Genomic DNA, 95,361 nt, shown 5'->3' on the forward strand with positions numbered 1-95,361 from the left:
GCGCAGATCACGGGTGAGGTGCGCATCGGCGTCATCGAAACCATCGTGCATACCTGGCTGATTCCCTTCCTGCAGCGGGTGCAGGAACGCTATCCGGGCATCGAGATTCAATTGACCTCCGAATCGACGCGTCGCCTGCACGAACAGCTGCAGCAGGGCGAGCTCGATATCGCGCTGCAGACGGACATGCTGACGGGCGACCATATCCGCAGCACGGGCAGCGGCGCCATCGCCATGGGCTGGGCGGGCAGAAAGGCCGACTGGCCCGATACGGGCACGCCGTTCACGGTGGCGCAACTGGCGCAGCACCCGATCATCACCATGAACCGTGGCTCGCAGCCGCATTCCGCATTGAAGGCGCTGTGCCAGGATGAGGGCGTGCAGCTGGGGCGCGTGCATTGCGTCAGCTCGATTTCCGCCATCGTGCGCCTGGTAAAGGCCGGCTTCGGCATCGCCGTGCTGCCGCTGGCGCCCCTGCGTGAGGAAATCGAGCAGGGCAACATCGCCCTGATTCCCTGCGCCAGCGCCCTGGCGCCGCAGCGCATCGTCATCAGCTACAGCGAAGACATCACCACGGAAGCGATCCAGCTGGTGGCGATGCTGGCGTGCGAAGAGGCGGCCAGGTTTACCCTGAGTTTGGGCGAGGAATATGGCGCCGGTGCGCGAGCGTGACAATTAAGTTGCTGTTATAAGTTGCTGCCACCGCGGCGACCCACAAGAAAAACTTATCAGTCGCGTTCAGAATAACCCGTTTGCCAAGTGATGGCGTGCCACCTATTCTGGGTTGGCACACCACCCATAACGCAGAACGGAACCATCATGACGACGTCCCCCACCTTGCCAGGCATCCTGTTTGTCTGGACCAGCGCCGACCCGGAACACGAACGCGATTTCAACCGCTGGTATGACCGCGAACATGTGGAAGAGCGCGTGCGCATTCCCGGCTTTGTCAGCGGCACGCGCTACCAGAGCGTGCGCGGTTCCCGCAAATACCTGGGCCTGTACCGCACCGTGTCGCTCGCCGCCTTCCAGACTCCCGACTACTTCAAGGCCTTCGGCCAGCAGACCCCATGGTCGGTGACGAATTTGCAGCGCATGGTGGACCCGATGCGCCGCGTTTGCGCCATCGAGGCGGAAACGGGCATGGGCACGGGCGCCTGGCTGGCCGTGCTGCGCCTGGGCGCGCCAGCCATCGGCCAGGACGCGCAAGCCGTGGCCGCCATGGCCACGCTGGGGGCGACATTGCTGCAGATCGACGGCGTCATTGCCACACGCTTGCTCACGCCAGACGCCAATCTGTCCGGCCCCCTGCCGGCGGAGCAGAAGGAGGGCCGCGTGCTCGATCCGATTTTCCTGATCGACGCGTCGTCGGAAAGCGCCGCCATGGCGGCCGCCGATGCGGCCAGCGCGGCGCTGGGCCTCGACGGTGAACAGGCGGCCATCCTGCAGCTGTCCTGGCAACTGCGCGAGGCTGACTTGCACGCCGCCTGACGCGTCCGCGCGCATCTTGCCGGCACTGATAACACGAGACACGGGCCACGGCGCAGGGCAAAGCATCCTGCGGCGGACCTGCAATAAAACTGACGAGAGAGGTAGGCAATGAGCACATATACAACGGCAAACGCTGCGCATCCGGCGGCCCAAGCTCCGGGCGAGAAGGCCACGACGGCCAAGACGGGCCGCCTGGCCACGGCCAGCATGGTCGGCACGACCCTGGAATGGTATGACTTCACCGTCTACAACACCATGGCCGCGCTGATCTTCAATCATCTGTTCTTTCCCTCATTCGACCCGCTGACGGGCACCATCCTGGCCTTTTCCACGTATGCCGTAGGCTATATCTCGCGCCCCATCGGCGGGGTGATCTTCGGTCACCTGGGCGACAAGCTGGGACGCCGCTGGGTACTCGTCGTGACCCTGATGCTGATGGGGGTGACGACGGGCCTGATGGGCCTCTTGCCCACCTACGCGACGGCCGGCATCTGGAGTCCCATCCTGCTGGTGGCGCTGCGCTTCGTGCAGGGCATCGCGCTCGGTGGCGAATGGGCGGGCGCCGTGCTGATCTCCGTCGAACACGGCGCGCCGGACAAGCGGGGACGCAACGCTTCGTGGACGCAGGTGGGACCGTCGTTCGGCACCTTGCTGGCGACGGGCTGCATCGGCCTGATCACCTATCTGCTGCCGCATGAAGCCTTCATGGACTGGGGCTGGCGCATGCCATTCATCGCCAGCCTGCTGCTGGTGGCCTTCGGCATGTGGATACGCAGCGGCATCGAGGAAACCCCGCTGTTCAAGGAACTTGACCAGCAGGATGCGAAGGCGGAAGCGCCGATCGGCGACGTGCTGCGCATCTACTGGCGCCGCCTGCTGATCGCCGGCGGCGTGCGCATCGGCTCGGACGTGCTGTATGCGCTGGTGGTGGTATTCACCCTGACGTATGTGACGACGGTGCTGCACCTGTCGTCGACCCTGGCGCTAACCGCTATCATGATCGGCACGGCCTGCAATGCGCTGTCGGTGCCCGTGTTTGGCGCCCTGTCGGACAAGATCGGCCGCCGTCCCGTGTATGCGCTGGGCGCCATCCTCGGCCTGGTGTGGGCGTTTGCCTTCTTCACCTTGTTGGATACGGCCAGCCCCGCCGCCATCGTCACGGCGGTTGTCGTGGGCCTGCTCATCCACGCCATCATGTATGGCCCGCAAGCGGCCTTCGTCATCGAGCAATTCCCTACCAAGGTGCGCTATGCGGGGTCTTCGCTGGCCTACACCCTGGCTGGTGTCATCGGCGGCGGCTTCGCGCCCCTCGTCATCGCCAGCCTGTATCGCTCATACAACAGCACCATGGCCGTCTCGCTGTATGTGGCGGCGGCCTTGCTGATCACCGGCGCCGCCGTCTTCGCGGCCAGAGAAACGGGCCGCGGCCCTCTTGAGGAATAACATCATGACGACATTAAGTTTTCAACTGGCAGGCCACGGCCCCGTCACCTTCGACATCGAGCACCTGATCATCGCCGGCTGGACGGGCCGCGACATGGCCATGGTCGAGCACCATATCGCCGAACTGGAAGCCATCGGCGTGGCGCGCCCCCAAAATGTGCCGACGTTCTACCGCGTGGCGGCAGCGCTGCTGTCGAGCGATGCCGCCATCGAAGTACCGGGCCGCGATTCCTCGGGCGAAGCGGAATTTGTGCTGTTTTCCACGCAATATGGCCTGCTGGTGGGGATCGGTTCCGACCATACGGACCGCAAGGTGGAAAGCTATGGCGTGACAGTGTCCAAGCAGATGTGCGGCAAGCCCGTGGGCGATACCTTGTGGCGCTATGCTGACGTGGCCGGCCACTGGGACCAGTTGCAGATGCGCTCGTGGCGCGAACGGGCCGGCGTGCCCGCCCTGTACCAGGACGGCCCCGTGACGCGCATGCTGTCGCCGGAAGACCTGATTCAGCGCTACACGGGGCAGGCGACCCTGCCCGTGGGCAGCGCCATGTTCTGCGGCACGCAGCCGATCATCGGCGAGATGGGCCATGGCGACGCCTTTGAGCTGGAGCTGTATGATCCTGCCTTGCAGCGCCGCCTGCAGCACCGCTATGCCGTGCAAACCCTGCCCGTGGAAGGATAAGAGAATGACCGAGTTGACCAAGACCATTCGCGAACTGGCGGCCGACCTGGCTGCTGGCCGCATCACCAGCGTGCAGCTGACAGAGCAGATGCTGGCGCGCGCCGAGGCGCACCGGGCGCAGGGCGGCCATGCTTATGTCAGCCTCGACGGTGAACAGGCGCTGGCCGAGGCACGCGCCAGCGATGCGGCGCGCGCGGCCGGTATCGTTGCCTCGCCCCTGGCCGGCGTGCCCATCTCGATCAAGGACCTGTTCGACGTCAGGGGGCAGGTCAGCAGCGGCGCCTCGCTGGCGCTGGCCGACGCGCCGCCCGCCGTGGCCGATGCGGGCGCCGTGGCGCGCCTGCGCGCGGCCGGCGCCATCCTGCTGGGACGCACCAACATGAGCGAGTTCGCATTTTCCGGCCTGGGCTTGAATCCTCATTACGGCACGCCGCGCAATCCGCACGACCGCGCGCGCGTGGCTGGCGGTTCCACCTCGGGCGGTGCCGTGACGGTGGCGTTGACGATGGCGGCCGGCGCGCTGGGCACGGACACGGGCGGCTCGATCCGCATCCCGTCCGCCTTTTGCGGCCTGACGGGCTTCAAGCCGACGGCGGCTTCCGTGTCGCTGGCCGGCACGGTGCCCCTGTCGCGCTCCCTCGACTCGGCCGGGCCCATCGCGCACAGCGTCGATTGCTGCGCCATTTTGTACGCAGCGCTGTCGGGCCATGACATCGGCGCGCAGGCGCCAGCACTGAAAGGTTTGCGCTTCGGATTTACCCTTGACTACGTCGGTACGCACGTGGCGCCGCAGGTGCAGCAGGCTTTTGACGCCGCACTGGACAAGCTGCGGCAAGCCGGCGCGCAGGTGGAACAGTTTGATTTCCCCGAATTGCTGGAACTGCCGACGATTAATGGTGGCGGCGGCCTGGTGGCGGCGGAAGCCTGGCACTGGCACAGGGTGCTGCTTGAAGAAAAGGGCGCGCAGTACGACCAGCGCGTGGCGGCGCGCATTCGCCGCGGCCAGCAGCAAGGCGCGGCCGACTACATCGACTTGCTCGATGCGCGTGCGCGCCTGATCGCCATCGCCCGGCGGCGCCTGGCGCCATTCGATGCCTGGCTGATGCCCAGCGTGGCTATTCTGGCGCCGGAAGTCGCGCCCCTGGATGCGGACGACGCCACTTTTTTTGCCACGAATGGCCTGGTGTTGCGTAACGCCAGCGTGATCAACTTCCTCGACGGCTGCGCGCTGTCGCTGCCTTGCCATGCCGAGGGCGAACTGCCGGTGGGGTTGGGCATTTGCGGTCTGGCTGGCGCGGATGAAAGAGTGCTGCAAATTGGCCGGGCGGTCGAGACATTGTTAGGCGCACAACAATAAATAGTGCTGAGGTGCAGGAAAATGCCAACTCTGTAATATGATGGCTGGCATTGACATGGGATAGTCGCGCTTCGGGCGCTGGCAAACTTCACACTGTGCACCGATACAACCTGATTAGCTGTCATGACTGCGGCGTGCTGTACCGCAAACGTCCGCTGCGTCCACGCGAAAAGGCGCGCTGCATCCGTTGCCGCTCGGTGCTGTACCGGGGCGCCCACGCGCGTGGCGCATCGGCGGAATTGACCAAGGTGGTGGCGCTGACCCTGGGCGCCGCCTTGGTCTTCCTGATCGCCCAGTTTTTCCCCATCGTCGAACTCGACGTCAATGGCCTCACTTCCAGCGCCACCTTGCTTGGTTCCATCCGCGTGCTGTGGTCCGAGCAGATGCACATCGTGGCGACGATGGTCTTCCTGTTTACCATTCTCTTTCCCGCCATCGAACTCGGTTCGCTGCTGTATGTGGCGCTGGGTTTGCGCGGCGGCGTCAAGGTGCCGGGTTTCAACCGCGTGCTGCGCGCCGTGCAGACGGCGCGCGAATGGGGCATGACGGAGGTGCTGATGATCGGCATCCTGATCACCGTCGTCAAGATGACCAGCCTGGCCACGGTGTTGCCGCAACCGGGGCTGTTCGCGTTTGGCGCGCTGACCCTGATGCTGGCCATCGTCGTTTCGTTCGACCCGAAGGCCCTGTGGAACCTGGGTGACGACCTGACCCGGCAAGCGCTGCCCGGCATCCGCTACAAGGCCTTCGCACCGGGCGAGAAGGTGTTACCCTGCCATGCCTGCGGCCTGGTGGCGCCGCCCCTGGGCAAGGGCAGGCACCTGGCTTGCGTGCGCTGCGGCACGGCCCTGCACGTGCGCAAGCCGGACAGCATCAACCGCACCTGGGCCTTGCTGATCGCCGCCATGATCCTCTACATTCCCGCCAACCTGCTGCCCGTGATGGTGACGTATTCCTTGTTTGGCGCACAAAACGACACCATCATGAGCGGCGTCGTGCTGTTCTGGACCAGCGGCTCGAAGGGCCTGGCCATCATCATTTTCATCGCCAGCGTGGTCGTGCCCATGCTCAAGCTGGGCGTGCTGGCGCTGCTGGCCTTCACCGCGCAGCGGCGTTCGCGCTGGCGGCCGCGCCAGCGCACCATTTTGTACCGCATGGTCGAATTCATCGGCCGCTGGTCCATGCTCGACATCTTCGTCGTCACCCTGACGGTGGCGCTGGTGCGCTTCAAGTCGCTGGCCGTGATCACGGCCGGTCCCGGCGCGCTGGCCTTTGGCGCCGTGGTGGTGCTGACCATGCTGGCGGCGATGCAGTTCGACCCGCGCCTGATCTGGGACCCCGTCGACGGGCAGGTGCCTGGCGAGGAAGAACCCGTGGTGGTGACAAATACCGGAAACAATACAGTGATTGGAGAACAGCATGTCTGACAAAGAAGCAGGCGACCTTGCCGAAACGGTTGGCCGTCCATTGCCGGAACCCGATGTGGAACAGGGCAGCCGCTGGCTGCCATCGCTGGTATGGCTTATTCCGCTGCTGGCCGCGCTGATCGGCGCCGGCCTGGCCGCCAAGTCCATCCTCGACCAGGGCCCCACGGTGACGGTCAGCTTCAAGAGCGCCGAAGGCCTGGAGCCGGGCAAGACCAAGGTCAAGTACAAGGATGTCGACATCGGCCAGGTGCGCGCCATCACCCTGGGCGACGACTTGACCAAGGTGCTGGTGACGATCGACATGAGTAAGGAAGCGCGGCGCTTCGCCACCGCCGATTCGCGCTTCTGGGTAGTGCGCCCGCAAATCGGCGCTAGCGGCGTGACGGGCCTGGGCACCTTGCTGTCGGGCGCCTACATCGGCGTCGATACGGGCAAGTCGGAGCAGAAGAAGGACAACTTCGTCGGCATGGAAAATCCGCCCGCTGTGGCGGGCGACCAGAAGGGCAAGCTGTACACCCTGCATGCGGACAGCCTCGGCTCCGTAGATGTGGGTTCGCCCCTGTTCTTCCACCGCCTGCGGGTGGGCAAGGTGGTCAGTTTCGCGCTGGACAAGGATGGCAACGGCATCACCATGTCGGTGTTCGTGAACGCGCCGTATGACCAGTTTGTCGGCAAGAATGCGCGCTGGTGGCATGCCAGCGGCGTCGATGTGCGCCTCGATTCCAACGGCTTCAAACTGAACACGCAGTCGCTGGCCGCCATGCTGGTGGGCGGTATCGCCTTCGAGGCGGAAAATGGCCGCAAGCCGGAAGACCCGGCGCCGGCTGGCACCACTTACCGGCTGGCGGCCGACGAGGCCAGCGCCATGCGCGAGCCCGATGGTGAGGCCATTACCACCGTATTCTATTTCGACCAGTCCCTGCGTGGCTTGCAGCCCGGCGCCACGGTGGACTTCCGCGGCATCGTGCTGGGCGAAGTGCGCTCGGTGGGTATCGAATTCGACCCCGTGAAGAAGAACTTCCGCATGCCGGTCACCGTCAATCTGTATCCGGCCCGCCTGGGCATGCGCTTCAAGGCGGCCGTCGACGATGCGGAAGGCTCGGCCGGCCACCAGGTGCTCGAACGCATGGTCAGCCGCGGTTTGCGCGCCCAGCTGCGCACTGGCAACCTGCTCACCAGCCAGCTGTACATCGCGCTGGACTTCTTCCCGAAAGCACCGAAGGTGGCGCTGGACTTGAACAGGTATCCGCTGGAAGTGCCGACCGTGCCCAATACCCTCGATGAATTGCAGACGCAGATCGCCAGCATTGCCCGCAAGCTCGATCAGGTGCCATACGCGGAGATCGGCAACAACCTGAACGCCACCATCAAGCAGGCCAATACCCTGTTCAAGCAGCTCGATGGCCAGGTGGTGCCGGAAATGCGCGATACCCTGACGGCGGCGAAACAGACCTTCGGCACGGCCGAACAGGTGCTGCAAAAGGATTCGCCGCTGCAGTCGGACGTGCGCCAGGCCTTGCAGCAACTGACGCAAACCCTGCAATCGCTGAACGCGCTGTCGGATTACCTGGAGCGTCACCCAGAGTCCCTGATCCGCGGTAAAAAAGGAGATGAAAAAAAATGAGGAAGCCAATTTTTGCGCTATTGATGGCAGCCAGCCTGCTGTGCGCCTGCTCCACGCCCCAGCCCGAGCATTTTTATACGCTCAGCGGCGGCGCCGACGCGCAGCCGGCCAAACCCGTGAAATACTATGTCGAGGTGCTGGCCGTCAGCGTGCCGCAGCAGGTGAGCCGCAACCAGTTTGTCGTGACGGCGCCATCGGGCCGCATCGAATTGCTGGAGCAGCAGCGCTGGGCGGGGCCGCTGGCCGGCGAGATCGGACAGGCCCTGTCGACGGCCGTGACGAACGACCTGGGCGCAATCGATGTGTTCCGCACGCCGCACCCGGACAACCTGCCCGTGTACCGCATCAGCACCAATGTGCAGCGCTTTGAATCGGTGATGGGCCAGTATGCGCTGATCGATGCCGTGTGGAGCGTGCGCCAGCTGGCCAGCAGCAAGGTAGTCACTTGCCGTACGATAGCCAATGAAAAGGTGGGCGCGGGCTATGATGAACTGGTGCTCGGTCATCGCCGCGCCGTGAACCGCATCGCCGCTGATGCGGCGAGCGTGGTGCGCGCTTTTGACAACGGCAACGCCGCCTGCCCGGCCGCCTGAGCCGCTTTCCGCTACCCAGTCCCGTCGGCCGCTGGTAAAATGCGGCCATGGGAATGACCTTGTTCACGCGCCGCTTTGCCGCCTGGATCGCCTGTTTTGCGATCCTGCTGGCGGCGCTCGCGCCGTCGATTTCCCAGGCCGTCGCCAACGCCAAGCAGGAGTCTGGCTCCGGCTGGGCTGAAATCTGCTCGGTGGCCGGCATCCGATTCGTCCAGGTCGATGACGGCGCCGCCGACGGCAAGTCCGGCGGCAAGGCCATGCAGATGGAGCATTGCGCCTTCTGTTCCACGCATGCGGGTTCCGTCGGCTTGCCGCCGACCAGTCCCGTGCTGCCGCTGCCCGTCGCCAGCGGCACGGCCATTTTTCCGGCCCTGTACTACCAGTCCCCGTCACCTCTGTTCATCTGGTCCACCGCGCAATCGCGCGCGCCGCCCGCCCTCGTCTAAGTTTTTGCATTTTCAATGTTGGCGCTGTCCACCTTGCGGTGTGACGTGCCGCATCCGCACACTTATACGAGAATCACATGAACAAGAAATTATTGGTGCTGGCCGTCGCCATCACCCTGGCTTACCCTTGCGCGCAGGCGCAGCAACTTGACCAAACTGATCACGCCATCGACACCGTCGTCGTTTCCGGCTCACGCGCGCAATCGTGGCTGTCCGAGACGCCGCAGGCCATCGGCGTCGTCAATGCCAAAACCCTGGAACGCGACAAGCCCAAGACCATGGGCGATATCCTCAACCGCATCGCCGGCGTGTACTGGAATGACCTGGGCAACGAGCAGCACAGCATGAGCATACGCCAGCCCATCGGCACGAATGCCGTCTACCAGTACCTGGAAGACGGCATTCCCATCCGCCCGCTGGGTGTCTTCAACCATAACTCGCTTAACGAGATGAACATGGCGGGGGCCAGCGGCGTGGAAGTGGTGAAGGGCGCGGCGTCCTCGCTGTACGGCAGCAATGCCGTGGGCGGCGCCGTCAATTTCCTCACTGCCGGCGCCAGTGCGACGCCGACTGCCAAGGTCGGCGTGCGGCGCGATAACGTGGGCGGCTACACCCGCTATGACACCTCCGCCAGCGATACCTGGGGGCCGCTGGGACTGCGCTTTTCCCATTACAGTTCGCGCCGCTCGCGCGACAACTGGCAAGAATACAGCTACGGCGACAAGGATTCGTTTTCGCTGCGCGCCGACTATGCGCTCAGCCCCACCTCGCAGCTGCGTGCCACCCTCGTGCACACGGATCTCGATGCGGCCATGACGGGCAGCCTGTTTGAAGACGATTACCGCAATGCCCCGGGCAAGAGCCTGAATACTTTCACATACCGCAAGGACAAGACCACGCGCATGAACCTGGCGTGGGAGGGCGCGACGACGGCCAATGGCACGAGCACCATCACCGTGTTTACGCGCAAGAACGACCATGGGCAGATTCCCGCGTATTCCATAGGCAGTTGCGCGGGTCTGCTGTGCAAGGGCGTCATCAATAACAACCACGTCGATTCGCTGGGCCTGGACGTGAAGCACCAGCAGGAATTCGCCTGGCTGCGTTCGCGCTTGATCGCCGGTGTCTACGTGGACAAGAGCGACAATCCCTTTGTCAGCGGCAACCTGTCCATCGTGCGCGATGCCGCCACGGGCCGCTACCTGCGCTATACCCTGGCCAATGCGAGCAATCCGCAGGGCGTGCGCGACTACCAGACGGACATTCTGAACACGGCCGTTTTCGCGCAATGGGAATTCTCTCCGTTGGCGGGCACGCGCGTGGTGCTGGGCGGCCGTTCGGACGCCATCCGCTACGATTACCATAACAAGCTGGCGCCCGGCGGCAGTGTCAATTATGGCGCGCCCGACGAGTCGCGCAGTTTTTCGCACGTGAGCCCGAAGCTGGGCGCCACCTACGCCCTCGGTCATGCTGGCAGCGTGTATGCAAACGTCAGCCAGGGCTTCACACCGCCGGAAGTGAGCCAGCTATATGGCAAGACGGGCATCGCCGACCTGCAGCCGTCCGTCTACAACAACTATGAACTGGGCTTGCGCTGGGCCTTTTTGCAGGGCCGCTTGAAACTCGACACGGCCCTGTACCGGCTCGATGGACGCGACACCATCGTCAGCTACACGCTCTCGCCGGGCAACAGCGAAAACCGCAATGCGGGACGCACGCGCAGCGAAGGTTTGGAGCTGGGCCTGAACTACGACAGTGGCCCGTTCGACGCGCGCTTCGCCACGGCCATCGCGCGCCACCGCTACCTGCGCTACCAGCTTTCCAGTACCCTCGATTACAGCGGCCGCGCCATGCCGCAGGCGCCGCGCGACATCACCTCGATCGAGATCGGCTACAAGCCCGTGGCCGGCGCGCGTATCGCGCTCGAAGCCGTGCACCAGGGGCGCTACTGGATGAACAATGCCAACACGGTGGAGTACAAGGGCCACGCCTTGCTGAACCTGCGCGCTAGCTACCAAATCGCGCGCGGGCTGGAAGCGTGGGCGCAGGTGCGCAACCTGGCCGATAAACGCTATGCCGATTCGGCCAGCAGCAGTTATGCGGGCGTGGGCAGCTACGCGCCGAACAGCCAGAACCAGTACACGCCCGGTGCGCCGCGCAGCGTGATGCTGGGCCTGGGCTACACCTTCAACGCACTGTGAGGATGGCCATGGACGATTTCACCTTTCTTGTCGCACGGCGCAAAAGCCTGTACTGGCGCATCCATTTCTGGGCTGCGCTGATCGCCTCGCCGTTTGCCCTGGTGGCCACCCTGACGGGCATTTTGTATGTATTCACGCCGCAGATCGAGGCAAGGCTGTACCAGCATCTCGATCATGTGGCGCCGCAGGCGTCCATGCTGCCGCTGGACGCCGCCGTGGCGGCAGCGGAACGGGCGGCGCCGCGCGGCTGGGCAGTGCAGCACGTGGTGCCGCCGTTTCAACAGGACGACGCGGTGCAGGTGGCGTTCGCGCCGCCCGGCGGTGCACAGGATGAACATGCGGGCCATGGCGGGCATGCCGCGCCGGTCACGCCAGCCAGGCCGAAGTTCGGCCTGCCCGCGCAGGCCATCATCGTGTATGTGAATCCCTATGACGCGCGCGTGCTGGGCAGCCTTGCCAGCAGTGAACGCTTCGGCAACTGGGCGAAAAAGCTGCATTCGCGCCTGCTGCAAAACGATGGCTGGCGCTGGATGATCGAGCTGGCCGCCAGCTGGCTGATGGTGATGCTGGTGACGGGCGTGATCCTGTGGTGGCCGCGCGGTGCGCAATCGGGCTTGCCGAAGCGGGGTGCGCGGGGCCGCAATGGCTGGCGCCAGTGGCATGCTTTTCTCGGCGTGGCGCTGGGCATCGTCAGCATCGTCATCCTGACGACGGGGCTGACGTGGAGCCAGCAGGCGGGCGGGCGCATACGCACGCTGCGCGACGTCAGCGGGCAGGCGCCGCCGCCCGTGCCGCGCGGCCTGCACTCAAGCGAGGAGGGCGCGCCGCTCGACTGGCAGGATGCCTGGCGGGTGGCGCGCAGCCACGCGCCCGCCATCGCCTTGCAGCTGACGGCGCCGGCCAGCCAGGACGATGTGTGGCGCGCCACCATGGCCGACCGCAGCCAGCCCACCTTGCGCTTCGACCTGCAATTCGATGCCTATAGCGGCAAGCCCCTGTATTACGCGGGCTGGGAGGCGCAGACAGCGTTCGGCAAAGCTACCGCCATCGGCATTCCATTTCATCGCGGTGAATTCGGCTGGTGGAACCAGGCCTTGCTGCTGCTGTTTGGTGCCAGCGTGCTGTTCTCGCTGGTGTCGGGCTGGGTGATGTTTTTCAAGCGGCGCTTGCCTGGCTCGCTGGGTTTGCCCAAGCTGCTGCCGGGCGCCTGGACCTCGCCTTCCGCGCTGGCCTGGCTGGTGGCGGCCGGCATGTGCGCGCTGATGCCGCTGCTGCTCGTTTCTGGCTGTATGCTGATGCTGCTCGAGCTGCTCCTGGCGCGCTATGGCCGTCGGCGCTGGGTTGGGTGATGACGTGGCGCATGGCTAGTCGCTTGCTGGGCTAGAATGAAAGGGCGCGGCCAGGCTCGTTGCCATGGGCCGCCCCTTTGCATAGGCTGAACCATGTTATTCATCGACTTTCCCGCCTTGTCCGCACTGGCCGCCGCGTCGGCGCTGGTGACAAAAAAATGCAGCTGCTGCGCCGTCCCGCTGGACGCCTGGCAACGACTGCCCACTTCGCTGGAGCTGGACCGCTTTGAGGAAATCGGTACCCTGCGCGAAGATCCGTACGAGGAACCGACGTTTGCCGAGTACCACCCGCACGGCACGCGTTACGACAGCGCGGAGGCGCCCATCGCGCCGCGCTACTATCCCGCCAACCTGAGCCAGGTGGCCCGCTGCCTGAACTGCGGCCGCCACTATCTGCGCTACAACGAGGCGGGCGGTTATTTCACGGAACTGCGCATCCGCGCGCTGCGCCCGGCATTGCTGGCCGACGCGCCGCTATAGGCGGTGAGCGCTATAGGCTTTCCTTGACGTGCGCGATGCCGTGTTCATCGTAGATCGAGTACACGGCAGCGAGGAGGTTGTCCAGTTCCGGCGAGCGGTCCATATGCCGCATGCTGAATAAAATGGGCGAGAACGCATGCTTGTCGTCCAGCTTGCGGTACACGACGTTCCGGTGATGCATGGCTTGCACGCTTTCCGGCACGATGGAAATACCCTGGCCGGCCGCCACCAGTCCCATGGAAATCTGCAGTTCGCGCACTTCCGTGACGGGGCCGGGCGTGACATTGCCTTCGCTGAACATGCTCAGCACCTGGTCGGCAAAGCTGGGGCGGGGCGCTTTCGGATACACGAGCAGGGTTTCGTGCACCAGGTCGGTCAGGCGCAATCCGCCTTCCCCCTTGGCCAGCCGGTGGCCGGGCGGCAGGGCGACCACCAGCCGCTCCTCGCGCAGCAGGATGCGGCGGATGCTGGGGTCTTCGCTTTTCAGGCGCCCGAAACCTACGTCGATGCGGCCTTCCTTCAGGGCCTTGAGCTGCTGCACCGTCGTCATTTCATGCAAGGTCACGTCGACTTCGGGATGGCGTTCGCAATAGCGGTGCACGATGTCGGGCAATTCCCCATACAGGGTCGAGGCGACGAAGCCGATCGACAGGGTGCGTTCCAGTTTCCCCACGCGCTGCGTCATCGCCTGCAGGTCGCGCACCTGGTCGAGCAGAGGCCGCGCATGGGCGAGGAAAAACTCGCCCGCTTCCGTCAGCCGCAGGGGCCGCGACCCCTTTTCGATCAGCGCGACGCCCAGGGTTTCTTCCAGTTGCTGCATCTGCCGGCTGAGCGGCGGCTGCGCGATGTGCAAGCGCGCGGCGGCCCGCGTGAAGTTCCTTTCCTCTGCGACCGCGATGAAGTAGCGCAAGTGCCGTAATTCCATCTTCATACCTTTCAGGTATAGGTTTGATACCAACTCGGTGTTGGACTTGGGGACATTCGGGGAATATGGTGTCATCACTCCACAGAATTATACGGAATAAATATGATTCAAAATATCGAGACCTACCTGGTCGATGTGCCAACCATCCGTCCCCACAGGTTGTCCGTCGCCACCATGAATACGCAGACCCTGGTGCTGGTGCGGCTGCGCTGCGCCGATGGCATCACCGGCTGGGGCGAAGCGACCACCATCGGCGGCTTGAGCTATGGCGGCGAAAGCCCGGAAAGCATCAAGACGAATATCGATACCTATATCGCACCGCTGCTGGTCGGCATGGAAGCGAGCGAGGTCGCCAAGGCGATGGCCAAGGTACGCAAGGTCATCCAGGGTAACCGTTTCGCCAAATGTGCGATCGAAACGGCGCTGCTGGACGCCCAGGCGCGCCGCCTGAACGTGCCGCTGTCGGAATTGCTGGGCGGCCGCGTGCGCGATGCGCTGCCTGTGGCCTGGGTGCTGGCCAGCGGCGACACCGCGCGCGATATCGCCGAAGGGGAAAAAATGCTGGACTTGCGCCGCCACCGCATCTTCAAGCTGAAGATCGGCCTGCGTGACGTGATGGACGACGTGGCCCACGTGCTGGAGATCAAGCGGGCGCTGGGCGAACGTGCCAGCGTGCGCGTCGATGTCAACCAGGCCTGGAGTGAGACGGACGCCGTGCGCGGCATCGCCGCGCTGGAAGCGGGCGGCATCGACCTGATCGAGCAGCCGGTCAAGGCGGGCAACCGCGCCGCGCTGGCGCGCCTGAAGCAGCGCTTCGACGTGGCCATCATGGCCGACGAAGCCTTGCACGGCCCCGCCGACGCGCTGGCGCTGGCGCAGGCCGACGCGGCCGACGTGTATGCGGTGAAAATCACCCAGTCGGGCGGCTTGCTGCCCGCGCTGGAAGTGGCCACCGTGGCGCGCCTGGCCGGCGTGGGCCTGTACGGCGGCACCATGCTTGAAGGCGGCGTCGGCACGGCCGCCACGGCCCACGTGTGCTCCACGTTTGCCGAACTGGCCTGGGGCACGGAGCTGTTCGGGCCCTTGCTGCTGACGCAGGAAGTCTTGCGCGAGCCGCTCGTGTACCGCGACTTCATGCTGCAAGTGCCGACTGGCCCGGGCCTGGGCGTCGAGATCGATATGGACAAGCTGCGTGCCATGCAGCGTCAATAAGGGAGAAACCATGTTATTCCATGTACGCATGAACGTGAACCTGCCTTTGAGCATGCCCGCAGAACAGGCGGCACAGCTGAAGCAGACGGAAAAGGAATTAGCCCAGCGCCTGCAGCACGAGGGCAAATGGCGCCACCTGTGGCGCATCGCCGGCCAGTACGCCAACATCAGCGTCTTCGACGTGGACAGCGTGGACGAGCTGCATAATTTGCTGACCTCGCTCCCGCTATTTCCCTACATGCAGATCGACGTGATGCCGCTCTGCCGCCATCCTTCGTCGGTGCGCGACGACGATTCCTGAGGAGACATGCGATGACGCATACAGGCAACGACACTGCCGGGAAAATGTGCGAGGTGGACGGTATCGGCCTGCATTACCGCACGGATGGCGAGCGCAGCAAGCCCTGCCTGGTCCTGTCGAATTCCCTCGGCACGGACCTGTCCATGTGGGATGCGCAAGCGGCCGCGCTGGCCGGTGATTTTTTTGTCGTGCGCTACGACACGCGCGGCCATGGCCAGTCGGCCAGCGGCAGCGCGCCGTTCGGCATCGAGCGACTGGGTCTGGACGTGGTGGCGCTGCTCGACCACCTCGATATCGCCCGTGCCGCCTTCTGCGGCATTTCCATGGGCGGCTTGACGGGCCAGTGGCTGGGCATACACCAGCCGCAGCGCTTGACGAAGCTCGTGCTGGCGAATACGGCGGCGCGCATCGGTGGCGCCGCGCCGTGGCAACTGCGGGCGGAGCAAGTGCGCCGCGACGGCATGGCTGCGGTGGCCGAGAGCGCCGCAGTGCGCTGGTTCACGCCGCAGTTTATCGCGCGCGAGGCGGACACCGTGGCGCGCCTGACAAGCACCTTGCGCGGGCAGGATGCCGGCGGCTACGCGGCCTGCTGCGACGTGCTGGCCCAGGCGGACTTGCATGCCTGCGTCGGCACGATAGCCGTGCCCACCCTGATCATCGTGGGCGAGCACGATCCCGTGACGACCATCGACGACGGGCGCTGGCTGCAGCAGCAGATTGCTGGCGCCCGCCTGGCAAGCCTGCCCGCTTCGCATATCTCGAATATCGAAGCGGCGGACTTGTTTACGGCGCAGTTGCGGACCTTTTTATTGTGAGGCTTGCTGTACCGTATCGGTATGGCGGGAATTTGACTTTCCCCTGAGCACCGCCACTGGCTGGTCCGGCACGCGGCAGGGGAAGCTTTCTTGAAAAATAATAATAAGAAAAGCAGACTTGGAGTAGACGGATGGAAAACAGATTGATCATTATCGCCGCGGTCACGGTGGGCTATTTCGCCCTCATGTCCTACATTACCTATAGCGTGCGCAAGCATGCCAACAGCGCCGAGGGCATGACGGCGGGCGGGCGCAACTATCCCGCCTATCTGATCGGCGCGCTGCTGCTGTCGGAATTTATCGGCAGTTCCGTCAGCATCGGCACGGCCCAGAAGGGCTATGAACTGGGCATTTCCGCTGCATGGAATCTGGTGGCGCTGTCGCTGGGCTTCTTGCTGCTGGCCATCGTGCTGGTGAAAAAATACAAGGAAAGCGGGCAGTCGACGATTTCCGGCATCCTGGCGCAAACCTACGGCGAACCCGTGCGCTATGCCGCATCGATACTCACCATCGTCGCGCTGAGCATCGTTGCCGTGGCCCTGTACGCGAGCGGCGGTGCCGTGCTGGCGGCCGTGCTGCACATCAATAAAACCGTGGCGATTTTGCTGGTGGGCGCCATCACCGTGATCTATGTCAGCCTGGGCGGCATGCGCTCGGTCGTGTACACCAATTTCGCCCACTCCATCGTCAAGTACCTGGGCGTGATCCTGGCGCTGGCGTATGCGCTGGAAGCAACGGGCGGCATCGGTGCGCTGCAGGCGCAATTACCGGCCAAGATGTTCAACTGGGTCGAGATCGGCTGGGGCCAGATCATCGCCTGGATGATCGGCGGCATCGGTTCCATCTTTGCCACGCAATACGTGATCCAGGCCCTGGTCAGCACGGACAACCCGGCCGTGGCCAAGCGCGCCTGCTATTACGTATCGTCGCTGATGATTCCGTTCGGCCTGATGGCGGCCCTGATCGGCATGTGCAGCGCCGTGCTGTATCCGGGCATGAAGTCGATCGACGCCTTTCCTACCCTGATCGCCCACATGCCGGCGTTTTCCGCCAGCATCATGATCGTGGGCCTGGCCGGCGCCCTGTTCGGCGGCATTTCCGCAACCACCCTGGCATCGGCCACTCTGGCCATGAAGGATTTTTATGATCCCTGGTACAACAAGGCGAAAAACGACGCGAAATCGCTGATGTTCCTGCGCATCGCCATCGTCGTGGCAGGCTTGCTGCCGCTGGTGCTGGCGCTGTATGCGGAAAAACTGCTGATGATCGCCTTCCTGGGCAAGGCCCTGCGCGCCACCCTGGCCGTGCTGGTGCTGATGGCCTTTTATGCGCCGAAATTCGGCACGCCGCGTGGCGCCTTCGTTGGTGTGATCGTGTCGGTGATCGCCACCATCGGCTGGTTCCTGGCGGGCAATCCGTACGGCGTGGACAGTTCCTACCTGGCGCTGGCCGGTCCGCTGCTGACGATGGGCATCAGCCACCTGTTCAAGCCGGCGCAAGCGCTGGCGAAGCCGGCATCGTCGTCGCGGCTTTAGCTTGCAGCAACCCTCAGACCAGCCCCGTCAGGTAATAGATGGCAATGACGAGGAACACGGCCACCGTCTTGATGACGGTGATGCCGAAAATGTCGCGGTAGGACTGGCGGTGCGTGAGGCCCGTGACGGCCAGCAGGGTGATCACGGCGCCATTGTGCGGCAGGGTGTCCATGCCGCCGCTGGCCATGGCCACCACACGGTGCATGACTTCGAGCGGAATGTGCGCCTGCTGCGCGGCCTGGATAAAACTGTCCGACATGGCGGCCAGCGCGATGCTCATGCCGCCCGAGGCCGAGCCGGTAATGCCGGCCAGGGTCGTCACGGACACGGCCGCATTGACGAGGGGATCGGGCACGCTGCGCAAGGTGTTGCTGACGGCAAGAAAACCGGGCAGAGCCGCGATGACGCCGCCGAAGCCATACTCGGACGCCGTATTCATGGCTGCCAGCAAGGCGCCGCCCACGGCCGCCTTGGTGCCATCGGCAAAGGCGGCGCGGATGCGCCCGAAGGCCGTCACGCACACGAGCAAGATGCCCAGCAACAAGGCGCCTTCCACGGCCCAGATGCCGGTCACGGAGGCTATCGATGTCGACACGGGCGCATGCAAGCCCGGCAGGGCCTCGGCGGTGAGCACGTAACTGTCGCCATACCAGTGGGGAATCAGTTTGGTCAGCGCAAAGTTGGCCACGCCCACCAGCACCAACGGCGCCACCGATAGCAGCGGATGGGGAAGGTCGCCACCGCCGGTCTTGGCCTGTTCCGCTTCCACTCCATAGCCTTCGCCCGTCGCCATGACGGAGCGCCGGCGCCATTCCAGAAAAGCCAGTCCCATGATCACCGTCAGCACGGCGCCGATGGTGCCCAGCCACGGCGCGGCCCAGCCGGTCGTGTTGAAAAAGGTGGTAGGGATGATATTCTGGATTTGCGGCGTGCCGGGCAAGGTATCCATGGTGAAGGAAAACGCGCCCAGGGCGATGGCGCCCGGCATCAGCCGCTTGGGGATATTGCTCTGGCGGTACAGCTCAGCCGCGAACGGATACACGGCAAACACCACCACGAACAGCGATACGCCGCCATAGGTCAGCGCCGCGCAGACTGCAACGATCACGGCATTCGCGCGCGAGCTGCCGATATAACGAATGGCCGCCACGACGATGGACTGGGAAAAGCCGGACAGCTCGATCAGCTTGCCAAACACGGCCCCGAGCAAGAAGACGGGGAAATACAGCTTGATAAAGCCCACCATCTTTTCCATGAAGATACCGCTGAAGACGGCCGGTACGGCGGACGGATCGGTAAGCAGCACGGCGCCCAGCGCAGCGACGGGCGCAAACAGGATCACGCTGTAGCCGCGGTAGGCGGCCAGCATCAGAAAGGCCAGTGCGGCCAGAACTATCAGGAAAGACATCGGTCAGGCCCTTGCGCGAGAAGTGATCAGGATATTAATAATGTAATTAATATCATACTTCTCGGCAACATGCCAACGCGCAGGTCAAGGTGCAAGCAGTTGATGCAGGCACAGGAAGGAAGGGCAAGTCGGGGTGAGAGGATTCGAACCTCCGGCCTCTGCGTCCCGAACGCAGCGCTCTACCGGGCTGAGCCACACCCCGCTTTCCTTCATTACAGCAGATGGCGGAACGGCTTTCAAGCGGCTGCATCAAGGTCTATTTCTTTTCCTGCTGCGCCTTCCTGATCTCCGCTTCGCTGACTTTTTTTGCTGGCGCATGCGTCGCCGGTGAAGTGGGGTTTTTCCGTGTGGCATTGGCTTGGGCCATGACGGCGGCGCAGTCCGTGTCGGGGGCTTTGTCGACGTTGACCAGCGGCAGCAGGGCGGCAAGCGGCGTGACGATGGTCGCCAGCGCCACGGCGGCGCCGGCTTTCAGGGCCAGCGGACCTTTTTGCGGGCCCACGTCCGGGTTTTTGAACGTGCCTTTCGCGTACAGCGGCGTGCGCAGGGTGATGATGCGGGCACCCTTGGTACGGGGGCGCACGTCGAGGTCCAGGGTTTCGGTTGCCAGGTTGACGTTGCCCGTGACATTCACCACGGCCGTGTCCGTGTCGAGCACGAAGCGGCGCACGTTGGCCTGGCCATTCGTCACGGCGAAATCGCTGGCCAGGCAGTTCAGGTGGACTTGCTTGTCGCCAAAGACTTTTACGAAGACGGCATTGGCCAGGTTCAGCCCGGCCAGTTCCAGCATGAACTGGCTGACGGAGCCTTCGCTGACGGTGGCCGCCAGTTCGCCATTTGCGCTGGCCAGCATGGCCGAGACGGAGTTGCCGTGGCCTGTCAGCGCCGCGTCACCATACACTTCGCCGAAGCTGGCTTGCATCGATTGCAGCTTGGGAAACAGTTCGCGAATTTTGAGGTGGCGCGCCGCCACCTTGGCTTGCGCGGCGATGGTCTTTTGGCGGCCATCGAGCGTGATGTTCGAGGTGATGTCGCCGCCAGCCATGCCGAAATTGAGCGGTGTCAGACTCAGCACCTTGTCTTTCATGTGGATGTTGGCGACGATGTCCTTGAGCGGGATATCGTGTGTGCGCATCAGTTTTTTTCCCGTGAATTTCACGTCGGCATCGAGCGCATTCCATTTGGCCGTATTGAACTGTTCCACGGGCAAGGCTTTGTTATCGGGCTGCACGGGCGCCTTGCCGCGCGCCCGTTTCTGCGCATTGCTGTCGGCGCCGATGGTGGGGCCCAGGTCTTCCAGGCGCAATTGCTGCGACGTCACTTCGCCGCGCAGCAAGGGACGGGGTTGGCGCGGCAAGTATTGCAGGGTGCCGGCCAGGTCGCTCTTGCCCACCGTGCCCTTGAAGTTCTGGTAAGTCCAGTTCCAGGTGGCGCTGTCTTTCTTGCCCAGCAAACGGCCCCTGGTGGCGTAGTCCGGCGTTTCCGGCAGGAGCACGCCCGTCAGTGGATACAGGTCGGCCATGCTGGCGCCGGACAGGCTCAGCTGCAAATCGATGCCCGACAATGCGCGCGGGTCTGTCAGCGTGCCATCGATGCTGGCCTTGTTCTTGCCCAACACGGCATGTGCCTGCACGGGATAGACGGTGTTGTTGTCGGTCAAGGACAGCACGGCGCCTGCCTTGCCGCCGCCCGTCACGGGCGCCTTGCGGTAGCTGCCGCCCAGGGTAAATTCAATGCCATATTTTTGCACGGGGGCGCTGCCTTGCGCGTCACCCGGCGTCGCATCGGACGCCGTCGAGCTGACCTTGGCGTGCACGTCCAGCGCGATCCCTTCATCGAGGTAGCGGATGGCGCCGTCGCCGAAGGCCAGGCGCTGGATTTCCACGTCCAATGTCGATGGGCCATTGTCTTTCAGGGTCCAGCTGTTGCTGCCGTCGGCGCGCCGCTGCAGGGCGATGTTGGGCGCATCGAGCGCCAGGTCCGTCAGCACCAGTTTATGCTGCAACAGGGGCAGCGGATGGATGGTCAAGTCGATGCGTTTCGCGCTGGCCAGTTGCGGCCCGGTCGTCGCCCAGTCCGGGTTGCTCATGCGCACGTCCTGCGCGCTGATGACAGGGCGCGGCACATAGCGGCGCCAGCCCGGTTCTGTCTGCAGCCCTCGCTTCCATTTGACTTGCAGGTCGCCACCGATGACAAAGGTGCGGCCCGTGCTTTCCGATACCTTCTCGTTGATGTAGGGGCGGGCGCGGTTCCAGTCGAAGGTCAGCACAAGGATGACGAGGAGGGCGACGAGGGCCAGCAGGGCGGCCAGGCTCCAGCCAAGGATACTGAGCGGGGTTGAGCGTGTCATGGTAAGCCAATCGCAATGATTTTTTCATCAAGGTAGACCAATAGGCCATGACAGTCGGTGCGCTAGGTTACGTAAGATAGGTAGCTAAGGCATGTCGCTTGAAATAGTTCAATAATTCGACTATTATTGAAATATGGAAAATTCAGAGACAATAGCAAGCGGTGCGACACCGCTGACGAATGCTTCCGCCATCGTGGCCCTGGCTGCGCTGGCACAGGAATCGCGGCTGGCCGTGTTCCGCCTGCTGGTGCAAGCGGGGCCGCAAGGCATGGCGGCCACGAAAATCGCCGAAGCGCTGGCGATTGCGCCCTCGTCGCTGTCGTTTCACCTGAAAGAACTGGCGCATGCCAATCTGGTGACGGCGAGCAAGACAGGGCGCTCCATCATCTACGCCGCCAACTATGCGGGGATGAACGGCTTGCTGGCCTTTTTGACCGAGAACTGCTGCGCTGGCGCGCCTTGCTGCGTCAGCGATTCACATTTATTGAAGGAAACGACGACATGACGATTACGATCTATCACAACACGGCGTGCGGCACCTCGCGCAATACCCTGGCCCTGATCCGCAACACGGGCGTCGAGCCCGTCATCATCGATTACGTCAAGCACCCCCCATCGCGCGAGGAACTGGTCCACCTGATCAAGCGTGCGGGTCTGTCCGTGCGCGCCGTCATGCGCGACAAGGGCGCCCTGTATGACGAACTGGGCCTCGCCAATCCTGACCTGGGCGATGCGGCCCTGCTCGATGCCATGCAAGCTCATCCAATTTTGATCAACCGTCCCATCGTCGTCACGGAACTGGGCGTGTGCCTGTGTCGGCCGTCGGAAAAAGTGCTGGACATCCTGCCGCTGCCGCAGCAAGGCGCCTTTGCCAAGGAAGACGGCCAGGCCGTGGTTGGCACCGACGGCAAACCGGTGGCCTGAGATGCACGATTTGCCCAATCAGCTGGCCAATGAGTTACCGAATATCAGCGCCGCGCACCTGGATCTGCCCAGCCTGGATAAGTTGGCGCCGGTCAACGTTTCCACGCATGCGCCGCGCATTTTGCTGCTGTACGGTTCCTTGCGCGAGCGCTCGTACAGCAAGCTGCTGACCCTGGAAGCGGAGCGCATCCTGCGCCACTTCGGCGCCGACACGCGCGTGTTCGATCCGCACGGCTTGCCCATGGTCGACAGCGTGTCGCCCGAGCATCCGAAAGTACAGGAATTGCGCGCGCTGTCGCTATGGTCGGAAGGGCAAGTGTGGTGCAGCCCAGAACGCCATGGCGCCGTCACGGGCGTCTTTAAATCGCAGATCGACTGGCTGCCGTTGGAAACGGGCAGCGTGCGGCCTACACAGGGCCGTACCCTGGCCGTGATGCAAGTGTCGGGTGGTTCGCAATCGTTCAATGCCGTCAACGGCTTGCGCGTGCTGGGACGCTGGATGCGCATGGTGACTATCCCGAACCAGTCTTCGGTCGCCAAGGCGTATCAGGAATTCGACGATGACGGCCGCATGAAGCCGTCGCCGTATTACGAGCGCCTGGTCGACGTGATGGAGGAACTCTATAAATTCACCTTGCTGGTGCGCGACCGCCGCGATTACCTGGGCAGCCGCTACAGCGAGCGGCTGGAAGCGGAGCCGGCCATCGTACAGGCATTGGCGGGCGCGGCGATGGAGCATGAGCGCAGCAAATAAGCGGATCATGAAAAACGGCGCCAGTGGCGCCGTTTCTTATTGCTTATATTGAAACGCGATCAGTGATTGCGCGCGACGGCAAATGAGCACAGTTGCAGCATGGATTGCTTGTAGACGCTGTCAGGCCAGCCGGCGATGGCATCGGCGGCGCGCTGGCCGGCAATTTCCGCCTGCTTGCGCGTGTAGTCGAGGGCGCCGCTGCTGGTGATGGCCGTCAGGACGGCATCGAAATGCTGTTCGTCGCCTTGCTCGATGCAGCTGCGCACCAGTTCGCGTTGCTCTGGCGTACCGTTCTCCATCAGCCAGATCAGCGGCATGGTCGGTTTGCCTTCGCGCAAGTCGTCGCCCACGTTCTTGCCGATTTCGGCGGCGTCGCCTGCATAGTCGAGCACGTCGTCGATCAGCTGGAAAGCCGTGCCCAGCGAGCGGCCGTATTCGGCAGCCGCTTCGATATCGTCTTCGCTGGCGCCGGCGATCAGGGCGCCCAGTTGCGCCGACGCTTCGAACAGCTTGGCCGTCTTCGAGCGGATGACGTTCAGGTAGCTGTCTTGCGTCACGTCCGGATCGTGCATGTTCAGCAACTGCAGCACTTCGCCTTCGGCGATCACGTTGGTGGCGTCGGACAGGATTTGCATGACGCGCATATTATTGAGCGACACCATCAGCTGGAACGAGCGCGAGTGCAGGAAGTCGCCCACCAGCACCGAAGCGGCATTGCCGAACAGGGCATTGGCCGTCTGGCGTCCGCGGCGCATCGACGATTCATCGACAACGTCATCGTGCAGCAGGGTGGCGGTGTGGATGAATTCGACCACGGCGGCCAGTTCATGGTGCGCCGTGCCGCGATAGGCGTGGGCATTGGCCACCAGCAAGATCAGCACGGGGCGGATGCGTTTGCCGCCTGCGCTGATGATGTATTCAGCGATCTGGTTGATCAGAATCACATCAGAGTGTAACTTTTGGCGGATCACCGTATTGACTGCGTCCATATCGGCGGCAATCGTTTGCACGATGGTGTTTTGGTTAACGTGTTTGTTAGCGTCAGACAAGGCGAACCTGCATTAGATTGTGGGTGCCGCGATTATACGACAAGGCTTGCGCGTGCGTGACGATTGCCTATGACTGTAGAGCAATTGATTGATCTTGTTGGCACTGGCGCGCGTTTCCCTGTCCGCCTGGCGCAAGCCTGACATGATGGTCAGGTTGTCGACATACCACGATCGTCAAGCTTTGTGAATAGTTTTTGACGCAATTTCTCAGTCCGTGTATAATCGCTGGTTCCCCCTGTTGTGCACGGCTTGCTTTTCATGGCAGTGGGACAAATTCTTTCAACATTTGATGAGGTTTCAAATCATGTACGCGGTCATAAAAACCGGTGGCAAACAATACAAAGTTGTCGCTGGCGAAAAACTTAAAGTAGAACAGATACCGGCAGACATTGGTTCCGAAATCACCATCGATCAAGTGCTCGCAGTAGGCGCGGGCGACAGCATCAAGTTTGGTGCTCCATTGGTCGAAGGTGCAACGGTACTGGTTACGGTTGTGGCGCATGGTCGCCATGATAAGGTCAAAATTTTCAAGATGCGTCGTCGTAAGCATTACCAAAAGCATCAAGGCCATCGCCAGAATTTTACCGAAATCCAAATCGTTTCGATCAACGGCTAATCGCCGCTGTTTGAATTAATCAGCTATCAAGGAGTCTTAAATGGCACATAAAAAAGGCGGCGGCACAACGCGAAACGGCCGTGATTCAGAATCAAAACGTCTGGGCGTTAAAGTCTACGGCGGCCAAGCTATCAATGCTGGCGGCATCATCATTCGTCAACGCGGCACCCCAGTGCGCGCCGGCGAAGGCGTAGGCATGGGCAAGGACCACACTCTGTTCGCGTTGATCGCAGGCAAAGTGAAGTTCGTTGTCAAAGGTGCTGGTTCGAAGCAATTCGTGACCGTTGTACCTAACGCAGCAGTACCAGCGTAATTCATCGCGGAGCGCCAGTTCGCTCCGCAATGATCGCATGATGTAAGGCGCAAGCCTTCAATCGAAAGGCTCTGCCCAAGGTAGAGCCTTTTTAGTTTTATGGCGGCAAAATTATGAAGTTTATCGACGAAGCAAAAATCGAAGTCATCGCGGGCGATGGCGGCAACGGCTGCGCCTCTTTCTGCCGTGAAAAATTCCGGCCTTTCGGCGGTCCCGATGGCGGCGATGGCGGCAAGGGCGGCACCATTTGGGCTGTCGCTGACCGCAACATCAACACGCTCGTCGATTTCCGTTTCTCCAAAATGCACAAGGCTCGCAATGGCGAGCCTGGCCGTGGCGCAGATTGCTATGGCAAGGGCGCGGATGACATCCACCTGCGCATGCCGGTCGGCACCTTGATCATCGACAACGCGAGCGGCGAAATCCTGGCCGATTTGACCGAACACGGCCAGATCGAAATGCTGGCCAAGGGCGGCGAGGGCGGCTGGGGCAATATCCACTTCAAGTCCTCGACCAACCGCGCGCCACGCCAAAAAGGCGAGGGCAAGGAAGGCGAACGCCGCGAACTGCGTCTGGAATTGAAAGTGCTGGCTGACGTGGGCCTGCTGGGCATGCCGAACGCCGGCAAGTCGACCTTCATTTCGGCCGTCTCGAATGCGCGTCCGAAAATCGCCGATTACCCATTTACCACCCTGCACCCGAACCTGGGCGTAGTGCGCGTGTCGCACGAGAAGAGCTTTGTGATCGCCGATATTCCCGGCTTGATCGAAGGCGCTTCCGAAGGCGCGGGCCTGGGCCATCAATTCCTGCGTCACTTGCAGCGTACGGGTCTGCTGTTGCACATCGTCGACCTGGCGCCGTTTGAAACCAACGTCGATCCTGTCAAGGAAGCCAAGGCGCTGGTCAAGGAATTGAAAAAGTACGACGAGTCGCTGGTCGACAAGCCGCGCTGGCTGGTGTTGAACAAGCTCGACATGGTGCCGGAAGAAGAGCGCAAGAAGCTGGTGAAGGACTTCCTCAAGCGTTTCGCCTGGAAAGGTCCCGTCTTCGAGATTTCCGCGCTGAACCATCAGGGTTGCCCGGAACTGGTGAATGCGATTTATCAGCATCTGGAAGCGAAGAAACACAGCGAAAGCCGTGCCGAAGAAACGCAGATGACCGAAGAAGCACGCGGTATCTCGTCGATCGACCCGGATGATCCGCGTTTCAAGATTATCGACTAAGGCTGTATCCTGATGTCAGTACAGGCGGTCGCTGCCGCACCAGCGCGCAAGCAAGCGTGGCAGCGCCGTGTATTGCATCTGATCGCGTATGCTTACGGGCTGAGCGCGGTCGCCTGCCTGCTGTTTGCCGATGAAATGGCGGCCGGCATGGGCATCTTCCTCAATGGCGTCAATGGCTACAGCCAGTTCTACGCTTCCCATGTCGGTGTCTGGGGCGCTACCGCGCTCCTGGCGCTGTTCGCAGCACGGCAGGGCGAACCGCCCATCCTCGGCGATATCACTGCAATGTTGGTCCTGGCGCAGCCCGCCGGCCGTTTTTTCGCGGCCATCAGCTTCGGCTTGCCCCAGGGTTTTGTGTTGTTCATGTGCGCAATGGAGTTGATGGCGGGGCTGGCCTTGCTGTTGCTGCGTCCTGCGCGCTGACGTCTATTAAGTGAAGAGCGCCGCCCCATGGATTCCGTGATTCAAAAAGCTACCCGTATCATCATCAAAGTCGGCTCTTCGCTGGTCACCAACGATGGCCGCGGACTCGACCATGCCGCCATCGCGCGCTGGGCTGCGCAGATTTCCGGCTTGCGTGCTCTCGGCAAGGAAGTGGTGTTAGTGAGTTCCGGCGCCATCGCCGAAGGCATGCTGCGCCTCGGTTTCGAGCAGCGCCCCACCGATATCCACGAATTGCAGGCGTGCGCCGCCGTCGGCCAGATGGGCCTGGCGCAAATCTATGAAAGCAGCTTCCGCGCCCACAGCCTCGGCACGGCGCAAGTGCTGCTCACGCACGCCGACCTGGCCGACCGCGAACGCTACCTGAATGCCCGCTCCACCCTGACGACTCTGCTGCGCCTGGGCGTGGTGCCGATCATCAATGAAAACGACACGGTCGTCACCGATGAAATCAAGTTCGGCGACAACGACACCTTGGGCGCACTGGTCGCCAACCTGATCGAGGCCGATGCGCTGGTCATCCTGACCGATCAGCACGGCCTGTTCTCGGCCGACCCGCGCAAGGACCCGAACGCTTACCTGATCACGCAAGGCATCGCCGGCGATCCGGCCCTGGAAGCGATGGCGGGCGGCGCCGGCAGCAGCCTGGGACGTGGTGGGATGCTGACGAAAATCCTCGCCGCCAAGCGCGCCGCCAAGTCTGGCGCCCACACGATCATCGCCTGGGGCCGCGACAGCGATGTGCTCAGCCGCCTGGCCCAGGGCGAAGCGATCGGTACGCAGTTGCTGGCACAAACGGGGCAGTTGACGGCGCGTAAGCAGTGGATGGCCGATCATCTGCATACGGCTGGCGCCGTGGTGCTGGATGCGGGCGCCGTGCAAAAGCTGCGCCAGGAAGGCAAGTCCTTGCTGCCGATCGGCGTGACAGGCGTGAATGGCGAATTCGGCCGTGGCGCCGTCATCACCTGCGTCGATGCCGACGGTGTGCCCGTGGCGCGCGGCCTGTCGAACTACACGAGCGGCGAAGCGCGCCGCATCATGCGCAAGCCGTCCACCGAGATCGAGTCCATCCTCGGCTACATGGAAGGCCACGAACTGATTCATCGCGATAATATGGTACTGCTGTAAATCACGATGGTCCGTTGGCAACAGCGGGCCATTATTACATCTGGCCGTAACGAAAGCCCATGCCCACGCTCAAGGGCAGCTTCAGCCAGATCAGCAGCAGCAGACCGCTATACCACAGCGTGTACAGCAGGTGCACCAGCGGTGCAGGCAGATGGCGCAACAGAAATCGGTACATTATTAACTCCCGGGTAACAGTGGTGCAAACAGCACGGTCAGGCACGACCAGGCGGCAGGCAGATCTGGTGTCGAGGTAAAGACAAAGCTCAGTGTGACAAATTGCAAGGTCACGAACCAGCACGTCACACGCCACAGCCGGTAGCGCCGCAACGCCTCGGTCCAAGGCAGGTACTTGGTCCACAGGTGGACAAAGGCCAGTCCGGCGCCATGGAACAGGCCCCAGGCCAGATAGCGTGGCGACAATTCGTGCCACAGGCCCAGCACCATCATGCTGGCCAGGCTGGCAAACAGGTATTGCCGGGTGTGCGTGAGTATCGGGCGAAACACAAAGTCGCGGCACCATTCCGAGACTGTGATATGCCAGCGGCGCCAGAAGTCGGGCAGGCTGCGGGCAGCGAATGGAAAATGAAAGTTTTCCGGTACGCGGATGCCCAGCAGGGCGGCGAAGCCAATGGCAATATCGCAGTAACCCGAGAACTGCCAGTACAGATTCAGACCGTAGCCGACCAGGCCCAGGTAGGCGTCGAGTGGCGCGCTGCCGGTGGACAGGTTCAGGCCGTTAAGTCTGCTGGTGAGCAGATAGCCTGCCAGCAAGACTATCTTGCAATAGCCGTACAGCATGCGCTGCAATGCCTGCGCAGCGATATCGTTGTCCCAGCGCGCGCGCAGCAATTCAAGCCGGAAAGTGTCATAGCGCTGGATCGGACCTACTGTCACCGTGGGTGGAAATAGCAGATAGCCTGCAGTCAGGCTGGCGCGCCCTTCGCGTACGATGCCGCTGCCATGTTCGGCGATCAGATGCCAGACTTTCAATGAAACAAAAGCGTAGCCAAGATAGGCAAGCAGGCCGTGGCTGGCTTTGGCATATTGATAGGCGATAAAAGCCAGCAGCACGCCGGCCAGGCCGACGGTTTGCATCAGCGCCGGGCGTTTCCACTGTGGTCCGGAGATCAGCGCCAGCCAGGCCAGCAGCGCACCCCAGGCGGCTACGCTGGCCCAGCCATCATGGCATAACAGCACGCCGCCGCAACTGGCCAGCAGATACGGTCGCCATGCAGATGGCAAACGCCAGTAAAGCGCAATCAGGATAGGCATGCACAGCATGCCGAAGGTGCTCAGCCACACCATCTCAGCGCTCCTTCCGCAATCGTTGCAACTGCGCGTGCAGCCATGGCCCGAACAGACGGGCGCCCGCCGCGTTCAGATGACTGCCATCGCAATACAGGCTTTGCTGCGGGTAGCCCGGGGAAATGAGGTAGACAATATTGTCACCGGCAAGGATGGTTTGCAGATGCGTGCGCCACTGCTGTTTCTGCTGCGCCGTCTCCTGCTCCATCGCTGCCGAGCGCCGTATGTCGAGCAGCACAATGCGTACGCCGCTGCGGGCCAGGCTGGACAGCCTGGCAATCAGTCCGGTGTCGAAAGCGGCACGGCGGTACATGTCTTGTAGCTCCACTGCATGTTTGTGCTTTTGTGCTTCGGTCAGCCGGACCAGATTCGAGGCGCAGGAAAAATGGCGCTCCTGATCGTTGCGTTCCCAGTCGCTGGCGATGGGCGAGGTGAGCTTGCCCGCACTCAGGAATGCGACGGTTTTCTTGGCAAAGTGCCAGGTCTCTTCACGCAGCGGATCCATCAGCACGTTGCCGGTGTCAGGCAGCAGCATGTTTTCGTCAAGCAGCAGCACGTCTGGCCGATGGCGTTCAATCACCTCCAGGCTTTCCTGCAAAGGCCCCAGCCCCGCGCCGCCCTTGGTCATGCGCAACCAGTCGATATCCTGCATCGACGCGCGCTGCAGATTTGCCGGTTGCGGCGTGGCGGCCCACAGCAATGATGAACCGAGCGCGATCACGCGCAGCTTGCCTACGTCGGCAGGGGCGGCGAGAAAGCGTAGCGCCTGGCCAGCCACGGTGTTGTCGCGCCTGTCGCCGGGAAGATGACGGTACAAGGCCAGCAGCGCAATGAAACCTGCGGCCAGGGCCACGCCAGACAGGATGACGCGCAAGGGAGGTGCAGCGGTCATCGTCAGCGCGTCATTCGTTTGATCAGTTGCACGGTCGCGCTCATGCTGTCCATATGCACCACATCGGACGGGTTAAGGCGTATCTTGAACAAGGTTTCCAGGCCGATCACGAAATTGATATGCGCCAGCGAATCCCAGCCTGGCGTATTCGCGGGACCTGAATCACCCTTCAGTACCCCTGCCGGCAAGTTGAACAAGTCTGCGGCCAGGGCAAAAATGTCTTCCTGCTGATTGCCGTGTGTGCTGGCCTCCATCGGATTTTGCGATAGTGCGTGCTGTAACTGTGCCGTAATAACCTTGCCGGATGGCGTGCGCGGCAATTGTCCCGTAAAGCTAATGCGTTTCGGCAATTCGTGTGCCCCCAGATGCTGGGCACAATGCTGGAGCAGTTGTTGATGATCCGCCTCCATGCCCGGGCGCAATACGACGCAGGCAACTGGGATTTCTCCCCAGGTCGGGTCTGGCAAGGCGACGGTGGCTGCTTCCAGCACGGCTGGGTGCAGCAGCAGTACGCCATTGATTGCTTCCGGCGACAGGTTGTAGCCGCCACAAATAATCACGTCCTTGATGCGCCCCTTGATCCAGTACACGCCATCGCTGTCGCGTCGCGCCAGGTCGCCCGTATGCAGCCAGCCCTTGCGCAGTACGGCAGCGGTTGCTTGTGGATTATCAAGATAGCCATGCATCAGGTTGGCGCCTTGCAGGCACAGTTCGCCTGATTCGTCGCCTTGTGCTTCGCTGCCGTCCTCGAGCACGATTTTTGCCAGCATGTCGCGCGGCACGCCGACGCTGCCGACCTTGTGGCTGGCGGCATCCGGTCCCGCATACAGGCCGCAGGTGCCCGTTTCGCTCAAGCCATAGGTATTGATGAGTTTTACCTTGAAACACTGGCTGAAGCTGGTCCAGGTGGCTGGACTCAGGGGAGCACTGCAAGAAATGGCGAAGCGGAAATGACCATTGTCGAAGTTTTCCGCCAGGTGGGCGCCATATTGCTGCAACAGGGCCAGCGCTGTCGGCGCGGCGATCAGATGGGTCACCTGTTCGCGGTAGATGGCAATCAAAATAGCCTCGATGGCGACGATGCTGAAGGGCGCGGGACGCACCAGGGCGCAGCCCCGCTGGTAAGCCAGCAGCACGCCTTGCACCAGGCCATCGGCGTGCGACAGCGGCATCAGGTTCAGCAGGCGGGAAGCGGGTGTCAGTGCGTAGTGTTCGCCTATGGTCTGCAAGTGGGAGAGCAGGGCGGGCCAGTGCATTTCCACGCCTTTCGGCCGAGCCGTGCTACCGGACGTAAACACGACGTAGGCTGGCCCTTCCAGCCACGCGGGCGGCAAGGCGGGCGGTGCTGGAGCTGCCAGCAGGCCGGGCCAGTTGTCCAGGTCGGCCGGTGCCCGTCGTCCGAGCAATTTGCTCAACAGCGCCCCCTTGACCTGGGCCGCGCCGACGCGGATCTGTTGCGTTGGCAAAGGTACATCCTGGGTGCGCCATAGCTCGATCGCGTCGGCATCGGCAATGACTGCATCGATGGACGTATGTTCCAACAGATCCTTGACTTGCCGCACGGCGGTGCCCGGGTCGAGCAACAGGGGGATCGCGCCGGCCCGCATGCAGCCGAGCAGCAAAGGGGCAAATGCCAGATCGTCGCGCACCATCAGCAGTACGCGCTTATGTTGCAGTTCGCTTGCGATCAGCCTGGCCGCCACTTGCTGCAGCTGTTCTTCCAGGTCGGCAAAGGACAACGATTTGGGGCCGATCAGGAATGGTGTATTCGTAGGCGTGGAACGAGTCTGAAACATGGTGTGCATGCCTGTTACGGTGAGATTGAATGAGCCAGTGCACGACGGTCGAGCTTTCCTGCCGCGGTGTAAGGTAAGGTGGCCTGTACGCGCAGTTCGCGCGGAAAGGCGTCGATGTTGGTGTGTTGACGGCAAAAGGCGACAAAAGCGGGCAAGTCAAAGCCGTTGTCAACCACCAGCAGGCCAATCAAGCCTTGTGGCCCGGCGGTCACGGCCGCTTGGCGTACCAGCGGATAGCTGCACATGGCGTGTTCGAGCGGGGCGGGATGGACGATGTCGCCATATTCGTTTTTGAGCTGGTCGTCGTGCCGGCCCAGCAGGGTGATGTTGCCCAGGCCATCGTGGCTGGCGATATCGCCCGTGTAGATCCAGCCGTCGCGGGCGATGGCGGCGGTTTGCGCCGGATCGCCCCAGTATGCGCTCATCAGCTGGTTGCTGTGCACGCGCAGCTCCCCTGCCTGCCCCGATCCGAGCGGCCGGCCCTTGCCATCGCAGATTTGCACCACGGCACCTACGGGACGGCCGCAAGCTTGCGTGGCGCCGGCCGCGTGCTGGAACAGCATGCACAGGCCGCCCGTCTCCGTCAGTCCGTAATAATCGATGATGGCGAGCCGCATGCGCTCACTCAAGGCCGTGTGCAGCGACGTTTGCAGGGCAGCGCCCGTGCAAATGATTTGCCGCAAGCTGGCTGGGTGCAGGGTCAGGTGGGCCGGCAGCCGCTGCAGCATGGCCAGCCAGGCGGGGCCTGTCGCCAGTACGGTAACGCCATGGCGTTGGGCTGCCTGCAAGGTCTTGCCGACATTGCCCCGTTCGTTTTCATCGGCCAGATACACGCTGGCGCCGGCAAACAGGGCGGCGACCATGGGGTTGCGCAAGCCGCTCATGGTGTGGCAGTCGCCCAGCGACAGCAGGATGTCGCCGTCGTGCCAGCCAAATTCCGTGGCCGCCAGCTGGCCGCTCTGCATGAGGGCACGTTGGCTGTGGACGACGCCCTTGGGGGCGCCGGTACTGCCAGAGGTAAACAGGATCACGGCTGGATCGTCGGGGTGGACGGCATGTTCGGACAGGGCCGGCGTTGATGGCAGTTCCATCCAGTCTTCCAGCAAGGCCGACAATTCAGGCAATGCGCAGTCTGGTGGCAAGATCGCGGTGGCTTCTGGCCGGATATCGTCGAGCAGCAGCGCCGGGCATGTTGCCAAAGCGGCGGCGCTGTAGCGGGAATGATCCAGCACCAGCAAGGCGGGAGCAATGCGTTCCAACAAGGGGGGCAGCAAGGCGGGCGTATCCGTCAATTCCTTGCGCAAGGGAACCACTACAGCGCCGATGCGCCAGCAGGCCCAGCTGAGCAATACTGCTTCCGGGTGTTGCGCGCACAGCATGGCGACGCGGTCGCCTGCGCGGACGCCCATCGCCAGCAAGCCCCGTTGCAACGCCGGCACGAGTAGTTCAACATCCGCCCAGCCAAAGGCGCTGTCGTCCATGCCATTCAGCAATAGCGGGCATTGCTGGTACAGCGTGGGCAGTAATTGCCACAGATATTCGAAGGTTTCTTCCGATGGCAGCGGACGCACGATCTGGCTGGCATAGTAGGATTGCAAGCGGGCCATGGCGCCGCTGATGGGGGCCATCTGCAGCAGTTCCATATCGACCATGTTTCTGGCTTGCTGGCAAACGTATTCCACTGGCAGGTGCAGGCGCTGCGCCACTTGTTCCAGGGTACGCAACTGGCCTAGCTGGAACAGGATCTGCAATTGCTCGGCGCTCAGTTGTTGTTGCCCCAGGCGCACCAGGCGTTCCGCATAACACGGATGACGCAGCAGCAAATCTTGCATCAGGCCGCCCAGAGCATCGGTATCGGGCACGGCCCAGCCGTTCAAGCTGTCGAGTTGCAGCAGGGCATTGACGATGGCGTGCGATGCGGGCAAGGCCAGGTCGAGATCGGCCTGGCGCAGTGGCGCCCCTACCCATGCGGGTGGCACCAGCGCCACCACGCCGTTGTAGTGTGTCGTGTCCGGTTCGCCATGCAGCTGTCCCCTGGCGTCGAACAGGGTTACTTCCGACATCACCAGCGTCTTGCGTGCGCCGCGTGCTTGCGCAGCATCAAAGCGCTGCTGATAGCAACAGCCGTGAAGGATGTTGCCGCCGCGCTCGAAGTACGGCGCGGGCTGGCTGTTGGCCATGTGTACGTGTGGGAAAATGATAGGCGCATCGCTGCGGGCGATGCGCAGCATGTCGCCGGCAAAGGTCAATGGTGCATAGCGATGCAGTGAATCGAGGCCATGAATCAGCGCGAACGTGCTGTCGCGAAAAGGCATGGGACTGCCCGGTGGCAAGAAAATAATGTCATGGTTGGGCGCGCGCTGTCCTGCAGGCAGCCAGTGCGCGTATCCCATGTAACCGAGCACATCGAAATTGCCTTCCCATACAGAAATGACACGCTGCTGGGGAAACGCCGCCGCCAGCATCTCGCCACTCCAGCCTGTGCGGCCCCAGGTATCGAGGATGAGGTCGCCTGGTTGCAATTGCTCCCTGGCCAGGTCCAGCAAGGCATAAAAGGCGCGGGTGGATTCATTGAACGGTTGAAAGGCGGCGTAGCGGTCGGGAATGCGGCGCACATGGCGGCGATGCATGAAGGACAGATACTCGGTGCTGGGCGCCAGCTGGGCACGCAGCGCCGACAGCATGCGGGCATCGCAGCCTTGCCGCGCTTCCGTAAAGAGCACAAAGCCTTGCACGACGGGAATGTTGATCGCGCAAGCCGGACAGCGCAATATTGTTTCCAGCAACGGTGCCGACGCCCCGGCTGGCATGTCGCTGAGCAGGGGCTGTCGGCAGGTGGGGCAAGCCAGGATATCTAGCGTCGTTTGCAACATGGGGTCGCCGTTCGTCAAGGTGTGTTGTCAGACCACGGCCGGCATCGGCGACTTGTCCTTGTAATCGCACAGGTCGGCAATCATGCAGTTCCAGCATTGCGGCTTGCGCGCTGTGCACGTGTAGCGGCCGTGCAAGATGAGCCAGTGGTGGGCGTCGTGCAGGAATTCCTTGGGCACGAATTTCAGTAGTTTTTGCTCGACGATATCGACATTCTTGCCCGGTGCGATGCCGGTGCGGTTCGAGACGCGGAAGATATGCGTGTCGACAGCCATGGTCGGTTCGCCAAACGCCGTATTCATGACCACATTCGCCGTCTTGCGGCCCACGCCGGGCAAGGCTTCCAGCGAAGCGCGGTCGCGCGGCACTTCGCCGCCGTGCTGCTCCAGCAGGATCTGGCAGGTGGCGATGACGTTCTTGGCCTTGGTGCGGAACAGGCCGATGGTGCGGATGTAGCTGGCCAGCTCATCGACGCCCAGCGCCAGTATCTTGGCCGGCGTATTGGCGACCGGATACAGCACACGCGTGGCCTTGTTGACGGACACGTCCGTCGCCTGCGCCGATAGCAGCACGGCGATCAGCAGCTCGAACGGCGTCGTGTAGTCGAGTTCCGTTTTCGGGGAAGGGTTGGCGGCGCGAAAGCGCGTAAAGATTTCCAGGCGTTTGGCGGCGTTCATGCGTCTTTTTTCGGGGTGGTGGGGGCTGGCTGGGCGGTGTCGGTGCTGGCGGCAGCGGCCTTGGCGCGCGCGCGCTCCATGGCGGCGGCGATGATGGCGCGCTTGCGTTCCTTTTCCGCCTGTTCATCGGGCGTGACGGGCACTTCCTGCGTCACTTCGCGCATTTTGGCGACGGCCTTGGCGGCCAGGCGCGCGTCGTTGGCCTCGCTTTCGCGGCGCAGGCGCTGCGTGCGGAAATCGTGGCGCGCGCGTGCGTCGTCCGCTTCTGCCTGGCTCCAGGCATCCCAGCCAGTGGCGTCACCGCTGACGGGATACATGACAATGCAGTCGACGGGGCAAGGCGCCACGCACAAGTCGCAGCCCGTGCACAGATCGGTGACCACCGTATGCATCTGTTTGGCGGCGCCGACGATGGCGTCCACCGGGCAAGCCTGGATGCACAGGGTACAGCCGATACACAGCGATTCGTCGATGTAAGCGATTGATCGCGGACGTTCGAGGCCGTTGACGGGATTGAGCGGGATGACTTTTTTGCCCATCAAGCCGGCCAGATGCACGATGCCCTGCGCGCCGCCCGGTGGGCACTGGTTAATGTCGGCATTGCCTGCGGCTATCGCTTCCGCATACGGGCGGCAGCCGTTATAGCCGCATTTGGTGCATTGCGTTTGCGGCAGCAAGTCTTCGATCTGGTCGGCAAGTGAGGGAGGGGCAGGGTGCGGCACGGTCATCTTCCACGGTAAAACGCCATTATCGGCCATCCGGCGCGCGCACAAGTAAAAACCTGCCGCGCGAGAGGGGATAGCACGCGCTGCGGCCGGCCTGTTGCAGGCGCGCCGCAATCGTATTTTATTTCCCGCAGGAATGTCAAAGTGTAAACAAACAACTTTGCAATTCCTTTTTTTTGTGGGAGCATGATTTTTATCAAGCCTATTATTAAAAAAGCCGACCGCCAGTCCTGTTGCCGCGCCTGCACTGCAAGGTGCGCCAGGCCATAGGAGCAAAACATGCGTTTCCTCCGGACAGTTGGTTTGCCCTTCTGTTTGTTCATGCACTCTACACTTGCCCTTGCACACGGGCAGGCTAGCTCCCCCATGGCGGCGCCGGGCGCTGCGAGTTCGCGCATCGTCCGCTTCGCCGCGGAAGACTGGCCGCCCTTCATTTCCCGCAGCCTGCCTGCCGATGGCATGTCCGGGGCGATGGTCAGCGCCATCTTCGAACGCATGGGCTATGTCGTCAAATATGAGTATTTTCCGTGGAAGCGCGCCATGCAGTTTGGCCTGGCCAGTCCCCGCTACGCGGGTTTTCTGGCCGTCTGGCGCACGCCCGAGCGGGAAAAACTCTGCCATTTTTCTGTTCCGGTTGGCAATACGCAAGGCGTGCTGGCCTACCTGAAGGAAGATGGCGTACCCGGCGCCAGCCTGGCCGATCTGGGCAAGCTGCGGATCGGCACCGTGGCTGGCTACTCGAATGGGGAGCAATTCGATGGCATGGTGGCGCGTGGCGAGCTGAAGACGGAAGAGGGCTTGAACGACGCCACGAATCTGAAGAAACTCTTGATCAAGCGATATCGCGTGATCGTCATCGAGCGCCATGTCTTGCAGCATTTGCTGATGGGACACAACTTCAGCAAGGCCGAGCGGGAACGCATCGCCATCATCGATACCGTCTTCAAGGAGCGCCCCGTGCACGTGTGCTTCCAGCGCGATGCCGAGGGTGCGGCGCGGCAAAAGCACTTCAACGAAGCCGCGCGCGACATCGACATGGCCCGGCTCGAGCGCGATTACTGGAAACGCCTTGACCAGAGCCTGGCCACGGCCCCATCCTCCCCCTGACGTGCCGCGCCGCTGTTGCACGTTGCCAAAACGAAATATCTAAATACGAAACCATTCGTTCTTGTTTGTTTGTCCATCCTTTAGTCTGCAGCCACTGTGTTGACGACTTTGAAAGGATGTTTTCGTATGCTGGAACTGATAGCCAAGCAAGACCCCGCCCCGCGTTTGCGGCAACTGGCGCACGCCGTCGCGGTGGCCGTACTCGTGCTGGCGGCGCCCGGCGTGGCGTATGCGCAGGCCGCACCGGATGGCGCTGGCGCGCTGGCTGGCGCGCCGTTTGACACCGTCATCGTCACGGGCGCGCGCGGCACGGGCCGCACGGTGGCCAACAGCGCTGCGCCGATCGACGTGATCAGCGCGCAGCAATTGCAGGCCACCGGCAAACTGAACCTGCTCGATGCGCTGGACACGGCCTTGCCATCGTTTAACTTGCCGGCCCGCGTGCAGCCCGACCTGGGCAGCATCGTGCGCGCCGGGCAGCTGCGCAATCTTGATCCCTCGCATACGCTGGTGCTGGTCAACGGCAAGCGCCGCCATACGACGGCCATCGTCAATGAAGATGGCTTTCCAGGTTCCGTCGCCACCGACCTGGCCCTGATCCCCACGGGCGCCATTGCTCGCGTGGAAGTCCTGCGCGATGGCGCCTCGGCCATCTACGGCTCCGACGCCATCGCCGGCGTCATCAACATCATCCTGAAAGCCGATGACAAGGGCAGCTTCAGCACGCAGCTCGGTTCCACCTACGACGGCGATGGCACGAACGGTTCCGTGCGCATCGATGGCGGCACGCGCCTGGGCGAGCACGGCTTTGCCCACTTCGGCGCGGAAGTCCAGCGCCAGGGCATCGCCGTGCGCAATTTCGGACTGAATCCCGGCTATCTGTCGTATCCTGCCGTGCGCAACAGCGATGGCCAGCTGGTGAAATTGGGACCGAACAACAGCTTGCCGGCCGGTGCTTCGCCGAACCCGGCTGAAGCGAAGCGCAACAGCAATCCGTGGCGCAATACGGGCGTGCCGCAAAGCACGACCGCCTCGCTCAGCGCCAACCTCGGCTATGACGTGTCGAACGAGGTGCAACTGTACGGCTTTGGCACGTACGCGCACCGCGATGCCCGCTCGGCGCAGAATTTCCGCCTGCCCAATACCATTTTCAATAACAACAAAGGCTTGCTGTCCGTGTATCCCGACGGATTCACGCCGTATGAAACGACGAGCGAAAACGATTTCGCGCTGACGGGTGGTATCAAGGGCGAGACGGCCGGCTGGTCCTGGGACCTGAGCACGACGTATGGCCGCGACGATATCGACGTGGGCGTGGAGCACTCGGCGAATTACTCGCTCAATTATCCGGGTGGCAAGACCGATTTTGACATCGGCAATCAGCGCTACAGCCGCTCGACCACCAACGCCGACGTGCGCCGTCCCGTACAGCTGGGGCTGAGCGAGCCGGCGGACCTCAGCCTCGGCCTCGAGTATTCGCATGAAACGCAGCAGCGCAGCCCGGGCGAGCCCGCTTCCTGGCAGGGCAGCGGCTCGTCGGCGCTGGCCGGCTACCTGCCTGTCGATGCGTCCGACACGGCGCGCCACAGCTATGCGGCATATATCGGCCTGGGTGCCAAATTGACGCCGCAATTGTTGCTCGACACGGCCTTGCGCGCCGAGAAATATTCCGACTTCGGCAGCAAGACGACGGGCCGTTTGTCTGCCCGTTATGACGTCACGCCTGCGGTGGCCGTGCGTGGTACCGTCAGCAACGGTTTCCATGCCCCGAGCCTGGTGACGCAATCGTATTCGAATACATCCGACCATGCGGGCGTGCCGTACACCCTGGCGCAGCCCAATTCCGTTGCCGCGCGGGCCCTGGGTGCGCAAGCGTTGAAACCGGAAAAATCGACGAATCTGTCGGCCGGGTTGACCTTCAATCCTACGCCCACCCTGCGCTTTGCCGTTGACGCGTATCAAATCAAGGTCAGCGACCGCCTGGGCGTGTCGTCGAACATCGGCATCGACCGCAGCTCGGGCGTGGCGCTCGATGGCAGCGGCCGGCCGCTGACGGCGGCGCAGGCGAGCGTCATTGAAAACCTGCTGCGCTCGGCGGGGCTGACGGTGGGCAATGGCCTCGTCGCGCATTACTTTGCCAACGTGGGCGACACGCGCACGCGTGGTGTCGATTTCACGGTCGAGGATGTCTTGCGCGTGGCCGAGGGCAAGCTGCGCTGGACGGCGGCTGCCAACATCAACCACACTAGCCTGGTAGGCAAGGCGGAACTTCCCGCCGTGCTGCAAGGCTTGCCGAACATTGGCACCCTGAGCAAATCGGCCGAGTACGACTTGCTGTACCGGGCACCGCGCGACAAGGAAATCCTCACCCTGGCGTATGAAAAAGCCGGCTGGACGGTGAATGTGCGCGAGACGCGCTACGGCAAGCTCAAGCGCCTGAACGCCATCACGGGCGGCGACTACCAGTTGAAAGCCGCCTTCGTGACGGACCTGAGCGTCGGCTACGACATCAGCAAGCGCATCAACGTGACGGTGGGCGCCAACAATGTCTTCGACCAGAAACCCAGCCAGGTGCCGCGCGAGGCGCGCAGCGCCGCGAATCTGGCGCAGTACACGGGCGCGTATGACAACTCGGGACCATTAGGCGTTCTGGGCGGCTATTACTACGCCCGGGCAACATTGTCATTCTGATTTGCCGCATCCCTCTACCGATCATCAACAACAGGAAATCCTATGTCAGACAACACTCAACACGCGGCCATCGACCTGGAATGGGCCAATCTCCTCTCTCCGCAACGCCGCACGGTTTTGCGCGGCGGCGGATTGGTAGCGGCGCTGGCCGCTTCGGGCCTGGCCGGCACGGCGCTGGCGCAGGATGGCGCCGTCAAACGCGCGAAACCAGCGCCCGGTAAAAGTCCGTGGGGTGAGCATACGGATACGGCGCCCACGCCGCGTCCCGTCAGCGTGCGTCCCGGGGAGGAAACCTTGCCGTCGACACCGCGCGCCTACACGGATATTGAAAGCTATCACGCGCATATCTATTTTGACGAAGACAGCTATCAGAAGGCGGCGCTGATACGCAAGTGGGCGGCCGAGCGCTTCCAGATCGAATTGGGCGACTGGAACCTGGAGCCGCGCGGCCCGCACGTGACGCCGTCGTTTTACTTTGGCTTCACGAATGATCTATTGCCCGTGATCGTGCCGTGGCTGCAGCTCAACAGCCTGGGCCTGACGATACTGATCCACCCGAATACGGAAGATCCGCGCGCCGACCACCTGTATTACGCGCTGTGGGTGAACCGCTCGCAGCCGGTGAATGGCTATGCAATGAAGAAGCCGGGGCCGGGCGAGCCGAGGGTCGAGCAGATCTTTGTCAATACGCGCCCGACAGTGAAAATCGAGCGCGCATAAAAAACGGCACGCCAGGGTGGCCTGGCGTGCCGTTTTGCTTGAAACAATGCGGATCAGGAATGCTTCTGGATGAATTCGCCGATTTTCGGGCAAATGATCTCGCGCCAGCGGCGGCCTGAGAAGATGCCGTAGTGGCCGCATTTCGGCGCCACGAAGTCTTGCTGCATCTCGGCAGGGATGCCGGAGCACAGGTCATGCGCCGCCTGCGTCTGGCCAGCGCCGGAAATGTCGTCCAGTTCGCCTTCCACCGTGAACAGCGCCACATTCGTGATGTCTTGCGGACGCACCAGCTGGCCGCCCACTTTCCACGTGCCCATCGGCAGGCTGAATTCCTGGAAAACCGTTTTAATGGTTTCCAGGTAGTACTCGGCCGGCATGTCCAGCACGGCGTTGTACTCATTGTAGAACTGGCGATGGCCTTCCGCCGGCTCGTCGTCGCCCGTCACCAGGTGCATGTAGAACTCGCGGTGGCTTTGCGCGTGGCGGCCCGGGTTCATTGCGATGAAACCGGCATGCTGCAGGAAGCCCGGATAGACCTTGCGGCCAAAGCCAGGGTAGTTCGGCGGCACCGCGTAGATCACAGTGTTTTCAAACCACGAGAATTTCTTTTCCGTCGCCAGATTGTTCACTTGCGTGGGCGAGCGGCGCGGGTCGATCGGGCCGCCCATCATCGTCATGGTTTTCGGCATGTGCGGATCTTTGGCCGTCGCCATCAGCGAGATGGCGGCCAGCACGGGCACGGTCGGTTGACACACGGAAATCACGTGCAAGTCAGGCGCCAGCAGGCGGATGAATTCTTGCACATAATAAATGTAGTCATCGAGGTGGAACGGGCCTTCCGTCAGCGGTACCATGCGCGCGTCCGTCCAGTCGGTGATGTAGACATCGTGCTCGGCCAGCAAGCCGCGCACGGTATCGCGCAGCAGGGTCGAGTGGTGACCGGACAGGGGGGCAACCAGCAAAACTTTGGGCTGTTGCAAGCCAGTGGCTTCTTTTTTGAAGTGAATCAGGCGGCAAAACGGTTTTGTGACGACAACGTGTTCTCGGATGTCGACGCTCTCGCCCTGGACGAGAACGGATTGGATGTCGAATTGCGGTTTTTCGTAGTCTTTGCCAAGGCGGTACATCAGCTCGTAGCCGGCCGCGATGCGTTGCGAAAACGGAGTGTGGGCCAGTGGGGAAACCGGGTTGGTAAATAACTTGGAGGACATGTCTGCCCATTGCATCACCGGAGTGAGGAAAGAGCGTTGCAGTTCGTGCAGTTGGTAAAGCATATAGAGTCCTTGTTTGATTCCAAGCGCCAATATCGGCTCAAATATCATAATCCAATTCTACGATATTTGTTGAGGACAAAATGTGCTTCACCGCGCATAGGGCCGCAGTTTGCCTATAGTTGTGACAGCGTGCCACACTGCGTGGATAGACCTGCAACGATGTTTTAAAAGCAAAAAAAGCAGCGTTTCCGCTGCTTTTTGTAGATTTTTTTGCCGCTATGTCCCTGCGGGGAAGAGTATCCTTGCAGGGACGGCCGCCGCAGCTGCCGTGCGCTTAGCGCACCAGCATGTCGAGCTTGTCCTTGACGTCTTTGTATTGCTCGGCTTCCGGCAAGGCAGCCTTCGTCTTGGTGATCGAAGGCCAGTTACGGGCCAGATCGACGTTGATCTTGATGAAGGCTTGCTGGTCGCCCGGCACGTCTTCTTCCGCGAAAATCGCGTTCACCGGGCATTCTGCCACGCAGACGGCGCAGTCAATACATTCGTCCGGATCGATCGCCAGGAAGTTCGGGCCTTCCCGGAAACAATCTACCGGGCAGACATCGACGCAGTCGGTATAGCGACAGGCGATGCAGGATTCGGTGACAACGTGGGTCATAACAGTCCTATCAATTTGGGGGAGGTGCTGTAGCGCCTGCAGGAAATTCGGCGGCGCATACTAAAGCAAAGCATTGTATTTTAAGGCAATTCGCTATTTCTCACAAATCCCGCTTATATACAATACATATAAGCAAATTCATTTTTTGACAGGGCCGTTGCCGCGCAGAGCGTGCAATTCAGCGACTATCCGGGACGTTGCCATGAAGAACGCGGCAAGAAAGCGACAGTCGCCCGCCGTCGCAGGGTGCAGGAGGGGCGGCGTACCAGCTTTCCGTGTGGTGTTTTTGTTTTACCCAAATCAAGATCGGTAAAAATAAGTGCCGGAACAATCAGGCGCTGGCGCGTATTTGCGTCAGCAACTGTTCCCAACGTGCATTTTCAGCACTGCCATCCTCGGCAAATGTGATGGTGCGGCGCGCGGTGGGCGCCTCGACGGTGATCTGCCAATGGGGGATATCGGCGCCCACCTGTTCGCCCGTAGGCTGCTGGTGCGTGAAAAAGCCGCTGCTGGCCAGTGCCGCTTCCAGCCCGGGGCCGGCCGGGTGGGCTTGCGTATCGATGTCGTACTGTTCGCTCAGGCCGGCAAAGCCGCCGCTGCTGCGGGCTGAAATTTTCATGCTGCTCCTTCTTGAGGACGGTGGTGGGACGTGATGCGGCATGCCATCGCCTGCGGCTGACTGCTGGCGGGCCTGCGGCGTTGGGTGTTTATCGGGGGGCGTAACTGCGGCACCAGGCCGCCAGCGCTTCGCGCTCCGCTTCCAGCAATTGATCCGATTCGCTGTATTCCGCATGGTTCATGGTACCGCAGCAGGCGCGCCTGTCTTGCACCGCACCCTCGTCATCGACGATGCCTGCGGTAAAGGTCATTTGCCCATCCTCCGTCATGGCATTGTCCTTGAGCACTTCGCGCACGGTAAAGCTGTTGCGGATGAAATCCAGGTAGGCGCCGTGGCCGTCGGCCTGGGCGATCGTCAGCATGTGGCCAGCCACATCGGCATACGTGGCCGCATGGTCGGGAGACGCCAGCAGGGCGCGCAAGACCAGGCTGCGCAGGTAGTCGCCGCAACGGTGCAGCACGGCCGCGTCATCTTCCAGCTGGGGCTGGCGTTCGTGGGCAAAGATGTCGGCCAGGATGTCGTAGATGGCGCCTGTAAACACTTGCGAGATGGCGTGCACTTCCGTGCCAGCCTCCGATAATTTGATGTCATTGTCGGCATTGCGCAAACCGTTCGGCCGGCCCAGCGCCAGGCCGAACTGCTCCGCCAGGTCGGCGAGAAACGTTTTGTCGTGCAGGTCGGACTTGGTTTGCGCGATCACGGCTTCGACCTGGTCCAGCTGCGACAGAGCCAGGAAGATGGCCGTCAGGTCGCCGAACGACTCGTGCAAGCCGCCCGTTTGGGGCGGGTTGTTGCTGAGCAGCCAATTCGGCTTGAGACCATCGAGGATGGCGTGCCCTGTTTCATGCGAGACGATGTCGAGCGAACGGCAGGTGTAGACGCGCTCGTTGGCGCCGCTGGGAATGAAGTCGCCGAACTTGAGGGCCTTGTCGCTGCGGCTGTAATAGGCATTCATGACATTGGGCAAGCCGTGCGGGAACACGCGCAGCGGGGCCGTGTTGCTGGCACTATTCCATTGCCAGGGCAGGGGCGGCGCCGTGTCGTTGCTGGCCAGCGCGCGCTGGTACATGGTGAGCGTCATGCGCACGATGGCAAACGTGTGCACGGCATCGAACTGGTCGGAGTTGGGGGAGACGATGAAGTCGCCGAAGGCATTCGGGCTGACCTGGGCGATGCCCGGTTCGCCAAACGTGATGCGCGCGTCGCGCGGGCCTTGCAGGATCAGGCCGGGCAGGAAGCTCTTGCGCGTGCCCACTTCGCTCACGGACGGGTCTTGCTTCCAGATCAGTACGCGCGAACCGACGGGCACGGCGGCCCGGTTGCGGACCGTTGCCTCGGTCAGGCGGGGCGGGCCCGGCTGCAGGGTCAGTTGCGCATTCTTGCGGTGCAGACGGTAGGGCGCCGATGGGGTAGGGACATAGCCGACGGGCAGAGACACGCATTTGGTCAGCACGGCTTCGACCGGCACGATGACTTTCTGGTCCATGGTAGCTCTCCAAGACACGCGCAACTGGAACTGGAATAGTCGTCCCGCTTCGGCGCGTCCGGTTTGATCCGGCGCAAACGATGCGTGGGAAGGACGGGCTTTTTTAGCCGTCCGGCGCCGGCTGCCGCCGTACCCGCCGCATGGCGGCTGGTATGATGCTGGCCGTATTGCCCCGTTTTTATAATAAAAGGATCGTTTGATGGCGGATATAAATATAGTTCAGCAACATAAGCTGACAGCAGCAAAGGCGCGCGAAGCGGCGCAGCAAGTGGCCGACAAGCTGGCCCAGGAATATGACCTGGCGTGCGCCTGGGATGGCGATGTGCTGCGCTTCGAGCGCAGCGGCGTCGATGGTTCGCTGACCCTGGAAAAAGAGCAGGCGCAACTGCAAATCAAGCTGGGCTTCATGCTCAGTGCCTTCGCTTCCACAATCGAAGGCAAGATTGCCGAGAAGATGCGCAAGGTGTTTACCGAGTCAGTTTGATGGCATTTCACCCGCTTGTCTGGCGCCATGTTTGGTGCTAGAGAGCGTGTCGCAGTGATGGGCGAAAAGACGATAAAAATACGTCTCTTTTCGCCTTTTTTACGCCTGACTGTACGCTGGCGAACATTGCTAGCACATTTCTATTTGGAAAGCCATTGGACTTTGGTGGCTTTTTGCGTTATACTTGAGTCATATTTACAACAGCTACACCGCGTTTCACCTTCTGCTTCGCAGTACTCTCCGCTCACTGAGTGGTGAATAATTCTTCGGGTTTTACACCCGCATCCAGTTAAAAGTAGCTTGGTCGATTTTTTTTCGGTCAAATACATTTGGTGCCATGTATTTGCATGGCGCTAGCGTTGTTAAAAGTCCTGAACCACAGCCTCTTTTAGCACGCACAGGGCACCCCGGCATCGGCTTTGGCCATCCGCTGGGCACACGCGTGTCACCCCCTGTTTTCTGTCGCTCCCGTGCGCTTTTGCGCCGTGGCGTAGCCGACGCAACAGGGTTTGCTGATTCCCGCCGCAAGCTAGCAGCTTGCTGGGTTTCATTCCATTCGTCAAATCGAGGGAGAACCACATCGTGGCAAAACAAATCATTATCGACCATGTGTTCAAAGTGTTCGGCGACAAGCCAGAAGAAGCACTTGAACTCGTCCACCAGGGCGCCAGCAAGCAGGACATCCTGGCCAAGACCGACTGCACCATCGGCGTTTTCGACGCCACCTTTACCATTGAAGCAGGCGAGATCTTCGTCATCATGGGCCTGTCCGGTTCGGGCAAGTCGACCCTGGTGCGCATGCTGAACCGCCTGATCGAGCCGACCGCCGGCCGCATCCTGATCGATGGCAACGACATCAATACCTTGCCGGACGCCCAGTTGCGCGCCTTGCGCCGCAAGGACATCAGCATGGTGTTCCAGTCGTTCGCACTGCTGCCGCAAATTACCGTGCTCGACAACACTGCCTTCGGCATGGAACTGGCCGGCATGCCCAAGGCCGAGCGCCATGCGCTGGCCCAGCAAGCTTTGGAGCAAGTGGGCCTGGACGGCTACGGTGCCAGCTATCCCGACGAATTGTCGGGCGGCATGCAGCAGCGCGTGGGCCTGGCCCGTGCTCTGGCCTGCGATCCATCGATTTTGCTGATGGATGAAGCGTTTTCCGCGCTCGATCCGATTATCCGTACGGAAATGCAATCGGAACTGCTGCGTTTGCAGCAAATCAAGCGCCGCACCATCGTCTTCATTTCGCATGACCTCGACGAAGCCATGCGCATCGGCGACCGCGTTGCCATCATGAAAGACGGCCATATGGTGCAAGTGGGCACGCCGGAAGAAATCCTGCGCAAACCTGCCAACGATTACGTGCGCAACTTCGTGCGCGGCGTCGATGCGGCGGCCGTTTTCAAGGCCAGCGATATCGCCCGCAAGAGTCAGATCGTCGTGTCCGAGTCGCCGAGCCGCGGCTCGCGCGCCGCGCTGTCGATGCTGGAAGAGCAGGATCGCGCCTTTGCGTATGTCGTCAATCCGCAGCGCAAGTTCCTCGGCGTCGTCTCGGCCGATTCGCTGCGTAGTGCGCTCGACGGCCATGTCGGTCCGCTGGGCCTGGCGCATGCCTATCTGCCTGATGTGCAGACCATCAATGCAGATGAACCAGTCGCCGGCCTGTTCGGCCAGGTGGCGCAACTGCCTTACGCCGTCCCTGTGGTGGCCAATGACGGCAGCTTCCGCGGCGCCATCAGCAAGACAACCTTGCTGAAGTTCCTCGACCGCGATACGCCAGCCATTGCCGAGCCACAACAACAGAAAGGACAAGCATGAACCCAAGCACCGTTTCCACAGTAGAACCTGTTGTTGAACAGGCCGCCCAGATCAATCCCTGGGCGCTGACGCCACCCACCGACGCCAGCACCGCGTGGCTGGACGCCGCCGCGCCTGCCGTGCAGCCGGAACATGCGACCGGCTTTCACCTGACGCAGATTTTCGACGGCTCGCTGCCCCTGGAAAGCTGGATCAACCAGGGCCTGGGCTGGGTCGTCGCGCATTTCCGTCCCTTTTTCCAGGCAGTGCGCGCGCCGATCGACAGTGTGTTGTCCGGCGTGGAAGGCGTGTTGCTGGCCGCCCCGTCGCTGACGGTGATCGCCATCATCGGCTTGCTGGCGTGGCAATTTACCAGCCGCACTCTGGCCGTCGGCACCGTCCTGGCGCTGCTGGTCGTGTCGATGCTGGGCATCTGGCCGGAAGCCATGACCACCCTGTCGCTGGTATTGACGTCGCTGGCCTTCTGTCTGGCCATCGGTTTGCCGTTGGGTATTTTCCTTGCCAGCAGCGACCGCGCGCAGAATATCCTGCGCCCCCTGCTCGACGCCATGCAGACGACGCCCGCCTTCGTCTATCTGGTGCCGGTGGTGATGCTGTTTGGTATCGGTAATGCGCCAGGCGTGATCGTGACGATCATCTTTGCCCTGCCGCCGCTGGTGCGCCTGACCAACCTCGGTATCCGCCAGGTGCGTCCCGATCTGATCGAAGCGGCCCGCGCCTATGGCGCCTCGCCGTGGCAGTTGCTGACCCGCGTGCAATTCCCGCTGGCCATGCCGTCCATCATGGCCGGTATCAACCAGTCGCTGATGCTGTCGCTGTCGATGGTCGTGATTGCCTCGATGATCGCCGTCGGTGGCCTGGGCCAGATGGTATTGCGCGGTATCGGCCGCCTGGACATGGGTCTGGCGACCGTGGGTGGCCTGGGCATCGTGCTGCTGGCCATTACCCTGGACCGCTTGACGCAAGCGATGGGCCAGCCACGCCGTGGCGTGCGCCACTGGTACCAGACGGGTCCTGCCGGTTTCGTGCTGCGCCTGGTGCGCGGCAACACGGAGAAAAATAATGTTGAACAGCAAGCCACGCTGGCCAACGCACAATAAAGGATACACATGCATCAAATTGACAATTTTAAAGTGACGCAAAAATCGCAACGCAAGTTCCAGCTGTTTTCCGCCCTGGCGATCGCCGTCATGGCCCTGACCACCAGCCTGGCCATGGCGCAGACGCCGGCCGTCGCCGATGCGCTGCCCGGCAAGGGCATCAAGGTGCAGCCGCTGCAAAGCTCGATCGCGGAAGAAACCTTCCAGACCATGCTGGTCGACAAGGCCCTGGAAAAGCTCGGCTACGAAGTGCAGCCGATCAAGGAAGTGGAGTATCCGACCGCGCATATCGCCATCGCCAACGGCGACGCCACCTTCATGGCCGTGCACTGGGATCCGATGCACAAGGATTTCTATAACAATGCGGGCGGTGACGCCAAGCTGTTGCGCACGGGCCAGTATGCCGGTCCTGCCGCGCAAGGTTATCTGATCGATAAGGCGACTGCAGAGAAATACAACATCACGAATATCGACCAGTTGCGCGACCCGACCCTGGCCAAGCTGTTCGACCACGATGGCGATGGCAAGGCCGACTTGACGGGCTGCAATCCCGGCTGGGGCTGCGAAGCGCTGATCGAGAAGCACATGGATGCGTACAAATTGCGCGAGACGGTGACGCACGTGCAGGGCAGCTATGCGGCCCTGATCGCCGATACCCTGGGACGCTACAAGCGTGGCGAATCCATCCTGTACTACACGTGGACGCCGTATTGGGTCAGTGGCGTGCTGGTGCCGGGCAAGGATGTGGTCTGGCTGAAAGTGCCGTTCTCGGCCAATCCGGACAAGGTAAATACCCGCCTCGACGATGGCAGCGATTACGGCTTTGCCGTTAACACGGCGCGCATCGTGTCCAACAAGGCCTGGGCGGAGAAAAACCCTGCCGCGGCCAAGTTGTTCGAAGTGATGCAATTGCCGGTGGCCGACATCAATGCGCAGAACGAGCGCATGCGCCGCGGTGAAAACACGCAAGCCGATATCGCCCGCCATACGGCCGGCTGGATCAAGTATCACCAGCAAAAGTTTGACGGCTGGATCGCGCAAGCGCTGGCGGCGGCAAAGAAGTAAATTTGCGGCTGACACTGGCGTAAAAAAAAGTGGCTACCGATTTGGTAGCCACTTTGACGTTAACGGCCTGTTTTTGTGGTTTTTGGTGAGTTTTCAGCCGTTTTCGGCCTATTTCTCCGCAAAACAGGCGTTTGTTGCGTTTAATCCATCAAGTCTTCGATCAGGTCGATGTATTGCTGTTGTGCCTCTTCCTTCGAGGTGCCTGCCAGGGCCGCCCAGGCGTCGAATTTGGCGCGGTTGACGAAATCGGTCATGCCAGGGCGCTCGCCCGTGGCGTCGCCGCTCGAGGCTTGCTTGAACAAGGCGTAGATTTTCAACAAGGTCATATTGTCCGGACGCTCGGACAGGGTCTTGGAATCGAGCTGCGCTTGTTCGAATTGCTCTTGTAAACTCATGATGGCTCCTGTGTGCTGATGGAATCGCTGGAAAAGTGCGGCAGGCCCGGTGGAGTGGCCACCGTGCGTGCTGCAGTGCCTGACATCATAGTGAAAAAAAGGCGTCGTGCATTAGAGGGCATACTCAAAACAAAAACGCCGCCGCTGAGTGAACAGGGGCGGCGTCTGGCGCAGTCGTTGGAATGCAGCCTGGTCGGTGCTTGGTTGCTACTTACACGCCCAGCAGCTCGACGTCGAAAATCAGGGTGGCGTTCGGTGGAATCACGCCGCCGGCGCCACGTGCGCCATAGCCCAGTGCTGCCGGGATGATCAGCTGGCGCTTGCCGCCCACTTTCATGCCTTGTACGCCTTCGTCCCAGCCTTGAATGACGCGGCCGGCGCCCAGCGGGAATTCGAATGGATCGTTGCGGTCCTTGCTCGAGTCAAATTTCGAACCGGCACTGCCGTCGTCGTTTTGCAGCCAGCCCGTGTAATGCACGACAACATTGTTGCCGGCTTGCGCTTCAGCGCCTTCGCCAACGACGGTATCGATGTATTGCAGGCCGGAAGCAGTAGTGGTGGTGGTCATGATAATCCTTGTGTAGGCGATGAAAGCTTCAGATTGTAGAGCAATGAGTTGCAAAGCGCCATTCCAGGCCCCGCGTAAGGAAAAAGGGGAAATTACGGCGAAGTGTGGCTGCCGGTCGCATTTAAGGGGGATTTCACACAATAAATACAGTGTTCCACGTAAAATGCATGTTTTGTATTTAACAGTGATTTCTTCCATGTTCCGCAGTCTACGCCGCCTTGTTTTTTCCTCGCTGTGCCTGGTTTCCGCAATGTCTACGGCGCAAGCCGAAGTGGTGGTGGTGCTCAATTCCCGTGATGCTACGGTGCAATTGCTGGACCAGAAAACTTATGCTCCCCTGTCCACCTTTGCCGTCGGCAAGGAACCGCACCATTTGATGGAAACGCCGGACGGCAAGTCGCTGATCGTTGCCAGTTCCGTCGGTAACGAGCTGATTTTCCTCGACCCCGTCTCGGGCCAGATTCAGCGCCGCATCAGCAACATCCTCGACCCCTACCAGATCGGTTTTTCGCCGGACCAGAAATGGTTCATTTCCAATTCCTTGCGCCTGGACCGCATCGACCTGTACCGCTACGACGGCAAGAACCTGACTCTGGCCAAGCGCATCCCGCTGCCAAAACTGCCCAGCCACATGGCGTTCACGGCCGACAGCACCATGGCCTTCATTACGCAGCAGGGCAGCAACCAGGTCAGCGCCATCGACCTGGCCACGCAAACCGTGAAATGGACCATGCCTGTCGGCCCGGCGCCGGCCGGCATCACGATGACGCCCGATGGCAAGCATTTGCTGGTGGGCATCATGGGCAGCGATTACGTGGAAGTGATCGACTGGCGCACGCAAAAGACCGTCAAGCGCATCAAGGCGGGCGCCGGCACGCATAATTTCCGCGCGCTCGGTGATAACCGCATGACATTTGTCTCGAACCGCGTCTCGAACACGATCAACATCATCGACCAGCAAACGCTGGAAAACGTGGGCACCATCAATGTGCCCGGTGGCCCCGATTGCATGGAAATCACGCCCGATGGCAAGACCATGTGGGTAACCCTGCGCTGGATCAAGAAAGTGGCCGTGATCGATTTGACCACGCGCAAGGTGATCAAGACCATACCGGTGGGCCGCTCGCCCCATGGCGTGTATTTCGCCACCCACTCGCCGCGCATGTGATGACGATGAAACGTCTGATTTCCGCGGACCACGTGCCCGCCATGCTGCTGTGCGCCAGCGCCATGCTGTCGCCCGCGCATGCCGCCGCACCTGTGGCCGCAGCCGCATCTTCTGCGCCGGCCGCTTGCAAGGGCACGATTTACATGACCTTTGACACGGGCAGCCAGTCGCAAGCGCATCTGATCGCCGACGTGCTGAACAAGCGCCACATCAAAGCCACGTTTTTCCTGGCCAATGAAAAGACCACGCGCGGCGACTATTCGCTCGACCCGTCGTGGGCGCCGTACTGGAAAGCCAGGGTCGCCGAAGGCCATGCGTTCGGAACACATACGTTTGACCACGTGTACTGGAAGAAGGATCTGGCCAATGGCTTGATCCAGGTCAAGCCCCAGTTCGGCAAAGACGGCGGCAAGCTGGCGTCGTTGACGGATCAGCAGTTCTGCGAGGAATTGCGCCGTGTCGATACGCGCTTCCAGGAGCTGACCGGGCACAAGCTCGACCCATTCTGGCGCGCGCCGGGCGGCTACACGTCGCCGCGCACCCTGGCGGCCGGCAGCGCCTGCGGCTACCAGCATGCGGGCTGGGCGCCAGCCGGTTACTCGGGCGATGAGTTGCCCAGCGACAAGTATCCGAACGCCATGTTGCTGAAAAAAGCCCTTGCGAACTTGCGCAGCGGCGATATTTTCATTGCGCACATGGGCATTTGGTCGCGCAAGGAGCCGTGGGCGCCCGCCAACCTGGATGCCTTGATTTCCGGCTTGCAAGACAAGGGTTTCTGTTTTGCCACCCTGCGCGAGCATCCTGCCTACGCACAGAAGAAGGGGCAGCCATGAACGCCGCCGACATCCTCAGCCTCGTCACCCCCGTCATTGACGCCGTGGTCGACGCCTTTGGCGTGGCGCAAGGCTGGCTGTTCCAGACCATCGTCAACCCGCTCGTCTATCACCTGGGATTTGGCGAATTCACGGAAGAGGCGTTCGAGGGCACGGAGTGGTTGCTGATCGGCCTGTGCGAACTGGTGCTGCTGTTTCTCGTGCTGCGCCCGCTCGAAGCCTTGATTCCCGCACAAAAGATGACGGATCCGCGCGCCCGCTGGAACGACTTTATTTACACGGTGCTGCACCGCATCGGCCTGTTTTCCGTCGTGGTCTTCTTCACGCTCGATCCGCTGATGGATGCCTTGGCGGGCGCCTTGCGTTTCGACAATATCCATCCCTTGAATCTGGAATCGCTGTTGCCTGGCATCAGCCCTTTGCTCAGTTTTATCATTTATTTTGTGATACTGGATTTCGTTGACTATTGCTACCATCGGGCCTCGCACCATTTCGGCTGGTGGTGGGGCTTGCACAGCCTGCATCACAGCCAGCAAAACATGAACTTGTGGAGCGATGACCGCAACCACTTGCTCGATGACTTCTTGCGCGACGTGGTGATGGCCCTGGTGGCGCTCGGTATCGGCGTGCCGCCGGGCCAGTATGTGCTGCTGGTGTCGATTTCGCGCATTCTGCAAAGCTTGCAGCACGCGAATGTGAGGATACACTTCGGCCGCATCGGCGAGCGGCTGTTGATCTCGCCCCGTTTCCATCGCACGCACCACGCGATCGGCGTGGGGCACGAGTCAAAAGGCAAGGGCAGCATGGGCGGTTGCAACTTCGGCGTCGTCTTGCCGATTTGGGATATGCTGCTGGGCACCGCGAATTTCTCGGCGGGCTATGCGCGCACGGGCGTGCGCGACCAGCTGGCCCGCATCGACAGCCATGGCGTGGGCCGTCCGGGGCGCAACTATGGCCGCGGCTTCTGGCAGCAGCAATGGCTGGGCCTGCGCCGCATGGTGGAATTTGCAAGAATCAAACGAAAAGGACGCCGTTGATGCGTAATGTGCTGAATTCGTATGGCCGTGCCTTGCTGTCGCAATTGCATGGCAGGATACTGCTGCTGAGCGTCGCGCCGTTCATCCTGTCGCTGATTCTGTGGGGCGGCTTGCTGTACGTGGGCTTGCAGCCGCTGATCGACAGCCTGCATGCGCTGTTCACGCAGTACGATTTCTTCCGTACCAGTGGGCAGGTGCTGTCCACCTTCGGCCTGAGCACGTTGAAAGCCGTGATCGTGCCGCTGATCGCCATGTTCATGCTGCTACCGTTGATGATCTTGACGGCGCTGATCTTCATGGGCCTGTTCGCCATGCCGGCCATCGGCCGTCACGTGGGCGGGCGGCACTTTCCGCAGCTGGAAAAGAAACATGGCGGCAGCCTGCTTGGCAGCGTTGGCACCTCGCTGGCCGCGTTCTTGCTGTTCATCGTCGTCTGGGTCATCATGCTGCCCCTGTACGCGTTTCCGCCGGCCGCGCTGGCAGGGCAAGCCGTGCTTTGGGGCTGGCTGACGTACCGCGTGATGGCGTACGACGCCATGGCCGACTACGCCAGCGTGGAAGAGCGCCGCGCCATCATGCGCACGCAGCGCTGGCCCCTGCTGGCCATCGGCATGGTGTCCGGCGCGGCCGGCGCCGTGCCGGGCATGTTGTGGATGGGCGGCGTGATGGCGGTGGTGTTCTTCCCCTTCCTGGCGGCGTTCGCCATCTGGCTGTATGTACTGATCTTTATCTTTACGGGTCTGTGGTTCCAGTATTACTGCCTGGAAGCACTGTCGCGGTTGCGGGGCGTACGCGGCATGACCGACGTGGCGCCGGCAGACGCCTGACCTTAGTGAATTCTGACCTTTAATCGAATCGAACGAGGAAGTTCCATGGCTATCGGATTGATCATCATCGGCGACGAAATACTGTCGGGCAAGCGCACGGACCAGCATTTCCCGAAAGTAGTGAGCATGCTCAAGGCACGCGGCTTGCAGCTGAGCTGGGCGGAATACGTGGGCGACGAACCGGCCCGCCTGGTCGCGTTGCTCAAGCGCAGCTTTGCCAGCGGCGACATCGTTTTCAGCTTTGGCGGCATCGGCGCCACGCCGGACGACCATACGCGCCAGGCGGCAGCCGATGCACTTGGCTTGCCGCTGGTGCTGCATCCGCAGGGCAAGCTCAATATCCAGCAGCGCATCACGGAAATGGGCGAAGAGGCGGGCGTACCGGCGGACTTGCACTCGCCGGAAAATCTGCATCGCCTGAAAATGGCGGAATTTGTCGAAGGCGCCGAGCTGATTCCGAATCCGTACAACAAGATTGCCGGCTTTGCCGTGCGCGAGCATTATTTCGTGCCAGGCTTTCCCGTCATGTCCTGGCCCATGATCGAATGGGTGCTCGATACGCATTATGCGCACCTGTTCAACCAGGTGCCGCATGCGGAACATGCTTTGCTCGTGTATGAAACGGCTGAGTCCCTGTTGACGCCGCTGATGGTGCGCCTGGAAGCGGAGTTTCCGCTGATCAAGGTGTTCAGCCTGCCCAGTGTGGGCGATGCGCAGACGCGCCGGCATATCGAACTGGGCGTCAAGGGCGAGCCCGCGCAAGCGGCGGCCGCCTTTGCGCAGATGTGCGCCGCGCTCGATACTCTGCAGGCGGAATACACCACCATCTGACATGCAGCCAGGCCGGCGACGGCAGCTTTTTCGCTGGCGTCCAGCCCACCTTGCATCTATGTACGCAAGCGTACGTTCCAAGACGTTGTTTTTTTGCGAAAATCTTCAATGAAGCAAGATTTTTGTGCGCGCTCCTCAGTCGTTGTCATGCCGATGTGGTGGAATGGTGAACAGGAGCCTGGCGTGTCAAACGCGGGGTTGCCTGCCTGTGCAGTAGCGTGTTTTTTTGATTCACCGGTATGGACATCATGTTAAGCAAGCTTTGTTGTGACCGGCCCTGGCTGGCCCTCGTCTTATCCTGCGCGGAGCGGTATCGCTACCGTATTTCCCGCGCCGTCCAAACCCAACCTTACCCCAGCATCCCATGACAGACACAGGCGTCAATCTGGCCGCGCAAGAGCGGCCCCCTTCTGATCCACTCACCGACGCGGGCGCCGAGGCGCCGCCGCCGGTGAGCCCGCCGAAGAAGCGCCGTTCGCGCATCTGGCCGATCTTTGCCATCATTGTGTTGGCGCTGATCGCCGGCGTGGCCTGGTTCGTCATGCGCGAAGTGCGCACCTCGGCCCTGCAGGCGGAATTTTTTACGCGCCTGGACCGCCAACTGGCGTTCAAGGTCGAGCCTGGCCCAGCGCCGGCGGGCGCCATCCGCTATCCGCAGCACGGCCCCTACGACGAGCGCCTCGGCTATGCCAGCTTGCCGGACTTCATCACCAAGCTCAACGCGCGCGACTATGAAGTGACGGCGCAGGCGCGCATGTCGCCGAAAATGGTGCAACTGGTCGACCGGGGCATCTTTGCCACGTATCACGAGAAAAACCGCGCGGGATTGTCCATCCTCGATTGCCGCGCCGCGCCCCTGTTCGCGGCCAGCTATCCTGAGCGCATGTTCGACGGCTTTGCCGAAGCGCCGCCAGCGCTCGTGCAAAGCCTGCTGTTCATCGAAAACCGCGAATTGCTCGATCCGGGCACGCCCGCGCGCAATCCCGCCGTGGAATGGGACCGCCTGAGCAAGGCCATCCTCGACAAGGCGTTGAACCTGTTCGGCGGCCATCGCGGTGGCGGCGGCAGTACCCTGGCCACGCAAATTGAAAAATACCGGCATTCGGAAGATGGCCGCACCAGTTCCATGCAGGACAAGCTGCTGCAAATGATTTCGGCCAGCTTGCGCTCGTATCAGGATGGCGAAAACACCATGGAAGCGCGGCGCAAAATCGTCGTCAATTACCTCAACACCGTGCCGCTGTCGGCAAAAAGCGGTTTTGGCGAAGTCAACGGCATTGGCGACGGCATGTGGGTCTGGTATGGCCGTCCATTTGCCGAAGTGAAAACTTTGCTTAACGGCAATATGGACCAGCCCGGTAGTGCGCTGGCCTACAAGCAGGCGCTGAGCCTGTTGATCGCGCAGCGCCGTCCCTCGCATTACCTGGTGGCCGGCGGCGCCGATCTGGAAGAATTGACCAACAGCCATCTGCGTTTGCTGGCGCAAGCGGGCGTGATCTCGCCACAGCTGCGCAATGCGGCCATCGCCGAGAAGCTGCGCCCGTCGACGGCCTCGGGGGCGCAATCGGAAGCGTCGACCTCGTTCGTCACGCGCAAGGCCTCGAATGCCGTGCGTAATCATCTGGCCAGCATGCTCGGCGATCCGCGCTTGTACAACCTCGACCGCCTCGACCTGAAAGTGGTCAGCACGCTCGACGCGCAGGCGCAGAACGCCGTCACCAAGGTCTTGCGCGAGCTGCGCGACCCGGAAGTGGCGAAAACGGCCGGCCTGACGGGCAAGGGCATGCTGGGCAATGGCGACCCGGCCAACGTGGTCTACAGCTTTACCTTGCTGCAAAAGGGCGATCAAGCCAACTTGCTGCGCGTGCAGACGGATAACTACGACCAGCCGCTCGATATCAACGAAGGCGCCAAGCTGGACCTCGGTTCCACGGCCAAGCTGCGCACCCTGGTGACCTATATGGACATCATCGACCAGCTGCACCAGCGCTACAGCGGCATGGGCGCCGCCGAGCTGGGCAAGATCGCCGTCGATCCGAAGGACATGCTGTCGCAGTGGGCGATTGCCTATCTGAAGCCATTGCCGGTCGGCGAGGCGCGCAATTTACCTGCCATGCTGGCAGCCGCCATGGAACGCAAATATTCGGGCAACCCGGGCGAAGGCTTCTTCACGGGCGGCGGCTTGCACCATTTCGGCAACTTCTCCAAGCTCGACGACAGCCGCATCATGACGGTGCAGCAGGCGCTGCGCCAGTCGACCAATCTGGTATTCGTGCGCCTGATGCGCGATGTGGCCCGCTACTACATGTTCTCGCGTCCCGATTCCTCGGCTTCCCTGCTGGCGGACGCGGACGATCCACGCCGCGCGCAGTACCTGAGCCGGTTTGCCGACAAGGAAGGGCGCGAGTTCCTGCACCGTTTCTACCAGAAGTACCGCGGCAAGAGCGTCGACGAGCAGGAAAAGATCCTGCTGGCCAGTATCCGCCCGACGCCCGTGCGCCTGGCGAATATCTTCCGCACCGTCAATCCGAAGGGCACGGTGGCGGAATTCGGCGATTTCCTCAACGCCAACTTGCCATCGCAAAACGAAGTGCCGCCCGAGCGCGTCGCCAAGATGTACCAGCAGTACGCGATGGAAAACTGGTCCTTGGCCGACCGCGGTTATCTTGCCAATGTGCATCCGCTGGAATTGTGGATGGTCGCGTACCTGCGCCAGCATGAAGGTTCCACCCTGTCGCAGATGGTGGCGGCCAGCGAAAAGGAACGCCAGGAAGTGTATAAATGGCTGTTCAATACGCACCGCAAGCATGCGCAGGACCGCCGCATTGCCAACTTGCTGGAAGTGGAAGGTTTCCTGGAAATCCACCGCCAGTGGAAGAAGATGGGTTATCCCTTCGACTCGCTGGTGCCGTCCTACGCGACCACCCTGGGCGCATCGGCCGACCGCCCCGCCGCGCTGGCCGAGTTGATGGGCATCATCATCAACGATGGCGTGCGCAAACCGAGCGTGCGTATCGATTCCATGCATTTCGCCGCCAATACGCCGTATGACACCATGGTCAAGCGGGGCAGTAAGGTGGAGGCGGAACAGGTCTTGTCGCCGGACGTGGCCAAGGCCGTCGCCAAGGCCATCCGCGAAGTGGTGTCGGACGGTACGGCGAAACGGGCGAAGACGGCATTCGTCGGCGCCGACGGCGTGCCGATTCCGATGGGCGGCAAGACGGGCACGGGCGACCAGCGCTTCGACGTGTATGGCGCCGGCGGCCGCCTGATCGAGTCGCGCTATGTGAACCGTTCGGCCACGTTCGTGTTCAATATCGGCGAGCGTTTCTATGGCAGCATGACGGCGTATGTGCGGGGGCCGGAATCGAAAAATTACGACTTCACCAGTGCCTTGCCGGTGCAGCTGCTGGTGTCGCTGGCGCCGAGCCTGATGCCGCTGATCGAGCCGCCCGCGCCGGCCGAAGGCGTGGCCAGGCAGTGCACGAATTAAGCTGTTGTTACAGCTGAAAGCCGGCCTTCACGGGCCGGTTTTTTTTGCGCGAAGGAAAAGGAAATATGCACAGGACGCAACAGATTTTTGAGCAATACCACCGTTTCGACGATGGATCATTGGTGTCGATCGAACAGCTGTACCAACCCCGGGGCGTGCAGGCCGTGCGCATCGTGTTATATGCAAGAAATCATGGATTGGACGGAAATGTTTGGCGCCAGGTGGCCATCACGGTGGGTGACGTGCGGGAATTGATGATGAAGACGCCGGGCAACTTCATCAACCGCATCTGCTGCGCCGTGAAGTTGCTGCGTTTCGGCGACGTCTGGTGCGTCGATGTCGACGGCACGTATACGCACGATGATCCCGCTACACTGGACGAAGTGCGCCGCGATGGCGATTGCTACGTCATCGGCGGCACGGTCGAGGCAATCGAACTCGATTAACCGGCAAACACGGCGGTTTTAGCTTCCAGGCGCGCGTGATACGCGGCGATGGCCGGATACTCGGGACGCTGCATGGGCGCCATCAGCCAGCGTTTGACAGACAGTCCCAGCACGATATCGGCCAAGGTAAACTGTTCACCGCAGACGAAGGCGCCCGTGCGCTGCAACTGCTGTTCCAGGATACCCATCATCTTGTTCCATCCGGCAATACCGGCCGCCAGTTGCGCCGCATCCTGGTGTGCCGGGCTCTGGCGCACCAGCGACATGAAGGCGTAGCGCCAGCTGTTGTTCAAATCACCCATTTGCCAGTCCATCCATTTTTCCACTTCCGCGCGGGCGCGGGGGTTACCTGGCAGCAAGTCGTCGCGGCCAGCCTGCGCGCACAGGTAGCGGCAAATGGTGTTCGATTCCCAAAGCACCAGGTCGCCATCAAGCAGCACGGGCACCATGGCGTTCGGGTTCAAGGCCAGGAAGGCCGGGTCGTCCGTGCCGCGAAAGCCGCTGCCCCAGTCTTCGCGTTCGTACGGCAGGTCGAGTTCCTCGCACGTCCACAAGACTTTGCGGACATTGATCGAGGCGGCTTTTCCAAGAATTTTCAGCATGCGGGGCTCCATAGGACAGGTGATCGACCTGCCACTGTAGCCGAAATGGCCACGCCGCGCATGTGAAAGTGCCTTGCATAGTTGAGGTTTTCTTGGCATCGTAGCCACCCATGAAACCTATGCGCCACCACATGTCCAAAATCCTCGCGTTCAGCCGCTTTTCCGTGCGCGATTTCCTCGCCACCGCCGGTCCCACCCTGCTGCTGGTCGGCGCGTTTTGCGCGCTCGCTTACTGGCTGGTCGACCCGGCGCCGCCGCGCCAGGTGAGCCTGTCGACGGGGCAGGACAATAGCGCGTATGAAGAATTCGGCAAGAAATACGCGGCCACCCTGGCCAAGCACGGCATCAAGGTGACCTTGCAGCCGTCGCTGGGCTCGCAGGAAAACCTGCAGCGCCTCAATAGCGGCAAGACCGATATCGCTTTCGTGCAAAGCGGCTCGACGGAACACGCCGATGCCGAGCGCCATGGCCTCATATCCTTGGGTAGCCTGTTTACGGAACCCGTCTGGCTGTTCCTGCGCGAAGACAAGGCGGTGACGGAACTGACGCAATTGAAGGGCATGAAGATCAACCTGGGGCCCGAAGGCACGGGTGTGCCCAGCCTGTTCCGGCAGTTGCTGTCCGTCAATGGTGTCGAAGCGAACGAGTTGACGGTGAGCGATTTGCAAAACACGCCTGCCACGGTGGAACTGCTGGAAGGGCGCATCGACGGCCTGGTGTTCAGCTCGGCGCCGGAAGCGCCGCTGATCCAGATGCTGCTGCAAACGCCAGGCATCAAGCTGTTTGATTTTTCGCAAGCGGAAGCGTACACGCGGCGCCTGCCTTTCCTCACGCATGTCGTTTTGCCGCGTGGTATCGTCGACCTTGGGCAGAACATTCCCGCGCAGGATTATCACCTGATCGCGCCAACCGCCACTTTAGTCGCACGCGAAGACTTGCATCCGGCCCTGATCGACTTGTTCGTGCAGGCGGCGGCCGGCATCCACGGCGGCACGGGCTGGTTCCAGCAGCAAGGGCAATTCCCATCCGCGCGTTACACGGAAATTCCCGTTGCGCCGGAAGCGCTGAAATTCTACAAGGATGGCGCGCCCGTGCTGCAGCGCTATATGAGTTTCTGGCTAGCCAATTTCTTTGACCGCATGTGGGTGCTGGTGGTGGCCTTGGGTGCCTTGATCCTGCCCCTGTCGCGCGTGGTGCCGCCCCTGTACGTGTGGCGCATCCGCTCGCGCGTGTACCGCTGGTATGGCCAGCTGCGCACGGTCGAGCAGGCGCTGGAAGACGTACCGGAAGAGCAGCGTGCGCAGGTGTATGCGGCGCAATTGCAACGGCTGGACCAGATCGAGGAAATGGTCAACCAGATATCGATTCCCCTGTCGTTTGCCGATGGCCTGTATGGCTTGCGCAGCCACATCAACTTCGTGCGCAAGCGCATTCTGACCCTGATGGGAGAACATCAGACGTTGGAAGCGGGCGAGCCGGCCTGAGGTCTTAAACAAGGGTGACTGACAGCTTGCGCCCGACCAGCGCGGCGGCCCGCAAGGTCAAACGCTGTTCAGTGAATCAGGCACCCAGCCACGGCAAGCCCGCCTTGCACCAGCCGCCGATCTGCTTGCGGTGGCCGTCGGCGTCCTTGTCGCCCTCGAAGCCTTCGAGGATGTCGAAGCAGTTGATATAGCCGTGCTCGGTGGCCAGCTTGGCGGCATGGCGCGAACGCACGCCGGAGCGGCACAGGAATAGCAGCACCTCATCCTTGCCGGCCTGGGCGGCCAGTTGCGCGAGGAAGTCGGGATTCGGCACGCCGCCCGGGTAGGTGGCCCACTGCACCGCACCATGCTGGGTATCGGCAAGGTCGACCCGGCCGACCCAGTCACGCTCGGCATTTGTGCGCACATCGATGAGTTTGGCGGCAGCATCGAGTTGCAGCAAGTCGTACGCTTCCTGCGGCGTGACAGCGCCGGCATATGGCGTACCTTCATTGGCCCGGCTGCGGGCGGTGCTCAGGATGTCGGCGGCGGTAGTCATGGCGTCCTCGAAAAAGTGGGAAGGTGTGTACGATTATAGTGCGCCGCCCACGCTCCGCAAACGGGAAACCATGGTGCACGGCGCATGCACCACGACGTGGCATTTTTTAAAAATCCGCACAAAATGCACGATAATGGTGCGTTATTCGTTTTTTGCACTTGCATAGTGCATTCTTGATGTGACGCAAACGCGTGTGAAAGTCGCGGGCAGGAAAACTTTCGCTGGGATGGCCAGGTTTTGACCTTGGCGGCCACGTCCGTCCAGAAGCTGGCATGGAATCTGCTATGATCCCTATGAGTTTTGGTGGCACGCAATGTTTGCTTCGCTTCATCAGCCCAGACGCATTAAGGTCGGCTCACCCCACATTCATTTAGGAGATACGCATGGCAATGACAGCCGCAGAAGTCTTGAAGATGGTAGAAGAAAACGAAGTCAAATTCGTTGATTTCCGCTTTGCTGATACCCGTGGTAAAGAGCAACACGTGACGGTTCCCGTGTCGCACTTCGACATGGACAAATTCGAGTCGGGCCACGCCTTTGACGGTTCTTCGATCGCTGGCTGGAAAGGCATTGAAGCGTCCGACATGATCTTGCTGCCGGATCCAAACACGGCCAATATCGACCCGTTCATGGAAGAAACGACCCTGTTCATGCAGTGCGACGTGATCGAACCGTCGGACGGCAAAGGCTACGACCGCGACCCGCGCTCGATCGCGAAACGCGCCGAAGCCTACCTGAAATCGTCGGGCATGGGCGATACCGCCTATTTCGGTCCTGAGCCAGAATTCTTCATCTTCGACAGCGTGCGCTGGAAGATCGACATGTCGGGCTGCTTCGTCAAGATCGGTTCGGACGAAGGTTCGTGGTCGACCGGCAAGGACATCGAAGGCGGCAACAGCGGCCACCGTCCTACCGTCAAGGGCGGCTACTTCCCGGTGCCACCAGTGGACAGCTTCCAGGACATGCGTTCGGAAATGTGCCTGATCCTGGAATCGCTGGGCATCCCGGTTGAGGTACATCATCACGAAGTCGCCGGCGCCGGCCAGAATGAAATCGGCACCAAGTTCTCGACCCTGGTCGAGCGCGCCGACTGGACGCAAAACCTGAAGTACGTGGTGTGGAACGTGGCGCACAGCTATGGCAAGACCGCCACCTTCATGCCGAAACCTATCGTTGGCGACAACGGTTCGGGCATGCACGTGCATCAATCCGTATGGAAAGATGGCAAAAACCTGTTCGCCGGCGACGGCTATGCCGGCCTGTCCGATTTCGCCCTGTACTACATCGGCGGCATCATTAAGCACGCCAAGGCGCTGAACGCGATCACCAACCCAGGCACCAACTCGTACAAGCGTCTGGTACCAGGCTACGAAGCACCAGTGAAACTGGCGTACTCGGCGAAAAACCGTTCCGCCTCGATCCGTATCCCGCACGTGGCCAATCCAAAAGGCCGCCGCGTCGAAGCGCGCTTCCCGGATCCACTGGCGAACCCGTACCTGTGCTTCGCCGCACTGTTGATGGCTGGCCTGGACGGCGTTGCCAACAAGATCCATCCGGGCGAAGCCGCCTCGAAAGATCTGTACCATCTGCCGCCAGAAGAAGACGCACTGATCCCGACCGTGTGCGCTTCGCTGGAAGAAGCACTGGACGCACTGGACAAGGACCGCGAGTTCCTGACCCGTGGCGGCGTGTTCAGCGATTCGATGATCGATGCTTACCTGGAACTGAAAATGCAGGACGTACAGCGCATGCGCATGACCACGCATCCTGCCGAGTTCGACATGTACTACTCGCTGTAATGGCGCCATGCCGGCAACTTGCCGGTAGTGAATAAAAAACGCGGGTGAGGCGATGGTCTTGCCCGCGTTTTTTTATGCAGTACGCCAAGGCGGTGATCGTACGGTGTTGTATAGTCGGCCCAGGAACGATGCGGCACGAGCCGACAGGAGTGAAGATTGACCAAGCATTACAGAATGGCGCTGATGGCAGGATTGCTGGGCGCGGCGGCACAGGCGCACGGACAGTTGTATGTCTGCGCCGATGCACAAGGACACAAGACCTACACGGACAAGCGCGCCGGCGCGCATTGCCAGTTGCTCGATTTGCCCGGCGCCATGACGGAGGCGCCGCGCAAGACGGCGCCGCTGGCCGGCGCGCCGGCCCGGTCCACGGTGCAGGCGGCTACGGCGGCGCCTGCCGCCGGCGCGTTTCCCAAGGTCGATGGCGCCGAGCAGCGCGCGCGCGACCTGGACCGGCGCCAGATCCTGCAGGACGAATTGCGCAGCGAAGAGCAGAAACTGGCGGCGCAGCGCCTGGAATTGAATGGCGGCCAGCCCGAGCGCCAGGGCAATGAGCGTAACTATGCGAAATACCAGGAACGGGTGGCGCAGTTGAAGGACAACATTGGCCGGACACAGCAGAACGTCGAGGCCCTGAAACGCGAGATCGCCAATATCCGATGACGAGACCATGACAATAGACAACCATTCCAGCCGTCCCGCCCACCTGGCCGGCCTTGATTTGCTGGCCTCGGCCGTGATCCTGCTCGACGGCGACGGCCGCATCAGCTATGCCAACGCGGCGGCGGAAAACCTGCTGGAAAGCTCATTGAAGGCCTTGTCGCGGCAAAAGCTGACGGCGCTATTCTTGAATCCCGACGAGCTGGCCGGCATTTGCGCGCAGGCGCTCGAACATAAATTTTCCGACTTGCGCCAGGACCTGAGCCTGGAACGCCTGGGACGCGAACCGCTGCGCGTGCACAGCATCATCAGCGCGCTCGATGCGCCGCGAGACAGCGTGCTGATCGAGCTGCGCGAGAACGTGCAGCAGCTGAAACTCGACCGCGAGGAGCGCATCCTCGACCAGAGCCAGGTCAACAAGGAGCTGATCCGCAATCTGGCGCATGAAATCAAGAACCCGCTGGGCGGCATCCGCGGCGCGGCCCAGCTGTTGGAACTGGAATTGCCGGCTTTGCACCTGAGCGAGCTGCGCGAGTATACGCAAGTGATCATCAAGGAAGCGGACCGCCTGCAGACCCTGGTCGACCGCCTGCTGGCGCCGCACCGCCGCCCGCATATCGTGGGCGACGTGAATATCCACGAAGTGTGCGAAAGGGTGCGCAGCCTGATCCTGGCGGAATTTCCCAGCGGTCTCACCATTTCGCGCGATTACGACGCCTCGATTCCCGAATTTCGCGGCGACAAGGAACAATTGATACAGACCGTGCTCAACATTGCACACAACGCGGCGCAGGCCCTGGCCGAACGCATCGAAGCGGGCGATGCGGAGCTGATTTTCAAGACGCGCGTGGCGCGCCAGGTGACCCTGGCCAAGGTCCGTTACGGCCTGGCATTAGACTTGCATATCATTGACAATGGACCGGGCATCGCACCGCAGATCCGTGACCGGATTTTCTACCCGCTGGTGTCGGGCAGGGAAGGCGGCAGCGGTTTGGGGCTGACCTTGGCGCAAACCTTCGTGCAACAGCACCTGGGCGTGATCGAGTGCGAAAGCCGGCCTGGATACACCGATTTCAGGATCGTTCTACCCTTGCCATAAGCGAGGAGGTATCCCACCCATGAAATCCATTGCGGGACGCACACACTAATGAAGCCAATCTGGATAGTTGACGACGACGAATCAATCCGCTGGGTGCTGGAAAAAGCCCTGGCGCGGGAAAATCTCGCCACCAAGAGTTTTGCCAATGCGCGCGACGCCATCGCCGCACTGGAATTTGACACGCCGCAAGTGCTCGTGTCCGATATCCGTATGCCGGGCGCGTCCGGCCTGGAATTGTTGCAGACGGTCAAGTCGCGTTTCCCCGGCTTGCCGGTCATCATCATCACGGCCTTTTCCGACCTTGATTCGGCCGTCGCCGCCTTCCAGGGCGGCGCCTTCGAATACCTGGCCAAGCCCTTCGATATCGACAAGGCTGTCGAGCTGATCCGCCGCGCGCTGGAAGAAAGCTTGCGCGAGACGAGCGTCGAATCGGGCCCGTCGGAAACGCCGGAAATCCTCGGCCAGGCGCCGGCCATGCAGGAAGTCTTCCGCGCCATCGGCCGCCTGTCGCAATCGAATGTGACCGTGCTCATCACGGGCGAATCCGGTTCCGGCAAGGAACTCGTGGCGCGCGCGCTGCACAAGCACAGTCCGCGCGCGGCGCAGCCTTTCATTGCCCTCAACACGGCGGCGATACCGAAGGATTTGCTGGAATCGGAACTGTTCGGCCACGAACGGGGGGCTTTTACGGGCGCCCAGACGACGCGCCGGGGCCGCTTCGAGCAAGCCGAGAACGGCACCCTGTTCCTCGATGAAATCGGCGACATGCCGTTCGACCTGCAGACGCGCTTGCTGCGCGTGCTGTCCGACGGCCATTTCTATCGCGTCGGCGGCCATCAACCCATGAAGGCGAACGTGCGCGTCATTACGGCCACGCACCAGAACCTCGAGCAGCGCGTACGCGACGGCCTGTTCCGCGAAGACTTGTATCACCGCCTGAACGTGATCCGGCTGCGCCTGCCCAGTTTGCGGGAGCGGCGCGAGGATATCCCCATCCTGGTGCGCCACTTCCTGGTGCAAAGCGCACGCCAGTTGGGCGTGGAAGCCAAACGCATGAGCGAACCGACGATGCAGTTTCTCAGCAGCCTCGATTTGCCCGGCAATGTGCGCCAGCTGGAAAACCTGTGCAACTGGATCACCGTCATGGCGCCGGGCCAGACGGTGGAAATCAAGGACTTGCCGCTGGAATTGACGCAGGGGCAGGGCGATGGTGCCGCCACTGCGGCGGTGGGCGAGGCTGCACCGGCGGCCGTTGCCCATCCGCACGGCGGCCAGGTGTTCGAAGCCGCCGCGCCCGCCACCGGCGCGCCGCCGGGCTGGATCGGCTTGCTGGAATTGCAGGCGGCCGGCATGCTGGGCGCCGGGCAGCAGGAAGTCATGGCCGTGCTGGGAAGGCAATTCGAGTCGGCCCTGATCAAGACGGCGCTCAAGCATACGCACGGGCGCAAGAATGACGCCGCCGTGCGCCTGGGCATCGGCCGCAACACCATCACCCGCAAGATCTCCGAACTGGGCATCGACGGCGCCAAGGACGATTGATTCCTGTGCGGACGGGGCACCGCCCCGTCCGCTTCCCCTCCCGGCGTCCCTTGCACGCCACAACACCCACAACAATGGCAGGCGATAAGGTAAGCTGGCGCCTGTCGGACTGTTTCGTCCGGTGTTAACTTTCATTGTGGAACTGTATGCTGATTAACTGCGTGGCCTATCAGGATGGCAAAAAACTGGCCGACTTGCCGATTGACGATATCAGCGATTACGTCGAACGCCCCGACTGTTTCGTCTGGGTGGCCCTGCTCGACGCCACGCCGGCTGAGCTGAAACAGATGCAGCACGAGTTTTGCTTGCACGAACTGGCGGTGGAAGACGCGCAGCGGGGCCACCAGCGTCCGAAGATCGAGGAATATGGCGACTCCCTGTTTGCCGTCGTGAAAACCGTTGAAATGGTCGAGAACGAACTGGTGCTGGGCGAAGTCGACATTTTTGTCGGCGCCAATTATGTGCTTTCGTCGCGCAGCAACAGCTCGCAAGGTTTCCTCGGCGTGCGTGCGCGTGCCGAGCGCGAACCGCATTTGCTGCGCCAGGGTTCGGCCTTCGTGCTGTACGCGCTGATGGACGCCGTCGTCGACCGTTATTTTCCCGTGCTGGACGCGCTCGAATCGGAACTGGAACTGATCGAGGACCGCATCTTCGACCGTGGTACCGAGCGCGACAATATCGAACGGCTGTATCAATTGAAGCGCAAGGTCATGGTCTTGCGCCATGTGGTGGCGCCCCTGATGGAAGCGGTGGGCAAGTTGCACGGCGGGCGCGTGCCGCCGCTGTGCCACGATACCCAGGAGTATTTCCGCGACGTGCACGACCACCTGGCGCGCATCAATGGCACGCTCGACACCATCCGCGACACCATCAGCACGGCCATCCAGGTGAATCTGTCGATGGTAGCCATCGACGAGAGCGAAGTGAACAAGCAACTGGCGGCCTGGGCCGCCATCTTCGCCGTGTTTACCGCGTTTGCCGGCGTGTGGGGCATGAACTTCAAGTTCATGCCGGAGCTGGACTGGCATTATGGCTATCCGGCCGCCGTGGCAGTGATGAGCTGTGTCTGCGGTTATATGTATTACTTGTTCAAGCGTTCCGGCTGGCTGTAAAAAATTCCTGTATATCTGTATTATTAAGCAATATCCAGGGGTACAATCGCGGCAGGTCCGCTGGGGCGGGCCATGGCTGAGAGTCGCCGCGCCGGCAGCTGTGCCTGCGCTTCCGGTGCTGTGCAGGAGCATTCATGAGTATTCCGTTGTTTGATGTGAATTCGCAAGAACCCCTGTTCGATGCCGAGCAGCGGCGCACCCTGGCGGAAGCGGCCCTGCGCTCGATCACCGCCTCGACGGCGCACGCCCGTGGCGACGACTTTTTGCGCATCCTCGTCAAGGACCTGGCCGAAGCGCTCGACGTGCACTATGTGATCGCCGGCCGGCTGGTGCGCATGGCCGATGGCAGCGAAGGCATCCGCACCCTCGCCCTGTGGGGCGGGAATGACTACCAGCCGAATATCGAATACAGCCTGGAACACACGCCATGCCAGGACGTAACCTGCCAGAGCATGTGTTTTCATGGCAGCGATATCCAGCGTCGCTTTCCATTCGATAGTCTCCTCGTCGACATGCAGGCGGAAAGCTATGTCGGCATGCCGCTGATCGATACCGATGGCAAGACCCTGGGCATCCTGTCGGCCATCGACACGCGGCCAATCGATGAAAACAAGCGCTTGCTGGCGCTGTTGCTGCTGTCGATCTTCTCTGCCCGCAGCGCGGCCGAGCTGCAGCACCAGGAGCGCACCCAGCAGCTGGAAGAAATTCTGCGCGTGCGCACCGAATCGCTGCTGGCGGCGCAGGCGAACCTGATCGAACAGGAGCAGATGGCGGCCCTCGGTTCGCTGGTGGCCGGCGTGTCGCATGAAGTCAACACGCCCATCGGCGTGGCACTGACGGCGGCATCGAGCATGGGCAGTTATGCCGACCAGCTGGTGCAGCTGCTGGGCGGCGCCAAGGTCAGCCGTGCCGAACTGATCGACATTGCTGAATCCCTGAAAGGTGCGGCGGCCCTGATCGAGCGCAACCTGGCGCGCGCCGCCGACCTGATCGGCAATTTCAAGCAACTGGCCGTGGACCAGGTCAGCGAATACGTGGCCGACCTGGCGCTGCACGACTATGTGCACGGCCTGGTGTCGGCGCACAGCCCGGAATTGCGCAAGGCGGCGCTGGGCGTGGAACTCGACATCGCGCCCGATTGCCAGGTGCGCCTGGCGGCTGGCAAGCTGTCGCAAATCCTCTCGAATCTGCTGATGAACAGCGCCCGCCATGGCTATCCGCAGGGCGGTCCTGGGCGCATCACGATACGCGCGCGCATCGAGGCGGACGACACGGGTGCGGCCTTGCGCTGGCTGCTGCTGGATTTTTCCGACGATGGCATCGGCCTGGCGCCGGCCGTGCGCGAACACATGTTTGAACCGTTTTTCACTACCAAGCGGGGCCAGGGCGGCTCTGGGCTGGGCATGCACATCGTCTACACCATCGTGCAGCAACTGGGCGGCCAGGTGTGCGCCATCGACAGCAGTCCCGGCTGTCATATACAGATCAGGCTGCCGTTGGCAGGCTGACGCCGCGCGGCCTCCCGGCTACCCAGGAAAGGCCTTCCTATCTCTGCAGTCGCTGCTTTTCACCTGTTGTATGTACGCCATACGCATGCTGAGTTCTGTTGACACTCGTATTCCTGCCGTGATTCTATGTAGTTGTCTAGTTGACTTTCAGTCGCCTAGTGTCACTTCTGTACAAGTGTCCCAGCGAAATTCGCGGTACCGGAATGGGTGCCGTACGAGGCGTTTCCTTTAGATGAACGAGTGCAATCCGGGTCACAAATCCGGAGCCATATATAACCGTACAAATGAAAAAGGGTTCACCATGCTTGAAGAAACCGTCATCTCTCGTGCAGTTCGCATCGTTTGCGCCGGCGGTGTAGCTGCCGCCATGTCCGTTGTTTCGCAGTCCGCGATCGCGCAGGATACACAGGCTGCCGATACGCAAATCCAGCGCGTGGAAGTCACGGGCTCGTCGATCAAGCGCATCGCCGCCGAAGGCGCCTTGCCGGTCACCGTCCTGACCGCCGAAGCCATCCGCACCTCGGGTGCCACCTCGGTCACCGATCTGGTGAAGAAACTCTCTTCCGCCCAGGGCGCCACCAGCGAGAGTGCCTCGGTTGGCGGCAGCACCTTTGGTTTCTCCGGCATTTCCGTGCATAACGTAGGTGAGACGCGTACGCTCGTCTTGCTGAACGGCAAGCGCCTGGCTCAGTTCGGCGGTCAGACCCTGACGGGCTTTGCGGCAGGTTTCGACTTGAATTCCATCCCTATCTCGGCAATTGAGCGGGTCGAGCTGCTGACTGATGGCGCCTCCGCACTGTACGGCGCCGACGCCATTGCCGGCGTGGTCAACTTCATTACCAAGCACGACACCACCATAGGCGATGTGACCATCGGCTATTCCGCGCCCAAAAACGGCGCGCGCGAGAAACGCCTCAGCGCCACCAAGGGCTTTGGCAATCTGGACGAGGATGGCTACAACGTCGTGCTGACCTTTGGCCACGACGAGCGCGACAAGCTCGCTTCGGTCGACCGTAAGTTCGCCAACACGGGCAAGGTACAGTTCTCGGCAAATGGCAAACGCTATCAGAAGCAGCAGTTTTCGGCCAGTCCGATTCCGGCCAATGCCACCGATGACAATGGCCAGCTGATCAGCCCTTACCAGAAGGCCAACGGCTCCTGCCCCGACAAGACGTTCCGCGTGATCGAGCCCTATAACGATGGCAGTGGCCTGGTTGATGACTACTGCGGCTACGACTTCACCAAGGATCTGGAAATCTATCCGGAGCGCAAGCGCGATAACTTCATGGCCTCGGGCACCTTCAAGATCGCGGGCCAGGAAGTATATGCGGATGTGCTGTTGTCGCGCACCAAGCAGACCTCGCGCATCGCTCCCGTTCCCGGCGCTATCGCCGTCGATGCCGGCACGCCGCTGCATAACAAGTATTTGTTACCACTTGGAATTACTGGCGATAGTACGGCGTTTTACCGCCTGTTCGACATGGGTCAGCGTACATCGAAAGATACGGCCGACTTCGCCAGCGTGGTGGTCGGCACGCGCGGGATTTTTGCCGGCTGGGATTACAATGCAGCGTACAACTTCTCGGAGAGCCGCGTAAAAGGCAGTATTTCTGGTTATCCTGGCGCCATCGCCGTCAATAACCTGACGTCGAGCGGATTGCTCGACCCCTTCGTCGGTCCAGGCAAGCAGTCGACCGCGGCACAGGACGCCATCAAGGCGGCCACGTTCTCCGGCTACTGGGACGGTGGTACTTCGCGCCTGCAAACGATTAACCTGAATGGCTCGACGGAACTGCGGCGACTGCCGGGTGGCGCGATGATGCTGGGCATGGGGGTGAACATCAACCGCGAAGAATTCTCGGCGAAGCCGAGCCCGTTTGCGCAAGGCATCCTGGCCGATCCGGTAAAAGGCACCTTGTGCGGCGGTACGACGGGCCTGGAATGCGACCAGCGTTTCGGCGACGCGGCCAGTAGCCAGCCATATAGCGCCAGCCGCACGTCGAAGGGCATTTTTGGCGAAGTGATCGCGCCTGTGCTGAAAGAGCTGGAATTGGGCGCCGCCTTGCGTTTTGATGAATTCTCGGACTTTGGTGGCGCCACCACGGCCAAGGCCAGCTTCAAATGGACGCCGGCCCCCACCTTGCTGATCCGCGGTTCGGTCGGCAATGGCTTCCATGCGCCGACAGTGCCGCAAGTTAACGCCTTGCAGCGTGGCTATGGCGTTACCAGCGACAAGTACACGTGTACGCCAGCCCTGCAAGCGATCGCCACGCGCCTCAATGCAGTGTGCCAGCCAGGCAACCGCCAGTACGACCAGTTAGCCGGTGGCAACCGCGAATTGCAGCCTGAGAAATCGAAACAGGCGACCATCGGCTTCCGTTACGAGCCGATCAGCGCCATCACCCTGGGCGCCGACCTGTGGCATGTGCAGATCCGCGATTCCTTCGGCCAGCTGACTGAGCAACTGGTGTTTGCCAATCCGGCCAACTTCCCGAAATCCTGGGGCGTCAACAAGGATGTGGGCACAGGTACTACCTACCTGGCTTTCCTGGCGGACAACCAGAACTTGGGTAAATCGTTCGCCACCGGTGTCGATATCGATATCAGCGCCCGTTACCGCTCCGGCATCGGCTTGTTCACCTCGCAGCTGAATGCGACGCAGATGCTGCGCGAGGACGTGCAGCTGGAACGCGATGGCAAGTATTACTCGGCGTTGGGTAACTTTGCCGAGCTCGGTTCGGTGACTTTCCGCACGCGTGGCCAGTGGACCAACACCCTGAAAACGGGCAACTGGGCCAATTCGCTGACGGTCAACTTCCTGTCCGGCTACAAGGACCAGGAAACCTCGGTCGACGTGCTGGACGCTTCGGGCGCTGTGACGGGCCAGGAAAAGATCCGCATGCAGGTGGGCTTCTATTCGACCCTCGATTGGCAAACGGTGTGGACGCCCAGCAAGAGCTGGGTCCTCACCGCCGGCGTGCTGAACCTGACCGACAAGAGTCCGCCATTCGTGCCATCGACGTCGGGCGCGAACCGTGGCCAGCAATTCGGCTATGACGACCGCTACTACGATCCACGCGGCCGCACCGGCTACCTGAATGCTTCGTACAAGTTTTAAAAAGCGGACGCAGGCATAAAAAAACCGACACTTTAGTGTCGGTTTTTTTTCGTTCTGCCGCAGGGCAGGGAGAGCGTGGCTTAGCCGCGCGCCGCCATCGACAGTGCCACCGCTTCGGCCACCTTGATGCCGTCGACGGCCGCCGACAGGATGCCGCCCGCATAGCCGGCGCCTTCGCCTGCGGGGAACAGTCCCCGTGTGTTCAGGCTTTGCAGGTCGTCGTCGCGGCGCTTGATGCGGATCGGCGACGAGGTGCGCGTTTCCACGCCCGTCAGCACGGCGTCGGCCTTGTAATAGCCCTTGATCTGCTTGTTGAACGCCGGAAACGCTTCGCGCAGGGCCGTGATCGCGTATTCGGGCAGCGACGGCGCCAGGTCCGTCAAGTGCACGGCTGGCTTGTACGACGGCACCACGCTGCCAAATTCGGTCGAGGCGCGGCCAGCGACGAAGTCGCCGACCAATTGCCCTGGCGCATCGTAGTTGCCGCCGCCCAGGGCAAACGCGCGCTCTTCCAGCTCGCGCTGCAGGGCGATGCCGGCCAGCGGGTCGCCGGGATAGTCGGCTGGCGTGATGCCGACGACGATGGCGCTGTTGGCGTTGCGCTCATTGCGTGAATACTGGCTCATGCCGTTCGTCACCAGGCGGCCCGGTTCGGAGGCGGCCGCTACCACCGTGCCGCCCGGGCACATGCAGAAGCTGTAGACGGAGCGGCCATTGCTGGCGTGGTGCACGAGCTTGTAGTCGGCCGCGCCCAGAATCGGGTGGCCGGCGCTGGGGCCGAAGCGGCAGCTGTCGATCAGGGATTGCGGGTGTTCCACGCGGAAGCCGATCGAGAACGGTTTCGCTTCGATGTACACGCCGCGGCGGTGCAGCATCTCGAAGGTGTCGCGCGCGCTGTGGCCGATGGCCAGCACGACGTGATTGCTGGCGATGGTCTCGCCGTTGTCCAGCACCACACCGCGCACCTGACCGCCGTCAGCACCTGGCACGATGTCGAGATCGACCACTTTGCTGCTGAAGCGGTATTCGCCGCCCAGTTGCTCGATATTGGCGCGCATTTCTTCCACCATCTTGACCAGACGGAAGGTGCCGATGTGCGGCTTGCTCACATACATGATTTCTTCAGGTGCGCCTGCCTTGACGAATTCCGTCAAGACCTTGCGGCCGTAGTGCTTGGGGTCCTTGATCTGGCTGTACAGCTTGCCGTCCGAGAAGGTGCCGGCGCCGCCTTCGCCAAACTGCACGTTCGATTCGGGATTGAGCTCGCGCTTGCGCCAGAAGCCGAAGGTGTCGACCGTGCGCTCGCGTACCTGCTTGCCCCGTTCCAGGATGAGCGGACGCAAGCCCATCTGCGCCAGGATCAGCGCCACGAACAGGCCGCAGGGACCCGTGCCGATGACGATGGGGCGCGGTTCATTAGTGTGGCCGGCCAGCTGTTCGCCGCCGGCGACGAATTTGTAGTCGGTGTCAGGTGCGGGCATCAAGTGCACATCGTGCTGCAGGCGCGCCAGCACGGCCGCTTCATTCTTGACGTCCACATGCAGCGAGTAAATCAACACCACGGCGCTGCGCTTGCGCGCGTCATAGCTGCGCTTGAAGACGGTAAAGCCAAGCAACTCATCCGCAGCAATGCCGAGGCGCGCCAGGATGGCGGCGGGCAGGGCCGCTTCGTCGTGTTCGAGGGGGAGTTTTACTTCGTTGAGTCGCAACATGGTGTGTATCCGAAAAGTGCAGGGCTCCGTATCTAGCGGAGAGTGGGCAGCCGCATGGCGGCGCAAGGCGGCATTTTACTCCTTCTTGCATGCAATGCATGACGGTCTGGGAGGATGTTGGACCATTTTCCTGTCACTTGGACGTTGTCGGCGGCCGGTTCAGCGCAGGAGGAGGGGTTTCCCCTGGCGCCACGTTCGCAGCGGATGCATGAGGCGATGGCATGGCATGACGGCAAGCTTTCGCAGTGCACCATTTGGGTGCGCCAGCCTGTCGTTTCGCCGCCACATATGGTATTTGCAATGCGATAGCCTAACTCGATCCGAAGGATTGATGGTCAGGTGTCTTGCCTATTTTTAAATATTCCTCATTCGGTGCGTGGGTGTGCTGTTTTTGCGATATCAAATTACACATGCCCATGCACTTGTTGATCAGAAGCTTTTTGAAGCTGCGATAAGAAATTGAATATAAATATGTATAGGCAAATTCTGAATTTTCTTGCCAAGTTGAATGGACAAGGAGTGCTGCAGCGATGCGGGGAGAGGGGATTTTCCGCAGCCTGGGGAGGGCTGCCATCGTTGCAGGGCGGATCAACGTGCTGCTGGCGTTGCTACATTTAACCTTAATGCATGGTAGAAACTGGCGAGTTTGCACCACTCATCAAAACCTGCGTTTTATTTCAAGTTATTGCGTTTGATAATTGTAGCTGTTATTTGATGCGATTCTCATCGATTGATGAGCGCATTGAATTTTAAAATTATTTTTTAATTATTTAGATATGATTTTTTTGATGGTGCTGATCTTTTTTATTTCTCGGTAATTGAATGCGATCCGTGTTTCTATTTGTTCTTTATTTGAATATTGAATATAGAAATTTTTTCAGGAGTTTATTGATCTTTGATGTATAAAGTAACTTATATTCAAACGTGAGTATTCACTTGAAAGATATTCATACAATGTAATTGAAAACTTCAACTTTGAATAGTTCAATCCCATAGGGTGTTGTCAGTTTGCAACACGCCTACTGCCATCCCGTATGCCTGAAGCGCGCCATTTCAAGGGCTACAGGCGCGCCATCACAGGCCTTTCAGGTTGTGGACATGCGCGCGAGGCGCACACAACATCTTGTCTTTTTAAACAATAAATTTCATATATTAATATGCGTTTTTTTTGCAGTGCATCAAATTGGTGCATTGCCGCACAATCTTGGACGCATTCGCCATTTTCCTAGCCCATTCAGTTTGTTGTATCTTTGCATCAGATTTTTTTACTATGTTGACAGTGAACAATGGCATATGGTTTTATGTATCGCTTAGGCAAGTAGGTTTTTCCTGTTTTGTCTGAAGCCTGCCATATCAGTGGTGGGAGAGTGTCAAATCATCAAAAACTAAAACCGGAAATAAAAACGTATTAAACATGATTTAGTGCTTAAAATTTACCAAGCAACTCTACCAGAGAAGCTTAATCTAATAATTAGGAAACCACATGTTGAGAAAAACAGTTTTAGTTCGTGCGCTGGCGCTGGCATTCAGCGCCGGCGCCATGTCCGCCATGGTCGTTGCTCCCGTCATGGCGCAGTCGAACGCAGCGGGCAGTATTTTTGGTAAGGTCGGCAGCGGCACTGGCGATACCGTCGTGTTGCAAAACACTGGTACCAACCAGACGCGTTCCACGGCAGTTGATGCAAACGGCTCATTCCGTGCCACGAGCCTGCCTATCGGTACCTATACCGTGACGCTGAAGAAGGGCGAATCGGTTGTTGGAACTACGTCGCTGGAAGTGCTGGCCGGTCAAGGCGTCGAGGCGATTTTCCCTGTTGCTGGCGGCGTTCAGGCCGTGCAAGTGACGGGGCGTCGCAACCGCATCGATATCTCGAGTTCGACCAATGGCGCGACCTTTACCGCACGCGAGCTGGACAAGTTGCCAATCGCACGTAACGTCGAGGCAATCGTTCAACTCTCCCCGAATACCACCCGTGGCGACCCGACCTATCCTGCCGGAGCCAGCTTCGGCGGCGGCGGCGCTTCGGAAAATGCCTACTATATCAACGGTTTCCCGGTAACCAACCCGTTGTCGCAATTGGGCGCAATGGAACTCCCATTTGGCGCGATCGCTCAAGCTCAAGTTTTGACGGGCGGTTACGGCGTTGAGTTTGGCCGTTCGGTTGGCGGCGTGGTCAACGTCACGACCAAATCCGGTACCAACACCTGGGAAGCCGGTGCCTTGGTATCGATCGCACCGAAATCGTTGCGCGCCAAGTCACGTGACATGTACTACGCCAATACCGGCGTTTTCCCGCTAACAGACGGGACGCTGCGCATTCGCCGCGAAGACAATGAATTCGAGCAAAAACAGTACTCCGCCTATGTCGGTGGTCCGCTGATCAAGGATACCTTGTTTGGTTTCGTTGCACTGGAGCAAACTCGCGCCGAAAGCAATGGCGTCTTCGGCGGTCGTACCGCGCTGACTAACGGTGATAATGGCTGGCGCGATTACAAGACCACCACGGAACGCTACTACGGTAAGCTGGATTGGAATATTTCCGATAATCATCGCATCGAGTTCACCACGATCGGTGACTTGCCAGAGACCAACACGCAATTCCGTTCGTACGATTACGCGACCCGCGCCGTCGGCAGCAAGATCAACTCTTCAACCCACGAGGAATACGGCCCATTCAACCCGAACGGCGGCGAAGCAAACATCGCGCGCTACGTTGGTAACATTACCGATAACCTGACCGTCACCGCCCTGTATGGCCAATCGCGTGCCAAGCATATCTATGAGCCTACGGGCTACGATCCAACGCTGGCACAAGTGACTGCGGCAAAGGCGGATCAGGCACCAGGCTTGAACTACACGGGTGGCCAGCCGTTCTCGACTAATCAACCAGTCAATGGCTCCACCGACCGCGTAACGTCCAAGCGCCTGGATTTGGAATACAAGATTGGCAACCACACCCTGCGTGCTGGTCTGGACAATAACAAGATGTCCTCGGCAGACGCTGGCGATGCTCTGGCCGGTGGCGCACTGTGGTTGTACGGCAAGACACCAGATGCTACCAAGCCATTTGACGTTCCTGGCGGCCAAGTTGGTGCGCTGGCAGGCAAGGGTCCGCTCGCATCGCAAGGTTATTATGTGTCGCGCGTCTTGTCCTCGACCGTATCGAATGCTTTCGCTGGTCAGGATGCACAGTACCTTGAGGATCGCTGGCAAGTGACGAAGGACGTGTTGCTGACCGCAGGTCTGCGTCGTGAGGGCTTCTACAATGCCAACCAGGACGGCACCAAGTATATTGAGATGAAGAACCAATACGCTCCACGCGTAGCAGCAGTGTGGGACGTAAATGGCGATGCATCGTTTAAAGTATTCGGTAGCGCTGGCCGTTACACCTTGCAAATGCCAACCGTGATCGCTCTGCGCGGTGCAAACGGTTCGCTGAACACCAACCAGTACTACGCTTACACGGGCACGGATGCGCATGGCGCGCCAACGGGCTTGACCCAGTTGACGGGTGTCTTGTCTGCAAACAATGAATTCGGTCAAGCAAAAGATCCGAAAACCGTTGCTGCACTGGACATGAAGCCATCGTTCCAGGATGAGTTGACCCTGGGCTTTGAAAAGGCCTACAATCCTAGCCTGAATTTCGGTGCCAAGGTTACTTACCGTACCCTGAAATCGACGATCGATGACTTCTGCGATGGCCGCGTGTTCGAAAAATACGCCAAGCGCAATGGTATCGATACTTCGAACTACGGCGGTTTTAACTGCGCATCGTTCAACCCGGGCGAAGCAAATGATTTCTTGGTTGACTTCGCAGGTACGCAGTCCAACTACACCCGCGTCCACCTGACGAAGGAAGACCTGGGCTTCGACAAGGCCAAGCGTACTTACGCTGCACTTGATGTGTTTGCTGAGCATCCATACCGTAACGGCTGGTATGGTAAGGTCAACTACACCCTGTCGCGCAGCAGCGGTAATACTGAAGGTCAGACGCTGTCCGATACCACGACTGGCCAGGCTGACGTTGCCGCTACCCAGACTTGGGATTATGCAGCACTGATGCGCTACGCGGATGGCCGCCTGCCAAATGATCGTAAGCATCAGATCAAGGCTTACGGCTTCTACGACCTGACCCCAGAGTGGACTGTGGGTGCAGCCGCCTTGCTCGCTTCGGGCCGCCCACGTTCGTGTGTCGGTACCAATCCGAACACGCAGTCGGCAGACGATGTCGGCTTTAACTATCAGTCCGCTTCGCACTACTGCTTCGGTGCAACTGGCAATCAGAACGTTGTTTCGCCACGTGGTACCGTGGGTAATTTGCCATGGGACAAAAACCTGGACTTGAACGTGTCGTACAAACCAGCTTATGTGCCAGGCCTGGCGGTTAAACTGGACATCTTCAATGTGTTCGACACGCAAACCACGCAAAAAGTGGTCGAGCGTTACAACACCAACCAGGCACGCTATGCTCTGTATGAATCGGTACTGAGCTATACCGCACCTCGTTCGATGAAGTTCACCGCTGAGTTCAACAAGAAGTTCTAATTGTGTGATGGCCGCCGGTTTGCCGGCGGCTTGAAATGACACGATTTAAGTAAGAATGCCGCGTCCTGTCAAACAGGGCGCGGCATTTTTTTTGGCTATGTCCCCGTCAGGCGTGGGAACGCTCTCAGCGTTGCTTCACGTAGGGTTGCCTTCAATATAGTTTCTGGAAAACGGATGCGCCCGGCGTCGAGTATCCAGCGCCACCCCAGGTAATTCGGCAGGTAACTGCTGGCCACGCCGAGGAAGATGCGCCGCCAGCCGCGCAAGCGGCTGTGATACGCATTGACGTTCTGTACGTGAGCGGCGCCCTGTAGGCGGATGCCGGCCAGCACATTGATGGCTTGGTGGAGGATCCCCGCTTCACGAACGAAGGCCCGATATATGGCATGGCCAACATCGCGTCGAACAGTACGCGTCGGGCGCAGCGCGCTTCTCGACTTGCCGAGGATAGCGTCTTTTTTACATGAGATGCAGGTGTTGCCGGTGTTCTTTACATCCCGCCCCACAAGGCACTCAGCGTGGCCAGCGCCGTCAGGCCTGCCGTTTCCGTGCGCAGGATGCGCGGCCCCATAGCCAAGCCGATGGCGCCGGCGGCCAGCGCGGCCTTTTCTTCCGCTTCCGAAAATCCGCCTTCCGGGCCCACCATCACGGTGATCGCCTGCGGCGGCTGGTGACGGGCCCAGTCGGCCAGCGACTGCTCCGCGCGCGGCGTCAAAATGATGCGTTTATGTAAATCTTGCTGGCGGCTCCAGCTATTGAAGTCTTGCAGTGGCGCCAGTTGTGCCAGGCGGTTGCGCCCGCACTGCTCCGAAGCGGAAACAATAATCCCTTGCCAATGCGCGAGTTTTTTCTCGGCCCGTTCGCTTGACAAGCGCACGACGCAGCGCTGCGCCGACAGCGGCACGATGCCGGCCGCGCCCAGTTCGATGGCTTTTTCGATAATCCAGTCCATTTTGGATGCTTCCGGCAACGCCTGCGCCAGGGTCACGGCATAGGGCAGCTCCGCTTCGCGCGCCACGTGAGCTTGCACCTCGGCCGTCACGCTGCGCTTGGCGACCGCCACCAGGCTCGCTTGCACCTCGCCCCCTTCGCCATTGAACAAGGTGATGAGGTCGCCCGGCGCCAGGCGCACGACTTGGATATGGTGGGCGACAGCCTCCGGCAGGACGATGGTGGTGCCGGCAACGAGCGGCTGGGGACAGAAAAAACGCGGCATGCAAATCCTCAACGGGGGTATAAGTGGGGTGGAAAGACGTCAAAGTATAGCCATTTGGCGGGCCAGTACGCCGCAATTCTAATTTGCGGCCCCCCAGTCTGGTAAAATAGTTGACTACAGAAAGCAGCCGGCTTCCCTGCCCGCGCTGTTGCAAACGAATTCCAAACTCGCGACTGACCCACACCATCATGACAACTACGCTCCCGACTACCAAAATGGCCAATGCGATCCGCGCACTGGCAATGGACGCTGTACAAAAGGCCAACTCCGGCCATCCAGGCATGCCGATGGGCATGGCCGAGATCGCAGTTGCCCTGTGGAGTGGTCACTATCGCCACAATCCTGCCAATCCAAAATGGCAGAACCGCGACCGTTTCCTGTTGTCGAATGGCCACGGCTCGATGTTGCATTACGCGCTGCTGCACCTGACGGGCTATGACCTGTCGATGGATGACATCAAGGCTTTCCGCCAGATGCATTCGAAAACCCCGGGCCATCCGGAAGTCGATGTCACGCCAGGCGTCGAAACGACCACCGGCCCGCTGGGCCAGGGCATCGCCAACGCCGTCGGCATGGCCCTGTCGGAGCAATTGCTGGCCGCTGAATTCAACAAGCCTGGCTACGACATCGTCAACCACTACACCTACGCTTTCGTCGGTGACGGTTGCCTGATGGAAGGCATTTCGCACGAAGTGTGTGCGCTGGCCGGCACCCTGGGCCTGAATAAACTGATCGCCCTGTACGATGACAACGGCATTTCCATCGACGGCAAAGTCGAAGGCTGGTTCACGGACGACACCCCGGCGCGCTTCGAAGCGTACGGCTGGAATGTCATCCGCGCCGTCGACGGTCACGATGTTGCCGCCGTGGCTGCCGCCATCGCCGCCGCCAAGACCGCCAGCAAGCCAACCTTGATCTGCTGCAAGACCATCATCGGCAAGGGCTCGCCGAACCTGCAAGGCGGCGACAAGGTCCACGGCGCCGCGCTGGGCGACAAGGAAATCGCTGCCGTGCGCGAATACATCGGCTGGGATGCTGCACCGTTCGAAATGCCGGCCGACGTCTACGCCGCCTGGGATGCCAAGAAACAAGGCGCCCTGCTGGAAGCGGACTGGAATGAGCGCTTTAGCGCCTACCGCCGCGAATTCCCGCAGCAAGCCGCGGAACTTACCCGCCGCATGCAGGGCGAGCTGCCACAGGCATTCGAAGCGGCCCTGAGCGCCGCCATCGCTTCCTGCGTGGAAAAGAAAGAAAACATCGCCACCCGCAAGGCCAGCCAGAACGCCATCCAGGCACTGGCCTCGTCCTTGCCGGAATTTTTGGGCGGCTCGGCCGACCTGACCGGTTCGAACCTGACGAACTGGAAAGAGTGCGTGGCCGTGCGTTCGGGCCAGCCTGGCAACCACATCAACTACGGCGTGCGCGAATTCGGCATGAGCGCCATCATGAACGGCATCACCCTGCACGGCGGCTATATCCCGTTCGGCGCCACGTTCCTGACGTTCTCCGACTACAGCCGCAATGCGCTGCGCATGGCTGCCCTGATGAAACTGCGTTCGATCTTCGTGTTCACCCACGATTCGATCGGCTTGGGCGAAGATGGCCCGACGCACCAATCGGTCGAGCACGTCTCGTCGATGCGTCTGATCCCGAACCTGGACAACTGGCGTCCGTGCGACACCGTCGAGTCGGCTGCTGCCTGGGGCGCCGCCGTGCGCCGCAAGGATGGCCCGTCGACGCTGATCTTCTCGCGCCAGAACTTGCCGTACCAGGAGCGTAGCGCCGAACAGATCGAAAATATCTACCGCGGCGGCTATGTGCTGAATGACGTGGCCGACGCCAAGGCTATCCTGATCGCTACCGGTTCCGAAGTGGAACTAGCTGTCGCCGCCGCCAGCGCGCTGGCTTCGGAAGGCATCAATGTACGCGTGGTGTCGATGCCGTCGACCGACGTGTATGACCGCCAGGACGCCGCCTACAAGGCCAGCGTGCTGACCAAAGGCGTGCCGCGCGTGGCCATCGAAGCGGGCGTGACCAGCTTCTGGTACAAATACGTGGGCCTGGAAGGCGCCGTGGTCGGTATCGACACGTTTGGCGAATCGGCGCCTGCTGGCGTGCTGTTCAAGCACTTCGGCTTCACGGTCGACAACGTCGTAGCCAAGGTGAAAGCGGTTATCGCCGGCTAATATTGATTTTTAACGGCCCTGGCGAGGTATTCGCCGGGGGCGTGCATGTACCTTCTTTTTTAATCAGGAGCAGAGTATGACGATCAAAGTTGCAATCAATGGCTACGGCCGCATCGGCCGTAATGTCTTGCGTGCTTTCTACGAAGGCGGCAAGAAACAGGATATCCAGATCGTTGCCATCAACGACCTGGGCGATGCCAAATCGAACGCCCACCTGACCCGCTACGACACCGCGCACGGCAAGTTCCCGGGCACGGTCACTGTCGAAGGCGACAACATGATCGTCAATGGCGATCCGATCCGCGTATTCGCACAGCGCAATCCTGCTGAAATCCCATGGGGCGAGCTGGGCGTGGACGTCGTGCTGGAATGCACGGGCTTCTTCACCACCAAAGAGAAAGCTTCGGCTCACTTGAAGGGCGGCGCGAAAAAAGTCATCATTTCGGCACCAGGCGGCAAGGACGTCGATGCGACCGTCGTGTTCGGCGTGAACCACTCGGTACTGAAATCGACCGATACCGTCATCTCGAACGCTTCGTGCACCACCAACTGCCTGGCACCGCTGGTCAAGCCGCTCAACGACGCCATCGGCATCGAAACGGGCCTGATGACCACTGTGCACGCCTACACCAACGACCAGGTCTTGTCCGACGTGATGCATGAAGACCTGCGCCGCGCCCGTTCCGCCACCATGAGCATGATCCCGACCAAGACGGGCGCTGCCGCCGCCGTGGGCCTGGTCCTGCCTGAGCTGAATGGCAAGCTGGACGGTTTCGCCATCCGCGTGCCGACCATCAACGTGTCGCTGGTCGACCTGTCCTTCATCGCCAAGCGCGACACCACGGTCGAAGAAGTCAACGCCCTGATGAAGGCTGCTTCGGAAGGCGCCCTGGAAGGCATCCTGACGTACCAGACCGAACCGCTGGTATCGATCGACTTCAACCACAACCCGGCCTCGTCGAACTTCGATTCGACCCTGACCAAAGTGTCGGGCCGTTTGGTGAAAGTATCGTCGTGGTACGACAACGAGTGGGGTTTCTCGAACCGCATGCTCGACACCACCGTTGCGCTGATGTCGGCCAAGTAATTGTTGACCGCATAAGAAAAAACGCCCTTCGGGGCGTTTTTTTCGTCTGTTGCCAGCTTATTCCTTGGGTTCGCACTGGTTGCGCCACTGTTCGCACGATGCTTCGACACCCTGGTAACACATGTTGAGGATGTAATCGCAGTTTTCCGATGGAATCCATGTGCGCACGGCGGCCGCGCTGGAGAACGAAGCTGCGGCGCCGACAGCGATGGCAAAGACAAACAGGGCTTTTTTAATGGAAATCATTTTTCTCGCTTTCAAAATTGGACAACGGTAGGGTGTCGAATCAAAAGGCCGCCACGACAGGCTTGGTGAGCCGGCCAGGCGCAGAAAAATATTAGCATTAAAATCAGTGATTTATTGCCATAAAGAAAAATATTCCTGCTAACGCCAGGCGTGCAGGCGGCGCCGGTAAAAGCGCCAGAGTAAGCGCAAGTCGCGCAGTACGGGCACGCCGGACAGCAGGGTCAGCACGCCGGCGAGCAGGATGGTGGCGGCGGGAAAGCCGATGTGCTTGAAGGCCAGGGCGCCGCTGACGCCGCCGATGAAGAAGCAGGTGATCAGCAGGCTGTGCGTTCTCAGCTTGCCGCGGTTGACCTTCACCATGCGGTCCGGCAGGTGGCGCCGGTTGTAATACGCCATCTTGCCCAGTTCGATACCGATATCGGTGGACAGGCCCGTCACGTGCGTGGTGCGAATGACGGCGCCCGAAATCTTGGTGATGATGGCGTTCTGCAAGCCCATGACAAAGCACAGCAGCAAGATGGTGACGGGGCCCAGTACGTCGGGCATGGCCGCCAGGTAATTGCCCGTCAAGCCGAACAGCAGTAATAAGGCCGCTTCCAGCAGCAGGCTGGCGGCAAACTGGCTGTGCAGCCGGCGCCGCTTGCCCCAGTTCACCATGATGGCGGTCACGGCCGCGCCGCTGACAAAGGCCAGCCACGCGCCCAGCGCCGCCAGGGCCAGCGTGATATTGCCCAGCGCGAGGTCGTCCGCCATGCCCGAGACGATGCCCGTCATGTGCGAGGTATAGCCGCCGATGGCGAGAAAGCCGCCCGCATTCACTGCGCCGGCCACCAGCGCCAGCACACAGCCCAGCTGCAGGTTGGCTTGCGTATCGCGTGCCGCTCCGCTCAGGCGCGACAGGTAATGGAGCGGCATGTCCGGGCCGGCCTCAGGCTGCGGCGCCAAAGATGGCTTGCCACAGGCGCATGACATTTTCCGCATGCACGCGCACGCGCTCCGGTTCCACGCGGGCCAGGTCTTGCCCCTGCAGGCGCAACTGGTGCTGGAGCTTGCGCAGCGCGCGGTAAGCATCGGCGACCAGGGCGGCCAGCTGTTCGTCGATCAGCCCCAGTTCGCCGCACAGGCGCAGCAGGGCGATATTGCCCGAGTTGGCCGTCAGCTGCGGATACTGCGCCGCATGCTGCAGCACCAGGTATTGCACCATGAATTCGATGTCGATCATGCCGCCCGGATCCTGCTTCAAATCAAAGCTGCCGGGGCGGGGCGGATGCGCATCGAGCATCTTCTTGCGCATGGCCACCACTTCACTCTTGAGCGGACCGTTTTCCGGCCTTTCCTTGCGCAGTATCGTGTCGCGGATACGTTCGAAATGCTTGCCGATGCTGACGTCGCCAGCGCAAAAGCGCGCGCGTGTGAGCGCCTGATGTTCCCAGACCCAGGCCGCGCTGCCCTGGTAGCGCTCGAACGCCTGCACGCTGGAGACCAGCATGCCCGAGGCGCCATCGGGGCGCAGGGCGATGTCGATGTCGAACAAAATGCCGGCCGAAGTGTGCGAGGTCATCCAGGTAATGAAGCGCTGCGCCAGCTTGGCGTACAGACCGGGCGCGTCCTGGTCGTCGTCGTCGAAGAGGAAAATGACGTCCAGGTCCGAGACATAACCCAGTTCCTTGCCGCCCAGCTTGCCATACGCGATGACGGCAAATTTCGGCACCTCGCGGTGGCGCGTGGGCAAGGTTTGCCAGACGGCTTGCACGGTAGCGGCGACGATGATGTCGGCCAGCTGCGACAGGTAGTCGGCCAGCTTTTCCACGCTCAGGTCGCCCGCCAGGTCTTGCGCCAGGCATTGGAACAGCTGCGCGTGGTGTGTTTCGCGCAGAATATCCATCTGCCGCTCCGTGTCGCCGGGCGCGTCGTCAAGCTGGCGCTGCAGGTCCAGCGCCAGCGCGGCCGGGTCCGGTACCGTATTGCGGATGCGTTCATCGAGCAGTTCATCGAGCAAAATCGGGTGCTGGGTGAGGAAGGTGGCGGCCCAGCCGCTGGCGCACACCATGCGTACGACGCGCTCGAGCGTATGCGGGTATTCCGTCAGCAGCGACAGATAGGCCGAGCGGCGCGCAATCGCTTCCAGGAAATCGAGCAGCCGGCCCAGGGTGGCCAGCTGGCTGGCGTTGCCGTTGGAAACGGAGCAATCGGTGATCAGTGGCAGGGCGGAATTGACGAGGGCAACGAGGCGCGTGCGGCTTGCCTCGGGCAAGGATTGCAAACGCGGCGCCTGCCACGTGGCCAGCAGGCGGCGCGCGCAGGCGGCCGGCTCATGGAAACCCAGGGCGGCAAAGCGGGCTTCGATGGCTTCCTGCTGATCCGAGGCGGCGCAGTCGTTCGACGTCTGCGGGTCGATGCCCGTGTCGGCCGGCGGCGTGCCGCTGCTCTTGTCGCTGAACATCTCGTCAAATTGTCCTGCGACAAACACGCGGTGCGCTTCCAGCTGGGCCAGCAGGGTGGGGGTGTCGGGCAAGCCCATCATCTGCGCCACGGTGAGCCGGTCGGCGTCATTCGCAGGCAGGGTATGGGTTTGCGCATCATCGAGGTATTGCAGCCGGTGTTCCAGGTTGCGCAGGAAAGTGTAGGAAGCAAGTAATTGTTCCACGATGGCCGGCTCCAGCAAGCCCTTGTCTGCCACCGTGCGCAAGGTGGCGCGCGTGGAACGCTCGCGCAGCTCGGCATCGCGCCCGCCGCGTATCAATTGAAACACTTGCGCCAGAAATTCGATTTCGCGGATGCCGCCGCGGCCCAGCTTGACGTTGTTGCTGCGGTCCGGGTGCAGCCGCTCCTGGCGGTTGACCTCGGCGCGGATCTGGCCGTGCATGGTGCGGATGGCATCGATGACGCCGAAATCGAGGTAACGGCGGAAGACGAAGGGGCGCACGATGGCGTCGAGCGAGGCAATATCTTCCTGCTTGCCCGTCACGGCGCGCGCCTTGACCCAGGCATAACGCTCCCATTCGCGGCCTTGCACGATCAGGTACTGTTCCACCATGCCCAGGCTGGCGGCAAGCGGCCCCGAGTTGCCGTTCGGACGCAGTGCCATGTCCACGCGGAAAGTAAAACCGTCTTGCGTGATCTCGGCCAGGGCGGCGATTAGTTTCTTGCCCATGCGAATGAAAAACTCGTGGTTGGACAGGCTGCGCTGGCCCGGCGCGGTGACTTGCGTGTCGCCATCTTCAGGGTAGACAAAGATCAGGTCAATGTCGGACGAGACATTGAGCTCGCCGCCGCCCTGCTTGCCCATCGCCAGCACCATCAAGGCCTGTTCCTCGCCCGATTCCTCGCCGACCGGCATGCCGTGCAAGGCCACCATCTCGGCCATGATGGCGTCCACATGCGTGCGGATGGCGAAATCGGCGAAGCCCGTCATGGCTGTGACGACTTCGTTCAAGTCCGCCTGGCCGTCCAGGTCGCGTGCGATCAGGCCGCAGACGAGCAGGTTGCGCAGGCGGCGCATGGCCCGCTCGGGCGGTAGCGGCGGCGTGGCGGCGTTCGCCTGCTCAAGCAGCGCGGCGGCAAAGTCGAGCCCGTCCAGCGGCGCGCGCACCAGTTGCGCTACCTGCGCGGCGCGCTCGGGGGAGGCGTCCAGCCAGCGCTGGTAGAAACGGGAGGCGGAGATCAAAGGCTGTGTGCTCATGGTGTCGGTAAGGGTCTCATGGATGCTGCGTACATGTTCTTGTTTAACTTGGCTGCGAACGGCGGGGGATGCGGTAAAATTGTGCCGCTGGCGCTAATGCCGCCGGCAGTGCGTGCTCTTCCGGACGATGGTAAGGGAGGCTTTGCTCAGACGCAAGCGCGAGGAGGCAGGCGCACACCACGAATGCAGACGATTTTTGCCATTATTTGACGCCGGGCCAGTTTATTAGCTTATTGATGCAAAAACCGCCAGAAGCAAGCGTGACAGAACATGTGCCATTGGCTCTGCGCTGGCAGCGGCTGCGTGCCGCCTATCGCATGGCCAACCTGGCCACCCATCATGTATTGGGTTTTACCATCAAACTGGTGCTGCTGGCGTATTTCGCCTTCGCCGTGCTGTTTTTATTCCTGCGCTACGCCATCTTGCCGAATATCGATTACTACAAAGGCGATATCGAGCGGGCGGCCAGCCGCGCGCTGGGCAACCCTGTCAGTATCGCCCGTATTTATGCCTCCTGGCATGGCGTGCGGCCCAATCTCTTCCTCGGTGACGTGAGCTTGCGCGACCAGGCGGGCCGCCAGGCGCTGAGCCTGCCGAGCGTCTCGGCGACCGTGTCGTGGTGGAGCGTGCTCGGTTCCGTGCGCTTCACTACCCTGGAAATCACGCGGCCCGACCTGGACGTGCGGCGCAGCAAGGATGGCAAGCTGTATGTGGCCGGGGTATTGATCGACAGCACGCAAGGCAGCGATGGCAAGGGCGCCGATTGGCTGCTGTCGCAGCATGACATCGTCATTCGCGACGGCAAGGTGCGCTGGACGGACGAAGCGCGCGGTACGCCGGAGCTGGCTTTAACCCAGGTCAACTTGTTGCTGCGCAACCGCTGGCGCAGCCATCGGCTGGGCTTGCAAGCCACGCCGCCCGCCAGTCTGGCCGCGCCCATCGATGTGCGTGCTCACTTCACGCATCCGCCTTTCAGCACGCGCATCTCGGATGTGTCGATGTGGAAGGGCGAACTGTACGCCGACCTGAAAAACGCCGACCTGGCCGCCTGGCGCCGCTACCTCGATTACCCGTTCGAACTGAGCCAGGGCAAGGGTGCCCTGCGCGCCTGGTTGAGCCTGGATCACGCGCGCCTGGCCGGCTTCACTGCCGACGTGGGCTTGACGGATGTGCAGGCGCAGCTGGGCGAGCATATCGCCCCGCTCGACTTGCTGTCGGTCAGCGGGCGTATTTCGGCAAAGGAAGAACTGTCGGCGCAGGTGCCGGACGGCAAGCCAACCTTTGGCGCAAATGGGCACCAGGTCGAGCTGACGAATTTCGCAGTGGAAACACGCGATGGTCTCAGCCTGCCGCCCACGACCCTGTCCGAACGTTTTGTTGCTGCCACCAAGCGCAAGCCGGCGCGCACGGAAATCACGGCCAAGTCGCTCGATTTGCAAACCCTGGCCGCGCTGGCCGACAAGCTGCCGTTGGGCGAGCAGCAGCGCCAGCGCCTCGACGCCCTGGCGCCGCGCGGGCGTTTGCAGGATTTTTCAGCGCAATGGGAAGGCGAGATGGCCACGCCGGCCAGCTACCGTTTGCGCGGCAAGCTCATCGATCTGGGCCTGAATGCGCAACCGGCGCGCCTGGCCGTGGCGAAGACGGCGAGCAGCCCCGCGCAGGCAGCTGCACCCGCCATTCCCGGCTTCGACCACCTGACTGGCAGCATCGACGCCAACGACAAGGGCGGCAGCATCGCTATCGATGCGCAAGACCTGGTGCTGCAGTTCCCCACGTACCTGAGCGAACCGGCCATGCCGTTCGAACAATTCGCCATGCAGGCGCGCTGGACGTTTGAGTCGGCCAATATGCTGCAAGTCGAGCTGGACAAGCTTGATTTCAATCAGCAAGGCTTGCGCGTCGCCTTGCAAGGCTCGCATAGCCTGCCGCTCGACGGCAAGAACCTGGGCCAGGTCGACTTGACGGGTACGATCGACAATTTCCAGATCAACACCATCGGCCGCTATCTGCCGCTGCAAACGCCCGAGCACCTGCGTCACTGGCTGACGGGCGCGCTGGAAGGCGGCGTGGCGCGCGATGTCAGCCTGCGCCTGCGCGGCGAACTCGAGCATTTTCCGTTCAAGGCCGACACCCCAACCCAGCGCAATCGCGGCGACTTCCGCGTGGCCGGCAAGATCGAGAATGGCACCCTGAACTACGCGCCCGGCGAATTTGCGCAAAGCGGTCCCCTGGCCGGCAAGGCGCCGTTGTGGCCGCAGGCGGAGAAGATCAAGGGCAGTTTCGTGTTTGAGCGGGCGCGCATGGAAATTCGCGGCGATACGGCCACCACGGGCGGCGTGGCCTTGACGAATGTGAAAGCCGTGATTCCCGACCTGACCGTCTTCGACACCTTGCTCGATATCGACGGCAATGCGGCCGGCCCGATGCAGGAATTCCTCAAGTACGTGACGGCCAGCCCCGTGCTGGGCTGGATCGAGCATTTCACGGATGAAACGACAGCGACGGGCAACGCCAAGCTGGCATTGAAGCTGCACCTGCCGATCGAACGCATGCTCGAGTCGACCGTGCAAGGCAGCTTGCAGCTGGCGGGCAACGACGTGGTGCTGTTCCACGACATGCCGCCCGTGCTGGGCACGCAGGGCAAGATCGAATTCAACGAAAAAGGCGTCAACCTGAATGGCTTGAACGGTAGCCTGCTGGGCGGGCCGCTGGCCATCTCGGGCGGCACGCAGCCGGACAGTTCCATCCAGGTGAAACTCGCCGGCAACATGACCGTCGATGGCTTGCGCAAGACCTATCCGGCGCCTGTGCTGCAGCGCCTGGCGAAACATTTGAATGGCGGTGCGCGCTACAGCGGCCTGATCACGGCGCGCGACCACCAGGTGGTGGTCAATGTCGAGTCGCCGCTGACGGGCCTGGGCCTGGATTTCCCCGCCCCCCTGAAAAAACCTGCTGGCGACAGCCTGCCCGTGAAATTCACCCTGACGGGCAATGCGGCGAACGGAGCCGGACTGCGCACGGACGATATCCGCATCGCGCTGGGATCCGGCATCGCCGCGCGCTACCAGCGCCAGAAGCAGGGCAAGGACGCCTGGCGTTTAGTGCGTGGCGGTATCGGCGTGAACGTGCCGGCGCCAGAACCGGACAGCGGCATGATGTTCAACGTCAGCATGAAAACCCTGGACGTGGACAGCTGGATTGCCGCCGGCAGTGAAATCGCCGGCAGCGGCACGGCCTCCGCCGACAGCGGCGCTGCCGACGATGCGCCCGATATTGCGCAATACGTGGTGCCGGACATGATGGCGGCGCGTGCCAGCGAACTGATGCTGGGCGAGCGCAAGCTGGAAAACGTGGTCGTGGGCGCCACGCATCAAAAGGATGTGTGGCAAGCCAATATTGACGCGAAACAAGTGTCCGGCTACGTGACCTGGCTGGAAACGCCGTCCGGCCTGGGCAAGATGACGGCGCGCCTGTCGTCCCTGATCATTCCGGAGTCGGCCGCCAACGATGTGAAAAGTTTGCTGGAAGGCAAAAATGGCGCCCAGTCTATCCCTTCGCTCGATATCGTCGCCGAGCAATTTGAACTGTTCAACAAGAAGATCGGCCGGTTGGAGTTGCAGGCCTATAACACGATGGCGGCGGGCGGGCGCGAATGGCGCGTGGGCAAGTTGCAACTGTCGAACGCCGATGGCGCGCTGAGCGGCAATGGCAAATGGGTCATCAAGGATGGGCAAAGCACGACCAGCCTGCGTTTCGGCCTCGATATCGTCGATGCGGGCAAGTTGCTCGACCGCTTCGGCTTTGCCGATACGGTGCGTCGCGGCAAGGGCCGCCTGAGCGGCGACATCGCCTGGAATGGCTTGCCGTATTCGCTCGACATTCCCACCCTGTCGGGGCAGATCGAGATGAACGTGGAATCGGGCCAGTTCCTCAAGCAGGATCCGGGCGCGGCCAAGCTGTTGGGGGTGCTCAGCCTGCAAGCCTTGCCCCGCTTGCTGAAACTTGATTTCCACGACGTGTTTTCCGAAGGCCTGGCCTTCGACGGCATCACGGCCAACGCCAGTATCAAGCGCGGCGTGGTGAGCACCGACAACCTCAAGATGCACGGCGTGGCGGCAACCGTGTTGATGGATGGCACGGCCGATATCGCCAATGAAACGACGAATTTGCACGTGGTAGTGATACCGGAATTTAACCTAGGCACGGGGCCGCTCGTGTACGCGCTGGCCGTCAATCCTGTTATTGGCCTGGGCAGTTTCCTGGCGCAATTGTTCCTGCGCGCCCCCGTGATGAAGGCGCTCACTTACCACATGCAGATCGCCGGCCCGTGGAAATCGCCCGTCGTGACCAAGCTCAATGGTGGTAAATTGGAACCTGTCGCCGTTCCTGCCCCTGCAGCGGCGACGCAGGATGCTGTCGCTAAATAAGTGCCGCACAGTCAACTCGTAGTGCGCTTGAAGGGTTAGGTGAATGATGCATACAGTCGCAGCAATACAAATGATTTCCTCGCCTTCTGTGGAAGACAATCTGGCCACGGCGCGGCGCCTGGTGGCGCAGGCCGCCGCCGGTGGCGCACAGCTGGTGGTGCTGCCCGAATACTGGGCCATCATGGGCAAGCAGGAAACGGACAAGCTGGCGCATGCGGAACAGCCCGGCAGCGGACCGATCCAGGACGGCATGGCGCAGATGGCGCGACAGCACGGCATCTGGCTGATCGGCGGCACCCTGCCCCTGATTTCCGGCGAGGAGGGCAAGGTTCTCAATACGACCTTGGTGTACGACCCGCAAGGCGAGCCGGCCGGCCGCTACGACAAGATCCACCTGTTCGGCTTTACGCGGGGCACCGAGTCGTACAACGAATCGCGCACCATTGTGCCGGGCGCGCAGGTGCGCGCGATCGAGACGCCGTTCGGCCGGGTCGGCCTGTCCATCTGCTATGACCTGCGCTTTCCCGAACTGTACCGCGCCATGGGCGATTGCGCGCTGATCGTCGTGCCGGCCGCATTTACCCATACGACGGGCAGCGCCCATTGGGAAGTGCTGCTGCGCGCGCGCGCCATCGAAAACCAGTGCTACGTGCTGGCCTCGGCGCAGGGCGGCTTGCATCCGAACGGCCGCCGCACGTGGGGGCACAGCATGCTGATCGACCCGTGGGGCGAAGTGAAAGCCGTGCTGCCCGAAGGCGAGGGCGTGGTCAGCGGCGAGATCGACCTGGTGTTCCTGGCTGGCGTGCGCGAGTCCTTGCCGGCCCTGGCGCACCGCACCATGTAAATTGAAGGAATAGATAGCCATGATCCCATTTGAACCCAATCTGTCCAGCCTTTCCGTGGCGCGCGAACTCCTGCTCACGCCGTTCGGCCTGGATGAAGACAAGCTGCTCAAAGCCCTGGGCACGATGTTTACGCACAAGGTCGACTATGCCGACCTGTACTTCCAGTCGACCAGGAGCGAAGGCTGGAGCCTGGAAGAGGGCATCGTCAAGACGGGCAGTTTTTCCATCGACCAGGGCGTGGGTGTGCGCGCGGTGTCTGGCGACAAGACGGCCTTTGCGTATTCCGACGACATTTCCGAGCGGGCTCTGCTGGAAGCGGCGGCGGCCACGCGCACCATCGCGCGCGCGGGTGCCGGCAAGATCAAGATTGCGGGGCACACGCTGGCGCAGGGCGGGCGCTCGCTGTACCTGCCCAACGATCCGCTCGCCTCGCTGGACGCCACGGCCAAGGTGCAATTGCTCGAGCGCGTGGAAAAGATGGCGCGCGCGAAAGATCCGCGAGTCGTGCAAGTGATGGCGGGCCTGGCCGGCGAATACGACGTGGTGCTGGTGCTGCGCAGCGATGGCGTGCTGGCGGCCGACATCCGCCCGCTGGTGCGCGTGTCGCTCACCGTGATCGCGGAACAGCATGGTCGCCGCGAAACGGGCTCGGCCGGTGGCGGCGGGCGTTTCAGCTATGACTATTTCAGCGATGCCGTGCTGGAACAATACGCGGCCGACGCTGTCAATTCGGCCCTGGTGAACCTGGAAGCGCGCCCGGCGCCGGCCGGCCCCATGACCATCGTGCTGGGACCGGGCTGGCCCGGCATCCTGCTGCACGAAGCGATCGGCCACGGCCTGGAAGGCGACTTCAACCGCAAGGGCTCGTCCGCGTTTTCCGGCCGCATCGGCGAGCGCGTAGCTGCCAAGGGCGTCACCGTGGTCGACGACGGCACCCTGGCTGGCCGGCGCGGCTCCCTGAATATCGATGACGAGGGCAACCCGACGCAGTGCACGACCCTGATCGAGGACGGCATCCTGCAAGGCTATATCCAGGACACCATGAACGCGCGCCTGATGAAGATGCCCGTGACGGGCAATGCGCGCCGCGAATCGTTCGCCCACCTGCCCATGCCACGCATGACGAACACGTATATGCTGGGCGGCGACAAGGACCCGGACGAGATCCTCGCTTCCGTCAAAAACGGTCTGTATGCCGTCAACTTTGGCGGCGGCCAGGTCGACATTACGAACGGCAAGTTCGTCTTTTCGGCCAGCGAAGCGTACATGATCGAAAACGGCAAGCTCAGCTATCCAGTGAAGGGCGCCACGCTGATCGGCAATGGCCCGGACGTGCTCAACCGCGTTTCCATGATCGGCAACGACATGCGCCTCGATTCGGGCGTGGGCGTGTGCGGCAAGGAAGGGCAAAGCGTGCCCGTGGGCGTGGGGCAGCCAACTTTGCGCCTGGACGGCATCACTGTCGGTGGCACGGCTTAGTTGCCGGCCACAGCGTTGCTAGCCAGCCGACGCGCATCGACAGTGCGCAACTTTTTATGCTTTTTTACGTATTTTGCAGTGTAAAAGGGCGGCGACATGCGGCTTTGCCGACAAATAGGCTTGCCAACCCTTGCAATTTAGGTTTATAGTCGTTCATCACTTACGGATGACTCGCATGTTCGCTCGCCACTTTTTTACCGCTTATTTTTACTTTAGCAATTCCAACCCAAAGGCGGTGGAGTAGCGGTCGGTTCACGTAGCAGCAAAACGAGATCCCAGCAAATTCTAAAAAACCGCCACTGATGGCGGTTTTTTTTTACCCAGATGTTTTACCCATCCTTAAATTTTGGAGAAAATGATGCCCCGCACCGATGATTTGCGAATTCGCGAAATGAAGGAACTGACCCCGCCGTCCCACCTGATCCGCGAATTCGCCTGCTCGGAGCAAGCCGAACAGACCGCCGCCAGCGCCCGCATTGCCCTGCACCGTATCCTGCATGGCCAGGACGACCGCCTGATGGTGGTGATCGGGCCTTGCTCCATCCACGACACCAAGGCGGCGATGGAATATGCGCGCCTGCTGGTCAAGGAGCGCGCGCGTTTCGCCGGTGAACTGGAAATCGTCATGCGCGTCTACTTCGAGAAGCCGCGCACCACCGTGGGCTGGAAGGGTCTGATCAACGACCCGTACATGGACAACAGCTTCCGCATCAACGACGGCTTGCGCATGGCGCGCGAACTGTTGCGCGATATCAATGAGCTGGGCTTGCCGGCCGGCACCGAGTTCCTCGACGTCATCAGCCCGCAATACATCGCCGACCTGATCAGCTGGGGCGCTATCGGCGCGCGCACGACGGAGTCGCAGGTGCACCGCGAGCTGGCGTCGGGATTGTCCTGTCCGGTCGGCTTCAAGAATGGCACGGACGGCAATGTGAAAATCGCCGTGGAAGCCATCAAGGCCGCCTCGCAGCCGCACCATTTTCTTTCCGTCACGAAGGGCGGCCACTCGGCCATCGTCTCGACCAACGGCAATGAGGATTGCCATATCATCTTGCGCGGCGGAAAAACCCCGAACTATGACGCGGCCAGCGTGGACGACGCTTGCAAGGCCATCGCCGCGCAAGGCCTGGCGGCGCGCCTGATGATCGACGCCTCGCATGCGAACAGCTCGAAAAAACCGGAAAACCAGATCCCCGTGTGCGCCGACATCGCCAGCCAGGTGGCCGGGGGCGACAGCCGCATCGTTGGCGTGATGGTGGAATCGCACCTGGTGGCGGGGCGCCAGGATTTAATCCCCGGCAAGGAATTGATCTATGGCCAGTCCGTCACGGACGGCTGCATCGACTGGAGCGCCAGCGTGGCCGTGCTGGAAAACCTGGCGGCGGCCGTGAAGCAGCGCCGCTTGCAGGGCGACGCGGAATGAAGTGACGTGGCGCGCAGCATAAAAAATCTATGGTCACCCTCCCTTTTGCAAGCTGATTTTGTATGATGTGAGCAGGCTTGCTTAAATCTATCCGGCGTCTGGTTGGAGATGGTTCTCCGCGCCACGATGAGAGTCGCGCC

78 protein-coding genes, 1 tRNA gene and 1 pseudogene (1 of these 80 cut by a window edge) are annotated in these 95,361 nt (G+C 61.4%); 53 read left to right on the plus strand and 27 right to left on the minus strand.

The genetic code is table 11. The features are described from left to right. From ACQ4WY_RS27455 to ACQ4WY_RS27510, 12 genes are all read left to right on the plus strand, one after another. Positions 1–672, plus strand: the 3' portion of a protein-coding gene (locus ACQ4WY_RS27455) for a LysR family transcriptional regulator (protein ID WP_436506814.1). Its footprint begins 255 nt before the window's first position; the window shows 672 of its 927 coding nt (coding positions 256–927); its start codon lies beyond the left edge, outside the window; it ends in the stop codon at positions 670–672. Between the two features lie 147 nt (positions 673–819). Continuing rightward, entirely contained in the window at positions 820–1,491 is a 672-nt protein-coding gene (locus ACQ4WY_RS27460; protein WP_436506815.1) for a hypothetical protein, read from the plus strand. Between the two features lie 108 nt (positions 1,492–1,599). Then, a complete protein-coding gene (locus ACQ4WY_RS27465) occupies positions 1,600–2,934 on the plus strand; it encodes an MFS transporter (protein WP_436506816.1) in 1,335 nt (444 codons plus the stop codon). Between the two features lie 4 nt (positions 2,935–2,938). Then, positions 2,939–3,616: a DUF2848 domain-containing protein gene (locus tag ACQ4WY_RS27470; RefSeq protein WP_436506817.1), complete on the plus strand. Its 678-nt coding sequence runs from the start codon at positions 2,939–2,941 to the stop codon at positions 3,614–3,616. 4 nt (positions 3,617–3,620) lie between these two features. Continuing rightward, a complete protein-coding gene (locus ACQ4WY_RS27475; protein ID WP_436506818.1) occupies positions 3,621–4,973 on the plus strand; it encodes an amidase in 1,353 nt (450 codons plus the stop codon). Positions 4,974–5,107: 134 nt separating this feature from the next. Beyond that, positions 5,108–6,400, plus strand: a complete 1,293-nt coding sequence (locus ACQ4WY_RS27480) for a paraquat-inducible protein A (protein ID WP_436506819.1) — start codon at positions 5,108–5,110, stop codon at positions 6,398–6,400. Then, positions 6,393–8,024 carry a PqiB family protein gene (locus tag ACQ4WY_RS27485; RefSeq protein ID WP_436506820.1) on the plus strand — a complete coding sequence of 544 codons (1,632 nt, stop codon included), beginning with the start codon at positions 6,393–6,395 and terminating at the stop codon, positions 8,022–8,024. Before ACQ4WY_RS27480 ends, ACQ4WY_RS27485 begins: the two co-directional genes overlap by 8 nt. Further along, complete coding sequence (locus tag ACQ4WY_RS27490) at positions 8,021–8,617, plus strand: PqiC family protein (protein WP_436506821.1); 597 nt, start codon at positions 8,021–8,023, stop codon at positions 8,615–8,617. The genes ACQ4WY_RS27485 and ACQ4WY_RS27490 overlap by 4 nt, the downstream gene beginning before the upstream one ends. 47 nt (positions 8,618–8,664) lie before the next feature. Beyond that, entirely contained in the window at positions 8,665–9,063 is a 399-nt protein-coding gene (locus ACQ4WY_RS27495) for a DUF2946 domain-containing protein (protein WP_436506822.1), read from the plus strand. A 77-nt stretch (positions 9,064–9,140) separates the two neighbouring features. Further along, positions 9,141–11,264, plus strand: a complete 2,124-nt coding sequence (locus ACQ4WY_RS27500; RefSeq protein WP_436506823.1) for a TonB-dependent receptor family protein — start codon at positions 9,141–9,143, stop codon at positions 11,262–11,264. An 8-nt stretch (positions 11,265–11,272) separates the two neighbouring features. Next, the gene (locus ACQ4WY_RS27505; RefSeq protein ID WP_436506824.1) at positions 11,273–12,613 is read left to right on the plus strand and encodes a PepSY-associated TM helix domain-containing protein; all 1,341 of its coding nucleotides are present in this window, start codon (positions 11,273–11,275) and stop codon (positions 12,611–12,613) included. A gap of 93 nt (positions 12,614–12,706) precedes the next feature. Beyond that, positions 12,707–13,093, plus strand: a complete 387-nt coding sequence (locus tag ACQ4WY_RS27510) for a hypothetical protein (RefSeq protein ID WP_353658729.1) — start codon at positions 12,707–12,709, stop codon at positions 13,091–13,093. Positions 13,094–13,103: 10 nt separating this feature from the next. On the opposite strand, the gene ACQ4WY_RS27515 is transcribed toward ACQ4WY_RS27510, so the two are convergent. Beyond that, on the minus strand, positions 13,104–14,018 hold the full coding sequence (locus ACQ4WY_RS27515) for a LysR family transcriptional regulator (protein WP_436506825.1): 915 nt from the start codon (positions 14,016–14,018) through the stop codon (positions 13,104–13,106). A 102-nt stretch (positions 14,019–14,120) separates the two neighbouring features. Between ACQ4WY_RS27515 and ACQ4WY_RS27520 the strand changes: the two genes are divergently transcribed. From ACQ4WY_RS27520 to ACQ4WY_RS27535, 4 genes are all read left to right on the plus strand, one after another. Beyond that, complete coding sequence (locus ACQ4WY_RS27520; RefSeq protein ID WP_436506826.1) at positions 14,121–15,230, plus strand: muconate/chloromuconate family cycloisomerase; 1,110 nt, start codon at positions 14,121–14,123, stop codon at positions 15,228–15,230. A 10-nt stretch (positions 15,231–15,240) separates the two neighbouring features. Then, the gene (gene catC / locus ACQ4WY_RS27525; protein ID WP_353658726.1) at positions 15,241–15,531 is read left to right on the plus strand and encodes a muconolactone Delta-isomerase; all 291 of its coding nucleotides are present in this window, start codon (positions 15,241–15,243) and stop codon (positions 15,529–15,531) included. Positions 15,532–15,542: 11 nt separating this feature from the next. Continuing rightward, positions 15,543–16,346, plus strand: a complete 804-nt coding sequence (gene pcaD / locus ACQ4WY_RS27530) for a 3-oxoadipate enol-lactonase (protein WP_436506827.1) — start codon at positions 15,543–15,545, stop codon at positions 16,344–16,346. Between the two features lie 131 nt (positions 16,347–16,477). Continuing rightward, entirely contained in the window at positions 16,478–17,881 is a 1,404-nt protein-coding gene (locus ACQ4WY_RS27535; RefSeq protein ID WP_034782432.1) for a sodium:solute symporter family protein, read from the plus strand. 13 nt (positions 17,882–17,894) lie between these two features. On the opposite strand, the gene ACQ4WY_RS27540 is transcribed toward ACQ4WY_RS27535, so the two are convergent. The 3 genes from ACQ4WY_RS27540 to ACQ4WY_RS27550 form a co-directional block, all read right to left on the minus strand. Next, positions 17,895–19,289 (minus strand): GntP family permease, encoded by a 1,395-nt coding sequence (locus ACQ4WY_RS27540; protein ID WP_436506828.1) that lies wholly within the window; start codon positions 19,287–19,289, stop codon positions 17,895–17,897. Positions 19,290–19,417: 128 nt separating this feature from the next. Continuing rightward, positions 19,418–19,491: transfer RNA gene (locus ACQ4WY_RS27545), tRNA-Pro, on the minus strand. A gap of 54 nt (positions 19,492–19,545) precedes the next feature. Then, a complete protein-coding gene (locus ACQ4WY_RS27550; protein WP_436506829.1) occupies positions 19,546–21,639 on the minus strand; it encodes an AsmA family protein in 2,094 nt (697 codons plus the stop codon). 133 nt (positions 21,640–21,772) lie between these two features. Between ACQ4WY_RS27550 and ACQ4WY_RS27555 the strand changes: the two genes are divergently transcribed. The 3 genes from ACQ4WY_RS27555 to arsH are packed head-to-tail and all read left to right on the plus strand — an operon-like array spanning position 21,773 to position 23,317. After that, positions 21,773–22,144, plus strand: coding sequence for an ArsR/SmtB family transcription factor (locus tag ACQ4WY_RS27555; RefSeq protein ID WP_436506830.1), 372 nt, complete (start codon positions 21,773–21,775; stop codon positions 22,142–22,144). Further along, positions 22,141–22,563, plus strand: a complete 423-nt coding sequence (gene arsC / locus ACQ4WY_RS27560) for an arsenate reductase (glutaredoxin) (protein WP_436506831.1) — start codon at positions 22,141–22,143, stop codon at positions 22,561–22,563. Before ACQ4WY_RS27555 ends, arsC begins: the two co-directional genes overlap by 4 nt. Before the next feature lie 22 nt (positions 22,564–22,585). Next, on the plus strand, positions 22,586–23,317 hold the full coding sequence (gene arsH / locus ACQ4WY_RS27565; RefSeq protein ID WP_436506866.1) for an arsenical resistance protein ArsH: 732 nt from the start codon (positions 22,586–22,588) through the stop codon (positions 23,315–23,317). Between the two features lie 59 nt (positions 23,318–23,376). On the opposite strand, the gene ispB is transcribed toward arsH, so the two are convergent. Beyond that, complete coding sequence (gene ispB / locus ACQ4WY_RS27570; protein ID WP_353658719.1) at positions 23,377–24,366, minus strand: octaprenyl diphosphate synthase; 990 nt, start codon at positions 24,364–24,366, stop codon at positions 23,377–23,379. Between the two features lie 304 nt (positions 24,367–24,670). Here ispB and rplU point away from each other — a divergent pair, with 304 nt between their 5' ends. The 5 genes from rplU (at position 24,671) to proB (ending at position 28,087) form a co-directional block, all read left to right on the plus strand. After that, the gene (gene rplU / locus ACQ4WY_RS27575; RefSeq protein WP_034754730.1) at positions 24,671–24,982 is read left to right on the plus strand and encodes a 50S ribosomal protein L21; all 312 of its coding nucleotides are present in this window, start codon (positions 24,671–24,673) and stop codon (positions 24,980–24,982) included. A 40-nt stretch (positions 24,983–25,022) separates the two neighbouring features. Next, positions 25,023–25,295, plus strand: coding sequence for a 50S ribosomal protein L27 (gene rpmA, locus ACQ4WY_RS27580; protein WP_010395157.1), 273 nt, complete (start codon positions 25,023–25,025; stop codon positions 25,293–25,295). Between the two features lie 113 nt (positions 25,296–25,408). Next, positions 25,409–26,518, plus strand: a complete 1,110-nt coding sequence (gene obgE, locus ACQ4WY_RS27585; protein WP_353658718.1) for a GTPase ObgE — start codon at positions 25,409–25,411, stop codon at positions 26,516–26,518. A 12-nt stretch (positions 26,519–26,530) separates the two neighbouring features. After that, complete coding sequence (locus ACQ4WY_RS27590) at positions 26,531–26,941, plus strand: hypothetical protein (protein ID WP_353658717.1); 411 nt, start codon at positions 26,531–26,533, stop codon at positions 26,939–26,941. Positions 26,942–26,968: 27 nt separating this feature from the next. Further along, complete coding sequence (gene proB, locus ACQ4WY_RS27595) at positions 26,969–28,087, plus strand: glutamate 5-kinase (RefSeq protein ID WP_086137518.1); 1,119 nt, start codon at positions 26,969–26,971, stop codon at positions 28,085–28,087. Between the two features lie 34 nt (positions 28,088–28,121). Here the strand turns inward: proB and ACQ4WY_RS27600 are convergent, their stop codons facing one another. Genes ACQ4WY_RS27600 through ACQ4WY_RS27635 form a run of 8 tightly spaced genes read right to left on the minus strand, consistent with a single transcriptional unit; the run spans position 28,122 to position 36,676 of the window. Then, positions 28,122–28,262, minus strand: coding sequence for a hypothetical protein (locus tag ACQ4WY_RS27600; RefSeq protein WP_436506832.1), 141 nt, complete (start codon positions 28,260–28,262; stop codon positions 28,122–28,124). A 2-nt stretch (positions 28,263–28,264) separates the two neighbouring features. Further along, entirely contained in the window at positions 28,265–29,392 is a 1,128-nt protein-coding gene (locus ACQ4WY_RS27605; RefSeq protein ID WP_436506833.1) for an MBOAT family O-acyltransferase, read from the minus strand. 1 nt (position 29,393) lies between these two features. After that, the gene (locus tag ACQ4WY_RS27610) at positions 29,394–30,284 is read right to left on the minus strand and encodes a hypothetical protein (protein WP_436506834.1); all 891 of its coding nucleotides are present in this window, start codon (positions 30,282–30,284) and stop codon (positions 29,394–29,396) included. A 2-nt stretch (positions 30,285–30,286) separates the two neighbouring features. Then, positions 30,287–32,080, minus strand: a complete 1,794-nt coding sequence (locus ACQ4WY_RS27615; RefSeq protein ID WP_436506835.1) for an AMP-binding protein — start codon at positions 32,078–32,080, stop codon at positions 30,287–30,289. 14 nt (positions 32,081–32,094) lie between these two features. Then, positions 32,095–34,953: an AMP-binding protein gene (locus tag ACQ4WY_RS27620; protein ID WP_436506836.1), complete on the minus strand. Its 2,859-nt coding sequence runs from the start codon at positions 34,951–34,953 to the stop codon at positions 32,095–32,097. A gap of 27 nt (positions 34,954–34,980) precedes the next feature. Continuing rightward, a complete protein-coding gene (nth, locus tag ACQ4WY_RS27625) occupies positions 34,981–35,628 on the minus strand; it encodes an endonuclease III (RefSeq protein ID WP_436506837.1) in 648 nt (215 codons plus the stop codon). Continuing rightward, positions 35,625–36,356, minus strand: a complete 732-nt coding sequence (gene rsxB, locus ACQ4WY_RS27630; protein WP_436506867.1) for an electron transport complex subunit RsxB — start codon at positions 36,354–36,356, stop codon at positions 35,625–35,627. The genes nth and rsxB overlap by 4 nt, the downstream gene beginning before the upstream one ends. Next, the gene (locus ACQ4WY_RS27635; RefSeq protein ID WP_436506838.1) at positions 36,353–36,676 is read right to left on the minus strand and encodes a hypothetical protein; all 324 of its coding nucleotides are present in this window, start codon (positions 36,674–36,676) and stop codon (positions 36,353–36,355) included. The genes rsxB and ACQ4WY_RS27635 overlap by 4 nt, the downstream gene beginning before the upstream one ends. Before the next feature lie 43 nt (positions 36,677–36,719). Here ACQ4WY_RS27635 and ACQ4WY_RS27640 point away from each other — a divergent pair, with 43 nt between their 5' ends. From ACQ4WY_RS27640 to ACQ4WY_RS27650, 3 genes are all read left to right on the plus strand, one after another. Then, positions 36,720–37,460, plus strand: coding sequence for a substrate-binding periplasmic protein (locus tag ACQ4WY_RS27640; RefSeq protein ID WP_436506839.1), 741 nt, complete (start codon positions 36,720–36,722; stop codon positions 37,458–37,460). A 126-nt stretch (positions 37,461–37,586) separates the two neighbouring features. Then, positions 37,587–40,151, plus strand: coding sequence for a TonB-dependent receptor plug domain-containing protein (locus ACQ4WY_RS27645; protein WP_436506840.1), 2,565 nt, complete (start codon positions 37,587–37,589; stop codon positions 40,149–40,151). Positions 40,152–40,193: 42 nt separating this feature from the next. Further along, a complete protein-coding gene (locus ACQ4WY_RS27650; protein ID WP_436506841.1) occupies positions 40,194–40,871 on the plus strand; it encodes a DOPA 4,5-dioxygenase family protein in 678 nt (225 codons plus the stop codon). Between the two features lie 53 nt (positions 40,872–40,924). On the opposite strand, the gene ACQ4WY_RS27655 is transcribed toward ACQ4WY_RS27650, so the two are convergent. The 4 genes from ACQ4WY_RS27655 to ACQ4WY_RS27670 all read right to left on the minus strand — a co-directional run bounded on the left by ACQ4WY_RS27655 (position 40,925) and on the right by ACQ4WY_RS27670 (position 44,848). Then, positions 40,925–42,145, minus strand: a complete 1,221-nt coding sequence (locus ACQ4WY_RS27655) for a polyhydroxyalkanoate depolymerase (RefSeq protein WP_436475730.1) — start codon at positions 42,143–42,145, stop codon at positions 40,925–40,927. A gap of 274 nt (positions 42,146–42,419) precedes the next feature. Continuing rightward, the gene (gene fdxA / locus ACQ4WY_RS27660) at positions 42,420–42,743 is read right to left on the minus strand and encodes a ferredoxin FdxA (RefSeq protein ID WP_010395176.1); all 324 of its coding nucleotides are present in this window, start codon (positions 42,741–42,743) and stop codon (positions 42,420–42,422) included. A gap of 331 nt (positions 42,744–43,074) precedes the next feature. After that, positions 43,075–43,362, minus strand: coding sequence for a protealysin inhibitor emfourin (locus ACQ4WY_RS27665; protein ID WP_436506842.1), 288 nt, complete (start codon positions 43,360–43,362; stop codon positions 43,075–43,077). 88 nt (positions 43,363–43,450) lie between these two features. After that, positions 43,451–44,848 carry a gluzincin family metallopeptidase gene (locus tag ACQ4WY_RS27670; RefSeq protein ID WP_436506843.1) on the minus strand — a complete coding sequence of 466 codons (1,398 nt, stop codon included), beginning with the start codon at positions 44,846–44,848 and terminating at the stop codon, positions 43,451–43,453. A gap of 199 nt (positions 44,849–45,047) precedes the next feature. On the opposite strand from ACQ4WY_RS27670, the gene ACQ4WY_RS27675 reads away from it, so the two are divergent. The 4 genes from ACQ4WY_RS27675 to proX all read left to right on the plus strand — a co-directional run bounded on the left by ACQ4WY_RS27675 (position 45,048) and on the right by proX (position 49,315). After that, positions 45,048–45,332, plus strand: a complete 285-nt coding sequence (locus ACQ4WY_RS27675; protein WP_099760480.1) for a polyhydroxyalkanoic acid system family protein — start codon at positions 45,048–45,050, stop codon at positions 45,330–45,332. A gap of 582 nt (positions 45,333–45,914) precedes the next feature. Beyond that, positions 45,915–47,150: a glycine betaine/L-proline ABC transporter ATP-binding protein ProV gene (proV, locus tag ACQ4WY_RS27680; protein ID WP_436506844.1), complete on the plus strand. Its 1,236-nt coding sequence runs from the start codon at positions 45,915–45,917 to the stop codon at positions 47,148–47,150. Continuing rightward, positions 47,147–48,250 carry a glycine betaine/L-proline ABC transporter permease ProW gene (gene proW / locus ACQ4WY_RS27685; protein WP_152253777.1) on the plus strand — a complete coding sequence of 368 codons (1,104 nt, stop codon included), beginning with the start codon at positions 47,147–47,149 and terminating at the stop codon, positions 48,248–48,250. The genes proV and proW overlap by 4 nt, the downstream gene beginning before the upstream one ends. 9 nt (positions 48,251–48,259) lie before the next feature. Continuing rightward, positions 48,260–49,315 carry a glycine betaine/L-proline ABC transporter substrate-binding protein ProX gene (gene proX, locus ACQ4WY_RS27690; RefSeq protein WP_353658710.1) on the plus strand — a complete coding sequence of 352 codons (1,056 nt, stop codon included), beginning with the start codon at positions 48,260–48,262 and terminating at the stop codon, positions 49,313–49,315. 140 nt (positions 49,316–49,455) lie between these two features. Here proX and ACQ4WY_RS27695 read toward each other — a convergent pair whose 3' ends face one another. Together ACQ4WY_RS27695 and ACQ4WY_RS27700 are read right to left on the minus strand one after the other, a co-directional pair. Next, the gene (locus ACQ4WY_RS27695; RefSeq protein ID WP_436506845.1) at positions 49,456–49,710 is read right to left on the minus strand and encodes an acyl-CoA-binding protein; all 255 of its coding nucleotides are present in this window, start codon (positions 49,708–49,710) and stop codon (positions 49,456–49,458) included. Positions 49,711–49,921: 211 nt separating this feature from the next. After that, entirely contained in the window at positions 49,922–50,278 is a 357-nt protein-coding gene (locus tag ACQ4WY_RS27700; protein ID WP_034760263.1) for an FKBP-type peptidyl-prolyl cis-trans isomerase, read from the minus strand. Positions 50,279–50,474: 196 nt separating this feature from the next. Here ACQ4WY_RS27700 and ACQ4WY_RS27705 point away from each other — a divergent pair, with 196 nt between their 5' ends. The 7 genes from ACQ4WY_RS27705 to ACQ4WY_RS27735 all read left to right on the plus strand — a co-directional run bounded on the left by ACQ4WY_RS27705 (position 50,475) and on the right by ACQ4WY_RS27735 (position 58,913). Then, a complete protein-coding gene (locus tag ACQ4WY_RS27705; RefSeq protein WP_353658709.1) occupies positions 50,475–51,446 on the plus strand; it encodes a YVTN family beta-propeller repeat protein in 972 nt (323 codons plus the stop codon). Next, positions 51,446–52,279, plus strand: coding sequence for a polysaccharide deacetylase family protein (locus tag ACQ4WY_RS27710; protein ID WP_436506847.1), 834 nt, complete (start codon positions 51,446–51,448; stop codon positions 52,277–52,279). Before ACQ4WY_RS27705 ends, ACQ4WY_RS27710 begins: the two co-directional genes overlap by 1 nt. After that, positions 52,276–53,316 (plus strand): sterol desaturase family protein, encoded by a 1,041-nt coding sequence (locus tag ACQ4WY_RS27715; RefSeq protein WP_436506848.1) that lies wholly within the window; start codon positions 52,276–52,278, stop codon positions 53,314–53,316. The genes ACQ4WY_RS27710 and ACQ4WY_RS27715 overlap by 4 nt, the downstream gene beginning before the upstream one ends. Next, on the plus strand, positions 53,316–54,143 hold the full coding sequence (locus ACQ4WY_RS27720) for an EI24 domain-containing protein (protein WP_436506849.1): 828 nt from the start codon (positions 53,316–53,318) through the stop codon (positions 54,141–54,143). Before ACQ4WY_RS27715 ends, ACQ4WY_RS27720 begins: the two co-directional genes overlap by 1 nt. A 45-nt stretch (positions 54,144–54,188) precedes the next feature. Continuing rightward, positions 54,189–54,974 (plus strand): competence/damage-inducible protein A, encoded by a 786-nt coding sequence (locus tag ACQ4WY_RS27725; protein ID WP_436506850.1) that lies wholly within the window; start codon positions 54,189–54,191, stop codon positions 54,972–54,974. Positions 54,975–55,338: 364 nt separating this feature from the next. After that, positions 55,339–58,467, plus strand: coding sequence for a transglycosylase domain-containing protein (locus ACQ4WY_RS27730; protein WP_436506851.1), 3,129 nt, complete (start codon positions 55,339–55,341; stop codon positions 58,465–58,467). Between the two features lie 65 nt (positions 58,468–58,532). After that, positions 58,533–58,913: a hypothetical protein gene (locus ACQ4WY_RS27735; protein ID WP_436506852.1), complete on the plus strand. Its 381-nt coding sequence runs from the start codon at positions 58,533–58,535 to the stop codon at positions 58,911–58,913. Here ACQ4WY_RS27735 and ACQ4WY_RS27740 read toward each other — a convergent pair. Further along, the gene (locus tag ACQ4WY_RS27740) at positions 58,910–59,515 is read right to left on the minus strand and encodes a glutathione S-transferase family protein (protein WP_436506853.1); all 606 of its coding nucleotides are present in this window, start codon (positions 59,513–59,515) and stop codon (positions 58,910–58,912) included. The two genes, ACQ4WY_RS27735 and ACQ4WY_RS27740, sit on opposite strands and share 4 nt — an antisense overlap. 131 nt (positions 59,516–59,646) lie before the next feature. On the opposite strand from ACQ4WY_RS27740, the gene ACQ4WY_RS27745 reads away from it, so the two are divergent. Further along, on the plus strand, positions 59,647–60,999 hold the full coding sequence (locus ACQ4WY_RS27745) for a TAXI family TRAP transporter solute-binding subunit (protein ID WP_436506854.1): 1,353 nt from the start codon (positions 59,647–59,649) through the stop codon (positions 60,997–60,999). 76 nt (positions 61,000–61,075) lie between these two features. On the opposite strand, the gene ACQ4WY_RS27750 is transcribed toward ACQ4WY_RS27745, so the two are convergent. Beyond that, on the minus strand, positions 61,076–61,537 hold the full coding sequence (locus ACQ4WY_RS27750) for a rhodanese-like domain-containing protein (RefSeq protein WP_353658701.1): 462 nt from the start codon (positions 61,535–61,537) through the stop codon (positions 61,076–61,078). Positions 61,538–61,920: 383 nt separating this feature from the next. Here ACQ4WY_RS27750 and glnA point away from each other — a divergent pair, with 383 nt between their 5' ends. The 7 genes from glnA to ACQ4WY_RS27785 all read left to right on the plus strand — a co-directional run bounded on the left by glnA (position 61,921) and on the right by ACQ4WY_RS27785 (position 72,372). After that, complete coding sequence (gene glnA, locus ACQ4WY_RS27755; protein ID WP_029496182.1) at positions 61,921–63,336, plus strand: type I glutamate--ammonia ligase; 1,416 nt, start codon at positions 61,921–61,923, stop codon at positions 63,334–63,336. A gap of 183 nt (positions 63,337–63,519) precedes the next feature. Further along, a complete protein-coding gene (locus ACQ4WY_RS27760; RefSeq protein ID WP_436506868.1) occupies positions 63,520–63,999 on the plus strand; it encodes a DUF4124 domain-containing protein in 480 nt (159 codons plus the stop codon). A 7-nt stretch (positions 64,000–64,006) separates the two neighbouring features. Beyond that, complete coding sequence (gene glnL / locus ACQ4WY_RS27765) at positions 64,007–65,095, plus strand: nitrogen regulation protein NR(II) (RefSeq protein WP_353658699.1); 1,089 nt, start codon at positions 64,007–64,009, stop codon at positions 65,093–65,095. Between the two features lie 48 nt (positions 65,096–65,143). Next, a complete protein-coding gene (ntrC, locus tag ACQ4WY_RS27770; protein ID WP_353658698.1) occupies positions 65,144–66,634 on the plus strand; it encodes a nitrogen regulation protein NR(I) in 1,491 nt (496 codons plus the stop codon). 146 nt (positions 66,635–66,780) lie between these two features. After that, positions 66,781–67,746, plus strand: a complete 966-nt coding sequence (gene corA, locus ACQ4WY_RS27775; RefSeq protein ID WP_353658697.1) for a magnesium/cobalt transporter CorA — start codon at positions 66,781–66,783, stop codon at positions 67,744–67,746. Between the two features lie 134 nt (positions 67,747–67,880). Next, a complete protein-coding gene (locus tag ACQ4WY_RS27780; protein WP_436506855.1) occupies positions 67,881–69,254 on the plus strand; it encodes an ATP-binding protein in 1,374 nt (457 codons plus the stop codon). A 301-nt stretch (positions 69,255–69,555) separates the two neighbouring features. Then, positions 69,556–72,372, plus strand: a complete 2,817-nt coding sequence (locus tag ACQ4WY_RS27785; RefSeq protein WP_436506856.1) for a TonB-dependent receptor plug domain-containing protein — start codon at positions 69,556–69,558, stop codon at positions 72,370–72,372. Positions 72,373–72,452: 80 nt separating this feature from the next. On the opposite strand, the gene ACQ4WY_RS27790 is transcribed toward ACQ4WY_RS27785, so the two are convergent. Continuing rightward, a complete protein-coding gene (locus tag ACQ4WY_RS27790; protein WP_353658694.1) occupies positions 72,453–74,084 on the minus strand; it encodes an NAD(P)/FAD-dependent oxidoreductase in 1,632 nt (543 codons plus the stop codon). Positions 74,085–75,567: 1,483 nt separating this feature from the next. Here ACQ4WY_RS27790 and ACQ4WY_RS27795 point away from each other — a divergent pair. Next, positions 75,568–78,630, plus strand: a complete 3,063-nt coding sequence (locus ACQ4WY_RS27795) for a TonB-dependent receptor (RefSeq protein WP_436506857.1) — start codon at positions 75,568–75,570, stop codon at positions 78,628–78,630. A gap of 95 nt (positions 78,631–78,725) precedes the next feature. Here ACQ4WY_RS27795 and ACQ4WY_RS27800 read toward each other — a convergent pair. After that, positions 78,726–79,019, minus strand: a pseudogene (locus ACQ4WY_RS27800) (IS1595 family transposase); the annotation flags it as partial. Between the two features lie 101 nt (positions 79,020–79,120). Beyond that, on the minus strand, positions 79,121–79,846 hold the full coding sequence (locus ACQ4WY_RS27805; protein WP_436506858.1) for a 16S rRNA (uracil(1498)-N(3))-methyltransferase: 726 nt from the start codon (positions 79,844–79,846) through the stop codon (positions 79,121–79,123). A 188-nt stretch (positions 79,847–80,034) separates the two neighbouring features. Here ACQ4WY_RS27805 and tkt point away from each other — a divergent pair, with 188 nt between their 5' ends. Together tkt and gap are read left to right on the plus strand one after the other, a co-directional pair. After that, positions 80,035–82,032 carry a transketolase gene (tkt, locus tag ACQ4WY_RS27810; protein ID WP_436506859.1) on the plus strand — a complete coding sequence of 666 codons (1,998 nt, stop codon included), beginning with the start codon at positions 80,035–80,037 and terminating at the stop codon, positions 82,030–82,032. Between the two features lie 76 nt (positions 82,033–82,108). Beyond that, positions 82,109–83,119, plus strand: coding sequence for a type I glyceraldehyde-3-phosphate dehydrogenase (gene gap, locus ACQ4WY_RS27815; protein WP_010395244.1), 1,011 nt, complete (start codon positions 82,109–82,111; stop codon positions 83,117–83,119). Between the two features lie 57 nt (positions 83,120–83,176). On the opposite strand, the gene ACQ4WY_RS27820 is transcribed toward gap, so the two are convergent. The 3 genes from ACQ4WY_RS27820 to glnE all read right to left on the minus strand — a co-directional run bounded on the left by ACQ4WY_RS27820 (position 83,177) and on the right by glnE (position 87,047). Continuing rightward, positions 83,177–83,365, minus strand: a complete 189-nt coding sequence (locus tag ACQ4WY_RS27820) for a hypothetical protein (protein WP_353658690.1) — start codon at positions 83,363–83,365, stop codon at positions 83,177–83,179. Positions 83,366–83,503: 138 nt separating this feature from the next. Next, positions 83,504–84,280 carry a YoaK family protein gene (locus tag ACQ4WY_RS27825; protein WP_436506860.1) on the minus strand — a complete coding sequence of 259 codons (777 nt, stop codon included), beginning with the start codon at positions 84,278–84,280 and terminating at the stop codon, positions 83,504–83,506. A gap of 13 nt (positions 84,281–84,293) precedes the next feature. Beyond that, positions 84,294–87,047, minus strand: a complete 2,754-nt coding sequence (gene glnE, locus ACQ4WY_RS27830) for a bifunctional [glutamate--ammonia ligase]-adenylyl-L-tyrosine phosphorylase/[glutamate--ammonia-ligase] adenylyltransferase (protein ID WP_436506861.1) — start codon at positions 87,045–87,047, stop codon at positions 84,294–84,296. Between the two features lie 260 nt (positions 87,048–87,307). Between glnE and ACQ4WY_RS27835 the strand changes: the two genes are divergently transcribed. From ACQ4WY_RS27835 to aroG, 4 genes are all read left to right on the plus strand, one after another. Beyond that, positions 87,308–91,474, plus strand: a complete 4,167-nt coding sequence (locus ACQ4WY_RS27835) for a YhdP family protein (RefSeq protein ID WP_436506862.1) — start codon at positions 87,308–87,310, stop codon at positions 91,472–91,474. 43 nt (positions 91,475–91,517) lie between these two features. Beyond that, entirely contained in the window at positions 91,518–92,318 is an 801-nt protein-coding gene (locus ACQ4WY_RS27840) for a carbon-nitrogen hydrolase family protein (protein ID WP_086137550.1), read from the plus strand. 19 nt (positions 92,319–92,337) lie between these two features. Beyond that, the gene (gene tldD / locus ACQ4WY_RS27845; RefSeq protein WP_436506863.1) at positions 92,338–93,798 is read left to right on the plus strand and encodes a metalloprotease TldD; all 1,461 of its coding nucleotides are present in this window, start codon (positions 92,338–92,340) and stop codon (positions 93,796–93,798) included. A 358-nt stretch (positions 93,799–94,156) separates the two neighbouring features. After that, positions 94,157–95,221 (plus strand): 3-deoxy-7-phosphoheptulonate synthase AroG, encoded by a 1,065-nt coding sequence (gene aroG / locus ACQ4WY_RS27850; RefSeq protein ID WP_436506864.1) that lies wholly within the window; start codon positions 94,157–94,159, stop codon positions 95,219–95,221. Positions 95,222–95,361 lie beyond the last annotated feature (140 nt).

Origin of the sequence: Janthinobacterium salmonicoloratum (assembly GCF_051380845.1) — a bacterium.
In the GTDB taxonomy this organism is placed as follows: Bacteria; Pseudomonadota; Gammaproteobacteria; order Burkholderiales; family Burkholderiaceae_D; genus Janthinobacterium; species Janthinobacterium lividum_F.

Excerpts from the sequence above, each read along its gene's own strand:
- ACQ4WY_RS27460 (WP_436506815.1), top strand. The coding sequence starts at position 820 with ATGACGACGTCCCCCACCTTGCCAGGCATCCTGTTTGTCTGGACCAGC.
- ACQ4WY_RS27465 (WP_436506816.1), top strand. The coding sequence starts at position 1,600 with ATGAGCACATATACAACGGCAAACGCTGCGCATCCGGCGGCCCAAGCT.
- ACQ4WY_RS27470 (WP_436506817.1), top strand. The coding sequence starts at position 2,939 with ATGACGACATTAAGTTTTCAACTGGCAGGCCACGGCCCCGTCACCTTC.
- ACQ4WY_RS27475 (WP_436506818.1), top strand. The coding sequence starts at position 3,621 with ATGACCGAGTTGACCAAGACCATTCGCGAACTGGCGGCCGACCTGGCT.
- ACQ4WY_RS27485 (WP_436506820.1), top strand. The coding sequence starts at position 6,393 with ATGTCTGACAAAGAAGCAGGCGACCTTGCCGAAACGGTTGGCCGTCCA.
- ACQ4WY_RS27490 (WP_436506821.1), top strand. The coding sequence starts at position 8,021 with ATGAGGAAGCCAATTTTTGCGCTATTGATGGCAGCCAGCCTGCTGTGC.
- ACQ4WY_RS27495 (WP_436506822.1), top strand. The coding sequence starts at position 8,665 with ATGGGAATGACCTTGTTCACGCGCCGCTTTGCCGCCTGGATCGCCTGT.
- ACQ4WY_RS27500 (WP_436506823.1), top strand. The coding sequence starts at position 9,141 with ATGAACAAGAAATTATTGGTGCTGGCCGTCGCCATCACCCTGGCTTAC.
- ACQ4WY_RS27505 (WP_436506824.1), top strand. The coding sequence starts at position 11,273 with ATGGACGATTTCACCTTTCTTGTCGCACGGCGCAAAAGCCTGTACTGG.
- ACQ4WY_RS27510 (WP_353658729.1), top strand. The coding sequence starts at position 12,707 with ATGTTATTCATCGACTTTCCCGCCTTGTCCGCACTGGCCGCCGCGTCG.
- ACQ4WY_RS27515 (WP_436506825.1), bottom strand. The coding sequence starts at position 14,018 with ATGGAATTACGGCACTTGCGCTACTTCATCGCGGTCGCAGAGGAAAGG.
- ACQ4WY_RS27520 (WP_436506826.1), top strand. The coding sequence starts at position 14,121 with ATGATTCAAAATATCGAGACCTACCTGGTCGATGTGCCAACCATCCGT.
- catC (WP_353658726.1), top strand. The coding sequence starts at position 15,241 with ATGTTATTCCATGTACGCATGAACGTGAACCTGCCTTTGAGCATGCCC.
- pcaD (WP_436506827.1), top strand. The coding sequence starts at position 15,543 with ATGACGCATACAGGCAACGACACTGCCGGGAAAATGTGCGAGGTGGAC.
- ACQ4WY_RS27535 (WP_034782432.1), top strand. The coding sequence starts at position 16,478 with ATGGAAAACAGATTGATCATTATCGCCGCGGTCACGGTGGGCTATTTC.
- ACQ4WY_RS27540 (WP_436506828.1), bottom strand. The coding sequence starts at position 19,289 with ATGTCTTTCCTGATAGTTCTGGCCGCACTGGCCTTTCTGATGCTGGCC.
- ACQ4WY_RS27550 (WP_436506829.1), bottom strand. The coding sequence starts at position 21,639 with ATGACACGCTCAACCCCGCTCAGTATCCTTGGCTGGAGCCTGGCCGCC.
- ACQ4WY_RS27555 (WP_436506830.1), top strand. The coding sequence starts at position 21,773 with ATGGAAAATTCAGAGACAATAGCAAGCGGTGCGACACCGCTGACGAAT.
- arsC (WP_436506831.1), top strand. The coding sequence starts at position 22,141 with ATGACGATTACGATCTATCACAACACGGCGTGCGGCACCTCGCGCAAT.
- rplU (WP_034754730.1), top strand. The coding sequence starts at position 24,671 with ATGTACGCGGTCATAAAAACCGGTGGCAAACAATACAAAGTTGTCGCT.
- rpmA (WP_010395157.1), top strand. The coding sequence starts at position 25,023 with ATGGCACATAAAAAAGGCGGCGGCACAACGCGAAACGGCCGTGATTCA.
- obgE (WP_353658718.1), top strand. The coding sequence starts at position 25,409 with ATGAAGTTTATCGACGAAGCAAAAATCGAAGTCATCGCGGGCGATGGC.
- ACQ4WY_RS27590 (WP_353658717.1), top strand. The coding sequence starts at position 26,531 with ATGTCAGTACAGGCGGTCGCTGCCGCACCAGCGCGCAAGCAAGCGTGG.
- proB (WP_086137518.1), top strand. The coding sequence starts at position 26,969 with ATGGATTCCGTGATTCAAAAAGCTACCCGTATCATCATCAAAGTCGGC.
- ACQ4WY_RS27600 (WP_436506832.1), bottom strand. The coding sequence starts at position 28,262 with ATGTACCGATTTCTGTTGCGCCATCTGCCTGCACCGCTGGTGCACCTG.
- ACQ4WY_RS27605 (WP_436506833.1), bottom strand. The coding sequence starts at position 29,392 with ATGGTGTGGCTGAGCACCTTCGGCATGCTGTGCATGCCTATCCTGATT.
- ACQ4WY_RS27610 (WP_436506834.1), bottom strand. The coding sequence starts at position 30,284 with ATGACCGCTGCACCTCCCTTGCGCGTCATCCTGTCTGGCGTGGCCCTG.
- ACQ4WY_RS27615 (WP_436506835.1), bottom strand. The coding sequence starts at position 32,080 with ATGTTTCAGACTCGTTCCACGCCTACGAATACACCATTCCTGATCGGC.
- ACQ4WY_RS27620 (WP_436506836.1), bottom strand. The coding sequence starts at position 34,953 with ATGTTGCAAACGACGCTAGATATCCTGGCTTGCCCCACCTGCCGACAG.
- nth (WP_436506837.1), bottom strand. The coding sequence starts at position 35,628 with ATGAACGCCGCCAAACGCCTGGAAATCTTTACGCGCTTTCGCGCCGCC.
- rsxB (WP_436506867.1), bottom strand. The coding sequence starts at position 36,356 with ATGACCGTGCCGCACCCTGCCCCTCCCTCACTTGCCGACCAGATCGAA.
- ACQ4WY_RS27635 (WP_436506838.1), bottom strand. The coding sequence starts at position 36,676 with ATGAACAAACAGAAGGGCAAACCAACTGTCCGGAGGAAACGCATGTTT.
- ACQ4WY_RS27640 (WP_436506839.1), top strand. The coding sequence starts at position 36,720 with ATGGCGGCGCCGGGCGCTGCGAGTTCGCGCATCGTCCGCTTCGCCGCG.
- ACQ4WY_RS27645 (WP_436506840.1), top strand. The coding sequence starts at position 37,587 with ATGCTGGAACTGATAGCCAAGCAAGACCCCGCCCCGCGTTTGCGGCAA.
- ACQ4WY_RS27650 (WP_436506841.1), top strand. The coding sequence starts at position 40,194 with ATGTCAGACAACACTCAACACGCGGCCATCGACCTGGAATGGGCCAAT.
- ACQ4WY_RS27655 (WP_436475730.1), bottom strand. The coding sequence starts at position 42,145 with ATGCTTTACCAACTGCACGAACTGCAACGCTCTTTCCTCACTCCGGTG.
- fdxA (WP_010395176.1), bottom strand. The coding sequence starts at position 42,743 with ATGACCCACGTTGTCACCGAATCCTGCATCGCCTGTCGCTATACCGAC.
- ACQ4WY_RS27665 (WP_436506842.1), bottom strand. The coding sequence starts at position 43,362 with ATGAAAATTTCAGCCCGCAGCAGCGGCGGCTTTGCCGGCCTGAGCGAA.
- ACQ4WY_RS27670 (WP_436506843.1), bottom strand. The coding sequence starts at position 44,848 with ATGGACCAGAAAGTCATCGTGCCGGTCGAAGCCGTGCTGACCAAATGC.
- ACQ4WY_RS27675 (WP_099760480.1), top strand. The coding sequence starts at position 45,048 with ATGGCGGATATAAATATAGTTCAGCAACATAAGCTGACAGCAGCAAAG.
- proW (WP_152253777.1), top strand. The coding sequence starts at position 47,147 with ATGAACCCAAGCACCGTTTCCACAGTAGAACCTGTTGTTGAACAGGCC.
- proX (WP_353658710.1), top strand. The coding sequence starts at position 48,260 with ATGCATCAAATTGACAATTTTAAAGTGACGCAAAAATCGCAACGCAAG.
- ACQ4WY_RS27695 (WP_436506845.1), bottom strand. The coding sequence starts at position 49,710 with ATGAGTTTACAAGAGCAATTCGAACAAGCGCAGCTCGATTCCAAGACC.
- ACQ4WY_RS27700 (WP_034760263.1), bottom strand. The coding sequence starts at position 50,278 with ATGACCACCACCACTACTGCTTCCGGCCTGCAATACATCGATACCGTC.
- ACQ4WY_RS27705 (WP_353658709.1), top strand. The coding sequence starts at position 50,475 with ATGTTCCGCAGTCTACGCCGCCTTGTTTTTTCCTCGCTGTGCCTGGTT.
- ACQ4WY_RS27710 (WP_436506847.1), top strand. The coding sequence starts at position 51,446 with ATGACGATGAAACGTCTGATTTCCGCGGACCACGTGCCCGCCATGCTG.
- ACQ4WY_RS27715 (WP_436506848.1), top strand. The coding sequence starts at position 52,276 with ATGAACGCCGCCGACATCCTCAGCCTCGTCACCCCCGTCATTGACGCC.
- ACQ4WY_RS27720 (WP_436506849.1), top strand. The coding sequence starts at position 53,316 with ATGCGTAATGTGCTGAATTCGTATGGCCGTGCCTTGCTGTCGCAATTG.
- ACQ4WY_RS27725 (WP_436506850.1), top strand. The coding sequence starts at position 54,189 with ATGGCTATCGGATTGATCATCATCGGCGACGAAATACTGTCGGGCAAG.
- ACQ4WY_RS27730 (WP_436506851.1), top strand. The coding sequence starts at position 55,339 with ATGACAGACACAGGCGTCAATCTGGCCGCGCAAGAGCGGCCCCCTTCT.
- ACQ4WY_RS27735 (WP_436506852.1), top strand. The coding sequence starts at position 58,533 with ATGCACAGGACGCAACAGATTTTTGAGCAATACCACCGTTTCGACGAT.
- ACQ4WY_RS27740 (WP_436506853.1), bottom strand. The coding sequence starts at position 59,515 with ATGCTGAAAATTCTTGGAAAAGCCGCCTCGATCAATGTCCGCAAAGTC.
- ACQ4WY_RS27745 (WP_436506854.1), top strand. The coding sequence starts at position 59,647 with ATGTCCAAAATCCTCGCGTTCAGCCGCTTTTCCGTGCGCGATTTCCTC.
- ACQ4WY_RS27750 (WP_353658701.1), bottom strand. The coding sequence starts at position 61,537 with ATGACTACCGCCGCCGACATCCTGAGCACCGCCCGCAGCCGGGCCAAT.
- glnA (WP_029496182.1), top strand. The coding sequence starts at position 61,921 with ATGGCAATGACAGCCGCAGAAGTCTTGAAGATGGTAGAAGAAAACGAA.
- ACQ4WY_RS27760 (WP_436506868.1), top strand. The coding sequence starts at position 63,520 with ATGGCAGGATTGCTGGGCGCGGCGGCACAGGCGCACGGACAGTTGTAT.
- glnL (WP_353658699.1), top strand. The coding sequence starts at position 64,007 with ATGACAATAGACAACCATTCCAGCCGTCCCGCCCACCTGGCCGGCCTT.
- ntrC (WP_353658698.1), top strand. The coding sequence starts at position 65,144 with ATGAAGCCAATCTGGATAGTTGACGACGACGAATCAATCCGCTGGGTG.
- corA (WP_353658697.1), top strand. The coding sequence starts at position 66,781 with ATGCTGATTAACTGCGTGGCCTATCAGGATGGCAAAAAACTGGCCGAC.
- ACQ4WY_RS27780 (WP_436506855.1), top strand. The coding sequence starts at position 67,881 with ATGAGTATTCCGTTGTTTGATGTGAATTCGCAAGAACCCCTGTTCGAT.
- ACQ4WY_RS27785 (WP_436506856.1), top strand. The coding sequence starts at position 69,556 with ATGCTTGAAGAAACCGTCATCTCTCGTGCAGTTCGCATCGTTTGCGCC.
- ACQ4WY_RS27790 (WP_353658694.1), bottom strand. The coding sequence starts at position 74,084 with ATGTTGCGACTCAACGAAGTAAAACTCCCCCTCGAACACGACGAAGCG.
- ACQ4WY_RS27795 (WP_436506857.1), top strand. The coding sequence starts at position 75,568 with ATGTTGAGAAAAACAGTTTTAGTTCGTGCGCTGGCGCTGGCATTCAGC.
- ACQ4WY_RS27805 (WP_436506858.1), bottom strand. The coding sequence starts at position 79,846 with ATGCCGCGTTTTTTCTGTCCCCAGCCGCTCGTTGCCGGCACCACCATC.
- tkt (WP_436506859.1), top strand. The coding sequence starts at position 80,035 with ATGACAACTACGCTCCCGACTACCAAAATGGCCAATGCGATCCGCGCA.
- gap (WP_010395244.1), top strand. The coding sequence starts at position 82,109 with ATGACGATCAAAGTTGCAATCAATGGCTACGGCCGCATCGGCCGTAAT.
- ACQ4WY_RS27820 (WP_353658690.1), bottom strand. The coding sequence starts at position 83,365 with ATGATTTCCATTAAAAAAGCCCTGTTTGTCTTTGCCATCGCTGTCGGC.
- ACQ4WY_RS27825 (WP_436506860.1), bottom strand. The coding sequence starts at position 84,280 with ATGCCGCTCCATTACCTGTCGCGCCTGAGCGGAGCGGCACGCGATACG.
- glnE (WP_436506861.1), bottom strand. The coding sequence starts at position 87,047 with ATGAGCACACAGCCTTTGATCTCCGCCTCCCGTTTCTACCAGCGCTGG.
- ACQ4WY_RS27840 (WP_086137550.1), top strand. The coding sequence starts at position 91,518 with ATGATGCATACAGTCGCAGCAATACAAATGATTTCCTCGCCTTCTGTG.
- tldD (WP_436506863.1), top strand. The coding sequence starts at position 92,338 with ATGATCCCATTTGAACCCAATCTGTCCAGCCTTTCCGTGGCGCGCGAA.
- aroG (WP_436506864.1), top strand. The coding sequence starts at position 94,157 with ATGCCCCGCACCGATGATTTGCGAATTCGCGAAATGAAGGAACTGACC.